Origin of the sequence: Acidithiobacillus albertensis (genome assembly GCF_001931655.1) — a bacterium.
Classification (GTDB): Bacteria; Pseudomonadota; Gammaproteobacteria; order Acidithiobacillales; family Acidithiobacillaceae; genus Acidithiobacillus; species Acidithiobacillus thiooxidans.
Genome location: NZ_MOAD01000001.1, coordinates 2,244,724 through 2,356,574, shown reverse-complemented (window position 1 = coordinate 2,356,574; position 111,851 = coordinate 2,244,724). Strand labels below are relative to the sequence as shown.

At 54.1% G+C, this 111,851-nt stretch carries 120 protein-coding genes, 1 pseudogene and 1 riboswitch (1 of these 122 running past the window's edge); of the genes and pseudogenes, 79 read left to right on the top strand and 42 right to left on the bottom strand.

The window, feature by feature from the left end; all coding sequences use genetic code 11:
• From BLW97_RS12185 to BLW97_RS20440, 6 genes are all read left to right on the top strand, one after another.
• Positions 1–624 carry the 3' portion of a respiratory chain complex I subunit 1 family protein gene (locus tag BLW97_RS12185; protein ID WP_075323285.1) on the top strand. The gene continues 327 nt to the left of window position 1, outside the view, so the window shows 624 of its 951 coding nt (coding positions 328–951); its start codon lies beyond the left edge, outside the window; its stop codon occupies positions 622–624.
• Positions 625–626: 2 nt separating this feature from the next.
• Positions 627–1,307: a formate hydrogenlyase gene (locus tag BLW97_RS12180; RefSeq protein WP_051488033.1), complete on the top strand. Its 681-nt coding sequence runs from the start codon at positions 627–629 to the stop codon at positions 1,305–1,307.
• Entirely contained in the window at positions 1,304–2,758 is a 1,455-nt protein-coding gene (locus BLW97_RS12175) for a hydrogenase 4 subunit F (protein ID WP_075323284.1), read from the top strand. The genes BLW97_RS12180 and BLW97_RS12175 overlap by 4 nt, the downstream gene beginning before the upstream one ends.
• Positions 2,755–4,314, top strand: a complete 1,560-nt coding sequence (locus BLW97_RS12170; RefSeq protein WP_143214881.1) for a hydrogenase large subunit — start codon at positions 2,755–2,757, stop codon at positions 4,312–4,314. The genes BLW97_RS12175 and BLW97_RS12170 overlap by 4 nt, the downstream gene beginning before the upstream one ends.
• A gap of 27 nt (positions 4,315–4,341) precedes the next feature.
• Complete coding sequence (locus BLW97_RS12165) at positions 4,342–4,818, top strand: NADH-quinone oxidoreductase subunit B family protein (RefSeq protein WP_075323283.1); 477 nt, start codon at positions 4,342–4,344, stop codon at positions 4,816–4,818.
• 100 nt (positions 4,819–4,918) lie between these two features.
• Positions 4,919–5,038: an NrsF family protein gene (locus tag BLW97_RS20440; protein WP_207650595.1), complete on the top strand. Its 120-nt coding sequence runs from the start codon at positions 4,919–4,921 to the stop codon at positions 5,036–5,038.
• A gap of 103 nt (positions 5,039–5,141) precedes the next feature.
• Here the strand turns inward: BLW97_RS20440 and BLW97_RS12155 are convergent, their stop codons facing one another.
• From BLW97_RS12155 to glgA, 7 genes are all read right to left on the bottom strand, one after another.
• Positions 5,142–5,534, bottom strand: coding sequence for a type II toxin-antitoxin system VapC family toxin (locus BLW97_RS12155; protein WP_077218409.1), 393 nt, complete (start codon positions 5,532–5,534; stop codon positions 5,142–5,144).
• Positions 5,534–5,749, bottom strand: coding sequence for a hypothetical protein (locus BLW97_RS12150; protein WP_075323280.1), 216 nt, complete (start codon positions 5,747–5,749; stop codon positions 5,534–5,536). Before BLW97_RS12150 ends, BLW97_RS12155 begins: the two co-directional genes overlap by 1 nt.
• 158 nt (positions 5,750–5,907) lie before the next feature.
• Positions 5,908–6,822 (bottom strand): L,D-transpeptidase family protein, encoded by a 915-nt coding sequence (locus BLW97_RS12145; protein WP_077218407.1) that lies wholly within the window; start codon positions 6,820–6,822, stop codon positions 5,908–5,910.
• Complete coding sequence (locus BLW97_RS12140) at positions 6,813–7,889, bottom strand: FIST domain-containing protein (protein ID WP_075323279.1); 1,077 nt, start codon at positions 7,887–7,889, stop codon at positions 6,813–6,815. Before BLW97_RS12140 ends, BLW97_RS12145 begins: the two co-directional genes overlap by 10 nt.
• Positions 7,868–8,518, bottom strand: coding sequence for an endonuclease III (nth, locus tag BLW97_RS12135; RefSeq protein ID WP_024892944.1), 651 nt, complete (start codon positions 8,516–8,518; stop codon positions 7,868–7,870). The genes BLW97_RS12140 and nth overlap by 22 nt, the downstream gene beginning before the upstream one ends.
• Positions 8,519–8,574: 56 nt before the next feature.
• Positions 8,575–8,991 carry a hypothetical protein gene (locus BLW97_RS12130; RefSeq protein WP_024892945.1) on the bottom strand — a complete coding sequence of 139 codons (417 nt, stop codon included), beginning with the start codon at positions 8,989–8,991 and terminating at the stop codon, positions 8,575–8,577.
• 142 nt (positions 8,992–9,133) lie between these two features.
• A complete protein-coding gene (gene glgA / locus BLW97_RS12125) occupies positions 9,134–10,597 on the bottom strand; it encodes a glycogen synthase GlgA (RefSeq protein WP_075323278.1) in 1,464 nt (487 codons plus the stop codon).
• 123 nt (positions 10,598–10,720) lie between these two features.
• Between glgA and BLW97_RS12120 the strand changes: the two genes are divergently transcribed.
• Positions 10,721–11,287, top strand: coding sequence for a 3-deoxy-D-manno-octulosonic acid transferase (locus BLW97_RS12120; protein WP_075323277.1), 567 nt, complete (start codon positions 10,721–10,723; stop codon positions 11,285–11,287).
• A 32-nt stretch (positions 11,288–11,319) separates the two neighbouring features.
• Here BLW97_RS12120 and BLW97_RS12115 read toward each other — a convergent pair whose 3' ends face one another.
• Positions 11,320–11,691 (bottom strand): DoxX family protein, encoded by a 372-nt coding sequence (locus BLW97_RS12115; RefSeq protein WP_077218404.1) that lies wholly within the window; start codon positions 11,689–11,691, stop codon positions 11,320–11,322.
• A gap of 190 nt (positions 11,692–11,881) precedes the next feature.
• Between BLW97_RS12115 and BLW97_RS12110 the strand changes: the two genes are divergently transcribed.
• Both BLW97_RS12110 and BLW97_RS12105 read left to right on the top strand, forming a co-directional pair.
• Entirely contained in the window at positions 11,882–12,376 is a 495-nt protein-coding gene (locus BLW97_RS12110; protein ID WP_075323275.1) for a group I truncated hemoglobin, read from the top strand.
• A gap of 83 nt (positions 12,377–12,459) precedes the next feature.
• The gene (locus BLW97_RS12105) at positions 12,460–13,362 is read left to right on the top strand and encodes an alpha/beta hydrolase (protein WP_075323274.1); all 903 of its coding nucleotides are present in this window, start codon (positions 12,460–12,462) and stop codon (positions 13,360–13,362) included.
• 63 nt (positions 13,363–13,425) lie between these two features.
• Here BLW97_RS12105 and BLW97_RS12100 read toward each other — a convergent pair whose 3' ends face one another.
• Positions 13,426–15,129 carry a hypothetical protein gene (locus BLW97_RS12100; protein ID WP_075323273.1) on the bottom strand — a complete coding sequence of 568 codons (1,704 nt, stop codon included), beginning with the start codon at positions 15,127–15,129 and terminating at the stop codon, positions 13,426–13,428.
• Between the two features lie 161 nt (positions 15,130–15,290).
• Between BLW97_RS12100 and BLW97_RS12095 the strand changes: the two genes are divergently transcribed.
• The 4 genes from BLW97_RS12095 (at position 15,291) to BLW97_RS12080 (ending at position 20,176) form a co-directional block, all read left to right on the top strand.
• Positions 15,291–15,734, top strand: coding sequence for a DUF1841 family protein (locus tag BLW97_RS12095; RefSeq protein WP_075323272.1), 444 nt, complete (start codon positions 15,291–15,293; stop codon positions 15,732–15,734).
• A gap of 32 nt (positions 15,735–15,766) precedes the next feature.
• A complete protein-coding gene (locus BLW97_RS12090) occupies positions 15,767–17,563 on the top strand; it encodes a M3 family oligoendopeptidase (protein ID WP_075323271.1) in 1,797 nt (598 codons plus the stop codon).
• A gap of 2 nt (positions 17,564–17,565) precedes the next feature.
• Positions 17,566–18,939 (top strand): class II fumarate hydratase, encoded by a 1,374-nt coding sequence (gene fumC, locus BLW97_RS12085; RefSeq protein ID WP_075323270.1) that lies wholly within the window; start codon positions 17,566–17,568, stop codon positions 18,937–18,939.
• Between the two features lie 115 nt (positions 18,940–19,054).
• Positions 19,055–20,176 carry a 3-deoxy-7-phosphoheptulonate synthase gene (locus tag BLW97_RS12080; RefSeq protein WP_075323269.1) on the top strand — a complete coding sequence of 374 codons (1,122 nt, stop codon included), beginning with the start codon at positions 19,055–19,057 and terminating at the stop codon, positions 20,174–20,176.
• A gap of 10 nt (positions 20,177–20,186) precedes the next feature.
• On the opposite strand, the gene metG is transcribed toward BLW97_RS12080, so the two are convergent.
• Positions 20,187–22,241 carry a methionine--tRNA ligase gene (metG, locus tag BLW97_RS12075; protein WP_075323268.1) on the bottom strand — a complete coding sequence of 685 codons (2,055 nt, stop codon included), beginning with the start codon at positions 22,239–22,241 and terminating at the stop codon, positions 20,187–20,189.
• A 119-nt stretch (positions 22,242–22,360) separates the two neighbouring features.
• On the opposite strand from metG, the gene rpmB reads away from it, so the two are divergent.
• The 11 genes from rpmB to BLW97_RS12020 all read left to right on the top strand — a co-directional run bounded on the left by rpmB (position 22,361) and on the right by BLW97_RS12020 (position 30,990).
• On the top strand, positions 22,361–22,597 hold the full coding sequence (gene rpmB / locus BLW97_RS12070) for a 50S ribosomal protein L28 (protein ID WP_024892956.1): 237 nt from the start codon (positions 22,361–22,363) through the stop codon (positions 22,595–22,597).
• A gap of 11 nt (positions 22,598–22,608) precedes the next feature.
• Entirely contained in the window at positions 22,609–22,764 is a 156-nt protein-coding gene (gene rpmG / locus BLW97_RS12065) for a 50S ribosomal protein L33 (protein ID WP_010637078.1), read from the top strand.
• Between the two features lie 220 nt (positions 22,765–22,984).
• The gene (gene hrcA, locus BLW97_RS12060; RefSeq protein ID WP_024892957.1) at positions 22,985–24,010 is read left to right on the top strand and encodes a heat-inducible transcriptional repressor HrcA; all 1,026 of its coding nucleotides are present in this window, start codon (positions 22,985–22,987) and stop codon (positions 24,008–24,010) included.
• Between the two features lie 72 nt (positions 24,011–24,082).
• Positions 24,083–24,607 carry a nucleotide exchange factor GrpE gene (locus tag BLW97_RS12055; RefSeq protein WP_075323267.1) on the top strand — a complete coding sequence of 175 codons (525 nt, stop codon included), beginning with the start codon at positions 24,083–24,085 and terminating at the stop codon, positions 24,605–24,607.
• Positions 24,608–24,653: 46 nt separating this feature from the next.
• Complete coding sequence (gene dnaK, locus BLW97_RS12050; protein WP_010637084.1) at positions 24,654–26,558, top strand: molecular chaperone DnaK; 1,905 nt, start codon at positions 24,654–24,656, stop codon at positions 26,556–26,558.
• 66 nt (positions 26,559–26,624) lie between these two features.
• Positions 26,625–27,770, top strand: a complete 1,146-nt coding sequence (gene dnaJ / locus BLW97_RS12045) for a molecular chaperone DnaJ (RefSeq protein ID WP_075323266.1) — start codon at positions 26,625–26,627, stop codon at positions 27,768–27,770.
• Positions 27,770–28,606: a 4-hydroxy-tetrahydrodipicolinate reductase gene (dapB, locus tag BLW97_RS12040; protein ID WP_075323265.1), complete on the top strand. Its 837-nt coding sequence runs from the start codon at positions 27,770–27,772 to the stop codon at positions 28,604–28,606. Before dnaJ ends, dapB begins: the two co-directional genes overlap by 1 nt.
• Before the next feature lie 35 nt (positions 28,607–28,641).
• Positions 28,642–28,956 (top strand): antibiotic biosynthesis monooxygenase family protein, encoded by a 315-nt coding sequence (locus tag BLW97_RS12035; protein ID WP_010637090.1) that lies wholly within the window; start codon positions 28,642–28,644, stop codon positions 28,954–28,956.
• A gap of 82 nt (positions 28,957–29,038) precedes the next feature.
• On the top strand, positions 29,039–30,115 hold the full coding sequence (gene apbC / locus BLW97_RS12030) for an iron-sulfur cluster carrier protein ApbC (protein WP_024892962.1): 1,077 nt from the start codon (positions 29,039–29,041) through the stop codon (positions 30,113–30,115).
• 1 nt (position 30,116) lies between these two features.
• Positions 30,117–30,683 (top strand): dCTP deaminase, encoded by a 567-nt coding sequence (gene dcd, locus BLW97_RS12025; protein ID WP_010637093.1) that lies wholly within the window; start codon positions 30,117–30,119, stop codon positions 30,681–30,683.
• 85 nt (positions 30,684–30,768) lie between these two features.
• Positions 30,769–30,990, top strand: a complete 222-nt coding sequence (locus tag BLW97_RS12020) for a hypothetical protein (protein ID WP_031571290.1) — start codon at positions 30,769–30,771, stop codon at positions 30,988–30,990.
• Positions 30,991–31,015: 25 nt separating this feature from the next.
• Here the strand turns inward: BLW97_RS12020 and BLW97_RS12015 are convergent, their stop codons facing one another.
• Genes BLW97_RS12015 through BLW97_RS20305 form a run of 4 tightly spaced genes read right to left on the bottom strand, consistent with a single transcriptional unit; the run spans position 31,016 to position 34,062 of the window.
• A complete protein-coding gene (locus BLW97_RS12015; protein ID WP_075323264.1) occupies positions 31,016–31,663 on the bottom strand; it encodes a molybdopterin-dependent oxidoreductase in 648 nt (215 codons plus the stop codon).
• A 5-nt stretch (positions 31,664–31,668) separates the two neighbouring features.
• Complete coding sequence (locus tag BLW97_RS12010; RefSeq protein WP_075323263.1) at positions 31,669–32,277, bottom strand: hypothetical protein; 609 nt, start codon at positions 32,275–32,277, stop codon at positions 31,669–31,671.
• 20 nt (positions 32,278–32,297) lie between these two features.
• On the bottom strand, positions 32,298–33,971 hold the full coding sequence (locus tag BLW97_RS12005; protein ID WP_075323262.1) for a cryptochrome/photolyase family protein: 1,674 nt from the start codon (positions 33,969–33,971) through the stop codon (positions 32,298–32,300).
• Entirely contained in the window at positions 33,895–34,062 is a 168-nt protein-coding gene (locus BLW97_RS20305) for a DUF2256 domain-containing protein (protein ID WP_010637101.1), read from the bottom strand. The genes BLW97_RS12005 and BLW97_RS20305 overlap by 77 nt, the downstream gene beginning before the upstream one ends.
• A gap of 280 nt (positions 34,063–34,342) precedes the next feature.
• On the opposite strand from BLW97_RS20305, the gene BLW97_RS11995 reads away from it, so the two are divergent.
• Genes BLW97_RS11995 through BLW97_RS11970 form a run of 6 tightly spaced genes read left to right on the top strand, consistent with a single transcriptional unit; the run spans position 34,343 to position 40,014 of the window.
• The gene (locus tag BLW97_RS11995) at positions 34,343–35,662 is read left to right on the top strand and encodes an NAD(P)/FAD-dependent oxidoreductase (protein WP_075323261.1); all 1,320 of its coding nucleotides are present in this window, start codon (positions 34,343–34,345) and stop codon (positions 35,660–35,662) included.
• Positions 35,638–36,405, top strand: coding sequence for a DUF1365 domain-containing protein (locus BLW97_RS11990; RefSeq protein WP_075323260.1), 768 nt, complete (start codon positions 35,638–35,640; stop codon positions 36,403–36,405). The genes BLW97_RS11995 and BLW97_RS11990 overlap by 25 nt, the downstream gene beginning before the upstream one ends.
• Positions 36,402–37,619, top strand: a complete 1,218-nt coding sequence (locus tag BLW97_RS11985; protein ID WP_075323259.1) for an SAM-dependent methyltransferase — start codon at positions 36,402–36,404, stop codon at positions 37,617–37,619. The genes BLW97_RS11990 and BLW97_RS11985 overlap by 4 nt, the downstream gene beginning before the upstream one ends.
• Complete coding sequence (locus BLW97_RS11980; RefSeq protein WP_024894761.1) at positions 37,612–38,148, top strand: chalcone isomerase family protein; 537 nt, start codon at positions 37,612–37,614, stop codon at positions 38,146–38,148. The genes BLW97_RS11985 and BLW97_RS11980 overlap by 8 nt, the downstream gene beginning before the upstream one ends.
• Entirely contained in the window at positions 38,141–39,427 is a 1,287-nt protein-coding gene (locus tag BLW97_RS11975) for an MFS transporter (RefSeq protein ID WP_031571305.1), read from the top strand. Before BLW97_RS11980 ends, BLW97_RS11975 begins: the two co-directional genes overlap by 8 nt.
• On the top strand, positions 39,424–40,014 hold the full coding sequence (locus BLW97_RS11970) for a DUF3833 domain-containing protein (protein ID WP_031571307.1): 591 nt from the start codon (positions 39,424–39,426) through the stop codon (positions 40,012–40,014). The genes BLW97_RS11975 and BLW97_RS11970 overlap by 4 nt, the downstream gene beginning before the upstream one ends.
• Positions 40,015–40,016: 2 nt before the next feature.
• On the opposite strand, the gene BLW97_RS11965 is transcribed toward BLW97_RS11970, so the two are convergent.
• From BLW97_RS11965 to BLW97_RS11950, 4 genes are all read right to left on the bottom strand, one after another.
• Positions 40,017–41,393: an APC family permease gene (locus BLW97_RS11965; RefSeq protein WP_075323258.1), complete on the bottom strand. Its 1,377-nt coding sequence runs from the start codon at positions 41,391–41,393 to the stop codon at positions 40,017–40,019.
• 73 nt (positions 41,394–41,466) lie between these two features.
• Positions 41,467–42,777, bottom strand: a complete 1,311-nt coding sequence (locus BLW97_RS11960; protein WP_077218402.1) for an AMP-binding protein — start codon at positions 42,775–42,777, stop codon at positions 41,467–41,469.
• A gap of 2 nt (positions 42,778–42,779) precedes the next feature.
• On the bottom strand, positions 42,780–43,094 hold the full coding sequence (locus BLW97_RS11955) for a hypothetical protein (protein ID WP_075323256.1): 315 nt from the start codon (positions 43,092–43,094) through the stop codon (positions 42,780–42,782).
• Positions 43,094–43,498, bottom strand: a complete 405-nt coding sequence (locus BLW97_RS11950) for a PAS domain-containing protein (protein WP_075323255.1) — start codon at positions 43,496–43,498, stop codon at positions 43,094–43,096. The genes BLW97_RS11955 and BLW97_RS11950 overlap by 1 nt, the downstream gene beginning before the upstream one ends.
• Positions 43,499–43,727: 229 nt before the next feature.
• Between BLW97_RS11950 and BLW97_RS11945 the strand changes: the two genes are divergently transcribed.
• The 10 genes and pseudogenes from BLW97_RS11945 to rpoS all read left to right on the top strand — a co-directional run bounded on the left by BLW97_RS11945 (position 43,728) and on the right by rpoS (position 53,339).
• On the top strand, positions 43,728–44,639 hold the full coding sequence (locus BLW97_RS11945; RefSeq protein WP_031571316.1) for a MerR family transcriptional regulator: 912 nt from the start codon (positions 43,728–43,730) through the stop codon (positions 44,637–44,639).
• A 101-nt stretch (positions 44,640–44,740) separates the two neighbouring features.
• Complete coding sequence (locus tag BLW97_RS11940) at positions 44,741–45,796, top strand: CoB--CoM heterodisulfide reductase iron-sulfur subunit A family protein (protein ID WP_010642931.1); 1,056 nt, start codon at positions 44,741–44,743, stop codon at positions 45,794–45,796.
• A gap of 118 nt (positions 45,797–45,914) precedes the next feature.
• Positions 45,915–46,478 (top strand): annotated as a pseudogene (locus BLW97_RS11935) (DUF3833 family protein); the annotation flags it as partial.
• Entirely contained in the window at positions 46,475–47,245 is a 771-nt protein-coding gene (locus BLW97_RS11930; RefSeq protein ID WP_010642928.1) for an SDR family NAD(P)-dependent oxidoreductase, read from the top strand. The pseudogene BLW97_RS11935 and the gene BLW97_RS11930, both read left to right, overlap by 4 nt.
• Positions 47,246–47,422: 177 nt before the next feature.
• Entirely contained in the window at positions 47,423–48,586 is a 1,164-nt protein-coding gene (locus BLW97_RS11925; RefSeq protein ID WP_075323254.1) for a cation diffusion facilitator family transporter, read from the top strand.
• A gap of 169 nt (positions 48,587–48,755) precedes the next feature.
• The gene (gene glnA / locus BLW97_RS11920; protein WP_031571324.1) at positions 48,756–50,171 is read left to right on the top strand and encodes a glutamate--ammonia ligase; all 1,416 of its coding nucleotides are present in this window, start codon (positions 48,756–48,758) and stop codon (positions 50,169–50,171) included.
• A gap of 137 nt (positions 50,172–50,308) precedes the next feature.
• Complete coding sequence (locus BLW97_RS11915) at positions 50,309–50,872, top strand: DUF4124 domain-containing protein (RefSeq protein WP_075323253.1); 564 nt, start codon at positions 50,309–50,311, stop codon at positions 50,870–50,872.
• Between the two features lie 99 nt (positions 50,873–50,971).
• The gene (gene surE / locus BLW97_RS11910; RefSeq protein ID WP_075323252.1) at positions 50,972–51,730 is read left to right on the top strand and encodes a 5'/3'-nucleotidase SurE; all 759 of its coding nucleotides are present in this window, start codon (positions 50,972–50,974) and stop codon (positions 51,728–51,730) included.
• Positions 51,706–52,401 (top strand): protein-L-isoaspartate(D-aspartate) O-methyltransferase, encoded by a 696-nt coding sequence (locus BLW97_RS11905; protein WP_024894773.1) that lies wholly within the window; start codon positions 51,706–51,708, stop codon positions 52,399–52,401. The genes surE and BLW97_RS11905 overlap by 25 nt, the downstream gene beginning before the upstream one ends.
• Before the next feature lie 2 nt (positions 52,402–52,403).
• Positions 52,404–53,339: an RNA polymerase sigma factor RpoS gene (gene rpoS / locus BLW97_RS11900; RefSeq protein WP_031571328.1), complete on the top strand. Its 936-nt coding sequence runs from the start codon at positions 52,404–52,406 to the stop codon at positions 53,337–53,339.
• Between the two features lie 243 nt (positions 53,340–53,582).
• Here rpoS and BLW97_RS11895 read toward each other — a convergent pair whose 3' ends face one another.
• Positions 53,583–53,957: an Mth938-like domain-containing protein gene (locus BLW97_RS11895; protein WP_075323251.1), complete on the bottom strand. Its 375-nt coding sequence runs from the start codon at positions 53,955–53,957 to the stop codon at positions 53,583–53,585.
• 95 nt (positions 53,958–54,052) lie between these two features.
• Here BLW97_RS11895 and alaC point away from each other — a divergent pair, with 95 nt between their 5' ends.
• From alaC to BLW97_RS11870, 5 genes are all read left to right on the top strand, one after another.
• Positions 54,053–55,234 (top strand): alanine transaminase, encoded by a 1,182-nt coding sequence (alaC, locus tag BLW97_RS11890; RefSeq protein WP_024894808.1) that lies wholly within the window; start codon positions 54,053–54,055, stop codon positions 55,232–55,234.
• A gap of 11 nt (positions 55,235–55,245) precedes the next feature.
• Complete coding sequence (locus tag BLW97_RS11885) at positions 55,246–56,556, top strand: homoserine dehydrogenase (protein ID WP_075323669.1); 1,311 nt, start codon at positions 55,246–55,248, stop codon at positions 56,554–56,556.
• 43 nt (positions 56,557–56,599) lie between these two features.
• Entirely contained in the window at positions 56,600–57,730 is a 1,131-nt protein-coding gene (gene thrC, locus BLW97_RS11880; RefSeq protein WP_075323250.1) for a threonine synthase, read from the top strand.
• Complete coding sequence (locus BLW97_RS11875; protein ID WP_075323249.1) at positions 57,730–58,695, top strand: hypothetical protein; 966 nt, start codon at positions 57,730–57,732, stop codon at positions 58,693–58,695. Before thrC ends, BLW97_RS11875 begins: the two co-directional genes overlap by 1 nt.
• A gap of 84 nt (positions 58,696–58,779) precedes the next feature.
• The gene (locus BLW97_RS11870) at positions 58,780–60,579 is read left to right on the top strand and encodes a single-stranded-DNA-specific exonuclease RecJ (protein ID WP_075323248.1); all 1,800 of its coding nucleotides are present in this window, start codon (positions 58,780–58,782) and stop codon (positions 60,577–60,579) included.
• A gap of 514 nt (positions 60,580–61,093) precedes the next feature.
• Here the strand turns inward: BLW97_RS11870 and BLW97_RS11865 are convergent.
• The 3 genes from BLW97_RS11865 to BLW97_RS20220 are packed head-to-tail and all read right to left on the bottom strand — an operon-like array spanning position 61,094 to position 62,092.
• Entirely contained in the window at positions 61,094–61,543 is a 450-nt protein-coding gene (locus tag BLW97_RS11865) for a DUF2442 domain-containing protein (RefSeq protein WP_075323247.1), read from the bottom strand.
• Positions 61,540–61,776 (bottom strand): DUF4160 domain-containing protein, encoded by a 237-nt coding sequence (locus BLW97_RS11860; protein ID WP_075323246.1) that lies wholly within the window; start codon positions 61,774–61,776, stop codon positions 61,540–61,542. Before BLW97_RS11860 ends, BLW97_RS11865 begins: the two co-directional genes overlap by 4 nt.
• Before the next feature lie 52 nt (positions 61,777–61,828).
• Entirely contained in the window at positions 61,829–62,092 is a 264-nt protein-coding gene (locus BLW97_RS20220; protein WP_158025164.1) for a hypothetical protein, read from the bottom strand.
• Positions 62,093–62,170: 78 nt separating this feature from the next.
• Here BLW97_RS20220 and prfB point away from each other — a divergent pair.
• The 4 genes from prfB to BLW97_RS11835 all read left to right on the top strand — a co-directional run bounded on the left by prfB (position 62,171) and on the right by BLW97_RS11835 (position 66,716).
• Positions 62,171–63,269 (top strand): peptide chain release factor 2 gene (gene prfB, locus BLW97_RS11850; RefSeq protein ID WP_142087452.1). Its coding sequence is split into 2 segments (ribosomal slippage): positions 62,171–62,245 and positions 62,247–63,269, totalling 1,098 coding nucleotides; the frame shifts between segments, so codons are not numbered across the junction.
• A gap of 36 nt (positions 63,270–63,305) precedes the next feature.
• Complete coding sequence (gene lysS / locus BLW97_RS11845; RefSeq protein WP_207650594.1) at positions 63,306–64,787, top strand: lysine--tRNA ligase; 1,482 nt, start codon at positions 63,306–63,308, stop codon at positions 64,785–64,787.
• Positions 64,788–64,789: 2 nt separating this feature from the next.
• Complete coding sequence (locus tag BLW97_RS11840; protein ID WP_075323245.1) at positions 64,790–66,034, top strand: lipoprotein-releasing ABC transporter permease subunit; 1,245 nt, start codon at positions 64,790–64,792, stop codon at positions 66,032–66,034.
• Entirely contained in the window at positions 66,027–66,716 is a 690-nt protein-coding gene (locus BLW97_RS11835) for an ABC transporter ATP-binding protein (RefSeq protein WP_075323244.1), read from the top strand. The genes BLW97_RS11840 and BLW97_RS11835 overlap by 8 nt, the downstream gene beginning before the upstream one ends.
• 281 nt (positions 66,717–66,997) lie before the next feature.
• Here the strand turns inward: BLW97_RS11835 and BLW97_RS11830 are convergent, their stop codons facing one another.
• From BLW97_RS11830 to BLW97_RS11820, 3 genes are all read right to left on the bottom strand, one after another.
• Positions 66,998–67,279 (bottom strand): helix-turn-helix domain-containing protein, encoded by a 282-nt coding sequence (locus BLW97_RS11830; protein WP_075323243.1) that lies wholly within the window; start codon positions 67,277–67,279, stop codon positions 66,998–67,000.
• Positions 67,276–67,614, bottom strand: a complete 339-nt coding sequence (locus tag BLW97_RS11825; protein WP_075323242.1) for a type II toxin-antitoxin system RelE/ParE family toxin — start codon at positions 67,612–67,614, stop codon at positions 67,276–67,278. Before BLW97_RS11825 ends, BLW97_RS11830 begins: the two co-directional genes overlap by 4 nt.
• Before the next feature lie 266 nt (positions 67,615–67,880).
• Positions 67,881–68,444, bottom strand: coding sequence for a DUF2062 domain-containing protein (locus BLW97_RS11820; protein WP_075323241.1), 564 nt, complete (start codon positions 68,442–68,444; stop codon positions 67,881–67,883).
• Between BLW97_RS11820 and BLW97_RS11815 the strand changes: the two genes are divergently transcribed.
• The 12 genes from BLW97_RS11815 to BLW97_RS11760 all read left to right on the top strand — a co-directional run bounded on the left by BLW97_RS11815 (position 68,429) and on the right by BLW97_RS11760 (position 78,193).
• Entirely contained in the window at positions 68,429–70,642 is a 2,214-nt protein-coding gene (locus tag BLW97_RS11815) for a ComEC/Rec2 family competence protein (RefSeq protein ID WP_242947801.1), read from the top strand. The two genes, BLW97_RS11820 and BLW97_RS11815, sit on opposite strands and share 16 nt — an antisense overlap.
• An 84-nt stretch (positions 70,643–70,726) precedes the next feature.
• Positions 70,727–71,347 (top strand): MotA/TolQ/ExbB proton channel family protein, encoded by a 621-nt coding sequence (locus tag BLW97_RS11810; protein ID WP_010637155.1) that lies wholly within the window; start codon positions 70,727–70,729, stop codon positions 71,345–71,347.
• The gene (locus BLW97_RS11805) at positions 71,344–71,748 is read left to right on the top strand and encodes an ExbD/TolR family protein (protein WP_024894831.1); all 405 of its coding nucleotides are present in this window, start codon (positions 71,344–71,346) and stop codon (positions 71,746–71,748) included. The genes BLW97_RS11810 and BLW97_RS11805 overlap by 4 nt, the downstream gene beginning before the upstream one ends.
• A gap of 30 nt (positions 71,749–71,778) precedes the next feature.
• The gene (locus BLW97_RS11800) at positions 71,779–72,423 is read left to right on the top strand and encodes a lysophospholipid acyltransferase family protein (RefSeq protein ID WP_226831529.1); all 645 of its coding nucleotides are present in this window, start codon (positions 71,779–71,781) and stop codon (positions 72,421–72,423) included.
• 3 nt (positions 72,424–72,426) lie between these two features.
• On the top strand, positions 72,427–73,572 hold the full coding sequence (locus tag BLW97_RS11795) for a hypothetical protein (protein ID WP_075323239.1): 1,146 nt from the start codon (positions 72,427–72,429) through the stop codon (positions 73,570–73,572).
• A complete protein-coding gene (lpxK, locus tag BLW97_RS11790; protein WP_075323238.1) occupies positions 73,569–74,582 on the top strand; it encodes a tetraacyldisaccharide 4'-kinase in 1,014 nt (337 codons plus the stop codon). Before BLW97_RS11795 ends, lpxK begins: the two co-directional genes overlap by 4 nt.
• A complete protein-coding gene (locus BLW97_RS11785; protein WP_010637160.1) occupies positions 74,572–74,754 on the top strand; it encodes a Trm112 family protein in 183 nt (60 codons plus the stop codon). The genes lpxK and BLW97_RS11785 overlap by 11 nt, the downstream gene beginning before the upstream one ends.
• Entirely contained in the window at positions 74,751–75,509 is a 759-nt protein-coding gene (gene kdsB / locus BLW97_RS11780) for a 3-deoxy-manno-octulosonate cytidylyltransferase (protein WP_031575723.1), read from the top strand. Before BLW97_RS11785 ends, kdsB begins: the two co-directional genes overlap by 4 nt.
• A 21-nt stretch (positions 75,510–75,530) precedes the next feature.
• Entirely contained in the window at positions 75,531–76,052 is a 522-nt protein-coding gene (gene ppa, locus BLW97_RS11775; protein ID WP_010637163.1) for an inorganic diphosphatase, read from the top strand.
• Positions 76,053–76,144: 92 nt separating this feature from the next.
• Positions 76,145–76,528 carry a hypothetical protein gene (locus BLW97_RS11770; protein WP_024894837.1) on the top strand — a complete coding sequence of 128 codons (384 nt, stop codon included), beginning with the start codon at positions 76,145–76,147 and terminating at the stop codon, positions 76,526–76,528.
• A 144-nt stretch (positions 76,529–76,672) separates the two neighbouring features.
• Positions 76,673–77,329: a peroxiredoxin gene (locus BLW97_RS11765; RefSeq protein ID WP_024894838.1), complete on the top strand. Its 657-nt coding sequence runs from the start codon at positions 76,673–76,675 to the stop codon at positions 77,327–77,329.
• A 156-nt stretch (positions 77,330–77,485) separates the two neighbouring features.
• Positions 77,486–78,193, top strand: coding sequence for a type 1 glutamine amidotransferase (locus tag BLW97_RS11760; protein WP_031575719.1), 708 nt, complete (start codon positions 77,486–77,488; stop codon positions 78,191–78,193).
• On the opposite strand, the gene BLW97_RS11755 is transcribed toward BLW97_RS11760, so the two are convergent.
• From BLW97_RS11755 to BLW97_RS11715, 9 genes are all read right to left on the bottom strand, one after another.
• Entirely contained in the window at positions 78,169–79,644 is a 1,476-nt protein-coding gene (locus BLW97_RS11755) for a protein adenylyltransferase SelO (protein WP_075323237.1), read from the bottom strand. The genes BLW97_RS11760 and BLW97_RS11755 overlap by 25 nt on opposite strands.
• Positions 79,645–79,751: 107 nt before the next feature.
• The gene (gene clpA / locus BLW97_RS11750) at positions 79,752–82,010 is read right to left on the bottom strand and encodes an ATP-dependent Clp protease ATP-binding subunit ClpA (protein ID WP_075323236.1); all 2,259 of its coding nucleotides are present in this window, start codon (positions 82,008–82,010) and stop codon (positions 79,752–79,754) included.
• Between the two features lie 5 nt (positions 82,011–82,015).
• Positions 82,016–82,324, bottom strand: a complete 309-nt coding sequence (gene clpS, locus BLW97_RS11745; protein ID WP_010642909.1) for an ATP-dependent Clp protease adapter ClpS — start codon at positions 82,322–82,324, stop codon at positions 82,016–82,018.
• Between the two features lie 172 nt (positions 82,325–82,496).
• Positions 82,497–83,273, bottom strand: a complete 777-nt coding sequence (locus BLW97_RS11740) for a peptidylprolyl isomerase (protein WP_024894842.1) — start codon at positions 83,271–83,273, stop codon at positions 82,497–82,499.
• Between the two features lie 63 nt (positions 83,274–83,336).
• Positions 83,337–83,900, bottom strand: a complete 564-nt coding sequence (locus BLW97_RS11735) for a DJ-1 family glyoxalase III (RefSeq protein WP_035218802.1) — start codon at positions 83,898–83,900, stop codon at positions 83,337–83,339.
• Positions 83,901–84,009: 109 nt separating this feature from the next.
• Entirely contained in the window at positions 84,010–85,461 is a 1,452-nt protein-coding gene (locus tag BLW97_RS11730) for a S41 family peptidase (protein WP_143214879.1), read from the bottom strand.
• A gap of 60 nt (positions 85,462–85,521) precedes the next feature.
• Positions 85,522–87,009, bottom strand: coding sequence for a murein hydrolase activator EnvC family protein (locus BLW97_RS11725; RefSeq protein ID WP_075323235.1), 1,488 nt, complete (start codon positions 87,007–87,009; stop codon positions 85,522–85,524).
• Positions 87,010–88,539 carry a 2,3-bisphosphoglycerate-independent phosphoglycerate mutase gene (gpmI, locus tag BLW97_RS11720; protein WP_010641168.1) on the bottom strand — a complete coding sequence of 510 codons (1,530 nt, stop codon included), beginning with the start codon at positions 88,537–88,539 and terminating at the stop codon, positions 87,010–87,012.
• Positions 88,540–88,605: 66 nt separating this feature from the next.
• Positions 88,606–91,092, bottom strand: coding sequence for a glycogen/starch/alpha-glucan phosphorylase (locus tag BLW97_RS11715; RefSeq protein WP_010641170.1), 2,487 nt, complete (start codon positions 91,090–91,092; stop codon positions 88,606–88,608).
• Between the two features lie 211 nt (positions 91,093–91,303).
• Between BLW97_RS11715 and BLW97_RS11710 the strand changes: the two genes are divergently transcribed.
• Positions 91,304–91,690, top strand: a complete 387-nt coding sequence (locus BLW97_RS11710) for a rhodanese-like domain-containing selenoprotein (RefSeq protein WP_010641172.1) — start codon at positions 91,304–91,306, stop codon at positions 91,688–91,690.
• 56 nt (positions 91,691–91,746) lie between these two features.
• Here BLW97_RS11710 and BLW97_RS11705 read toward each other — a convergent pair whose 3' ends face one another.
• Complete coding sequence (locus tag BLW97_RS11705; RefSeq protein WP_024894812.1) at positions 91,747–92,688, bottom strand: carbohydrate kinase family protein; 942 nt, start codon at positions 92,686–92,688, stop codon at positions 91,747–91,749.
• A gap of 122 nt (positions 92,689–92,810) precedes the next feature.
• Here BLW97_RS11705 and BLW97_RS11700 point away from each other — a divergent pair, with 122 nt between their 5' ends.
• The 11 genes from BLW97_RS11700 to BLW97_RS11650 all read left to right on the top strand — a co-directional run bounded on the left by BLW97_RS11700 (position 92,811) and on the right by BLW97_RS11650 (position 102,140).
• Positions 92,811–93,416, top strand: a complete 606-nt coding sequence (locus BLW97_RS11700; protein ID WP_075323234.1) for an outer membrane beta-barrel protein — start codon at positions 92,811–92,813, stop codon at positions 93,414–93,416.
• A gap of 128 nt (positions 93,417–93,544) precedes the next feature.
• Entirely contained in the window at positions 93,545–94,714 is a 1,170-nt protein-coding gene (metK, locus tag BLW97_RS11695) for a methionine adenosyltransferase (protein ID WP_031575691.1), read from the top strand.
• 37 nt (positions 94,715–94,751) lie between these two features.
• A riboswitch (S-adenosyl-L-homocysteine riboswitch) is annotated at positions 94,752–94,835 on the top strand.
• A 20-nt stretch (positions 94,836–94,855) separates the two neighbouring features.
• Positions 94,856–96,262, top strand: a complete 1,407-nt coding sequence (gene ahcY / locus BLW97_RS11690; protein ID WP_075323665.1) for an adenosylhomocysteinase — start codon at positions 94,856–94,858, stop codon at positions 96,260–96,262.
• Positions 96,262–97,080 carry a methylenetetrahydrofolate reductase [NAD(P)H] gene (metF, locus tag BLW97_RS11685; protein ID WP_075323233.1) on the top strand — a complete coding sequence of 273 codons (819 nt, stop codon included), beginning with the start codon at positions 96,262–96,264 and terminating at the stop codon, positions 97,078–97,080. Before ahcY ends, metF begins: the two co-directional genes overlap by 1 nt.
• Positions 97,081–97,230: 150 nt before the next feature.
• Positions 97,231–98,103: a phosphoribulokinase gene (locus tag BLW97_RS11680; RefSeq protein WP_010637179.1), complete on the top strand. Its 873-nt coding sequence runs from the start codon at positions 97,231–97,233 to the stop codon at positions 98,101–98,103.
• A 402-nt stretch (positions 98,104–98,505) separates the two neighbouring features.
• On the top strand, positions 98,506–99,501 hold the full coding sequence (locus BLW97_RS11675) for a DUF3034 family protein (protein WP_242947836.1): 996 nt from the start codon (positions 98,506–98,508) through the stop codon (positions 99,499–99,501).
• A gap of 22 nt (positions 99,502–99,523) precedes the next feature.
• On the top strand, positions 99,524–100,000 hold the full coding sequence (locus BLW97_RS11670) for a group I truncated hemoglobin (RefSeq protein ID WP_010637183.1): 477 nt from the start codon (positions 99,524–99,526) through the stop codon (positions 99,998–100,000).
• 167 nt (positions 100,001–100,167) lie between these two features.
• Positions 100,168–100,704, top strand: coding sequence for an OmpA family protein (locus BLW97_RS11665; RefSeq protein ID WP_024894819.1), 537 nt, complete (start codon positions 100,168–100,170; stop codon positions 100,702–100,704).
• Between the two features lie 197 nt (positions 100,705–100,901).
• The gene (locus tag BLW97_RS11660; RefSeq protein WP_024894820.1) at positions 100,902–101,231 is read left to right on the top strand and encodes a hypothetical protein; all 330 of its coding nucleotides are present in this window, start codon (positions 100,902–100,904) and stop codon (positions 101,229–101,231) included.
• Complete coding sequence (locus tag BLW97_RS11655) at positions 101,210–101,725, top strand: YiiX/YebB-like N1pC/P60 family cysteine hydrolase (protein ID WP_024894821.1); 516 nt, start codon at positions 101,210–101,212, stop codon at positions 101,723–101,725. Before BLW97_RS11660 ends, BLW97_RS11655 begins: the two co-directional genes overlap by 22 nt.
• 124 nt (positions 101,726–101,849) lie before the next feature.
• Complete coding sequence (locus BLW97_RS11650; protein ID WP_075323231.1) at positions 101,850–102,140, top strand: iron oxidase; 291 nt, start codon at positions 101,850–101,852, stop codon at positions 102,138–102,140.
• 84 nt (positions 102,141–102,224) lie between these two features.
• Here BLW97_RS11650 and BLW97_RS11645 read toward each other — a convergent pair whose 3' ends face one another.
• The 4 genes from BLW97_RS11645 to BLW97_RS11630 are packed head-to-tail and all read right to left on the bottom strand — an operon-like array spanning position 102,225 to position 104,845.
• The gene (locus BLW97_RS11645) at positions 102,225–103,028 is read right to left on the bottom strand and encodes a helical membrane plugin domain-containing protein (protein WP_075323230.1); all 804 of its coding nucleotides are present in this window, start codon (positions 103,026–103,028) and stop codon (positions 102,225–102,227) included.
• Between the two features lie 11 nt (positions 103,029–103,039).
• Complete coding sequence (locus tag BLW97_RS11640; protein ID WP_075323229.1) at positions 103,040–104,179, bottom strand: NAD(P)/FAD-dependent oxidoreductase; 1,140 nt, start codon at positions 104,177–104,179, stop codon at positions 103,040–103,042.
• Positions 104,180–104,224: 45 nt separating this feature from the next.
• On the bottom strand, positions 104,225–104,455 hold the full coding sequence (locus tag BLW97_RS11635) for a sulfurtransferase TusA family protein (RefSeq protein WP_010637198.1): 231 nt from the start codon (positions 104,453–104,455) through the stop codon (positions 104,225–104,227).
• A 12-nt stretch (positions 104,456–104,467) separates the two neighbouring features.
• A complete protein-coding gene (locus BLW97_RS11630) occupies positions 104,468–104,845 on the bottom strand; it encodes a DsrE/DsrF/DrsH-like family protein (protein WP_010637201.1) in 378 nt (125 codons plus the stop codon).
• Positions 104,846–105,202: 357 nt separating this feature from the next.
• On the opposite strand from BLW97_RS11630, the gene BLW97_RS11625 reads away from it, so the two are divergent.
• From BLW97_RS11625 to BLW97_RS11605, 5 genes are all read left to right on the top strand, one after another.
• Positions 105,203–106,600 carry a sigma-54 interaction domain-containing protein gene (locus tag BLW97_RS11625; protein WP_207650593.1) on the top strand — a complete coding sequence of 466 codons (1,398 nt, stop codon included), beginning with the start codon at positions 105,203–105,205 and terminating at the stop codon, positions 106,598–106,600.
• Between the two features lie 83 nt (positions 106,601–106,683).
• Positions 106,684–108,228, top strand: coding sequence for a 2-isopropylmalate synthase (locus BLW97_RS11620; protein WP_075323228.1), 1,545 nt, complete (start codon positions 106,684–106,686; stop codon positions 108,226–108,228).
• Positions 108,229–108,264: 36 nt separating this feature from the next.
• Positions 108,265–108,600 (top strand): thioredoxin family protein, encoded by a 336-nt coding sequence (locus BLW97_RS11615; RefSeq protein WP_075323227.1) that lies wholly within the window; start codon positions 108,265–108,267, stop codon positions 108,598–108,600.
• Entirely contained in the window at positions 108,597–109,169 is a 573-nt protein-coding gene (gene ampD, locus BLW97_RS11610; protein WP_010637207.1) for a 1,6-anhydro-N-acetylmuramyl-L-alanine amidase AmpD, read from the top strand. The genes BLW97_RS11615 and ampD overlap by 4 nt, the downstream gene beginning before the upstream one ends.
• A complete protein-coding gene (locus BLW97_RS11605) occupies positions 109,162–109,722 on the top strand; it encodes a hypothetical protein (protein ID WP_010637208.1) in 561 nt (186 codons plus the stop codon). Before ampD ends, BLW97_RS11605 begins: the two co-directional genes overlap by 8 nt.
• Here the strand turns inward: BLW97_RS11605 and BLW97_RS11600 are convergent.
• On the bottom strand, positions 109,677–110,381 hold the full coding sequence (locus BLW97_RS11600) for an epoxyqueuosine reductase QueH (RefSeq protein ID WP_010637209.1): 705 nt from the start codon (positions 110,379–110,381) through the stop codon (positions 109,677–109,679). The two genes, BLW97_RS11605 and BLW97_RS11600, sit on opposite strands and share 46 nt — an antisense overlap.
• Positions 110,382–110,458: 77 nt before the next feature.
• Here BLW97_RS11600 and BLW97_RS11595 point away from each other — a divergent pair, with 77 nt between their 5' ends.
• A complete protein-coding gene (locus BLW97_RS11595; RefSeq protein ID WP_010637210.1) occupies positions 110,459–110,788 on the top strand; it encodes a 4a-hydroxytetrahydrobiopterin dehydratase in 330 nt (109 codons plus the stop codon).
• 44 nt (positions 110,789–110,832) lie between these two features.
• Here the strand turns inward: BLW97_RS11595 and BLW97_RS11590 are convergent, their stop codons facing one another.
• Together BLW97_RS11590 and BLW97_RS11585 are read right to left on the bottom strand one after the other, a co-directional pair.
• Positions 110,833–111,135: a hypothetical protein gene (locus BLW97_RS11590; protein ID WP_010637211.1), complete on the bottom strand. Its 303-nt coding sequence runs from the start codon at positions 111,133–111,135 to the stop codon at positions 110,833–110,835.
• Between the two features lie 190 nt (positions 111,136–111,325).
• Positions 111,326–111,851, bottom strand: a 526-nt coding sequence (locus tag BLW97_RS11585; RefSeq protein ID WP_242947800.1) for a heterodisulfide reductase-related iron-sulfur binding cluster, incomplete at its 5' end; no start/stop codon positions are given.

The window sequence follows — 111,851 nt, the reverse complement described above, 5'->3', positions numbered from 1 at the left end:
GTGGCGCGCATTTTTCAGGTGCTGGCGGCCATGGATACGGGAACAGCTTTTGGCAGTTATGGGGCGCATCGTGAAATGCTGATTTCCGCATTGGCAGAACCGGCCTTACTGGCGGCACTGTTTACCGCCTCTTTATTGGCCCGATCCACATCGCTTGTGCAGATTGTTCATCTGAGTCAAATACAGTTATTTTCCATTCATCCCAGCATGGTTTTTGCCGCCATCGCATTTGGCTTTGTTCTGCTCGTGGAAAACGCCAGAATTCCGGTGGACAATCCGGCAACGCACCTCGAACTGACCATGATTCACGAAGCGATGGTGCTGGAGTATTCAGGACGGCACCTGGCACTGCTCGAATGGGCGGCACAACTCAAGCTGTTTTTATATATGACCATTGGTTTCGCCCTGTTCCTGCCCTGGGGAATTGCTGCAAAACCGTCGCTGACAAGCCTGGTCATTGCTGCAGGACTGGTTCTCGTCAAACTGTTTTTTGCGGTTGTGGTTCTGGCGCTGGTGGAAACCTTACTGGCAAAAAAACGGCTTTTTCGGGTCCCTGAGTTCGCCATCACCGGCTTCCTTTTCGGAGTCATCGGTTTATTGAGTCACTTCATGCTGGGGTCATGATCATGCATTCCATTCTTGCCCATAGCGCGATTATCAGCCCCGTGTTGAGAATTCTCGCGGCCTGGATGTTGGTACTCAGTTTCGCCCTGCTTGCGCAAAGACGGCTGCTGAGTCTTATTCGCCTGCTTGCCTGGCAGGGTGTCACCCTGGCGGTGGGTACGGCCCTCGTCGCGCAGTTAACGGGTGATCCCATCCTCTGGGTTTCGGCGGTGTTGACCTTGTCCATCAAGGGAATTCTCATGCCCTATGTCTTGCATTATCTGTTGCGTCGTCTGCAGGTGCGCGGTGATGTCGAGATGACACTCAATGTCCCTAGTACGCAACTGCTGGGTATTTTACTGGTGGTATTTGCATTTTCCATTGCCGCCCCTCTGGATGGATATTTGCCCGCCGCGACCCATGGCATGCTAGGGATTGCCCTGGCCGCATTTTTGCTGTCGTTCCTGATGATGATTACCCGCCGCAAGGCGATCTCCCAGATCGTGGGCTTTCTGGCCATGGATAACGCCCTGTTTTTCGCCGCCACCAGTGCAACACTGGGGATGCCGCTGATCGTCGAATTGGGTATTGCCCTGGATACCCTGATCGGGTTGGTGGTGATTGGCGTCTTTTTCTTTCAGATCCGCGACACTTTCGACAGTCTCGATCTGCATTATCTGGAACATATCCGGGAGGATAAATGATCATCTTCTGGGTGCTGGTTCTGGCTGGTGCCGGAGTTCCCTTACTGGCGTTTTTGGGCAGCGGGCGACGCGGAGCCAGACTGTTTCTGCTGCTTAATTTTCTGGTGTTGATCGCCTGTGTGGTTATGTCCGTGCAAGTGGCTACCGAGGGCATCATCCGGGCAGGCGGCGATGAATTCCGGGTGGACGCCTTTTCCCTGTTACTGGCACTGGTCAACAGTACGGTCGGCTTTTCCATTGCCTGGTTTTCACACAGCTACTTTTTGAAAGAAGTACAGCATCATGGTTTGTCCGCAGGGCAACAAAAGCTGTACCACAGTATGTTCCAGCTTTTTCTATTTACCATGTTGCTCGCTGTGCTCACCAACAACATGGGGATTCTTTGGGTGGCTCTGGAAGGGGCGACCCTGTCCAGTGTGCTGCTGGTCAGTCTGATGCGTAAGCCGCAAGGTCTGGAGGCCGCATGGAAATACTTCATTCTCTGTGGCGTCGGGCTCGCCATGGCGCTGTTGGGAACGGTGTTACTGTATTTTGCGGCGGAACCCGCACTGGGTGCAGGTAGTGATGCCTTACTTTGGTCACAATTGCATGCCCATTCTGCCGCGCTCAATTCCGGGGTGCTGACCATTGCCTTTATTTTTGTGCTCGTGGGCTTTGGAACCAAGGTTGGTCTGGCCCCCCTGCACAGTTGGTTACCCGATGCCCATGCGGCAGGACCCAGTTCTGCATCCGCCGCCTTGTCCGCTTTGCTGCTGAATGTGGCGCTGTATGCCATCCTGCGTTTTAAAAGTCTCCTGTCCGGCCCTGTGGCCGGGCCTTTCACTGGGCATCTGCTGATGGGCTTCGGTCTTCTGACCCTGTTGCTTGCTGCCTTTTCCATGTTTCGGCAACAGGACGTCAAACGTCTTTTTGCTTACTCTTCCATGGAGCACATGGCACTGATCACTTTTGCTTTTGGTTTGGGCGGTCCGCTGGCGATATTTGCGGGTACGCTCCACATGCTGGGACATAGTCTGGCAAAGTCCTCGGTATTTTTTGCTACCGGGCAGGCCAGCCAGGAAGCCGGCACTCAGGACATTTCCGCACTGAACGGCTTGCTGCATTCCCGGCCCGTCCTGGGCTGGAGTGTGCTCCTGTCGGTGCTGGCGATTCTGGGTATGCCTCCGGGTTCTCTGTTTTTTAGTGAAATTCTGATTCTTGCCAGTGCGGTACAACAATCCTGGCAAAGCGTGCCTTTTCTGCTCGTCGGCCTGGGTACCGTATTTGCGGCAATATACCCGCGCCTGCAGGCCATGCTCCTGGCTCCCGCCAATTCCCTCCCCAACCGGCAAAGCGGGGTAGGCGGGCTTTTGCCGGTTTTTTTTCAAATATCCCTGGTGGTGATTCTGGGGGTGGCGATCCCCGGGCAAATAGATCTATGGCTGCATGACGTTGCAGGAATTGTCCAATGACTGCACCTGACTCTGAAGCTTTATCATCTATGGGCCAGTGGCAACAAATTCTGACTGCGCCACCCGTCTGGCGAGTCAGGGTGCAGGCTGCATCCTGGACAAGTGCCGCGCTGGCGCTGCGCGATCAGGGCGGGCGTTTGCTGGGATTGTGGGGAGAGGCGGGCCATGAAAATGCATTTTTTTACATACATGCGCTGGGCCTTGGTTCAACCGGATATTTGTGGATCACTCTGACGGTGCAATCCAGCGAGGGACAATTTCCCTCGCTGGCCGACATTTTTCCCGCTGCCTCGCGGATGGAGCGGGCCCTGTACGATCTTACGGGAATCAGGGCGGCGGGGAATGCCGATACCAGGCCATGGCTCCGCCATCAGTGCTGGCCAGCGGGGATTTTTCCACTGCGGGAGGGTCAACTGGATGACAGATCCTTCGGCATGGATGGTGATGCCGATTATCCTTTTCAATTGATTGATAGCGTGGATGTCCACCAGATCCCGGTGGGACCGGTACACGCGGGCACCATTGAGCCCGGACACTTTCGTTTTTCGTGTATCGGTGAACAAATTCTGCGTCTGGAAGAACGATTGGGATACACGCACAAGGGCGTCGAACGCCTTTTCCAAGATCGGGATGTGTTTGCGGGTGCGCGTCTGGCAGGACGCATCAGTGGTGACACTACAGCGGGTTATGCCTGGGCCTACTGCATGGCGGTGGAATCCATTGCCCGATGCGCAATCCCGCCTCGTGCAGCAGCTTTGCGTGCTGTTTGCCTGGAACGGGAGCGCATGGCCAACCATCTGGGTGATCTTGCCGCTCTGGGAAATGACGCTGGCTTCGCCTTCTGTCAGTCACAATTTCTGTTTATCAAGGAAAGCCTGCTCCGCGAAAACCGGGAAATTTTCGGACACCGCTATTTGATGGACTGCATTATTCCCGGTGGCGTCGCTTTTGATCTGAACTCCGCGCAAACAGCCTCAATTCGGAGTAACAGTGAATCCTGGCAGCGCACCGTGCAGCGTTTGGACCTCCTCTTGCAGGAGCACTCCGGTCTGCGGGATCGCCTGGTGGGTACAGGAAAAATTGTGCCACCCCGTGCTGCAGCACTCGGTATGGCGGGGCTTGCCGGCCGTGCCAGTGGTCAGGCCTGGGATTTGCGGGTCCAGTTTCCCCATGCGCCTTATCAGAATCTGGATGTTTCCATGCAGCTTTCCCCGGAAGGTGACGTGGCCGCACGCTGGCAATTGCGCTTTCGGGAATTCTATGAGTCTCTGCGTCTGCAGACCCGGTTGCTGATGGAACTGCCCGTGGGAGATGTCAGCGCAACCATTCCGGAAAGCATCCCCGATGGCGAAGGCTTGGGCATCGTCGAAGCCTGGCGCGGCGAGGTGTTTGTCGCCCTATCTGTGGAAAACGCCCGTATCAAACGCTGCCACCCCCACGATCCCTCGTGGGTCCTGTGGCCGGTCCTTGAGGAGGCCGTGCTGAACGATATTGTCGCCGACTTTCCACTGATCAATAAATCGTTCAATTTGAGTTACAGCGGACATGATTTATAGCGTGTCAGCACCCGGAGGATATTGGCAATGTATCGCATACTGAAAGAAATCTGGCGATTGGGAAAACCGGGCAAAAAAATCATTCCCGCCAACGGGCAGGGGCCATTCCGCCGGAGTGCCGCCATTCGCCATGTGGATGCAGGATCCTGCAATGCTTGTGAGCTGGAAATTCAGGCACTTTCGGGTCCACATTACGGCTTGGAGCAAGTCGGGTTGAGCCTGACAGCGTCGCCGCGCCATGCTGATTTGTTGATGGTAACCGGCCCGGTCAGCCGACATATGGCGACGGCGCTGCAAGACACGTTTTCAGCCATGCCAAATCCCAAAAAGGTCGTGGCCATAGGGGATTGCGCCTGTACGGGCGGCATATTCGCCGGGAGTTATGCCGTTGTCGGCGCGGTAGAAAAAGTGCTCCCCGTAGCCGGGCAATGTCCGGGCTGCCCACCTACACCCGAAGCGATTCGGCAAACATTGGTTCAGGTAGCCCGGCAGACACGATCCTGACGGGATTGGTGGGAATTCGTATTTTAAGGGGAATCCGTATCGCGCTGGCAACGGTTGCCCATCAAAACCCAGTGTCAGTTGGGTTTGTGGGCGCAGTGCCGTGTACAGTCTGCATTGCCCTGAAATGGGCGCACCGTTTATCGGCACCTGGTATTTGCTCGGGATTTTGATTCGCACCGTGCTCGGCGCACTACTCGGGAAAACATTGTTGCGTTGGTAATGCGCCTGTTGCCGCCCAACCCCCAGGGGACGGTATTGGGTAGCTTAATGGTGTCAGGCGTTTCCGTTCGGAAGCTTCTGGCCGGAAAAGTATGCACCACACCTCACAGCCAAAGTGTACGAATGGGATACTGCCTGATAGCGGGGTCAGGGGTGACCAAGTTCAGTCCACGTTCGATGGCCTGACAAATCAGCATGCGGTCGAAAGGATCCCGATGAATGGGCGGTAGTTGCGGAAGATGACGCAGGTCGGTATCCGACAGCGCTATGCGTCGAAAATCCACTGCCTCGATTTGGCGGAGCATATAGTCAAAAACCGATTCGGAACCGCTTTCGATAATCAGCTTGCCGCTCGTGTGCTTCACCAGAATTTCCCAAATGGTGACCACGCTTATACAAACCTCCATATCCTCGGCGATATGGCTGCGCGCTGTAGCCGGAATCTTTTCTGTCTGTGCCAACCACCAGATCAGGGTACAAGTATCCAGCAGCAGCATCAGGTTTTGTCCGGTGTTGTCCCGAGCTGCAGCGGATCATTTCGATGGGTGTCATACCAATCGGCCAGCTCCGCGTCGGACAAGGGAGCAAAGGCATCTTCGGCCCAATGTATTTTACCTTTAGCCAAACCCATGGGCCGACTTTTCTTGGCCGGGATGGTTGCTGAAATCGGTCGCAACTCGGCAATCGCCTTGTTACGACGGGCAATAATCACGGTCTCGCCCCGCTCTCCTGTCCATTTGGGCGCCGGCCAAGCTATCGGAGTTATTGACAACTTCATTCAGCGCAAATGGGGTATCTTGAGTCTCGAGATGTGACCGGGAACGCTCGAAGCCGACCAGTCGCAACGGGTTACTTGCGCTGCGCTATTTTTTACAGCGGTTCCGGTATTCCCGTCGCGGCCTTTAGCCAGCGCCTGGCTATGTTCGAATCGATGGCTTTGCCGGCGGGCAAATGTTGGTTGAGCCAGTCTGTAAAGGAGCCTTGGACCTGCTCGAAAGGGCGATCGGTCATTTGCCCGTAAATCTGCAGGTAATCATGTCCGCCATCATGGCCCAGTAACCAGGGTTGATCGACAATCAGGACCGGGGTTCCTGCCGGAACGCGCGCAAATAGTGCTTCGATATTTTCTGGATAGAGGCGGATGCAGCCGTGACTGACGCGCATGCCGACCCCCCAGGGCTTGTTGGTGCCGTGCAGCAGGTAACCGGGAATAGCCAGGCGCAGGGCGAACAGTCCCAGTGGATTGTCTGGACCGGCAGGAACCACTGCTGGCAAAGGATCTCCGTTTTCTGCATGTTCCTTGCGAATGCTTTCCGGTGGTGTCCAGCTGGGATTTGCCACTTTGGCGGTAATGCGGGTCTTGCCCAGGGGTGTCCCCCAACCTTCGCGACCTATGCCGATGGGATAAGTGATTACTTCCGGGGCCTGTCCAGCGACAGTGGGCGGATAATAAAACAACCGCATGGCCGCCAGATTGATCACTATGCCCTGACGCGGGGCATCGGGCAGCACATATTCGCTGGGAAGAATGATGCGGGTGCCAGCGCCGGGTAACCAGGGGTCCACCTGTGGATTTGCGGCAGTAATCTGGTCATAACCCAGGTCATATTTACGGGCAATGTCGGAAAGTGTGTCTTCATGTCGGGCGCTGATGCTCTGAATAGCGCCGACGATATTGTCACCAGGGGGTGGCAGCAGATACGTGCTGCTCCAGGCGGGAGTACTCAAGACTGTCAGCATTAAACCCAAAAAAGACAGGATAACTGCGGAACGATTTATGGGCATATGTCTGTCCTTGAAAACAGGGTGTAAATTTTACCATAGCGCAAAAAATGACTGCGCTGCTGATGCGGAAACAGTTCACCCATGCCGTAGGCCCCCAGCATGGGCAACTCGGGATATTGCTCGCGCCAGATACACAGATCTTGATCTTCCTGACCAAAAAATGCCGCATCCCGACCAATGGAGCTGGAAATCCAGGCAAAGGTGGGCTCTTGGGTGCTGGCGGATAATTGTTCCAGAGCAATGCGGGTGTCACGCTCGGCAATGGCAGGATCGCGCAGGCTGAGAAAGGCCCGTGAGTGTTCCGCCAGTGGTCTTTCCAGCCAGAGCCCGCTTCGATTCAGGTCGGTGGCGCTAATGTGCAGTAATTCCGGCGGAGCTCCAGGGGCAGCATCGGCGCGAATCTCCCCCATGAGCAGGCGCTCCAGGGGCAGGCGACTGTCCTTGCGGATACTGACCGGAATATTCTGGGCCAGCAGGGGGAGCGCCAGATAACGTTCCAACTGCAGCAGCAAGCTGCCCTCCTGAAGATGGACTGGGAGTGGGGCACTCAGGGTGCGCAGTCCTGCGGACCAGACGCTTTGGGATGGCTGGATGCCCTGAAAGGCAATTTCCAGAATATTCCGTGGGCTAGCTTGATACCAGAAGCGCCCGCTGCGACTACTGAGACTGCCAAAGCGCGGTGATTGCTGCAACCATTCGCCCTGGAGCTGCTCCAGTCTTCCCCAACTGAATGTCACCAAGTCGGGGTCGGGAATCTGGGGGGTAAAACCCAGCGGCGCGCTCAGGAGGAGAACGGCACAGGCATTTTCCCCCAACGCCGAATCTCTTTCGGTAAATATCCCCGGAAAAGTCCCTGTCGCAATTTGCAGGCAGGACAGTGCACGCATCTGGGACAGCAGTAATGCTGGACTCACCGGAGCAAGGGTGGGGCTGAACAAGAACAAAGCGGCAGTGATGGCTTCACCGGAGAGTTTTTCGCGGGCCTCGGCAATGGCCGATTGAAGGAGTTCTCCGGGTGGCCGGTTACCGCGCGCGAAGCCGCTGGCTACTGGCTTTGATGGGCCCACAGTACCTTGTCAGGCCATGCGCAGCAACTGAACAGCGCGCAGCGTTCACAATGAGGGCGACGTGCCGTACAGGTATAGCGGCCATGCAGAATGAGCAGATGGTGAGCATCCTGAATATATTCAGCGGGAACCTTTTTGAGTAGAGCCTGTTCTACGGCGAGAGGGGTTTTACCCGGAGCAATACCAATCCGATTGCCTACCCGGAATATATGGGTATCCACGGCGATGGTGGGTTGTCCAAATTGGGTATTGAGTACCACATTGGCGGTTTTGCGGCCCACGCCGGGGAGTGCTTCCAGAGCGTGACGATCTGGGGGTACTTCGCCGTGATGCTGAGCAATCAGTTGCTCGGCCAGGCCATGCACATGACGGGCCTTGGCATTGAAAAGTCCGAGGCGACGAATATGATTTTTAATGCCCTCTTCACCGAGTGCGGCCATGCTGAAGGCATCGGGCGCCTCTGCAAATAAAGTCGCCGTACACAAATTGACCACCTTGTCGGTGCTTTGGGCGGAAAGAACTACGGCTACCAGCAACTGAAAGGCGCTGGCGTACTGCAATTCGGTTTTGGGTTCGGGGATGCTGGCGCGGAGCGCGGCAAAGCACTGCTTGATGTGTTTGGCATCCATAGCGCTAATTTGGAAATCGGGGGCTGAACCGGTGATCCGGCCCCCGATTATTGGGCTCAGACGTGACGATAACGACCGATTTCGGGCGCTTCGGCACGGGGATGGTTGGCCGCTACGGCATTGGCTGCGGCAATCCATTCTTCATGATCGTGTTCCAGAGCATGCAGCATATCATGGTCCAACTTGGGCAAAATGCTGCCTTTGATGAGTTCGCCCAGATCCAGCATGCGCGTGGCAATGGCATAACCATGCAGGTGGAAGTCATGATCGGCGTGGGTGCCGAAATGATCACTTGCGAAAAGCACACCCTTGGCGGCGTTGAGATCGGCGTCGTTCATGACGTAATCCTTGGCCCATTTGTACCATTCTTCAAAGTATTTTTCCTGGGCTTCAATACTCCAGTTGTGGGCTTCAAAAAAGGCAAAAACAGAAACGCGGTTGGCTTTACCGGAAAAGGGAAAATGACCTGACATCGTGCGACTCCTCATGCATGTGGGAAAAAAGTCATTGGAGCATTGTAGCGGTTTATGGCTACGGTGCAACGCAAAAGCTTTTTTGTGGGGATAATGATCTCCAATGACCCCTTGATTATTCTCAAAATGAATAGGCCAGAATTTACTGCGCAGATTTGCGGCGCTCCAGAATCTGGCGATAAAGCTCCAGGTAGGACAGTGCAGCGTGTTCCCAACTGTGGTTCGCGGCCATGGCCTGTTTCTGGAGATGTCGCCATGCGGCTTTTTCCCGATGCAGCGCTGCAGCCCTGAGGACGGCATGGTGAAGATCATCACTATGGGCAAAGCTGAATACGAAGCCGTTGCGTTCTTCATCCCGGGCAAAGTCGCCGGCATCGACGACGGTGTCGGCCAAGCCGCCGGTATGATGGACGATGGGCAGCGTCCCATAACGTAAGCTGTACATCTGGTTGAGGCCACAGGGCTCAAAGCGCGAGGGCATGAGAAAAGCATCCACACCCGCTTCAATCCGGTGTGACAGCCCTTCGTCAAAGGCGATGCGCACGGCGAGACGCCCCGGATGAACAGCCGCCAGTTCCTCAAGCCGCTCTTCAAAGTATTTCTCGCCACTGCCCAGAATAATCACCTGCATCCCACGCTGGAGGAGATCGGGCAAAATATCCAGAACCATATCGACGCCTTTTTGCTCTACCAGCCGACTGATCATGCCCAGCAGAAAAACATCGGGTTGGGCTTCAAGCCCGAGACTTTGCTGTAGCTGGGCTTTGCACTGACTTTTTCCGACCAGGCTGCGGGCATTGTAGTGCGCAGGAAGATAAGGATCAGCATGGGGGTTCCAGTGGACTTCATCTATTCCATTAAGAATGCCGGTGAGTTGCGCGGAGCGCTGCTGCAGGAGGCCTTGCAGTCCCATGCCAAAGGCTTCCGTCTGAATTTCCCGGGCGTAGGTAGGACTGACTGTGCTGATCTGGTCGCTGTAGATCAAGCCCGCCTTGATGAAGGAAAAAGCCCCGTAAAGTTCGGTTCCCTGCCAATGAAAATCTTCGGCAGGAAGATGTAATTCTGCCATGATGGCGGGATCAAAGCGGCCCTGATAGGCGAGGTTGTGAATGGTGAACAGTGTGGCCGGTCGCGGGCTTCCTATTCGGGTTTCAAGATCCAGCAAATAAGGGACGAGGCCAGTCTGCCAGTCATTCACATGGACCAGATCGGGCCGCCAGTCGAGACCGGATACGCGACCCTGTGCCATTTCTACGGCTACTCGATTCAGCAAAGCGAAGCGGCGCGGATTGTCCGGCCAATCCTGACCCTGCGCATTTTGATAGGGTCCACCATCCCGCTCGTAATAGTCGGGATAACGCAGAAAAAAAATACCGGGCCGGCTCGGCGTTATCCAGAGTTCGGCAGCTTCCTGGCTATAAGGCGTATTCACCGAACAGAACCAGTGCATTTCATGCAGATCCGGACGTCCATACCAGGGGACCAGTATCCGTACATCAACGCCCAGTTGCTGCAAAGCCAGTGGCAAAGCGCCTCCGACGTCTGCAAGGCCGCCAGTTTTGGAGTAGGGAACCATTTCGGAGAGCACGAACAGGACTTGCAACATAGAGGTTTCAGGTTCTTCAGTGAGTGACTTGTTGCTAACATATCACAAAACACTTTTTGAATGATGGCTTCAGGTCGCCTATGATCCTCCAATACATAAATCTGCAGGTAAGGAGTGCGTAGTATGGAATGGTGCGAACGCTTTAAGGAATATCGGGATCGGGGACGCTGCGTGGTGTATTTTCCCAACTTGCACGAAGGCGAGGACGCCGAAGCCTACGGAATTTTTCTGTCCCTGATGCGGGTGAAAATGGGCATCATGATTCTTGCCCCAGATCGTGAAGAGCGTTATGAACCAGTATACCGCGACGCGATCAAGTATCATCTCCAGACTATTCGCCACAGCCGCCTGTTTACCAGTTATGTACCACTGAAGACGCGGGTGTATTTCGTAGAAACAGCCGATGTCCGCGATGCCTTTTATCCCTGCGCCGATTTTTGTGTGCCCGGAGGTACGCTGATGGGTGGAGCTGTGGACCTTGCCAAACCCATTGCCGATGGCTGCCCGCTGATTCTGGGTCCAAAAATGCCGGATAATGCGTTACGTCAAGGATTGCTGGCCGCAGGTGGAGCCGTTTGGGCGCAGGATAATAATCAGTTGATTGACCTTGCCAAGGCATGGCTGACTGATCCCGCTGCGGCAAAAACGGCGGCTGAAAAAGCGCGGGAGTGGTGGCAGCAGCACGGTTAAGGATATTTCAGGATGGCTCCCTGCTCACCCTGCTAGTGAAAACGCCATCTTATTTCGCTGGACCAACTGATCATCCACAAAAAAATGAGTTGAAAAACGAGCCGGGCATTGAGTATCCAGGGAGCTATATCTGGGTATTTTGATGTATGCATTGCCATATAAACATTGGCCGGTGTCACGGCAATGGTTAAACAAAAAAGACCAAATCCGGCATAGGGCCTGGTCTTTTTTGATAGCAACCCCAAGGCGCCGAGCATTTCAAGAAAACCGCTCACATAAACATCGGCTATATGCCAGGGGATATAGTCCGGAATTATTTTTGCTTCGCTGCCTGTAAAGATAAAATGTGCCAGGCTGCCGATAAAAAACCATATAAATACAAAACTCAAAATTATCTTTTTCACCAATGCTCCCTGTTCTGGTGGTTTTTTCAGGCCAGATAGTCATATTTCTGTCATGGCGATGATTACGTGGAATATACTGACCTGGATGCAAAAAATCCTGCTGCATCCGTCTGCACAAAAAATACGTATTCATCTATGTTGAGGCTGTTGCCTCCCTGTTGAAGCTGAAAACGGTGTTAAGGAGAATTTAATGAAATATTTTAGATCAGGAGTTGCAGTGTTGATGGCAGGATTGGCTGTGAGCCTCGTGGCGCCTTTGGCTGAGGCCGCTCCGAGTGCTGCATCGGTGCAGCGGGCAGATATCAAAATGCCGATTCAAAATCATATTGATGCTTTTGGTGGCAAGTCCGGAGTTAAAGCGCTCATTAATACGTTTGTTGGTTATGTGGCGGCAGATCCCCATATTAATTATTATTTTGCCCATACCAACATCAAGGCCCTGAAATATAATCTGACGCAACAGGTTTGCGAAGTGGTGGGCGGACCCTGTACCTACACTGGCCCGACCATGACTGCAGCACACAAAGGCTTGCACGTTACCACAGCAGCATTCAATTATCTGGCACAGGATATGATCAAGGCGATGGATCAGCGTGATATTGCCAAACCGGCGCAGAACTATCTTTTGGCGCAACTGGCAGTCATGGAACCACAAATTGTTACGGCCAATGGTCCGTTGGGTTAACACACGAGAGATTGGTTATTCATTCAGGTCCTGAAGACTGGGTTTACTTTTAAATTGTCGGTATTTTCTGTGGATGACCAATCATGTCCTTAGCTGTGAGAATGAGCAAATTATTCATTGCCGGGATGACGTGCGTTCTTTCCGCCTGTTCTCCGCTACAAATTATCAATCGTCTTACCCCGACAAATACCTATAAGGTCACTCAGGGTATTCGTTATCAGCATCAGGCACGCGGACATCTGGATGTATATGAACCCGTTGCCAGGGATGGTTATCCTGAACCGGCGGGAGGCTATCCCGTGGTGCTGTTTATTTACGGCGGTGCCTGGGATAGCGGCAACCGGCAAGAATACAAGTTTGTAGGTGAAGCCCTGGCTGCTCGTGGTTTGGTGGTGGTCATACCCAATTATCGCATTTATCCACAGGTACGTTATCCTGCTTTTTTAAAGGATAATGCACGTGCTGTAGCCTGGACTTATCAGCACATCGCCGCTTTCGGTGGCAATATCCGGGATTTTTATATCATGGGCCATAGTGCAGGGGCCTATAATGCCGCCATGTTGGTGATGGATCCGCGCTGGCTGCAGGCAGTGGGACTCAAGCCGGATATTTTTTGTGGCTGGATAGGATTGGCGGGACCCTACAATTTTTATCCAATTACTTATAAACCGGTCCGTCCCATATTTTTCTACCCGGATTATCCCCCCAATAGTATGCCGATTGATTTTGCCAATAATGCGGATATTCCCCGAACTTTTTTAGGGGCTGCAGTGCATGACAATCTGGTGAATCCGAAAGTGAATACTGAAGTATTGGCGGCCATGCTGAAAAAGGCGGGGGTCAGTGTCGAGTTGAAAATGTATCGCGGTGTAAACCACGAAACCTTGATTGGCGCTTTTGCCAAGCCATTACGCTGGATGGCCCCGGTGCTGGACGATGTGGTGGCTTTCATCAAGGAGGGTCACGATCAGCGCATCCATCCATAATCATTAAAAAGCCCCGATCTAACAACAGACCGGGGCTTTCATGAAGCCAGAATGATGAAATACTTAGCTGGCTTGCAGTGACTTCATGAAAATCGTCGCAAAACGAATGAAGAATTTGAGCAGGTACTGGGTGTCCTTGGCGAAGACGATTTTCATCAGGCCAAAAATACCGCCACCCTTGTTGGCTTCATTCTGCATTTCGGTTTTGGTCAGTTCCAGCGCCTTGACAGCCTTGTCAACGCCTCCTGCAAACACTTCATCAGAGGGGATCATGGGCACAACCTTGCTCATGACCATGTTGATTTTGCCAACCAGACCGGCCTTCTGCAGGTTGCCGACCAAGGCAAATACTTCAGGTAACATGTCGATCAGATGGGCATCATGGAGGCCCTGAACAATCCCCTTAATCCGATGGTTGATGCTTTCTGCATCCCCCTTGAGTGCTTTGGCACCAATCTGGGCAATTTCCATCCAGATCAGGGCACCCTGACTGATGGTGCTGCCAATGTGCTGGATGGTGCCGTCATGCCACAGTTCGGCAACAAAATCTGCACCGGTACCGAAGGCAATATTCAGATCGCCGCGCGGGGTCAGGATTTCTTCCAGACGGATGCCCTTGGCCTCCAGGGCCTTGGCGGCAGCCTGCAGGGAACCCCCTACTGTTTCGGCCACTTTGAGCAGTGAGCCTACGCGATCGGCAAGGCTGTCTGCATCACCCTGGGCTAGATCTTTGGCGCGCATGGCAATTTTCAGCCATTTTTCGGCCTCTTCGGCAATATCATCCAGTTTGTCCGGAAGATCGAGGTCGGAGATGATGCCTTTAACGGCACCAAGGCCATCTTTACCCGCCTGCACAAAAAATCCGGCACTGGCCGCATAACCGGCCAGATGTTCTACCTGATCCAGCAGACCTTCAACCCGACTGACCATGTCCACGGAGCCGTCACCCTGGGTTAGATGCTTGACGCGCATGGCCACCTGCATCCAGCGGTTGCCGCCCGAACCGATGCTGGCCAGCGCATTGCCCATATTGGCGCTTTCCAGAACTTCAGGCATGGTGTCGCGCAGGGTGCCAATGGCAATATTCATCTGCCCGCCCAAAATTTCCGCCATGTCGAGCATGCCGCTCAGACGGGTCTGCAGATCGGGAGCATCACCCTGAATCAGGCGCTGGGCACGCTTGGCCATCTGAATCCACTGGTCGGCCATTTCCTGGATTTCATCAAGACGATCCGGCAGGTCCAGTTGACCAACCATGTTGCCAACAACGCTTACACCCTGCTTGGCGCTTTCTAGCCAGTACTGGATGGTGGCCGTACTGCTATGGATTTTCTGGATCATTTCTTCGGGATTTTCACCGATGATGGGGCACTTCAACTCGGCGCTGAGGGCGGCCATGGAGCTGAAAAATCCGGAGCGTTGCAGATTGCCGAGAAGTTGCAGGACTTCCTTGAGGGTTTTGTCCAGTTCGGCCTGCTGGGCGTCATTGATGAGCGCACGCAGGCGATCCAGCGGTTCTTCATCGGAGTTGCCCTTGACGAAAGATTGCAGGGATTCGGAAATGCCCTGCAGTTTTTCCATGTAGGGCTGCATGGTTTCCATCAATTTGTCTGTGTCGATGGCCTGAGGGAGCTCATTCAGGACGTCGCGCAGCATCTGCAGCATGTTTTGCACCTGCAGGGCGGCTTCGCCGACTTTTCCGAGCCCTTCCCACTGGCGTTCGTTGAGACTTACTACTGCTGCTGGTACTGTATTCGCGTTGGCCATGTTGCGCTAATCTCCCGCTGAAATAATGCTGTGATAAGTGCTTTTAATAGAACAAAGCAAGCTTTGTTAAGACTTGCCTTATTTACCACAAAAAGCGTCCCTTTCCTACCCATGTCAATGTGCCCTATCATCGTCAACGAGGCTTTTGCAGGCTAATTATTATGCTTTATGGCAGTAAACGAGAAACATATCGGCAGGTATTTCTGGACAGTTGGCAAGCTTTTCGCGAGGGGCGGCCCCTCGAAGGCGTGCAGACCAGGATTGTGGCCGCCATTCTGGATCACCCCGAGTATCAGGCCTTGCTGGAAAATGCCGAACGAGGATTGTACCAGGACTTTTCCCCTGAACAGGGGCAAAGCAATCCCTTTCTGCATATGTCTCTGCATGTGGGGCTGGCAGAAATGTTGGCAATGAATCAGCCACAGGGTATCGTCCATCTTTACGCGACCGCCTGCGAAAAACGGGGTGAACATGATGCCGAACATCTTTTTGTCGACTGTATGGGCGAGATGATGTGGCAGGCACAAAGGGCGGGGGTGCCTCCGGATATGGGTGCCCTGCTGGCTTGTGTGCGGCGCGGACTGGCGTTGCCAGATCCGGCTTGATACTGCCTTGAGGGGCATTTGGGAGAAAATTCATGGTAAAAGCAGTGCAATCGACAACAACCGGCGCTGAAAGTATTCACTGGCGTTTACAGGACCTTTATGCGGGTTCGGATGATCCGCGCCTGGAAGCCGATATGCTTTGGGCCAGCAGCGCAGCAGAAGATTTTGCCCGGCAGTATCGACCGGGTTTGGGCGATCTGGATGCAGCTGCCCTGGCCACAGCCATGCAAAGTCTGGAGGCCATTCGTCAACGGTTGGGTCGGGTAGGGACTTTTCGTTATCTGAGTTATGTCACCCATGCCGACCAGCCCGCGTATGGGGCGGCGTTGCAGGCTTATGAAGAAGCCGCGACTCAAGTCAGCAATCAGTTGATATTTTTTGATATTGCCTGGAATGCAGTCGATGAGAATCGTGCTGAACAGTTACTTCAGGATCCCGCTCTCGCCCACTGGACGCATCTGCTCCGCAACTGGCGGCAATATCGCAGTCACCTGCGCAGTGAGAGCGAAGAACAGATTCTTTCGGAAAAGCGGGTAACTGGTCGGGCACTCTGGGAGCGCCTTTTTGACGAAACGCTGACAGAGATGCGTTTCAATCTGCGCGGTAAGGCCATGACCGAGCAGGAAGTGCTGACCCTGCTGTCCAATCCTGACCGGACATTGCGTCATGATGCGGCAGAATCCCTGAGTACGGGACTGGAAAGCCGCCTGCACACTTTGACCACCTGTTTTAATGCCATTCTGGCCGATAAGGCCCTGGACGACCGGCTGCGTTCTTATCCCCATTGGCTCAGTGAGCGCAATCTGAGTAACGAAATTTCCGACAGCATGGTCGAGGCCCTGGAGGCGGCCGTGGTGTCCCGCTACGCTCTGGTGGCCCGCTATTATCGACTCAAGGCCAAACTGCTGCGGGTGGCGCCGCTGATGGACTATGACCGCTATGCGCCCATCTCCAGTGCGGCGCGGTGTTACGACTGGGCGGAATGTCAGCGTATTGTGCTGGCGGCGGTCCATGATTTTTCGCCGGAGCTGGGTGCCATCGGTCAACGTTTTTTTGACGAACACTGGATTGATGCGGCTCTGGCACCCGGTAAACGGGGTGGGGCTTTTGCTCATCCGGTGACTCCCGACGTACATCCTTACCTGATGGTCAATTATACCGGTACGGTGCGCGACGTGATGACCGTGGCCCACGAACTCGGGCACGGCATCCATCAGTATCTGGCGCGTGAGCAGGGCTATCTGAATGCCGATACGCCGCTGACTACAGCGGAAACAGCCTCGGTGTTCGGAGAAATGCTGACTTTTGAACGGCTGATGCGCGAGGAGCAGGACCCGCAGCAACGTCTGACCTTGCTCTGCGGCAAAATTGAGGACACCTTTGCCACGGTATTCCGGCAGATGGCCATGCATCGCTTTGAGGTGGTAATGCACAATGCCCGTCGTTGCGAGGGCGAACTCAGCAAGGAGAGGCTCGCAGAGCTGTGGATGCAAACCCAGACTGAGCAGTTTGCCGACAGTATCCAGTTCAGTCCCGGATACCGCTGGTGGTGGAGTTATATCCCGCATTTTATCGGCTCTCCCGGCTACGTGTACGCTTATGCTTTTGGTGAATTGCTGACTTTGGCTTTAATTCAGCGTTATCGGGAAAATCCCCAGGGCTTTGTGCCGGGATATGTCGCCATGTTGAAACTTGGGGGCAGCAAAACGCCTGCCGAGGTGGTGGCAGAAACGGGTGTCAATCTGGAAGATCCGGATTTGTGGTCAAAAGCCCTGGATTATCTTGCCAGTATGGTGGATGAGGCGGAATCCCTGGCCGGAGTCCGTTGAGCATGCGTCAGGAAAAAGACAGCATGGGTCTGGTGGAGGTGGAAGATGCCGCACTGTGGGGGGCGCAAACCCAACGCTCCCTGAATTACTTTGCCATCGGCAGCGAACGGATGCCCATGGCGGTCATTTATGCCCTGGCCAGAATCAAGCGTGCTGCTGCTCAGATCAACCACGAATTGGGCCTTTTGGGTAAGGATATTGCCGATTATATTCAGCTTGCCGCCAGCGAAATCATCGATGGACGCTGGGATGAACAGTTTCCGCTGCGGGTCTGGCAGACGGGTAGCGGCACCCAGAGCAATATGAATGTCAATGAAGTGATTGCCAATCGCGCCAACGAACTGGCTGGTCAGGTCCGGGGCACGAAAAACCCCGTGCATCCCAACGATCATGTGAATCTTGGTCAGTCTTCCAATGATACTTTCCCGGCGGCCATGCATATTGCCGCCGCATTGGCGGCGCAGCAAAATCTGCTGCCCGCGCTGATCCATCTGGAAAGCCTGCTGGCGGCTAAAAGCCAGCAATTTGCGGCACTGATCAAGGTCGGACGCACGCATCTGATGGATGCTGTTCCGCTGACCCTGGGTCAGGAGTTTTCCGGGTACCAGGCGCAGTTGCAGATGGGCATTCAGGCCATTGAGCAGGCTTTGCCCGGACTGTACGGACTGGCTTTGGGGGCTACGGCGGTGGGCACGGGCCTCAACTGTCATCCAGATTTCGCCAGACAGGCTTGTGCGCACCTGCATGCTGAACTGGGCTTGCCTTTTCATCCGGCAGCCAATTTTTTCGCGGCGCTGGCGGGCCATGAAGCCCTCCAGCAACTGAGCAGCAGTCTGCGCCTGGTTGCCATGTCCCTGCTGAAAGTAGCCAACGATATTCGATGGATGGCATCCGGCCCCCGGGCGGGTCTTGGCGAACTGCAGCTTCCCGAAAATGAACCGGGGTCTTCCATTATGCCCGGCAAGGTGAACCCCACCCAGGCTGAGGCGCTGACCATGGTTTGCGTGCAGGTTTATGGAAATGACGCGGCCATTGCCTTCGCCGCATCCCAGGGAAATTTTGAGCTGAATGTTTACAAGCCGCTGATTGCCTTCAATATCCTGCAGTCCATCGAGCTGCTGGAGGATGCGGCCCGGTCTTTTGCCGAGCATTGTCTGCAGGGGCTGGAGCCGGTTACTGAACGCTTGCAGGAAAACATGGAAAAATCCTTGATGCTGGTGACTTCCCTGACCCCCGTGATGGGTTATGAGCGCGCGGCGGCCGTGGCCCAGCACGCCCACCGCAATCACTGTACACTCCGGGATGCGGTGATTCAGTTGGGTTTCCTCTCGGGAGAAGAGTTCGACGCGCAGGTGCGGCCGCAGGACATGCTCTAAAAGCCCCACTCAGGCAGGCCAAGAAGGGGCTGTTCTGGAGGATCATCGCCGGATCATGTTATCCTTTGGTCCGGCTAATCCATCAGCATTCAGACAGCGCAAGAGGACTTAGAACATGATCCTGATTTTAGAAGCAGATCTGGCGGAGCAGTCGCCCATTTTTCAACAGTTGCTGACCCGTCTCAAGGCCATGTCTGATATCCAGTACCGGATTCATCAGGAACAGGGCGTCGAGCAGTTGCTCAGCGAAATTTATCTGATTGGCAATACCAAATCGTTGCGGGTGGAAGACATGGAAGCCTTGCCCGGCGTGAAGCAGGCTATTCGGGTTTCCAAGGAGTATCGGATGCTCGGGCGGCATTCCGGCGATCATCGCAGCCAGGGTTTTGACTACAACGGCGTCCATTTTGGGCAGGATAACCTCAATGTATTTGCGGGTCTCTGCGCGGTCGATACGCCCGAGCACGTTGAGCAGATGATGAAAGCACTCCAGGAAAACGGTCAGGTCTGCACCCGTATGGGGGCCTACAAGCCACGCACCAGCCCTTATGCCTTTCAAGGACATGGCCAGGCCTGTTTACCCTATGTATTTGAGCTGGCTGGCAAATATGGAATGCGGGTGATTGCCATGGAAATTCTCCACGAGTCGCACATGGATGAAATCCGTGAGGCTTTGGAAAAAACCGGACATCCAACCGGAGTGATGCTCCAGATTGGCACCCGTAATACCCAGAATTTTGAACTCCTCAAGGCCGTGGGAAGGCGGACCGAGTTTCCGGTGCTGCTCAAGCGTGGTTTCGGCATCACGTTGGAAGAGTCCCTCAACGCAGCAGAATATCTGGCCTCAGAGGGGAATACCAAGGTGGTGTTTGGCTTGCGTGGCATGAAAACCAACCTTGGTGATCCCCATCGCAATTTTGTGGATTTTGCCCAGGTGCCCACCGTGAAGCGTCTTACCCGGATGCCGGTCTGCATTGATCCCTCTCACTCCGTGGGCAGTCGTGATGCCGGGCCGGACGGAATTCCTGACGTTTTTCATGCTACTGCAGAGGGGGTTGTGGCGGGGGCCAACATGGTTCTGGTGGATTTTCATCCGGATCCGGCAACTGCGCTGGTAGATGGTCCTCAGGCCTTGCTGCTGAAAGAGTTACCCTGGTTTCTGGAAGATGTCCGTCTGGCTCGGGAAACCTACGAAGAGCGGGTGCTTCTGGCCGCCGCTCAGGGTGTCGCGGAGTAGGGTCGCAGCCCTACTTCACCCGCATGCCGGGTTCGGCGCCGGCATCTGGAGACAGGAGGAAAGGCCCCCCCGCCGGACCACTGGCGGCCATGACCATGCCCTCAGACAGGCCAAAACGCATTTTACGCGGCGCGAGATTGGCCACCATGACCGTCAGACGTCCCACCAGGCTGGCCGGATCATAGGCACTCTTGATACCCGCAAACACCGAACGGGTTTTTTCTTCGCCAATATCCAGGGTTAGATGCAGTAACTTTTCCGCACCTTCCACCGCTTCCGCCGCAACAATCCGGGCAATGCGCAAATCGATCTTGCTGAAATCCTCAATACTCATGGTGCTGCTTTCCGTGCCGGGCGCAGCGGCTGCTGTTTTTGCTGCCGCTTTGCCGTCATGTTCGGGCTTTGTTACTGTACCTTGGGTACCGGGTGTTTCTGTGGGGGATTGAATCAAGGCGTCCACCTGGGATTTATCCATACGTTGCAATAAATGGGTGTAGGGCTGAATGTTGTGCTTCAACAGGGGTTGGCTGAGTCCCGGCCAGCTGAGCTCAGTTTGTAAAAATGCCAGCGATTTGCGCGCCAGTTCGGGAATGACCGGGCTGAGTAAAGTCACCAGAATGCGGAAGCCATTCAGAGTCACAGTGGCAACGCGATGTAATGCTTCGCGCTGTTCAGGATTTTTGGCCATCGCCCAGGGGGCATTCTGGTCTACGTAGGCATTAATCTGGTCGGCAAGCGCCATAATGTCGCGCATGGCTTTGCCATATTCGCGACTTTCATAAGCCTCGCCAATCGCTTCCTGGCTGTCCAGCAGATTATCGTAAAATGCCTGATCGGATCCCAGTGATGGGGCCAGTTGCCCGGCAAAAAAGCGATGAATGAATCCCGCCGCCCGCGAGGCCAGATTGACGACCTTGCCAACCAGATCCCCGTTGCCTTTCAGCAGGAAATCTTCAAGGTTGAGGTCAATGTCTTCGACATGACTGTTGAGTCGGGTGGCAATGTAATAGCGTAAAAATTCGGGATTGAGATGTTGCAGATATTGTCCGGCAGTGATGGAAGTCCCCCGGGACTTGCTCATTTTGGCACCGTTTACGGTCAGGTGTCCGTGAGCAAAAATACCGGTAGGCAGACGATGTCCGGAGCCCTTGAGCATCGCCGGCCAGAACAGGCCATGAAAATAAATAATATCCTTGCCAATGAAATGATAAATTTCGGCGCTGGCGTCGGGTCCCCAGTAATCGCTGAAATCACGACCATGACTGGCACACCAGTGACGGGTGGCTGCCATGTAACCGGGCAGGGCATCCAGCCAGACATAAAAAAACTTGCCCGGCGCATCGGGAATGGGGATGCCGAAGTAAGGTGCATCGCGGCTGATGTCCCAGTCGGCCAGCCCAATACTGAACCACTCATCCAGCTTGTGGGCGACTTCTTCCTGGAGGGTGCCGCTGTGAATCCATTGTTTGAGGAACCCGGTAAAATCCCCCAACTGGAAAAAGTAATGCTCGGATTGGCGACGTTCGGGTACTGCACCCGATACGGCAGACACCGGATTGATCAGGTCGGTGGGGCTGTATGTAGCGCCACAGACCTCGCAGCTGTCTCCATATTGATCGGGTGCCTGGCAACGGGGGCAGGTCCCGCGTATAAAACGATCCGGTAGAAAGATGCCAGCAACGGCATCATAAGCCTGTTCGATTTCGCGGATGTTGATGAAATCGGCACTGCGCAAAGCCCGATAAATCTCCTGCGATATCTCGAAGTTTTCCGGTGAGTGGGTGCTATGGTACAAATCAAAACCGATGCCAAAGCCGGTAAAATCGCGCAGATGCTCTTCATGCATGCGTGCTATCAAGGCTTCCGGAGTGATGCCTTCACTCTGGGCGCGCAGCATGATGGGCGTGCCATGGGCATCATCGGCGCAGACGTAAACGCAATCATGACCCCGCAGGCGCTGATAGCGGGCCCAGATGTCGGTTTGGGTGTATTCAACCAGATGGCCAAGGTGAATCGGACCATTGGCGTAGGGCAGGGCGCTGGTAATCAGGATGCGTTTAGTCATAGTAGCCATAAATTACAGGGGAAGCGCTTGTCAGGCAATGCTGTTGAACGATTTTTGATGCTGGCAGTCACTGCTGATCCATGGTATAAAGGGCGCCATTTTTCAGGGAGATTTATCTGATGTCCAGAGTTTGCAAGGTGACCGGCAAAAAGCCTATGGCCGGAAACAATGTTTCGCACGCCCACAACAAGACCCGTCGGCGTTTTCTGCCCAATCTCCAGTATCATCGTTTCTGGGTAGAAAGTGAAAATCGTTGGGTGCGTATGCGGGTGAGCACCAAGGGTATTCGTACCATCGACAAAAAAGGTATTGATGCGGTTCTGGCTGAACTGCGTGCTGCCGGCGAAAAAATCTGAGGATTTAACTGATGCGCGACAAAATCAAATTGGTTTCCACGGCCGGTACCGGTCATTTCTACACCACGACCAAAAACAAGAAGACCACACCGGACAAGCTGGAAATGAAAAAGTACGATCCCAAAGTCCGTAAGCACGTGGCTTACCGGGAAGACAAAATCAAGTAATTTTCTGTGCCTCCCTGCGGTCTGCCCTGAATCTTCAGGAGAGGCCGGTTGGTTCTTTGCTCAACCATCATTATTTTGCTAAGTTATTAGCACTCCTGATGGTTGAGTGCCAAGGACCCCATTCCAATCATATGTGCATCGTCCACGATTTCTTGTTCTCCGGATATTCATGCGGCCTGGCAACAGCACAGGATAATCTCGTCTTTTGGGGACAAATCTGATGGCTATGGATGAACGTGCGCGGCACCTGCTCAAATCCCTCATCGAGCAGCATATAGCCAATGGTGTACCGGTCGGCAGTCGCCAGTTGGCCAAGGGCGCCGGTCTCAATATCAGTCCTGCTACGGTCCGTAATGTCATGGCGGATCTTGAAGATGAAGGTTATCTGATTTCCCCCCATACTTCTGCCGGACGCATTCCTACCCATGTTGGTTACCGCTTTTTTGTGGATGCGCTGCTGCGGGTGGTGCCGCTGTCCCCTGAGTCCCATCAACTGCTGATTCATCGGTTGGGGCACTACATTCCGGATACCGAGCAGGTGCTCCATGCGGCCACGGAGGTGCTTTCGGAATTGACCCACATGGCGGGGTTTGTCCGTGTGCCCCGACGTGCCAATCGAACGTTGCGCCATGTGGATTTTCTGGCACTGCGCGAAAAGGAAGTGCTGGCCATTTTTGTGACCGATAAGGGCGATGTCGAAAACCGCCTGATTCGCACCGAACATGCCCTCAGTGCCGCTGAACTCAATCAGGCGGCCAATTTCTTCAATGAAAGTTATGGTGGTCGCCCCTTGCAGGAAGTCATCCAGCATTTGCAGCGCGATCTGCAGCAATCCCGTCACGAAATGGACCGCATATTGCGCAGTGCCATGGAGCTGGGTGAGGAAATGCTGGAAGAAGATCAGCAGCGCATGCTTATTGAAGGGGAGTTTCAATTGCTGGACCTGCCGGAACTGGCCGGTAGTGAACGTCTGCGCGAGTTACTCAATGCGGTGCGGCAGAAGCGTGACCTGGTCCATCTTCTGGATGGCAGCATGCGCGGCAGTGAAGTGCGCCTCTTCATTGGTGAGGAATCGGGCTTTGCGCCCTTGAGCGATTGCAGTGTCGTTTCAGCGCCGTACGTGGTGGATGGCGAGGTGCTGGGCGTGCTCGGCGTGATTGGACCCATGCGTATGCCCTATCAACAGATTATTCCCCTGGTGGATGGCACCGCCCATTTACTGGGGCGGGCCTTGTCACAATCTTGAGTGGCTTGGCTTGAAATGCCGCCGGGTCCTCCCCATATGGAGGACATCCAAACGATCAGGAGTGAATTGCGCATGAGTGAAGAAGAAAAACCCGTAGCGTCGCCAGAAGACACCGATACACCAGCCGCATCCGAGGCGGAAGAAGTCAATTGGGAGGAGAAGGTGGAAGCCTATCGCAATGATTATCTGCGGGCCTTGGCCGATGCCGAAAACCAGCGCAAGCGCTCGGAAAAGCAGATTGAAGATGCCCGTAATTATGCCGTAGACCGCTTTGCCCGGGAATTGCTGCCGGTTATCGACAGTCTCGAACTGGCCCTGGCGACGCCTCTGGAAGGCGATGAAGCGCTCACGCAGTTTCGCCAGGGTATTGAAAATACGCTGACTCTGTTTGCCCAGGCCTTGGGAAAAGCGGGTATCGCCCCCATAGAAATGGGCGAAGGGCGTTTTGATCCGCATCTGCATCAGGCGATTGCCATGGTGGAATCGGAAGGAGATGCAAACCGGATTCTTGCGGTGCATCAGAAAGGTTATCTCATGCATGACCGTCTGCTGCGTCCCGCCATGGTTTCGGTGTCCAAGGCACCCAAAACTGCGTAATCATTGTTGATATAAACACAAATTTTTTAATTCAGGAGAACATATAATGGCTAAGGTAATTGGCATCGATTTGGGCACCACCAATTCTTGCGTCGCCGTCATGGAAGGCGACAAGGTCAAGGTCATTGAAAACAGTGAGGGCAAGCGGACGACGCCTTCCATTGTCGCGATCACTGAAGAGGGCGAGGTGTTGGTTGGCGAAGCGGCAAAACGTCAGGCAGTCACCAATCCCGAAAACACTATTTATGAAGTGAAGCGTCTGATTGGTCGTAAATACGACGATGCCGAAGTTCAGAAAGATCTGAAGCACGTTCCCTATAAGGTGGTGAAGGCTGAGAACGGCGATGCCTGGGTGGAAGTGCGCGATAAAAAATATTCCGCGCAACAGGTTTCGGCCTTCATTTTGCAGAAAATGAAAAAGACGGCGGAAGATTATCTCGGTGAAACGGTCAGTGAGGCAGTCATTACCGTCCCTGCCTACTTCAACGATGCCCAACGTCAGGCTACCAAGGATGCGGGTCGAATTGCCGGTCTGGAAGTGAAGCGTATCATCAATGAGCCTACCGCAGCGGCCCTGGCTTTTGGTGAAGACAAAAAGCCCGGCGACAGCAAAATTGCGGTGTACGATCTTGGCGGTGGGACGTTTGACGTATCCATCATCGAAATTGCCGAAATGGACGGTGAACACCAGTTTGAAGTGCTGTCCACCAATGGGGATACTTTCCTGGGTGGTGGTGACTTCGACAATCGTATCATCAATTATCTGGCGGATTCTTTCAAAGCCGAAGCCGGTATCGACCTGCGCAGTGACCGTCTGGCCATGCAGCGTCTGAAGGAAGCGGCGGAAAAAGCCAAAATCGAGCTTTCTTCGGCGCAGCAGACGGATGTCAACCTGCCTTTCATCACCGCCGACCAGAGTGGTCCCAAGCATCTGAACATGAAGTTGACCCGGGCCAAGCTGGAATCTCTGGTGGAAGACATTATTGACCGCAGTATGGCCCCCTGCCGGGTTGCCATGAAAGACGCCAACCTGTCCACCAGTCAGGTGACTGACGTGATTCTGGTGGGTGGTCAGAGCCGGATGCCCAAGGTTCAGGAAAAGGTCAAAGACTTTTTTGGTCAGGATCCGCGCAAGGACGTGAATCCCGACGAGGCGGTGGCCATTGGTGCGGCCATTCAGGGTGCAGTGCTGTCTGGCGACAAAAAGGACGTGCTGCTGATGGATGTCACCCCCCTGTCTCTGGGTATTGAAACCCTGGGCGGCGTAATGACCAAGCTGATCGAAAAAAACACGACCATCCCGACCCGCAAGTCCCAGATATTTTCTACGGCGGAAGACAATCAGTCGGCGGTGACCGTGCACGTCCTGCAGGGCGAGCGTGAACTGGCCCGGGATAACAAATCCCTGGCCCGCTTTGATCTTGCCGATATTGCTCCAGCGCCACGGGGCATGCCGCAGATTGAAGTGACTTTTGATATTGATGCCAACGGTATCCTCCATGTGTCGGCCAAGGACAACCAGACCGGCAAGGAGCAGTCTATCAAGATCACCGCAGGTTCCGGCCTTTCCGAGGAAGAAATCAAGCGGATGGTCGCCGAAGCTGAAGCGCACGCAGCCGATGACAAGAAGGCGCGGGCATTGATTGAAGCCCGTAACGAAGCGGATGCCAGCATTCACGGCGCACGCAAGGCGCTGACTGAACAGGCATCGGCACCGGAAGCGGACAAGGCTAAGGTCACTGAAGCCATTACGGCGACGGAAAATGCTGCCAAGGGTGAAGACCCGGAAGCTATCAAGAGCGCCGTGGCGACCTTGATGGCGGCCATGTCCACGCTGCTGCAAAGTGCGGCAGGCAGTCAGGCGGAGCCCGGCGCAACTGCTCAGGGTGAAGGGCAAGCCAAGGCGGATGATGTGGTCGACGCGGAGTTTGAGGAAGTCGATAAAAAGTAATTCAGACTTTGGTGATAAGGGGGCAGGATCTGGTATCCTGTCCCCTTGCCTGTTTCAGGATAAAAAATGGCGACACGCGATTATTACGAAATTTTGGAAATTACCCGCAGCGCCGACGATGGGGAAATCAAAAAATCCTACCGTCGTTTGGCGATGCGCTATCATCCTGACCGCAATCCCGATGATCCCAGTGCGGAAGACCGCTTCAAGGAAATCAACGAAGCCTATGAGGTATTGTCCGACGCTTCCAAGCGTCAGGCTTATGATCGCTTCGGGCACGCCGGGGTGCAGGGTGGTGCTGGTCCCGGCGGTGGTTTTGGTGGCGGCTTCGGAGGTTTTGGAGGCGGCAGTGCTGGCTTTGGCGATATTTTCGGGGATCTTTTTGAACAGGCTTTTGGTGGCGGTGGGCGTGGCCAGGATTCCGGGCGCGGCTCGGATTTGCGTTATGAGCTGGATCTGACGCTGGAAGAAGCCGCACTGGGTAAGCAGGTCACTATTCAGATTCCCAGTTCCGCACCTTGTGAGGTTTGTCATGGTACCGGTGCAAAACCGGGCAGTAAGGTAGAAGATTGCAGTACCTGTGCGGGTCGTGGTCAGGTGCGGATGGTTCAGGGTTTTTTCTCGGTGACGCGTCCCTGTCCGCAATGTAATGGCAGTGGCAAAACCATCAAGGATCCCTGCAGCAATTGTCAGGGGCACGGCAGGGTCCGCAAAACCCGTGATCTCGAAGTCAAAGTACCGGCCGGAGTAGATACGGGCGACCGCATCCGTCTGAATGGTGAAGGGGAAGCTGGGGAACGCGGCGCAGCGGCGGGTGATCTGTACATTCAGGTGCGGGTCCAGCCGCACAGCTTGTTCGAGCGCGATGGAGATGATCTGCATTGTGCTGTTCCGGTGAATTTCACGACCATGGCCATGGGGGGCGAACTGGAAGTGCCCACTTTGACGGGTCGGGCCAAAATCCAGATTGCGCCGGGAACCCAGTCCGGCATGGTGTTTCGTCTGCGCGGTAAGGGTATCAAGGGGGTGCGCAGCAAGTTGCATGGTGACTTGCATTGTCGCCTGCAGGTGGAAGTGCCCGTGCATCTGTCGGCCCGACAAAAAGAACTGCTGGAAGAATTCGCCAGCAGTTCCGGTGATCAGAGTCAGCATCCCCAGCAGGAAAGCTGGTGGAACAAGGCCAAAGACTTTCTGGACCGGATGGGACTCTGATGAACCAGCCAACCCGCGTCGCCATAACCGCAGTCTCGGGACGAATGGGCCGGGCGCTGATCCAGGCTTTGGAGGGGCGCGATGACCTGCAGTTGAGCGCAGCCATTGGTCGTGCCGGTGCGGAATATCTGAAGCAGGACGCCGGCCGCCTTGCTGGGGTTATGCCGTTGGGCGTGCCGGTTACCGCCGATTTGAGTGCGGTGTTGGCGCAGGACAAGGCCGTGGATGTGGTCGTTGAATTCGGTCCGGTAGCTGCTGCGCTGGACCATGTGCTGGCTTGTCAGAGGACGAAAACCCCCATCGTCATTGGTACCACGGGTTTTTCTTCCGAACAGCAAAATATGCTGAAGGCCGTCAGCCACGATATTCCCCTGCTCCTGGCTCCCAATATGAGTGTCGGCATCAACGTGTTGCTGGCTTATCTTCCGGCTATCACCAAGGCGCTGGGGGAAAGTTACGATGTGGAAATTGTCGAGGCCCACCATCGTCACAAGGTGGACGCGCCATCCGGAACCGCGCTGGCTTTGGGGCGCGCCGTTGCCAAGGGACGCGGTGTCGATCTCAAGGACGTGGAGTGCCTTGATCGTAATACCATCCGGGGGCCACGCCAGGAAGGCAGTATTGGCTTTGCCACTTTGCGTGCTGCTGACGTGGTGGGTGAACATACGGTATGGCTGGCGGGCGCGGGCGAGCGACTGGAATTGACCCATCGTGCCGCCAGCCGTCTGAATTTTGCCGAGGGCGCACTGCGGGCGGCGCACTGGTTGGCGGTACAAAGCCCCGGATTTTACGATATGCAGGACGTTCTGGGTTTGAAGCAGGGGCCGGTCCTGTAATTTTCCCTGCACTTAAGTAACGAGGAGCAGCTATCATGCAATATGTTGTCGCGAATCGGGTACCTGTAAAGGCCGAATATCGGGCCGAGTTTGAGGCACGTTTTCAAAAACGCGCGGGAGAAGTGGATAAGCAGCCGGGGTTTGTGCGCATGGAGGTTTTGCGTCCGGTCAATGATGACGGCGTTTATGTCGTGCTGACGCACTGGGCTGATCAGGCAGCGTTCGAGGCCTGGATGAAAAGTGACGATTTCAAGGCGGCCCATACCAATCCGCTGCCCAAGGAAGCCTTTGGTGAAGGGGGCGGTCTGGAGCGTCACGAAGTCGTGATCAGTGCAGAGACCGCACCTTGATCCACTGCCGCGAAAAAACAGATTTTTGCGGATACACCACTTAATATGACGGCAGCTTTGGATGCCGGAGATGAGGACGAGCATGGCAGAATTGACGCGGGAACAAGTAGAGCAGTCATTGCAGGCAATGGAAGACCCTTACCTGGGTAAAACCCTCGCAAAAGCCGGCGTACTCAAAAGTGTGGACGGTAACCAGGTCAAACTGGAATTACCCTATCCCAGCGCTGGTGTAGCTATCAGTCTGAGTCAGGATGTGGCGCGGCAGATTCAAAATGACCACGGCCTGCAGGCGGATGTTTCGGTCAGTCATCGTATTGTCACCCATCAGGTCCAGCGCGGCGTCAAGCTCATGGAAGGCGTGCGAAATATTATTGCGGTAGCGTCGGGCAAGGGTGGCGTGGGCAAGTCAACCACATCAGTAAATCTGGCGCTGGCGCTGGCCAAGGAAGGTGCCCGGGTAGGAATTCTGGATGCTGATATTTACGGTCCCAGCCAGCCGCGCATGCTGGGTATTTCCGGTAAACCCACCAGCAAAGATGGAAAAAAGATGGAACCCATGGAGGGGCATGGCCTTAAAGCCATGTCTATCGGTTTCCTGATTGACGAAGAAACCCCCATGGTCTGGCGCGGGCCTATGGTCATGCAGGCGCTGGAGCAGCTGCTCTCGGATACCCGCTGGGGAGAACTGGATTATCTGGTCATCGATCTGCCACCGGGTACGGGCGATACCCAGTTGACCCTGGCGCAGAAAGTGCCGGTTTCCGGGGCGGTCATTGTCACCACGCCCCAGGATATTGCCTTGCTGGATGCTCGCAAGGGTCTGAAAATGTTTGAGAAAGTCGGGGTTCCAATCCTCGGGATCATCGAGAACATGAGTTTTTATATTTGTCCCAAATGTGGCAATGAGGACGATATTTTCGGACATGGCGGCGGTGCCAGCATGGCCGAGCAGGATGGCGTGGAATTTCTGGGTGCCATCCCCCTGGACCGCAGCATTCGCAGCGAAGCTGATAATGGAGCGCCCACGGTGGTGGCGCAACCCGATTCGCGTCTGGCCAAAATCTACATCGAACTGGCTCGGCATGTGGCTGGGCGGGTGGCCAATCAGGCCGTCGATCATAGCCACAAATTCCCCAATATTGTCGTGCAGAATCGCTAAAATGAGTATCAAATCAGATCGCTGGATTCGGCACATGGCAGAAAATGAGGGGATGATCGAGCCTTTCTCCCCCCGTCAGGTGCGCCATGTAGAAGGCAGTCCCATCATTTCCTACGGTTTGTCGTCTTATGGTTATGATATTCGCTGCGCCGGTGAATTTAAGGTATTCACCAATGTGCGCAGTGCCATCGTCGATCCCAAAAATTTCAGCGAAGATTCTTTTGTGGATTTCAGTGGGGATACCTGCGTTATTCCACCCAATTCATTTGCCTTGGCGCGTACCCTGGAATATTTCCGGATTCCCCGCAATGTGCTCACCATTTGTCTGGGTAAAAGTACCTACGCGCGTTGCGGTATTATTGTGAATGTCACGCCCTTTGAGCCGGAATGGGAAGGCTATGTGACCCTGGAATTTTCCAATACCACGCCGTTGCCGGCCAAAATATACGCCAATGAAGGTGTCGCTCAGGTGCTTTTTCTGGAGTCTGATGAGGTCTGCGAAGTGTCCTATGCGGATCGGCGTGGTAAATATCAGGGCCAAAGTGGTGTGACTCTTCCCAAGGCTTGAGTGGTTCTGTAAGCGGAAAAATCAGTCCTGGCAGATGTTAATTTAAATAATTTAAATAACCGTGGATTCATTTGAGGGTGTTGTCATGCGCAAAACAGCATTGGTCATACTCAGTATCATCGGCATTTTTCTGATGCTTTCAGGCCTGTTGTTTTTTCTGCAGGGCACCGGAATATTTCCCTACCCGAAAAGCAGTTTCATGATCAATGAAACCATCTGGATTATCCGTGGAGCTATTTTATTTGTGGTCGGGTTGATTGTTCTGTTGATTGGCCGCCGTTTCCGGCGACCAGTTAAATTCCGCTAAATGGCAGAGAATCAACGTTTCTGGTTTACAGCAGGTCCATGAAGCTGAAACCCTTCTTGATGTAGGCATTGTTGGCATAGCCGTCCTTCTCCCAGGTGCCCTGGGGGCGGGTGCTGTCAAGCACAATCTTGTTGACCCATTTGACACTTTTGTAGCCGTACATTTGCGGGACCAGCAGACGCAGCGGATATCCCCCTTTTCGCAGCAGCGGCTGTCCGGAAATGTGCGTGGCGAGAATGACTCCGGGGGCGCGAGCCTGATCCATGGAAAGACTGTCTACGTAGACGCCATCGGCGCTGTAAAAAGCGACATAGCGGGCGCTTGCCTGAGGTTGTATCTGCTCCAGAAAATGCGACAGGGCAATACCCTGCCAGTGAACATTGTTGACAATCCAGCCGGTCACGCAATGAAAGGTTTCGATTTCCCGATCCTTGCTGAGTTGATATAACTCGGGAAGGGTGAAAGTCTGGGGTTTGTTGATGAGTCCCGCAGTCTCAAGACGATAGGTATCGGGATTGATTTTGGGATAAAACCCCGCATAAGTGTAATACTCCGGAAAAACCGGGATTTTGGTATCCGCCCAAGCCAGGGCAGGATATGCCAGACTACCTGCTCCAGTCGCCAAAATCAGGCCACCCGCTGAGCGTAGGAATTCTCGACGATTGATTGACATGACTTTTATCCTCTTTTCCAGACGGCGAATATACGCCAAAGGGCGTCGCCGCGCAGTGCATGATAAGCGGCCATGACAACATGGCCGATCCAGAAATAGGCTAACAGGGGGGTACCCAGGCGCATCAGCGTAAGTCCAATTTGTGCGCCTCCGCTCAGATGCAGGTCTCCACGCAGAACGAGCCAGCCAATAAAACCTCCAAAGGTCACGATGCTGACTCCGATGAAAAAAATGGCTTGCCAGAGGCTGGATAAACCCGGCCTGACCCCATGACTGGGTAATTTTCCGCGAAATAGCCGGGCAAGATCATGACCTACGGCTTGAGGGGTGCGCCAGGAAAACCAGGTACCCAAAAGATGACGTCCCCAGGGTGTGAGTAAATACACCAACCAGGTAAGAACCAGCCAGCCGGTCAGAATCAGCCCGGCAAGTACATGCAGCGGGAACCAGGTGAAATTGGCAAACCACAATGCGGCCAGGCTGTTCCATAACTCAAAGGTAACACTCAGCACCAGTCCCAGATGCAAAATCTTGGCATAAACAGGATATTCCACCAGGTTTTCAGACGCCTGAGCGGAGAATACGCTGCCGGGAATATGAATGATCTCTGCCATGTCTTGCCTCGCTTGTAGACTTATTCCAGATTACGTGAAATTTCGGGTTCCGGATGCATTATATTCACCTCGAATGCGTGACCATCTTCCAGGTTTTTGCGTATCACCTGAGCCTGGGCGCGAATCGCCGCAAGACGCTCATCGGACATGCGTTCCAGATGCTTCCATTGCAGGGCGGTACGCGGATGTTGACGGAAACGTTCCTGGTGCGTCTGCAGAAAATTCCAGTACAGCACCGTAAAGGGGCAGGCTTTTGCGCCGCTAGCCAATTTGGGTTCATACGGGCAGCGCTGACAATGCCCGCCCATTTTCTGCAGATAATTACCGCTGGCGACATAGGGCTTGGATGCCATCCAGCCGCCATCTGCATACTGGGACATGCCGATGACATTGGGCAGCTCCACCCACTCCACGGCATCCACGTAAATGGCCAGAAACCAGCGATGAATGGCTTGCGGTTCGACACCCAGCAGCAACGCAAACAGACCGGTAATCATCAGTCTTTCAATATGGTGAGCATAACCATGCTCCAGAGTGCGCGCGATGGTATCCTGCAGGCAGGACAGGTCGGTTTTTGCCGTCCAGTAGAATTCCGGCAAGGGCTGATGGGCCTGGAGGATATTCTGCTGCAGCCATTGGGGCATGTGCAGCCAATAGAGGCCGTGTATGTATTCGCGCCAGCCCAAAATTTGCCGGATAAATCCTTCTGCAGAGGCGATGGTAACTTTACCAGCCCGAAAATTTGCTTCAACCGCCCGAATGACCGTTATGGCACGGATCAGGCCGAGATTCAGCGCTGCAGACAGCCGGGAATGATAAAGCCAGACCTGTCCTGGCCAGAAAGCATCCTGCAGGGGGCCAAATTGTGCAAGACGACTATCCAGAAAATCCTGAAGCGCAGCTTGGGCCTGTTGGGAAGTCACCGGCCAGTCAAAGTGTTGCAGGTTACCCGGGTGTTCGGCGAATTGTGTTTCGACCAGGGCCATGACTTCCCGGGTGATGGCATCCGGAGTAAAACTCAAAGGTTCCGGAATCCAGCCGGGACCCTGAGAACCGGGACGCTGACGGTTTTCCGGATCAAAATTCCAGCGCCCGCCAACCGGCTGATCATTATCCATGAGTATCCCGGTTTTTTGCCGGGCGTGGCGGTACCAGAACTCGAGACGCATCTGGCGACGATTTTCTGCCCACTGGCCAAATTCCGGGACTGAAAACAGAAAATTAAGATTACGCCGTTCTTGCCAGGGAATCTGCCTACTTTCTGCGCAGTGACGAATGGTTTCGCGCAGCTGCCAGGTGCCGGGACGCAGGCTGATGATTTGCTGGGGCTGCCAGCGTAGTAGAGCCGCTTCCAGGGCCTGACTCATGCTCTGATAGGGGTGCGTGCCAAAGGTCAGATACTCCAAAGGAAAGCGACGTTGCCGCAAGGCTGCAGCATGATGACGCATGGCACTCAGGAACAGGGCAATGCGGGCCTTATGCGACCAGACTATGCTGGACTCTTCGGGCACTTCGGCCATCCAGCACAGATCCTGATCTGGATCGAAGCCTTCCAGGGCCAGGCTGTCCGGATCCAGATGGTCCCCGAGAATCACTACCAGATGACGAACAGTCCTTTCAGTCTGAGACATGGGGCTGGTTTCCGGAGTGATGCCGATTTTTTCGACAGGCGGCTGAACAATACCGTACTTCATCCCAACAGCGCTTCCAGCGTTTACGCCAGGTAAAGGGGCGCTGGCAGACCACACAGATTTTTTCTTCCTGATGACGTTGTAGGGCTTTCATGGCTTATACAAAATAAGAAAGTGTATAGTACAATAAGGCCAACAAGGCTTCGGCGCAATGCGCAAGGTGTCTGAACCTGCATCCGCTGACGAAGTATTTGCGTAATAGCTGATAAGGCCACTTTGCCAGGGTGTTGCGGTTGTGCTGTGGTGATTTGAGCGTACCGAGACATTGCAGGTTCTGGATCATTCGAACCGACATAGGATGTTTGGGGAGCTTTGCGTTATCCTATACTAAGTGAGTACTTGTACAATACATTTAAAAACAATAAAGGAGACTTATGCGAGTTGCCATCATTGGTGCAGGTATTTCCGGGCTGGGGGCCGCCTGGATATTGCGGAAAACGCATAGCGTGAGTGTTTTCGAGGCGGCGGACTACCCCGGCGGTCATACTCACACCGTGGATGTCAGCCTGCAGGGCTTTTCAGCACCTGTAGATACCGGTTTTCTGGTGTTTAACGATCGAACCTACCCGAATTTGCTGGGGCTTTTCGCGGAACTGAATGTACCCTGGACCGCCAGTGACATGTCCCTCAGTGTGCGCCTTCCTGCCCTGAATCTGGAATGGTGCGGCTCCAGTCTGAGCACGCTTTTCGCCCAGAAGCGGAATATTTTGCGTCCGGCTTTTTGGGGAATGCTCAAGGATATTTTGCGCTTCAATCGCGAGGCGTTGGCCTGGTTAAACATAAGCGATGCGGACATCACCCTGGACGAGTTTCTGCGTCGGGGAGCCTACGGGGAGTGGTTCAAAACAGCCTATCTTCTTCCCATGGCGGCAGCCATCTGGTCTTGCCCGACCGCAACCATGCTGGCTTATCCGGCGCGTTCCATTTTGCAGTTTTACCGGAATCATGGACTGTTACAGATTTTTGATCGGCCACAATGGCGGACAGTTGTTGGTGGAGGCCGTGAATACGTCCAGCGCATCACTCGACAGCTCAGCGATGTCCGTCTGAATGCGCCGGTGGAAGCATTGCATCCGGCTCCGGAAGGCGGGGTCATGGTCCAGTTTGCCGGCAATCAGAAAGAACACTTTGATCAGGTCATTTGCGCCCTGCATGGCGATCAGGCCAGAAAGTTGCTGGGTGACCATTGGCCAGAACAAAGCGCGGCGCTGGCGCAGTGTCAATATCAGGACAATGAAGCCTACCTGCATTGGGATGAAAGTTTTCTTCCCAAGCATCGCAAAGCTTGGGCTGCCTGGAATTTTCATGAAGAAGGGGTTGCCGACGCCCGGCGTTCGGTGGCGGTCACCTATTTGATCAATCAGTTGCAACCTCTGCCCTTCAAGACGCCGGTTATGGTTACTTTGAACCCGCAGCGCGTACCGGATCCGCAAAAAACCTGGGCACAGTTTCATTATGCCCATCCGGTATTTGATCATGGGGCATTGGCTGGCCAGGAGGCCGTGCGTCGTCTGCAGGGTCGAGATGGCTTATGGTTTTGTGGTGCCTGGCTGGGCCATGGTTTTCATGAAGACGGTTTGCGCAGTGCCGTCGAAGTCGCCAATGACATGGGTATTCGCGCTACCTGGCAAGAGCAGGCAAGTCCTGCCACTGAACCCCGGATGGAAACATGGCCACAACAAGTTCTACGCTGAAGGGCGGGCTTCTGCTGGGCCGCGTCATGCATCGTCGCCTGCAGCCGTTGCGACGCGCATTTCATTACCGGACCTTCAGTATTTGCTTTGATCTGGATGATTTGTCGCTGCTGCAGAAAATTCTTTGCCGCTTCAGTCCCCTGCGTTTTCACGATCGTGATCATGGTGGCCGTGATGGTTCGCCACTTTCAGCCTGGATTCGCGACATTTTTGCCGAGCAGCAGATTGAAGCCAGCCGCTTTGTCCTGGTCACCTATCCCCGTCTTTGGGGATATGTTTTTAATCCGGTCAGTTTCTGGCTGGGCCTGGACGAAGCCGGCAGACTGCGCGGCGTGCTGGCTGAGGTGAACAACACTTTCGGCGAACACCACAGTTATTTACTGGCGCACGCAGACCGGCGCGCTATCGGCAAGGGTGACTGGCTGGTTGCCAATAAGGCTTTTCATGTATCCCCGTTTTTACCGGTAGAAGGGCAGTATCGCTTTCGCTTTCATCTTGAAGACCAAGGATTTCAGGCAGATATTCATTATCTGGATGCGGATGGCGCGCCCTGTCTCATCACACAAATTGCGGGGCAGCGCCGTGATTTGAATATTTCCAGCATCTGGCGGGCTGTTTTGCAGCAGCCTTTCATGACCTTCTCAGTCGTTTTTTTTATTCATTGGCAGGCCATCCGACTATGGCGTGCGCACATTCGTTTTCATAAAAAACCGGAGCCCCCCCAGCAGGAGATCAGTTTATGAGTACAGCGCTTGGTAACCAACGAATTCCTATGTCAGGACTTCCCCGCTCTGCACAAAGCTTGCTGCAGATGCTGGAAGGCATGCATTGCGGACAATTGACGCTGAAAACCCCGGAAGGGGAAATTTTGCAGTTTCAGGGGGCAGAATCGGGTATTCAAGCCGAGTGGGTGGTGAATGACTGGCGGATTTTGTCGCTGCTGGCACGGGATGGTGATATTGCTTTCGGGCGCGGTTACATGGAAGGCTTGTGGGAGAGCAGTGATCCGGTGGCATTGCTGCGTCTGGCTATTGCCAATCGTGCCATGGTCGAAAAATATATTGAGGGTTCATGGTCCCGGCGCTTGATATTCACCCTGCTGAACCGACTGTTGCGCGCCAATACCCGGCGCGGTAGCCGCAAGAATATTTCGTTTCACTACGACCTGGGCAATGAATTTTACCAGCTCTGGCTGGATTCGAGTATGACGTATTCCAGTGCCTTGTATGATGGTGACGATTCCCTGACGCTGACTGACGCCCAGGAAAGAAAATATGCACGGGCGCTCAGTGCCCTGAATTTGGCCCCTGGATCAAGACTTCTGGAAATAGGCTGTGGTTGGGGTGGATTTGCCGAATATGCAGCGCGTTGCGGGTTTTTTGTGCATGGTATTACCCTGTCAAAAGAGCAGTTGGCTTATGCGAAAGAGCGGCTTGAAAAACAGGGGCTCAGTCATTTAACGGAATTTTCCCTGATGGATTATCGGGATTTACAGGGTCGTTATGATGGAATTGTCTCCATCGAAATGCTCGAGGCGGTGGGTGCTGAATGGTGGTCCATTTATTTTCAGCAAATTCACCAGCTGCTGCGCAGAGGCGGACGGGCGCTGATCCAGAGTATTACCATCGCTGATGCGCGTTTTTCGGCCTATCAGAGAAGTTCTGATTTTATCCGTCATTATGTGTTTCCAGGCGGGATGCTCCCTTCTCCGGCCCGGCTGCAGGAAGAAATATCCACAGCCGGTTTGCAATTGCTCGAACGCAAAGATTTTGGTCAGGACTACGCCAGGACTTTGCGCATTTGGCGTCATCGTTTTGATATTCAGGAAGAGGCCGTTAAAAGTCTCGGTTATGACTCGGTATTCTGCAAAATGTGGCGCTTTTATCTGGTTTATTGCGAAGCCGGTTTTGCGGAAGGAGAAATTGATCTGACCCAGGTAACCCTGACTCATGGCTAAGCTACTGACTATTTTCTGTTTGCTTTTGATGAGCCCGTTCGCCTGGTCTGCAGCACCCAAGGTGCCATTGCCGGCAGCGGTAAAAACGGCGGCTCCGGATTTGCATTTGCTGGGTGCAGGGCATCTGAACTGGCTGTTTTTCAGTGTTTATAACGCTGCGTTGTGGATCAGCGGCGATCAGTACACACCCACCCGGACTTTTGCCTTGGGCATTGACTATGAGCGCAGTTTCAGCAGCCACGAGCTGGTCAAGACTTCGCTCAAGGAAATGCGGCGACTGGATGATCTGGATGCCGCTCAGTTGGCAAAATATCGGACTGACCTCCAGCATGCATTCCCGGATGTGCAATCCGGTGATCAGATTGTCGGCTTGTGTATGCCCGGGAAATACACGGCATTTTATTATAATGGCGTGCTCCATAGCAAAATTGATGACCCGCAATTTTGTCCGGACTTTTTTGCCATCTGGTTGAGTCCCCATACCCAGGTACCGGGTTTACGCAAAAAGCTTTTGGACCTGCATGAATAAGCAGGACAGGCCCTCCCTGAAAATGCTCCTGCTTTACGCTCCGCTGGGAATGCCTTTGGCATTTGGTGCCTTGCCTGTATATCTGTTAATACCCCATTTATATGCCACGGATTTTGGGATGTCCCTGAGTTTGCTGGGGGTGATTTTGTTGGCAGTCCGCTTGCTGGATGCCGTGCAGGATCCCTTGATCGGGCTTTGGAGTGATCGCTGGGCAGAACAGCACCGGGGGCGGCGTCTGCTGATTCTTCTGGGTATTCCCGGAATGATTCTGGGTTTTTATCTACTGTTCAATCCGCTGGCAGGCATGATCTGGTTGAGTCTAAGCTTGTCTCTCATTGTTTTTTATATATTTTTCAGTGTCAGTAGTGTCAATTATCAGGCCTTGGGTGCAGAACTCTCCCATGACTACAATGGCCGGACCTGGCTGACGACCAGCCGCGAGGCTGGTGCATTAATTGGGGTGTTACTTGCAGCCGCATTACCCGACCTGTTGATGAAGCATTTTGGGCGTCATCATGGTCTGGAAATTTTTGCGGGTATTTTTGCGATGTTGCTCATTCTGGCCGTAATGCCTTTGCAAAGGCGCAGTATGCAGCGCCCGGTGGTCGGCGAGAAAACGCCGTGGTGGGCATTTTTTTCCGCGTTGCGACGTAAGTCATTACGGCACTTGCTGATTATTTATACCTTGTCGCAGTCTGCCAATGCCGTAGCTGGAACCCTGTTTTTCTTTTTTGTGGATGAAATTCTTGGTGCGCATCAATTGGCTCCCTTATTTCTACTGGCCTACTTTCTTTCGGGCGCATTGGGAATGCCTTTATGGTTGTGGTTATCCAGTCATTTCAGTAAGAGTCTGGCCTGGCGCCTTTCCATGTTCATTGCCACCCTGGCATTTTTCTGTGCTTTTTTTCTACGCAGCGGTGATGTCTGGGGCTACGCGCTGATTTGTGTATTTACCGGTTTGACTCTCGGGGCAGATCAGGCCCTGCCGCCCAGTCTTCTGGCAGATCACAGTGATCAGGACAGTCGCAGTCGACCGGGAAATTATTTCGGGTTATTGAATTGGGTGGGCAAAGCCGCTACAGCCTTGGGCGCCGGTTTGATATTGCCACTTTTGCAAGCTCTCGGTTATTCCTCAGGGAAAGATCTTTGGGCCTTGTCTTTTTGTTATGCCGTGATTCCGGCGCTGACCAAAATCATCGCCATTATTTTGATGGGCTATTGGTCGGTAGAAGGTCGGGAGTTACGTTTTTCTGGTTCCATATCTGGGAGGGTATCATGAATACAGTACATAAAGTTTTGGGCTTGTCTTTGGTGATGGCGCTGGCTGGTTGTGCCACTCAGCCGCAGGAATACGCACAAAGCCATCCTAAATTTGATTTGAAGACGTTTTTTAATGGCCCCTTGATGGCCCAGGGCGTTTTTGAAAATCGTTCAGGTAAGGTCGTCAATCGTTTTGTGGTGCGCATGATGGGCTCCTGGCAGGGGAATCAGGGAACTCTGGTGGAAAACTTCACCTATTTTGATGCTGCCGGTAAAAAGACCTATCAACAGCGGGTCTGGCATCTTACTGAAACCAGTACACATCACTTTGTTGGCAGTGCTGAAGGTTCGGCCGGTGATGTCAAAAAGGCTTCGGGTGATGCCTTCGGATTTGCCCTGCACTGGTCCTACGATGTGCGTCAGCCGGTCGGTAAAAGCTTTTACAATCTGCACGCCAATGACTGGATGTACATGATCACTCCCGATACGGTCATAGATCACACTGACGTCACCTGGTATGGATTCCATGCCGGCAACATCTTTCTGGAGATGCATAAATTGCCGGATACGGCGGCTAATCGGGAAAAAGTCGCCGCAATTAAATAGTTTTATTCATCAACAAGTTCAACCAGTTGCTGCAATTTCTGGGGTTTGAAGCGGGCCCATAGCAAACCCCAGATAAATACCAATAGCACGAGTAGCACAAACAGCATCGTGGCAGCACCTTCTCCGCCGGCAGGTAAGGGCCATAAACTGACTTCCAGTACTTTGAGCAGCAGCGGCAGGGAAATGACGGCGATGATCAGGCTGAACCAGCGCCAGACATGTTTTTGTCGAAATAAATACAGAGGCGTAGCAATATTGGCGAGGCTGTAAATCAACAAAAAAGCCAATCCGGTAAATGTGCCAAAAGTCCCGACCACGGACAAAATGGAAAAATGACCCACGCTCACCACCACTATACTGAACAGAACCAGCACAGCGAGGAGACCCAGGGCGCGGGTAGGGGTCCCATGCGAGGGGTGCCGGAAATGCAAATACTGACTGATGACTTGATGTCCCGCCATGCTGAATAAAATGCGGGAAATACTATTCAGGGTGGCGATGGTCGCTGAAAAAGCAGCAGTAGCCATGGCCAGATCCGAAAAAATGCCCAGCCAGGGCCTGCCAATAGCCTCGGCAATCCGGTTGAGAGGAGCAGGGCTGTTACCAATGGCGGTGGGGATGTGGGCAAAGGCCAGAATTTCAATGTAGGCCATAGCCACAAAAAACAAGCCGACCATACCCACGGAAAAGAGCATGACCTTGGGAATTGCCGTGCGCGCAGCCCGGGTTTCCCCGGCAAGGTTTCCGGCTGTTTCAAAACCGCCGTAAGCCAACAGGGATAATATTAAAGCCTGGGTAAACGGGCCTTGCTGCAGTTGCGTAAAATGCCACTGAGCCGGATCTCGCCAGCCAAAATGTCCCAGCGTAAATGCGGCAATCAACAAAATGCAGGCAATGGAAAAAATTTCCACCCAAAGTCCCCAGCGGGCGGAAATTTCAATGCCGCGCCGCGCCAGTCTCCAGGCAATCAGCAGGTATATAAAAGCAATAAGCGCAATCCAGCCGATGCCGTGAATGGGCCAGAAAAAGGCCAGGGCCTGCTCCAGAAACAGGCCTCCTAACAGGGGCGCAGCTGCCAGGGCACCAAAATATCCGGCAATCATGACAAAGCCCGCCAGCATCCCGGCTATGGGGTGCAAGGCTTTGCTCAGATAAAAAAACAATGAGCCCGGAGAAGGGAAATGCCGTGCCAAAATACCAATTTGCAGGGCGACCAGCATCATCAGGATGCCTATGACGCTATAGGCCAGCCAGGTAAAATTGCCACTGTGCACCGCCACCAGGGAAATGGTAACAGCGGGCATTGCCGAGGGGGTGATGTTGGCGACGGCATGGCCCCAAATTTCACTGGGGCTGACGGACTTGGAGCTGGAGTGCATAAATCGGGATACTCATTATTCTGACTGTAGTGAAAAATTATAAGGGGATGGCCCTATGAAAGCGATGAGAGCATTAGTCCGGCCAGTGTGAATACAGCCAGCGCCGACTGGGCTTGCCCTGAGGCACTGGCGCATCGTCCCAGAACCGTGCCGCTGGAATGCACAGCAGATAGGGCTCTTGCCATTGTTTGCGCAATGTAGAGACCTGCTCGCCGGGTACTTTTGCAACGGCGGTCAGGTGCCGTGCTCCTGGCGCGCCAAGGATAATGCTTTCGGCCTCTGGATACTGGTCCGTCAACCGGGCTTCCTCCGCTTCAGGACGGATGCTGTGGCCATTTGCCAGACTGAATCCCCCATCTTCACGGCCGCGCCAAAACAAGCAGCCGTCAGGATCCTGGCTGACTTCATCGCCACTGTTGATCCAGCCCTGATCATCCTGAATGCTTTGCCAACCCGACGCGGACAGGCGGGCATCAGCTTGCCCGGGTGAATGATAATGGAGGGTTTCGCCACGCAACGCATATTCCACCCGGGAATGTCCCAGGATAAAAGGCTGAAACTCTCCGGGAGGCCCCAGCGTGATTCCCGGCCCGGCCTCGCTTTGTCCATAACCCACCCGCAGCGCAGTGCCCTGGAGTTGATTGGCAAGGACTTTACCAATGGGGGCTCCGCCAATGATGCCACCCTGCAGGCTATGCAAGAATTTTGGGGTAAGCAGGCGTGCTATGCGCGGAACCGTCAAGAGATGGGTACAGTCCCGGGGGGGATGGCGAGCGCGCTGTGCTTCTACCTGAATAACACTACCCGCCATGCAGGCGGGCAGTAATTCCAGCACACCCGCAAAGGCATGGGCCCAGGGTAGGGTATTCCAGAGCAGGCTATCGGCGCTGAGTTGCAGGGCCGGTAAATGGGTGGCAACCTGCCAATCTAACGCTGCAAAGCTGAGTCGGTAAGCATTACCGGAACCCATACTGCCCGAGCTCCACAAAATCAGGGCCGCATCCTGATCGTCATGGATGCCACCGTCCTGAACTTCTTCCTGAACACGATCTGATGAGTAATGTACCCAAAGTGCGGGCTGGAGCAGTTGCAGGCGGCGCTGGATTTCCAATGGGTGCAGGGCAGGGACGGGGCAGAATATCCAGTCACCCATCCAGCAGGCCAGCATGTAGGCCAAATAAGCGGGACTGTTGGGCAGGCTGACTGCAATTCTGCTTCCGGGGATGATTTTGGCACGACGCCAGCGGGTTTTGATACGGGCGGCTCTGGCCCAGAGCGACTGTCCCGGCCAGGCATGGGTATTACCATTCCGGTGCCAATCCAGTGCAAAACCCTGATGCAGACCTTCTGCCAGTTGATGCAGAAATTTATGGCGACCTGACAAGTTCAGGACACCAGATCCAAATTCATTTGCCTTAACAACAAGTGCAGCTGGTTACGAAAATCTTCGGGAATGTCACTTTCAATGTGCTGGATTTCCCGGTCAACCATTTGCAAAAGCTCAATTTGCTGCTCGTTCAGGAAATGACCGCCATCCTGCTGAAAGGCGTTGTTCAGCATTTGCCACAGGCTGTTCAGGCAGACCAGGTAAAGTTGCCGTTGTTCCTGATGTATTTCGGGCAGATCTATCAGCGCTTGCAGCAGTTCATCGGTATACGCCAGAAACTGGGTAATGACTTGGTTTTCGGCAGGAATCTGCATCAGCCCAGATCCTCGTACAACTGAATAATGCGATCAATAAAAATAAAAAAAAGCGGACTTTTACGCATATCGTAAAACATGTGCACATGGGCAGAGATGGGGCGGATACGATAGGTGAACGTATAGTAAAAATGCGTATCCAGAGACCCTTCCTTGATCCCTTGACGGAATCGTCCACGAAACAGGCGGCTGGCCGTGCAGGGTGCAACTTCCGTAAAAAAGTTGCGGCCCAGTACTTCGGTCACGCTCAAACCGCTGAGCCGCGCCTCTGCTGCGTTAAAAATTTTTACCTGAGCGTGACTGTCCAGAGCAATGATGCCAAAACTCTGCCGGTCAGCTATTTGCGCATTGATCTGGTCGGGGTTGTTCAGGATGGCATCTGCAACAAAAGTGTTGGCTAACATTCACGTTCCTTGGACAAAGACACAATAACAGGCAGAACAGATTCTGTGCCATGATGTTGTCAGGCAGCGGGGTGACCGCCAGAATCCTCTCAACTCATGGGCTTTCCTGATCATTTATGGGACGATACATCCAGTCAATGTGTGCAGGAACCTGAGTGGCAATGATAAAATAGATTGCTGTTCAGGGTCCATATGTCAATAAGGCGTCATATACAAAAAGGGAACGGTTGTGGATATCAGCACGGATGAAACAGAAGTATCGCAATTTCCAATCAGTGTGGTTGAGCAGGAAACCGGTATTTCAAAAGAGTTACTGCGCATGTGGGAACGGCGATACGCCTTTCCGGTGCCGGGTCGGGATGCGGCAGGTAACCGTCTGTATAGTCGTGCGCAGATTGAGCGGTTGCACCGGATTAATCAATTACTGGCAGCAGGGTATCGGCCGGGTGCTGTGGTGGGTGCCGATGCGCAGAAAATCGACAACCTGGTGGCTGAAATTCCTGCGCAGCACTCTGTACCCCGCGAAGATCCTGTCGTGCTGGCAGAAGCGCTCAATATGCTGGCCTCCGATCGTCCCGAGCAGTTGCGTAGTTACATGCGCCGCCAGCTGCAGCAGGAAGGACTCCCCCGCTTTGTGCTGCAGGTCGCCGCGCCTTTGCTGCAGCGCGTCGCTCGCGCCCGAATGATAGGTGAAATAAAGGCTTATCGGGAGGGCTGCCTTCAGGAACTGCTGATGGAATGTCTTTACGTCGCGACCAGTCAGTTACCGGGTGGTGAAACCCGTCTGCGGGTTTTGCTGGCGAGTTTTCCCGGAGAAGGCCGCACGCTGGAATTGCAGATGACCCGTGCCTTGCTGATGGGTGAGGGCGTGGATGTTTTGTTCATTGGTTCGGAGCCCGAAGTGGATGATTTGATTGCGGCGGCAGAAGCCTGTCATGTGCAGGTGATTCATCTGGCGGTATCGGCAGCTTCAGTCAATGCGCAGAATCGCCAGCTATTACATGACTTGCAACAACGCATGCCTGCAGGAGTTAGCTTATGGTTGGGGGGTAGTGGTTGCCAGGAGCTGGGAGCTGCAAAGGATGAACCCTGTTTTGTGCGCTTGCAGGATATGTTGAAAGCCATTCGCGAATGGGCCTGAACATCCCTTAGAAGTGACTAACATTTGTTTACTACAAATGATTGACAAAGTCGTGGGCGTGGTCTAAATTTCAATCGTTGATTGAATTCCAGGAGCGTGTCATGGCAAACACCGATTCAGTACTGGTAGTAGGAGCGGGTCCCGCAGGTCTTTCAGCAGCAGCAACCATTGCCTCCATGGGTAAAAAAGCCGTCATCGTCGAGAAAGAAGATGTTCTGGGTGGAGCCCCCATCATTTCCGGTTATGCGCGTCTGGTCCCCTCGGGTGAATGGGCTAAGGACGCCATCGGTCGTATGGTAAGTCGAGTCACCGGCAACAAAGATGTGGCGATTCATACTTCAACAAAAGTAACCCGATTTGAAGGTGAAGCAGGCAATTTTACGGCGACTTTGAGTTCCGGTGAGAAAGTAGATGCGGGTGCGGTGGTTCTGGCCACCGGTTTTACGCATTTTGACTCTATAAATAAACCTGAATGGGGGTTCGGCACCTATGAGGACGTGCTGACCACAACCCAGATGGAACAGATGGTCGCAACCGGACAAATTCGTTGTCCCTCGGATGGAAGAGTTCCGGAGCGGGTCGCGATATTGTTGTGCGTAGGTTCTCGCGACCGCCAGATCGGTAGAGAGTGGTGTTCCAAGATCTGCTGCACGGTGTCGACTAATCTGGCTATGGAAATCAAGGAGATGTCACCGACCACCGATGTGTTCATCTATTACATGGACATCCGTACCTTCGGTCTTTACGAGGACAAGTTCTACTGGAAAAGCCAGGAAGAATTCAAAACCAAGTTCGTCAAGGCTCGTATTGCCGAAGTAACGAAATCTCCGGATGGACGCTTACTGGTCAAAGGCGAAGATACCCTGGTTAAACGTCCTATTGTTATTCCCATGGACATGGTAGTGCACGCTATTGGCATGGATCCTAATGCACTGAATCCTGAAATTGCCAAAGTGTTTGGTATCGGTCTTGAGAAGCACGGCTTTATTGATCGCGCCGAGCAATATACCAACACGCAAGGAACAACCCGCAGGGGCATTTATGTTTGTGGCGCAGCTACAGGTCCTGAAACCATTGATGATTCAATGGCACAAGGCCAGTCTGCGGGTGCCCGGGCGGTAGCTGATTTGTATCAATTACTGGCGGCCTCTGCCTGATTTTCCTTTATTTTTGAGTTTTCTCCAGTTGTGAATTCTGGTGGCCTTGAGGGATGCTATGCATCCCTCTTTTTTGCTGTATAAAGATGTTTAAACAGTATTCACAAATTCCAGTGACAGGCGCGCTATGAAACAATACGAATCATCACTTCCGGTATTTCATATCAATCAATTTTTTAATGGTCCTGCGGTGGCTACGGGAGTTTTCCAAGACCGCTCGGGTAAGGTGGTCAATCGCTTTATCATGTATTTATTGGGGACGTGGCAGACTGATTCTGTCGGTTCCCTGAGCGAAAAATTTCTGTTTCTGGATAATGACGGTAAGGCCAGTCACGCTGAGCGTTTGTGGCAATTGCAGGTAACTGGTGCCCATAAATTTACCGCCACTGCACAAGGTTCTGCAGGGGATATTGTGGGGCTTGCTCAGGGAGAAGCCGAAGGCTTTGCCATGCGCTGGCGATATACGGTAAGGCAACCGGTGGGTAAACGGTTTTTCAATTTGCGGGTGGACGACTGGATGTATTTGATTGATAAAGATCATGTTGTTAACCGGAGCAAAATGCGCTTTTTAGGCTTTTTTGTGGGTGACGTGAGTATAGAAATCCATCGCTTGGCGGATACGCCAGAAAATCGTAAAACTATGCTGCAGTTACCGCGTGTGGGCGATGCGGTGCCCGTATGAGCGATAAGTCCTATTGGCAGGGTAAACGTTGCTGGTTGATCGGGGCCAGTACGGGAATCGGTGCTGCCTGCGCCGCAGCACTGAATGCCCAAGGTGCCCGGCTGGCGCTGACGGCGCGCAATCCAGCCAAGCTTGCGGACTTGGCCGCCAAGCTGGGTAACGATAACACCCTGGTTTGCCCCGCCGATGTGACGACTCCGGATGAACTACACAAAGCCTATACAGATATTCGCGAACAATGGGGTGGTCTGGATGTGCTGATGTTTCTTGCCGGCACCTATCAGGCCGCACGGAGCTGGGAACTCAACCCGGACCAGGCCCGTCAGGCCATCAGTACCAATTATCTGGGCGCGGTAGATGCGGTACATACGGTACTTGCCGATTGGCTCGCGGCCGGACAGGGGCAGATCGTCCTGACCTCCAGCGTTGCTGGTCTGCGTGGTTTGCCCCAGTCATTATATTACGGACCCAGCAAGGCGGCACTGACCCATTTCGCCGAAGTCCTGCATCTGGATCTGGAACCCAAGGGGATCAAGGTTCAAGTCATTCATCCCGGTTTTGTTGCAACGCCCCTGACTGCGCACAACGACTTTCCCATGCCCAATTTAATCAGCCCCGAACAGGCAGCCACGGAAATTCTGGCGGGTATGGAAAGCAGCGCGTTTGAAATTCACTTTCCCCGCGCCTTTACCCGCAAGCTCAAATTTCTGCGCTGCCTGCCCTATCGCTGGTATTTTTCGTTGATTCATCGTTTTACGGGGCTGTAGAAAAACGGCGTCAAAAGCCAAGGACCAGCAAAAGCCCTTCATCAACAATGACGGTTGAAATGTTGCAACCGGCCAAAGCCAACCAGTAATCCCCACTTATCCCGCACACCCATTTCCGGCTATCATGTCGCCACCAAAGCACCAGAAGTGTCCCAACAACATCAGAGGTCAGGAAGCGTGACAGAAACCATCAGCCGCAGTGATCGCGGTAAAAAGAATATGCGGGTGACCCTGATGGGGGCAGGGACCAATTTGGTGCTGTTTTTTACCAAATTGGCGGGGGGCATTTTCGGTCACTCCGATGCTTTGGTGGCCGATGCGGTGCATTCTTTATCTGATCTGCTATCGGATTTGGGCCTTATTCTGGCTATGCATTTCAGCAGCCAGCCGCCGGATCAGGAACATCCATACGGGCATGAGCGTTTCGAGACGCTGGCGGCGCTGGGCACGGGTACGCTGCTGGCGCTGAATGGCACGGGTATTGGCTATGAGGCTGTGCAACGTCTGGTGATTGGACATTACGGGATGCCTGCGGTCTGGACTTTGTATATTGCCGCCTTTGCCATTCTCGCCAAGGAAACCCTCTATCAGATTACCATTCGGGTGGCGCGTAAAACCCGCTCGGCAGCGTTACGGGCCAATGCCTGGGATCATCGAACCGATGCGATTTCCAGCGTCATTGTGTTGATTGGTATTGGCGGAAGCCTTCTGGGTGCCCCTTATCTGGATTCGGTGGTGGCCCTGATTGTGGCCTTGATGGTGCTGCGCATTGGCCTGGTGACCGCCTGGGAGGCATTGCAGGAACTGGCAGACCGGGGGCTGGACGATGCAGTTTTGGCGCAAATTCGCGAGGTGATTCTGGGTTGCGAAGGCGTGCGCGACCTGCACCTGCTCAAGACACGCAAGGTCGGGCATCAGGCTCTGGCCGAGGTGCATCTGCAAGTGACTAACCCGCTACTCAGTGTCTCCGAGGGACATCAGATTGCCGAGCGGGTGCGTATGTCCCTGTTGCAGGCGGTAGATGATCTGGTGGACGCCACCATTCATATTGATAGTGAAAATGACGAAGAGGGTGGTGCGGTGCTGCCGCCGCGCAGTGTCATTGATGAAAAGGTGGAATCCGGATTGCTGGCCCGTAATTTGCCTTTACCTCAACAAATGACCCTGCATTATCTGAAAGATGGCGTGGTGATTTGCTTGCGTTATCCTTTTCCGCCTGCGGCGAGTCTGGAGAGTCTGCAAGCGCAGGAAAAACAGATTCAGAAAGCCTTGCAGGGAAAGGTCTCCGGCTTGCAGCGGGTGGATGTCGTCTGGCAGACGTCCGCCAAGCAGAAGGAATGAGATGTTGTGCACAATGTTGGTGCAAACCGTTTGATCGCACTGTTATGGGGTGCTAATTTGGTGCAATAATCCACCAGGATTCTGTGGGTGCTTCATTTGAAAGTGGTATCAGTTTTGCATGCTTAATGGTATTCAGGTCGTACATATTTCTTGATTGGAGGAGAAGCAGATGGGTCACAGCCCGAAAGATGTGCTGAAATTGATTAAAGAAAAAGACGTCAAATTTATTGATTTCCGTTTCACCGACACCAAGGGCAAGGAGCAGCATGTTTCTGTGCCTTCCCACACCATGGAAGAAGATACTTTTGTAGAAGGCAAGGCCTTCGATGGTTCTTCCATTGCCGGCTGGAAAGGGATCAATGAATCCGACATGATTCTGCTGCCTGATCCTGATTCCGCCGTGCTCGATCCCTTTACCGACGAAGCGACCCTGAACATTCGTTGTGACGTCATCGAACCAGCTACCGGTCAGGGTTATGAGCGCGATCCGCGTTCAGTGGCTAAACGTGCCGAAGCCTATTTGAAAAGTACTGGCATTGCCGATACTGCTTATTTTGGCCCCGAAAATGAATTTTTTGTCTTCGATTCCGTGACCTGGAATATCGACATGAGTGGCTGCGGTTACAAGGTCGATGCGGAAGAAGCTGCCTGGAATTCCGGTAAGGAATATGAATCCGGCAACATGGGCCATCGTCCTGGTGTGAAGGGCGGATATTTTCCGGTACCTCCGGTGGATTCTGCTCAGGACCTGCGTTCAGCCATGTGTCTGGCGCTAGAAGAAATGGGTCTGAAGGTCGAAGTCCATCACCACGAAGTGGCTACCGCCGGTCAGCATGAAATTGGTGTGGGCTTCAGCACCCTGACCCGCAAAGCCGACGAAGTACAGATTCTGAAATACGTGATTCACAATGTCGCCGCCGCTTACGGTCAGACGGCCACCTTCATGCCCAAGCCCATTGTCGGTGACAACGGTAGTGGCATGCACGTCCATCAGTCGCTGGCCAAGGACGGCAAAAACCTGTTCTCGGGTGATTTGTACGGTGGTTTGTCGGAACTGGCCATTTATTACATCGGCGGCATCATCAAGCACGCCAAGGCTATCAACGCGCTGACCAACCCCAGCACCAACAGTTACAAGCGTTTGGTCCCCCACTATGAAGCGCCGGTGTTGCTGGCCTATTCGGCAAAAAACCGCTCTGCTTCCATTCGTATTCCCTTCGTCAACAGCCCCAAGGCGCGGCGTATTGAAGTCCGCTTCCCGGATTCCACGGCCAACCCCTACCTGGCTTTTGCGGCGATGATGATGGCCGGTCTGGATGGTATTCAGAACAAGATTCATCCCGGCGATGCCATGGACAAGAACCTCTATGATCTGCCCGCCGAAGAGCAGTCCAATATTCCGGGCGTGGCCGCTTCTCTGGAAGAAGCTTTGCGCGCTTTGGAAGCGGACCATGAGTTCCTGATGAAGGGTGGCGTATTCAGCCAGAGCTGGCTGGAAGGTTATCTGGATGTGAAATGGGCGGAAGTGCAGGCTCTGCGCGTCACTACCCATCCGGTGGAATTCCAGATGTACTACAGCCTCTGAGCTCATGGCGGGCGGGTGGCCCGCTGATTTGCACAGTGAAAGGCCTCGCAGCATGCGGGGCCTTTTTATTACTGCGCCTTGACAATCATGAGCGGGGCGACCATATAAGTTGCGCTGGATGATGGGGAGATCGGTTGATGAAAAATGCAAGTATTTTTGGTGGAGCAGGCACTTTCGTGCGCCGCAGTGTGATGATGACTTTGCTGCTGGCCGGAACTTTCAGTGTGCTTGCCAACGCAGAAACCATATACCGCTGGGTGGGTAGCAACGGTGTGGTGAGTTACGGAGAAAATCCGCCCGCAGGCGCCAAGGGGGTTGAGCAAATCGCCGGTGCGCCTCAGCAATCGGTGAGTACGCCCGCAGAGGTTCAGCGCCCTCCGGAAGCGGCACCGAATGTTCAGCCCGGAGTAGACAAGCCGGAGCTGAATGCGAGTAATCCTGCCCGTAAACGGCTGGAAGCCGAATTGGCAGCGGCGCGTCTGCAGTTGCTGCAGGCGACCCATAATTATCAACAGGGCAAAGCTATCCGCACCGGTAATGAAAGAAATTATGCCCGTTATTTACAACGGGTAAATGGTCTGAAGCAGGAAGTGGATAACGCGCAACTGCGGGTTATGTTATTGCAGCACCAACTGGAACAGATTCCGGAAACGACCGCTCCAGCATCACCATCACCCATGCAAGGGCATCAGGCGCACTGAGTCGGGTTGCGGTCTGGTCCCGATTGAGAATTGGGATAGACCAGCAACGCCTTCGTAGCTTAGTATATCAGCTTGAATAAAGACCGTCAGGGAGATCAAATGCCACGTTTCTTGCTCAGTAACGATGACGGATATCTGGCACCGGGACTGGCAGCACTGGCTCAGGCAATCACCCCTCTCGGCGAAGTCGAGGTTCTGGCACCGGAGCAGGATCGCAGCGGCGCCAGTAATTCCCTGACCCTTGACCGCCCCCTGCGCATGCGTACCGGCCTCAATGGTTTTCACTATCTGGTCGGCGGTACCCCAACGGATTGCGTGCATCTGGCAGTGACCGGTCTTTTTGCCGAAGCCCCCGACATGGTGGTATCCGGCATTAACCGGGGTGCCAATATGGGTGACGACGTGCTTTATTCCGGCACCGTCGCCGCAGCGACCGAAGGTCGTTTTCTGGGGCTGCCAGCCATTGCCGTCTCCCTCGCCGGTCGTGATTGCAGTCACCTTGAAACGGCGGCCAGAGTCGCTGCCACCCTGGTTACCGGCGTGCTCAGCCATGCGCTGCCCGCAGATACCATTCTCAATGTGAATGTGCCGGATTTGCCTTACGAACAATTGCGGGGCTTTGAAGTCACCCGTCTGGGGCGACGCCACAAAAGTGATATGGTGATTCCGGCTGCGGACCCGCGCGGTGATCCGGTCTACTGGATTGGTCCTTCCGGGCGGGAAGCAGACGCCGGGCCGGGTACGGATTTTGATGCGGTACGTCGGGGGTATGTCTCCATTACGCCCCTGGATCTGGATATGACCCGATACAATTTTCTGGAAGGCTTAAGTCAGTGGCTGCGCACTTGCCAGTCCTGAACCCGGAAGTAGGAATGATTTCTCCCCGCACCCGGGGGAGGATGGTGCTACGCCTGCGGGCGGCGGGTATTCGTGATGAACGCGTGCTGGATGTGATGAATCAGGTGCCGCGCCATCATTTTGTGGCCCAGGCCCTGGCGGGACGGGCCTACGAACTGGTCTCCCTGCCCATTGGTTATGGTCAGACCATCTCCCAGCCGTGGACTGTGGCGCGGATGATGGAGGCTATTCTCGAAAACAACCCGATTCCCCGACGCATTCTGGAAATCGGGACCGGTTCTGCTTATCAGACGGCGCTTCTGGCGGAACTGGGGGCGGAAGTGTTTACTGTGGAACGCATTGGTCCCCTGCATCATCATGCGGACAAGGTGCTGAGCCGACTGGGTTATTCCCAGGTACATCTGTTGCATGGTGATGGTAGTGGCGGCTGGCCGGAGCAGGGGCCGTATGATGCCATTGTGATTACGGCGGCGGTTCCTTGTGCTTTGGCCCCCTTATATCGCCAGTTAAGGCCTGGCGGTCGCCTGGTGATGCCGGTGGAAGATCGGGGCAAGCAACATTTGCAGGTCAGCCATTGGGATGGTCATGAAGCCCGGATCAGTCATCTGGGCGATTGTTTTTTTGTTCCCTTACTGGCTGGTACGGTTTCATTAGCCTCTGGAGAGTGTTAAGCATGAACGACGCGATCAGAGAAGAGGAAGAAGATCTTTCCGTGGAGTCCGTGGATACGGCAGATGAGACGCCGGAAATTGCTGAGGAGGATTACGGCGAGGCCCCCGACTGGGATGCTACCCGCTGTTATCTGAGGGAAATCGGTCATAATCCGTTGCTGACGGCAGAGCAGGAAATTTCCCTGGGGCGGCTCGTTCAGGCGGGTGATGCGGCCGCGCGCAGCACCATGATAGAGAGTAACTTGCGTCTGGTGGTCAAATTGGCCAGACGTTACATCCACCGTGGTCTGCCTCTTCTGGATTTGATTGAAGAGGGGAATCTGGGCCTGATTCGTGCCGTGGAAAAATTTGATCCGGAAAAGGGTTTTCGTTTTTCGACCTACGCTACCTGGTGGATACGCCAGAATATCGAACGGGCCCTGATGAATCAGACACGCACCATTCGTCTGCCTATTCATGTGATGAAAGAACTGAGTAGCGTCTTGCGTGCAGCACGCTGTCTGGGCCAGACCCTGCAGCGTGATCCAACGGCTGAGGAAGTGGCGGCAGCCATGGATCGGCCTGTGGACGAAATTCGCGGCTGTCTGGAAAATGACGGCAAGGTGACCAGCCTCGATGTACCTCATGGTCGTGAATCTGAGCGCCCCCTGGCCGATGTTATTGCTGATATGGCAAATCCTGGCGTTGAAGCGGCTTTTGCTGAGCAGGATTTGTCCCTGCAGATTCATCACTGGATTGGATCCATGTCTGAAAAACATCGGCAGGTACTGTTCTGGCGCTTTGGTCTGGATGGTACGGAGGGGGCGACTCTGGAAGATGTTGGTAACCGTCTGGGTATCACCCGGGAGCGGGTGCGGCAAATCCAGGTGGAAGCCTTGCTGGCGTTACGTCACCGTATTGAAGAAGAAGGTCTGACCACAGAATCCCTGTTCGGCTGAAGCAGACTTTCGCAGGCTCCGGCAGGCCGGTGGCGGTGAGGCTTTTTGCTCCAACGTCCCTTGCCTGTTGTTCTACGGCTCATCCTGCTGTCAGGAGAGAACTCGCCCTGCGGGCTCAGGCAGCTCTCCTGACGGGCGCAGGATTTCGCCAAGAACAACAACGGCGCGGGACAAAGTCGCGGCAAAGCCTCCCCGCCACCGGCCTGCCGGAGCCTGCTCTTGAAAACCGCTGGCCCAAAAATTTCAAGCCTCTGGATGCATCAGGGCGGCCAGCACCATGCGGTCTTCGGCCATTAAAATGTTGTAGGTCCGACAGGCTGCGCTGGTATCCATGACTTCCACAGGAATGCCGGCATCGCGCAGGGCTGCCATCAGTTGCAAAGGAAAATGCTGTTTTTTACCGGTGCCCAGGAGCATGACGTCGGGCTTGCGGGCGAGCACTTCGTTAAAATGCTCCAGGCCGAGCCCTTCAGCACTTTCCGGTCCCCAGGGGCTCTGCAGCCAGTCCACCGCTACCAACAATCCATGGCGGTAATGCTGGCCGCGAACCACGATGCCGTCTTGTCCATAGCCATTGATGAGATTGTATTGGGCGTCCTGTTGCCGGTGTAATTTCATGACTTTCCTCCATGATGTGGATTGACAGGCCAGCGTAGCCTCTCTATTGTTCTTCGGTTTCGGTATTCACGACAACCCTTGAAGGCCTGTGTCCCATGAACAGTGATTTTGAACGTATCCGCCGTTTGCCCCCTTACGTGTTTAATATTGTCACTGACCTGAAAAATCAGGCCCGTAAGCGCGGTGAGGATATTATCGACTTTGGCATGGGAAATCCCGACCAGCCCACGCCCCAGAATATTGTCGATAAGCTCTGCGAGACCGCCCAGCGCGGGGATACCCATCGTTACAGCGTATCCCGGGGTATTCCCCGGCTGCGGCGCGCTATTACGACCTGGTACGAACAGCGCTTCGGGGTGGCTCTTGATCCTGAATCAGAGGCCATAGTGACCATTGGCTCCAAGGAAGGTATTGCGCATCTGGCCCTGGCAACCATGGGCCCCGGGGATACGGTGCTGGTTCCCAGTCCGACTTATCCCATACATCCCTACGGTTTTGTGATTGCCGGCGCAGACGTGCGCCATGTGCCGATGCTGCCGGGCGTGGATTTTTTCGAAGAACTGGAAAAGGCCGTCAAGGCCGCCTGGCCCAAGCCGAAAATGCTGGTCATCAATTTCCCACATAATCCGACGGCAGCGGTGGTCGATCTGGATTTCTTCAGGCGGATTGTGGAATTTGCCAAGGAGCATCGCATCTGGGTGGTGCATGACCTGGCTTATGCTGACATCGTCTTTGATGGCTATAAGGCGCCCAGCTTTTTGCAGGTGCCGGGGGCCAAAGATGTGGGGGTGGAATTTTTCACGCTGTCCAAGAGCTATAACATGCCCGGATGGCGGGTCGGCTTTGCCGTAGGCAATCCCAAGCTGGTGGGTGCCCTGGCGCGCATGAAAAGCTATCTGGATTACGGCACCTTCACCCCCATTCAGGTGGCGGCCATTACGGCACTGGAAGGCCCTCAGGATTGTGTGGAAGACATTCGCCTGATGTATGAACAGCGCCGCGATGTGCTTTGCGAGGGGCTGGATGCAGCAGGTTGGGTGGTGGAAAAGCCCAAGGCAACCATGTTTGTCTGGGCGCGTATTCCGGAAAATCTGCGCAAAATGGGTTCGCTGGAGTTTTCCAAGCTGGTGCTGGACCGGGCCAAGGTTGCGGTCAGTCCCGGTATTGGCTTTGGTGAACTGGGTGACGAATATGTGCGTTTTGGTCTGGTGGAAAACGAACATCGTACCCGTCAGGCCATCCGTGGAATCAAACAAATGTTCCGTGAGGATTTATGATGAGCGACAGCATGGATCCTGTCCGTATTGGTATTCTGGGAATGGGCACTGTCGGTCAGGGCACCGTGCGGGTGCTGGCACGTAATGCCGAAGAAATCACCCGTCGGGTCGGTCGGGATTTACGGGTAGTCCATGCTGCGGTGCGTAATCCGGCGCGTCTGGAAGCATTGGACCTGCAGGCGCGGATCAGCACCGATCCCTGGGCCGTGGTGCGCGATCCGGAAGTGGATGTGCTGGTGGAAGTCATGGGCGGTACGGGGCTGGCCAGGGAACTGATTCTGGCAGCCATTGCCGCAGGCAAGCATGTGGTGACAGCCAATAAAGCCCTGCTGGCTGAACATGGTAACGAAATTTTTACCGCCGCCCAGCAACAGGGGGTGATGGTGGCCTTTGAAGCAGCCGTAGCCGGAGCCATTCCGATTATCAAAGCCATCCGCGAAGGTTTGGCAGGTAACCGCATTCAATGGCTGGCGGGTATCATCAACGGCACCAGTAACTATATTCTGACCCAGATGTTCCGTGAAGGCTGGGATTTTCAGCAGGCGCTGACCGAGGCCCAGCGCCTGGGCTACGCCGAAGCGGACCCCGGACTGGATGTGGACGGGGGAGATGCAGCCCACAAAATCACGCTGATGGCCTCCATCGCTTTCGGCATCCCGGTGGACTTCGCTCACTGCCATGTCGAGGGCATTCGTGCTCTGGAGCGGGATGATGTGGTGTATGCAGCAGAACTCGGTTATCGCATCAAGCTGCTGGGTATCTCCCGGCGTCGCGCCGATGGTGTGGAACTGCGCGTTCATCCGACCCTGATTCCCGAAAGTCATTTGCTGGCCAATGTCGAAGGACCCTTCAACGCCATTCTCGTCGAAAGCGATGCGGCCGGACAGAGCCTGTATTACGGGCGCGGTGCGGGCGGTGATCCTACGGCCAGCGCGGTGGTGGCTGATCTGGTGGATGTGGCCCGGACGATGACGGCCGACCCCAGCAACCGCGTGCCGCATCTGGCCTTTCAGCCGGATGCCTTGAGTGCCTTGCCGCTGCTGCCCATGGCCGAAGTGGAGAGCGCTTACTATTTGCGCATTCATGCCCATAATCGTGCTGGTGTTTTAGCCCAGGTGGCGACCATGCTGGCGGAACACCAGATTTCCATTGAGGCTTTGCTGCAAAAAGAATCGCCGGAAGCCGATACGGTTCCTATCGTTCTGTTGCTGCACCGTTGCCGTGAAGGCGATCTGGAGCAGGCTATCCGCCGGATTGAAGCCCTTCCGGTAGTGGCTCGTCCCGTTTTACGGCTGCGTGTCGAAAGTCTGGCCGAACAGTGAATCCGCTTTCCGAATCCATTTTTTATTGCTTCAGGAATTAGTCATGACGCGTTACACCGGTATTATTGATCGTTACCGTGATTTTTTGCCTCTGGCCCCGGATACCCAGGCAGTCAGCCTCGGTGAGGGGAATACACCGCTCATCGAATGTCTGAATCTTCCGCGCCAATTGGGGGTGGATATCCGCTTGTTTCTCAAATTCGAAGGGCTGAATCCCACCGGTTCTTTCAAGGATCGGGGCATGACCATGGCGGTGACTAAGGCCAAGGAAGATGGCAGTGAGATGGTCATCTGCGCTTCTACGGGAAATACTTCTGCGGCTGCAGCGGCCTATGCGGCGCGGGCCGGAATGCAGGCTTTTGTGGTGATCCCGGAAGGGAAAATTGCTTTGGGCAAGTTATCTCAGGCCATGATGCACGGCGCGTTGGTCTTGCAAATTCGCGGCAATTTTGACGAAGGCATGCAGATTGTGCAGGAGGTGGCTGCCAATGCGCCCATTACCCTGGTCAATTCCGTGAACCCCTACCGTCTGCAGGGACAGAAAACCGCTGCGTTTGAAATTATCGAGGCATTGGGCGAAGCCCCTGATTATCACGTATTGCCAGTAGGTAATGCAGGTAATATCACCGCGCACTGGATGGGCTACTGCGAAGCCAACGATGGCCGTGCTGATGCCTCTCAGGTGTTGACCACGGCCTGCAAATTCTGCAACGGGGTGTGTCGCTATGGTCATGGCAAACCCGGAAAACGTCCGAAGATGCTCGGTTTTCAGGCAGAGGGCAGCGCGCCGTTTATGGCCGGTGAGTTTGTGAAAAATCCGGAAACCATTGCGACGGCCATTCGTATCGGGCATCCCATGTCCTGGGATCAGGCGCATCGGGTGCAGGAAGAAAGTGGTGGCTGGTTTGGCAGCCACAGCGATGCTCAAATCCTCGAAGCCCAGCGCTGGTTAGCCAAATTTGAAGGCGTGTTTTGTGAGCCTGCCTCCGCCACTTCGGTTGCGGGCGTTGTTGCCGCTGCCCGCGCCGGAAAAATCGAGGCGGGGGCCACGGTGGTTTGTACGCTTACCGGACATGGTCTCAAGGATCCCGACACGGCCATTTCCCAGGGCGGCGAGGTGGTGACCGTCAATGCCACTCTGGATGCGGTACAGCGCGCCATACTGGATCGCTGATGGCCGATGTCTGCCTCTGGCTGTCGGGGTTGCACGGCATGCCGGAGGAGGACCTGGGCGCAGTATTACCGCGCTACTGGGGGCGTGGGCAGCGCACCCGATTGGTAGCGGAATCTTCTCTGGAAGTGGCCGGTCGTTTGCTGGGATTTGCCGGAGCACTCCCGGCGGCGGCGCTCCTGGCAGAAGCCGAAGGGATAAATACCGCCGGACATTGGGTCATTGCTCTGGAGCCGGTAGCTTTTCGCGGTCAGGCAGGGCGGGCGGTATTGCAGCCGTTGCCGGGTCTGGAAGAAAGTGATGCGGTGGCGTTGTTTGACGCTGCGGTCGAATTTTTGGCAGAAACACCCTGGATTTTAAAGCGTGGAGCGCGGCGCTGGTATGTGCTGAGCAGTACAAGTCCCGATCTGCACTGTCCTGATCCGGAACAGGTGTGGGGCCGTGAGCCTCTGGCTTTGCAGGTCACCGGGGCGGATGCCCGGCGCTGGAATGCCTTTCTCAATGAATTGCAGATGTTTCTGGCGGCCCATCCCGTCAATCAGGATATCCATGCAGTGGGAATGGAATCCTGGTGTTTGTTCTGGGCCTGGGGGGAGGGTTGCTTGCCGGAACAGCGTCCGCTGACCAAGTGGCAAAGTTTGGCGGCGGAGGCCGATTATCTGCAGGCCGCTGCTGCCTGGCTTGGGTTACCGCTCGCTTATCCTAAAGCACTGCAAGCAGCCGGTAAACTTCCCGATAATCTGCTCTGGGTCTGGTCCGGAGCCTGGTTGTATCCCGATGCCGCAAAATCATTCGCGGCGCTGCATCCTGCCCTGCAAAACTTCTGGCGCCGGGGTGGAACTCTGCAATGTTTGACCGGCGTGCTCGCCCATGGTGGGGTGGAGCGACTGACCCTGCGCAGTGCTGATCGCTGGCGCTTCTGGCGCAGGCCAGCCCGACCGGGTCATGCGCTTCCGGGAGTCTGGTGAATGGCTGTGAAAATACCCGAGGCGGGCGTGGTCAAAGGAGCGCGATAAGTTGCACGGAGTCAATCAGAACAAGAGTAGCGCGTGATGCCAGAACCCATAAAAATCATCGACAGGCCATTGTCACAAGATGTTTTTAATGCGGCAGTAGCGGCTGGTTATATGCCACTCCAATCGCGTATCATCGCCGGTCGATTGGGTGACGAGGATGCGGGAAGGGTGGGATTGCTTGTGCGCCCGCCGCTGAGTACGCTCGATCCACCAGACCGTTTACCCGACATCGACATCGCCGCCGAGGCTGTTGCAAGGGCTGTGAAACAAGGATTGCCGTTGATTCTGCTGTCGGACTTCGACTGTGACGGAGCGTCTGGGCACGCGGTACTGAAGTTTGCGTTGCGTGACTACTTCGGTGTGCCTGAACACCGGATTCACAGCTACATCGGCCATCGACTGCGGGAAGGTTATGGTGTATCGGAAAGCGTCACCCAGCGGATTCTGGACTCGGCACCACGTCCTGGACTCGTCATTACGGCGGACCAGGGCAGTTCGGACCATGATCGCATCGAGAAGCTCCGCGATCATGGTTTGACGACAATAGTGACGGACCACCATGGTGTTCCAGAGCAAGGCCCGCCGCACGCCGCCATCGCCTGTGTCAATCCCGTCCGCACGGATTCAAGCTTTGCCGACCCCTACATCGCGGGCGTGCATGTGGCCTGGCTACTCTGCTGTGCTGTACGGCAAAAGCTCATCGACTGGGGGCACCTTCCGGCCAATGCGCCCCGTCTGGGCGGTCTCCTCGACCTGGTTGCGCTGGGAACCATGGCGGATTGTGTTGATCTGGCCCGCTCGGCGAATAATCGTGCGGTTCTGACACGCGGCCTCGCATTGATGAACGTACCGGAGGCGCGACCTGTGTGGCGTGCCCTGTACAAGGTCTCTCGTTGCAGCGGCCCGATTACAGCGGCGACATTGAGTTTTACCTTCGGGCCGATCATCAATGCCCGGGGCAGGCTGGATTGCGCACTGGGGGCCGTCGACCTGTTGATGTGCGACGACGAGGCGGAAGCCATACGCCTGGCGCATGTTTTGGTGGAGCACAATAGCGAGCGCAAGCGGGTCCAATCCAAGATGCTGCGCCGTATCCTGCCATTGGCGGAGGAGCAGGCGGTGGACGGGGCTATGGCCATTACCGTGTTCGATCCGGAAGGGCATCCGGGCGTACATGGGGTCTGCGCTGCCCGTCTGGTGGAAGCCTATGGACGGCCTGCTGCCTATTTCTCGCCCAAGCAGGAAAGCGAGCATATCACCGCTTCGCTGCGCACCGTGCCTGGATTTCATATACGCAACGCGCTGGCAGGGATTGCAGAATCCTATCCGGACGACTTCGTTGCCTGGGGCGGTCATGCTGGTGCTGGCGGCGTCACCTTGAAACGTGAGGGGTTTGATCGTTTCGCGACAGCCTTCAATGCAGCTGCAACCCGTGCCCTGGCAGCGTGGACCCCGGGCCCCCGGATACTGAGTGATGGGGCGCTCGAACAGCTCCCAAGTTTGGAACTGCTCAAAGAGTTCGCACTTTTGGAGCCTTTCGGTCGGCAATGGGAGGCGCCCGTCTTCTGTACGGAAGGTCAGATTCTCAGTGTGCGTCCCGTCGGGGATGGCACCCACCTCAAATTGTTGCTGGGCATCGGGCCAAATCGATTCGATGCCATCTGGTTTGGGGCGGTTCGTGATGGAGTGTGTCCCGTGGAAACGGGGCAGCTTGTCCGGGTAACTTTCGAGCTGGAGGCCAATACCTTCAGAGACGAGACGTCCTTGCAATTGCGCGTCCGCCATGCGGTGGTTATTGCAGGGAAACCGGTGATGGTTCAGCGAGTCGCTACATGAATGCAGTAGAAGTAGTATTACCCAAACCCGCTTTTCAAGCCTCAACTCTTGGGAATATGTGCCTCACGCATTAAGGAGAGCAGCTCCTCACTGGAAGGAAATGTTGTGCCCTCTCCGCCGTCGGTAAGCACACCTTCGGCCAAGGCACGTTTTTCACGGTTGTCAAACAGCGCTGGTGATTAGCCATTTTTCAGCAGAAATCAGCGTTTAGATTGTTCCCCTTTTGGAACCTCGGTATTTCGCTAATGCACATAATATTTCAACGGATTAATGATTCATTTTCCGCGAGATGCGGTGGTAAACACCTGATGCTGACAGTTGGCAAACGAATGACGCTGATTAACAGGGATTAAGCAAAAAACCTGTTGACTCTAATGATCAACCTTAAGATTCATCAAGATTGTAGCGCTACACTAACTGCGGTTTTTCAGCCATGGTAGAGAGTTTCAAAATCATGACAGTCAGCCCGCTGAATGACCGCTTCCGCTGCAAAATCGCCCATTATTCACCTTATTCAAGCTGCGTGGCGTTCAATCACCTCATAACCGATGCAGGCCAGCCAAACGGTCTTTGGTATCGGGCGGGAGCCATTTTTGTAGTAGGCCATCATGCGCCGAGTCATACCGATGGCTTCCGCCGCACGGCTTAAGCTGAGCTTGTTCCGCTCCATCCACAGGATGAAATCCTCACGTGTTGGTAATCCGGCCTGTTTCCTCCCCAAGGCATAGAGACGGTCTGCGCCCAGATCCAGTCCGCCGGGCCAACTCAGACCATCGCCCCAGTCATCTGTATGCCCCTGAGCGAAGAAAGCCGGATCATGGAGTGCACAAAAGGGATCTTCCGCCCGTGAAGGGCCAATAAGATCCTTAAGATCCGTGGTAAACACTTCTCCGGTGGACCAATGGATTTCTACCTGGAACAGGCCAGTAATCGTCGCCGTTTCAATTTTGGGTGCTTGATTCATGGATTCAACCTCCGATATTCCGTCAATAGGGCATCCCGATGCGCCTGAATCCAGGTCCGCACCGGTTCCAATCGCTTTCGGGGCGAGACATAGCCGACTAGAAGCGCGTCTGTTTCAATGGCCAGCGACACACGGGATCCGTCACGAAACTGCACATGGACGTGCGGAAGCGGATGCTGCTCCCGGCCATTGATGCGTATACGCCAGTCATCCCCTACGGAGTAGTTGGTCATGGCTTCATAGTAGGGAAATCATTGCACCATATCAAGGTTGACATCAATTTCGTTACACTTCGGTTTGCTCGGCCATTTCCAGGGCATCGTCAACCTCAATGCCGAACTCTTGGTGAATTAAGCTGGGGGGCGAAAAAAAGTCAGGCGCGGGATAAGGATAGCAGCACACGCCCGCGCCGAAGGCTGGATTTTGGTTACCAATAACGAACGCGAGTTTTGCCGGGTGGAAGGCTTGCAGGTAGAAAACTGGGTAACGGCATGACCTGCTCTCAACACCGTCAAAACTCCACTGGAGATCAGCACCGAAACTGCGCATAATTACGGGCTTTATGTGCTAGGTGAACGGCCTGGTGCGGGTTTGATCCCGGCGCAGTCCGCTGGAAAAGGAATAATCATGAGAGAAGTGAATGAGATGCGTGCGTTGCACGAAGATCTCCAGGCCCGGGTGAGCGGCCTGAGGGGGTATCTTTGACCTCGAAGAAAAGCGCGGCCGTTTAGAAGAAGTTCAGCGCGAACTGGAAGATCCGGGTATCTGGAGTCAGGCTGAAAAAGCTCAGGAATTAGGGCGGGAGAGGTCGGCTCTGGAAGCCATCATCGAACCGATGGACAAGTTGAGTGCCAGTCTGGCGGACGGTAACGAAATGCTGGAACTTGCGCTCAGTGAGCATGATCAGGAACTGCTGGCTTCGGTGGATGCCGATCTGGATACGGCTCTGGCGATGGTCGAAAAACTGGAATTTCAGCGGATGTTTTCGGGAGATCACGATGCTTCCGATTGCTTTGTCGATATTCAGGCGGGGGCGGGTGGCACCGAAGCCCAGGATTGGGCAGAGATGATTTTGCGCATGTACTTGCGCTGGAGTGAGCAGCACGGTTTTGCTGCGGAACTGGTGGAAGTCTCGGAAGGAGAAGTGGCGGGTATCAAGTCGGCCAGTATTCACGTCAAGGGCGATCATGCCTTCGGCTGGCTGCGTAGCGAAACCGGTGTGCATCGTCTGGTGCGCAAATCGCCCTTTGATTCAGGAAATCGTCGTCATACCAGTTTCGCCAGCGTGTTCATTTATCCCGAAATTGATGACAGCTTTGAAATCGAAATTAATCCAGCAGACCTCAAAGTGGATACCTACCGCGCCAGTGGTGCCGGTGGGCAGCACGTCAACAAGACGGATTCGGCCATTCGGATTACCCACGTCCCATCGGGCATTATTGTCGCCTGTCAGACGGATCGTTCCCAGCATAAAAACCGGGCCGAAGCCATGCGCATGTTGCGTTCCAAGCTTTTTGAAATGGAAATGAAAAAGCGTGATGCGGAAAAACAGGCGCTGGAAGACAGCAAGAGTGACATTGGCTGGGGGCATCAGATTCGTTCTTATGTGCTTGACCAGTCACGGATCAAAGACCTCCGCACCGGGGTCGAAGTGGGAGATACCCAGAAAGTTCTGGATGGGGCACTGGACCTGTTTATCGAAGCGGCACTGAAGGCCGGCTTATAAAATGCAGTCACGCACAATTGGCGCGAGGAGAACAAAGTGGATCAGGAACTGAATGATCAGATGCAGGTACGCCAGGACAAGCTGACCCAGTGGCGGCATGAGGGACAGGCCTACCCCAACCACTTTCGGCGCGATGCCCTGGCGGGAGATCTGCAGGCGCGCTATAACGATATGGATGCCTTGGCTCTGGAGCAGGAGCCGATCCAGGCCCGCCTGGGTGGACGTCTGATGACCCGGCGGGTCATGGGTAAAGCCAGTTTTGCCGACATTCAGGATCAGTCTGGACGTATTCAGCTTTTTGTCAGTCGTGATGCCCTGGGGGAAGAGCACTATGCGCGTTTCAAGGCCCTGGATTTTGGCGACATTATCGGCGTGGAAGGGACTTTGTTCCGCACCAAAACCGGCGAACTGTCCCTGAAAGTCCACAGTCTGCAACTGCTCAGTAAAGCCTTGCGTCCCCTGCCGGAAAAATGGCATGGGTTGAGTGATCCTGAAACCCGCTTTCGGCAGCGTTATGTGGATCTTATTGTTACCGAATCGGCCCGCCGGACGTTTCAGATCCGTGCGGAAACCGTGGCCGCTCTCCGCGAAGGCTTGCGCCAGCGCGGGTTTTTTGAAGCAGAAACGCCCATGATGCATGCCATTCCCGGTGGCGCCACAGCGCGTCCTTTCATGACCCATCATCATGCCCTGGATATGACGCTGTACCTGCGCATTGCCCCGGAACTTTACCTGAAACGCCTGGTAGTGGGTGGTATTGAGCAGGTCTTTGAAATCAACCGGAATTTTCGTAATGAAGGAGTTTCCACCCGCCATAATCCGGAATTCACCATGCTCGAATGGTATGAGGCCTATGCCGATTATCGGGATGCCATGGATTTGACCGAAACCCTGATTCGCGCTGCGGCACAAGCGGCCCTGGGTGACACCCGGATTCAGTATCAGGGCCTGGAAATTGACTTGGGCAAGGCTTTTGTGCGGATGAGCGTGAGCGAGGCAGTGCGCGCCTACAATCCGGATCTGGCCGACGCCGATCTGCGCGATCCGGAAGTCCTGGCTGCCAAGCTGGCGCAGTTGCGCGTGCCCTGTGAGGCTTCCTGGGGCTGGGGCAAACGGCTGATCGAAATTTTTGAAAAGACCGTGGAAGGTCATTTACAGCAACCGACGTTCATTACCGAATATCCTCTGGAGGTCAGCCCCCTGGCGCGCCGTAATGATCTGGATCCGGAGGTGACGGACCGCTTTGAGTTGATGATTGCCGGACGTGAGCTGGCCAATGGTTTTTCGGAGCTCAATGATCCCGAAGATCAGGCCGCCCGGTTCCGCGCCCAGGTAGAGGCCAAGGATGCCGGTGATGAAGAAGCCATGTTCTATGATGCCGATTATATCCGCGCCCTGGAATATGGCATGCCGCCCACTGCGGGCGTCGGGCTGGGTATTGATCGTCTGGTCATGTTGCTGGCGGATCAGCCCAGTATTCGTGAAGTCATTCTCTTCCCGCACTTGCGACCGGAATAATCATGCGCCCTTATGAGTTGTGGATCGGGTTGCGCTATACCCGGGCCAAAAGAAATAATCATTTCATTTCTTTTATTACCGGGACGGCCATCCTCGGAATGGTCATCGGGGTAGCCGCCCTGATTGCGGTCATGGCGGTCATGAATGGTTTTGACCACACCCTGCGTTTGCGGATCCTGGCGGTGACATCCGATGTCATCATTCAGGGTAACGGGGTGCCGGTCATGGACTGGCAGACCGCTACCCGACGTTTGTCGCGGGTGCCGGATGTGACTGGCGTGGCACCCTATGTGCAGGCGCAGGCACTGATTTCCCATGATGGTCTGGTCAGTGGGGCGATGATTGAGGGCATTGATCCTGCTCTGGAAGGGAGAGTGGACAAGCTGGCCAAGGATATGAAAGTAGGCAAGCTGCAAAGCCTGCAAAGTCATCCCTGGAGTATTGTGCTGGGTACGGCTCTGGCCCGGCAATTGGGAGTGACCGTAGGCGATAAGATCACCCTGATTTCGCCCCAGGGCGGAGTCACTCCACTGGGGGTGAGTCCGTCCTTGCGCCAGTTTACCGTGGTCGGTCTGTTTTCTGTGGGTATTTACGCCTACGACAGCGGCATGGCGTACATCAATCTGGGGGATGCTCAGCGCCTTTATGGGCTGGATAAAGGGGTGACCGGCTTGCGTATGCAGATCAAAAATCCCTTTGATGCACCGGCTTTTGCCGCCCATCTCCAGAAACAACTGGGGCCAGCCTTTTATATTCAGGACTGGACCCAGACCCATGAAAACTTTTTCAAGGCCCTGAGCATGGAAAAACTGGTCATGTTCGTCATTTTATCCCTGATTATTGCGGTGGCGGCTTTCAACATTGTGGCGACCCTGGTCATGGTGGTGACCGACAAGGAAACCGATATTGCCATTTTGCGCACTCTGGGTGTCACGCCACGCAGTATCATGCTGATTTTCATGGTGCAGGGAGCGGTAATCGGCCTGGTAGGGACTTTGCTGGGGGTATTTTTTGGTGTCCTGCTGGCCCTGAATATTCCCACCCTGGTGCCCGCCCTTGAACAATTACTGCATACCCAGTTCATCTCTCCGGAGGTGTATTCCATCAGTCAGTTGCCCTCCAAGCTCGAACCCTGGGATGTGGTGCATGTGGCCGTGGCGGCCCTGATCATGAGCTGGATTGCCACCTTGTACCCCTCCTGGAGGGCATCACGGGTCGCTCCGGCGGAGGCTTTGCGCTATGAATGATGAATTGGTCCTGTCCGTAGAGCATTTGCGTCAGAGTTTTGCCATTGGCAGAGACAAGCTGGAGGTCATCCGCGACGTCAATTTGCAAATCCGCAAAGGCGAAAGCCTGGCCATTGTTGGCGCATCGGGGCAGGGCAAAAGTACCCTGATGCATCTGATGGGGGGACTGGAAAAACCCTCAGGGGGGGTGGTCCGCATTCTCGGTCAGGAAATCTACAAACTCCGGGAATCTGCCCGCAGCCGCCTGCGCAACCAGAGTGTCGGCTTTGTGTATCAGTTACATCGCCTGTTGCCGGAGTTTACCGCCCTGGAAAATGTGCTCTTGCCGCTCCTGATTCGTCGGGTGCCCCGGCATTCGGTGCAGGCCTGGGGCGAAGAAATTCTGGTACGGGTCGGTCTGGGTGAGCGCTTGCAGCACAAGCCGGGCATGCTGTCAGGAGGCGAAAGACAGCGGGTGGCCTTGGCCCGTGCCCTGGTAACCCGACCGGCCCTGCTTCTGGCCGATGAACCGACGGGGAATCTGGACAGTGAATCAGCCGAGAGTGTCCATGATCTGATGCTCAGCCTGAACCGGGAATTGGGCACCGCGCTGGTTATTGTCACCCATGAGCCCGCGTTGGCAGCACATATGGGACGGGTGTTGCGTCTGCAGAATGGTGTTCTGCAGAAGCTTGAAGGCTGATCCATTCCCGATGGTCCAATCCAGCACGAAGCCCTGCCCTTCAAGTAGAGAAAGCGGCGGATTAGCTGCGAAGCGGGGGCTTGGGCTGGGACCTGGTCATACGCTCTTAAAACCCGCTATGTAGAGACTGAAATCGAGAATCTGAATCAAGAGGTGTTTTTGAGAGCAGCATCCAAAGGTTAGGGATGATTTGTTGTTAAATCGCCATTGCAAACCGGTACTTGAAAGTTGCCAAGTAATTCGTCCACCGCATCAATAATGTGGTTGTCACCAATCAAGCCTCAAGCCGCATCCAGTATCCGCAGTTCTATATGTAGTCCTGCCGCCGTCGCCATATTTACCAACATGTCCAGACTAAAAAGATCAATCTTACCGCGCACCAGATCGGAAACACGCGGCTGTGTTACGCCAAAAAGTTGCGCTGCTTGGGTCTGGCTCATTCCACTACGGGCGATATGGTTCTTGAGTGACATCATCAACTGAGAACGTAGTTTCATGTTCTCAGCGTCCTCCCGCGTATCCTCAATCGCATCCCACACACTCGCAAATCGTTCTTCGCTCATGATTTCATCTCCTTTAATAAATCTCGGTAACGCTGTCCCGCAAGATCCAGATCCGTTTTGCGAGTCTTTTGGGTCTTCTTCTGAAAGCAGTGCAGCACATAAACGGCTTCTGGAAGTTTTGCCACATAGATCACTCGAAAGGCCCCTGTTTCATCTCGTATCCGAATTTCCCGAACGCCTTGACCCACGCTATTCATGGGCTTCCAGTCGTCCGGATCTCGACCTTTTTGTACCTGATCCAACTGGTATCCTGCTTCGCGCCTGGTCGACAGGGGAAAGGTGCGCAGATCTTCCAGAGAAGTACCTTGGAATACGATAGGTTTTTGGTTGGTCACCGGACAAATATATAATAAATTATATACTCAGGCAAACCTGTGGGGTTTGAATCAGGAGAGACAGAATGCGTCATTCGGATGGGCAACAATCTTGCGCAGGCCAGAAAATCGCTCGGTCTGGCAATCTAGACGGTTTTTAGGTTTGCAGAAGCTGACCACAATATTCCGGTGACCTCAGTGCACAGTGACGTGAAGCAATGGCGCGGCCACTGCTCAGTCGTATTGGTGGCAAAGGGATTGGATGGTAATAATTATAATTACCCCTTTTATCTGGCTCTGCTCTGACGCAGCCGTCTGCGGTGCAGGCGCCAGATCACCCAGATGCGCCAGCCTTGCATGATGCCAAAATAAGTAATCAGGGCGAGGGCCGCCCCCAGTATCAGGCTGCCTATCCAGGTAACCAGATAGGCATGCCAGAGTCGGTCCCCCATCGCCATGATGCCGATATCACCATGAAATATTTGATGAATATCATGATAATGAATGGTGATGGCAGGTGCGATGCCTAACTGGGTGAGTAGCCAGAAACCGAATTCATAACAAGCGAAAAAAAACGGTATGATAGTCAACGGACCCGTGACCACCCAGGGCATAACCCAGCCGATGGGGATGTAGGCTCTGCGCCAGAGGCAGAGCAAAGTGATGCTGAGTAAATGCCCAAAAAAAGGCAGGCTTCCAATAAAAGTCCCAATGGCGGCAGCACGGGCGACACTATGGCGATGCGGGTGCCAGAGCACCGGGCGCGCCAGATAATGGGTAAAACGTCCGAGGGGACGTTTTTTGAGGATTTCCTCACGGGTGGGAAGGCGGACAAATGCGGGTAGGCGCAATGGGATATTTCCACAACAATATTCGCCCTAGTGTAGCCAAGCTCTTGCCTGGAACCAAATCCTGGCCGTCTTTGGTTCTGGTGGTGCTGGCTGCCGGTCTGGGAATGGGGTTTTTTCACAGTTTCCGGCAGTTACCCCCGCTGTGGATTTCCTTGCTCTTATGCCTTGTGTCATTGCCCTTTGCCTGGAAATGGCGACATGGGGTGCTGTTGACTCTGGCTGTGGCGGCTTTCTCTTGGGGTGTCTGGCAGGCTGAGTCGCGCCTCGCCGTGCATTGGACCAGTGCCCGGACTTTTTCGGTGGAAGGACGCATCAGCTCCATTCCCCAACTGGGCGGGCGCGATTATCGCTTTCAACTGACTCCCGAGCGTTGGTCGGGCGATTCTCCTGCCGGAAAACATCCCGCCATTTTGCAGATTCACGGATCCCTTCCCGAACTGCCGGTGGTTGGCCAGCGTTGGCAGCTGCAACTGCATAGTGAAGCGCTCAGCACTTTGCCCAAGAGTCCCTTTGCGGATCTTGACCGTAAGCGCTTCTGGGAGGGTATTGGGGGCGTGGCACGCATCGAAAATGCCCGACTGCTGCCGCCTTCCTTGTGGAATCTGGGTGATCAGATTGCTGCTGCCCGCCAGGCCGTGCTGCAGGCGACCAATATGGCGCTGGACCGTGAATCAGCCGGTTTCGTCCAGGCCCTTAGCGTGGGGGTGGGTAACCAGCTTTCCCCGGAAATCTGGCAGATTTACCGGGATACGGGTACGGCCCATTTGTTGGTGATTTCCGGTTCGCATGTGGCGGTAGTCGCTGGTCTGATTTTGTGGCTGGTACAATGGGGCTGGCGGCGTATTCCCTGGCTGGTAACGCGTTGGCCGGCACAAACGGCGGGGGTAATCGCCAGTATTCCGGCCGCCTGGGCTTACGCCAGTTTTGCGGGTATGCAGATTCCCGGCGAACGCGCTGCCTGGATGATCAGCGCAGCGGCAATAGCCTGGTTGCTGGGCAGGTCGCATCAGGCCTGGCAGGGCCTGGCTCTGGCTGCGCTGCTTATTGTTTTAGGGAACCCTGGAGCTATGGTGGATGTCGGTTTCTGGCTCTCTCTGGGGGCGGTAGCGGCCTTGGTGGCTGTTGGCTATGGGGAAGGGGGCTGGCGTACCCTGCTGCGCAGTCAATGGGCTGTGTTTATTGGCTTGCTGCCGATCCTGGCGGGTCTTTTCGGGCAGATTTCACTGGTTTCGCCGCTGGCTAATATTCTGGTGATTCCTCTGGTCGAGCTGCTGGCGGTTCCTCTTGCCTTGTTGGGAACCCTTCTGGCGCTGGTGGATATGGAATGGCTCAGTCGGATACTTTTTCGCCTGGTGGCCGTGCAGATGGACGGGATTACGGCGCTCCTCAGCGCCTTGCTCCATATTCCTTTAGCTCAGGTGCGGACGGGCACCGGGCGGATCTGGGCTTTACTGGCCGCAACAGCCGGACTCAGCATTTTCTTTCTTCCCAAAGGTTGGCCCGGTCGCCCTCTGGCACTACTCGGACTGGTGCCGCTTCTGGTGCCCGCTGAAGGGAATACGAATTTTGAGCTGCGCAATCTCTCGGTGCATTCCGGTATGGTCCTGTTTTGGCAAAAGGCGCAGGATAGTGGCGTGGTGACCGCCAATCTCTGGAAATCCGCTACGCGGCGTGAAGCAGGTCAGGGACTTTCGGCAGTTTTGCAGCAAAAAGGACTGACCCGGGTCTCGGACTGGGTGCGCACCGATATTTCCACACCCTTGCCCGCCCTGTCGGCAATACATCAGTGGGGGCCGCCAGGCGCAAGGAACTACCCGCAAAACCCCGGACTGCTTTCTGTTTGTCGCGCAAATGCCTCTGATGCGCCTGCTGGAATGCATTTTGTGGATTTGGGTAAAGCCGTCCAGCCCTGTATTTTATCCTGGGGAGCAGGTCCTGATCTGCTGATTCTGGGAGACATGGATTTGGCTACGCTACAGCGCCTCGGAAAAGTTGGGTCTTCGTCTTTTCGGCAGGTCAAACTGGCTTTCGCGCCAGCCAGTTTCGCGACTGCAGAGCGGGCTTTTCTGGCCGGACTCATGCCCAATGCGGCCATTCACTATGCGGGGGACGACCCATCCGGGATCTGGTCCTGGCAAAACCGGCATTTTGTCCAATCTGTTTCTCCAGTGCGGGCTTACTGGCAAATAGAGGATTGAAAAATCAGATTGCTGCCACTGCCGTTTGTCGGGTCTTGTGCTATATTCCTGCTTCGTCCAATCTGATTGAATGCTGGAGGCGGTGTGCAGGAGTTGCTGCAGTTATTTAAACTGGGTGGTTTTGTCCTACCCCTTCTGATTCTGCTGGCCGTCATCGCCCTGGCGATTATCGGAAACCGTTTCTGGGTCCTGCGTAAGGCCCGCATTGCGCCTAAGGATCTCGCCCCCCGGGTCACTGATCTGGTGGAGTCGGGAAAAGTGCAGCAAGCCGTCAAGCTGCTCTATGAAAACGATACCCCATTGGCGCGGCTGATGCTGGTAGCCTTGCAACAGGCAGGGCAATCCCGGGATGCCATCAAGGAAACCGTCGAAGAAAGTGGTCGCCAGGAAGTCGCCCATCTCGACCGTTTCCTGAATTTTCTGGGAAGTATTGCCGGGGTTTCGCCCCTGCTGGGTTTGCTGGGTACGGTTTTCGGCATCATGCATGCCTTCGCGGCTATTGGCATGGTCGGAGCGGGTGATCCCAAGGCGCTGGCCAGTGGCATTGCCGAGGCGCTTATTACTACCGCCAGCGGTCTTATTGTCGCCATTCCCAGCCTGATGTTCTATCGTTATTTCAAGGGACAAGTCGATGGAATGGTCCTGGCCATAGAAAAAGAAGCCCTGAAAGTGGTGAATACCCTTTCCGGAGGAGCAGGAAAATGAATCTGCGCCCGCGCGTCAACGAAGAGCCCGACATCAATGTGGTGTCCATGGTCGACATCGTGCTGGTGCTGCTGCTTTTTTTTATGGTGACCAGCAGTTTTGAGCATCAATCCCATTTATCGATGCAATTACCCAAAGCCCAGCAGGCCGCCGCCGGTTTGCCGAAAACGCCCATCACCATTGATCTCAGCGCCACTGGACAGGTGCAGATGGACAAGCAGCCCGTGCCCATGGCGGATTTGCTGGGACGGCTCAAGGCTCTTGCGGCAAAAGATCCGCAACGCGTGATTGTGTTGCGTGCGGATAAAAACACCACGCAGCAATATGTGATTGATGTGTTGGATGCGGCCCAGGAAGCGGGGCTGACCCGGATCAGTTTTGCCACTTTGAGTAATCGCTGAGCAGTGCGGCTGGAAGGGCGTTCCCTGCGCTTGGCTGCCCGACTGGCGGCCTATCTGATCAGGGGTATATCTGCGACTTTGCGCTGGGAAGAGTTTGGCGATGCCCAGGTGCGGCAACTGATTGTTGCTGGAAAACCTTTTATTCTGGCCTTCTGGCATGGACGCGGGGTGATGATTACGGAAGCTTACCGACGGGTGGGTGGTCGTGATATTGATGTGCTCATCAGCGAACATCGGGACGGTGAACTCATTGCCATGACCCTGGCTTACTGGGGATATTCTGCCATACGCGGCTCAACGCGTCGGGGTGCGGTAAAAGGGGGGAGAGGGATGCTCAAGGCTGCTCTGAGTGGGCGAACTCTGGCGATTACTCCTGATGGTCCCAGAGGTCCTCGGGAGGTGCTGCAGAAAGGGGTCATTGATCTCGCCCGCATTTCCGGCCTTCCGATCATCCCGGTGAGTTATTCTGCGCGGCGAGCCAGGCGCTTTTCCAGTTGGGATGGTTTTTTGCTGCCCCGGTTAGCAACACGTCTTGTCGTTACCTGGGGTGAGGCGCTGTACATTCCCCGGGATGCCGACGATCTTCTCCAAACCGAGCTGCAGAAGCAACTGGAAACAAGCATGATTGATTTGCGCAAACAGGCCGACACGCTGGTGGGCCGTGAGTATGATTAAATTATGAGCTATTACGAAAATGGTTTGTTGCGCGGCCGCTGGGCAAGTTGGCAGGATGCCCGTGCCGGTCGCAGAGGACAGGCCAATGCGCGCTGGGGCTGGATTAAAGCTCCCGGTGAGCGCGGACCTATTCTCTGGATGCAGAGTTTCAGCGATCCCGACAATCAGCGTCTGGGTATTGAGCTGTCCAGAGCCATTGCTGAAAAACGCCGGGACCTGCGTATGGTCATGACTTTTGAAACGGAATATCCGCAGTTATTGCAGCAGCATACCGAATCCCTGGAGCGGCTGGGCTATGGTTTTGGACCCTGCGATCATGCTCAGGCTGTGGAGCGGACTCTGGATAAACTCAAACCGCTGCGTTACCTGGCCTTGGGTCAGATGCCGCGCAAGGGGCTGAGTGCTGCCCTGAAGCAGCGACAAATCCCCAGCGTGCTGATGGCTGCAGACCCCAAAAACCCTGTGCCGACTCTGCTCGAAGCGGTCTATCCCCGGGATGCGCGACAGGCGGAGCAGTGGCAGGGAAAGGTCAGCGCAGCGGTGTTGCAGGAACCGGTGGATTTTGCCACCCTTTTTACCATTGCCCAGGTCGATCCCAATTTCCGCAGCATGATCAGTGGCACGGATGAGGGACTGCTGTGGTGGGTCGAGGGCTTGACCGGAAAACAATGGCAGGACTGGCGTCAGGCCTGGGCGGCTTCGCCGCTTTCTCGCCAGGGGTTGCTGTTTCTGGGTGGAGCTGAAAGGCCGGAAGACTTACCGCTGTTATCAAAATGGCCGCGCCAGCCCCTGCCTGCCGGTTCTGTTCTGGCCGTGGATGAAGACCGCTGGTATCCCGCCTTGGCGGCTGCTGCGCAGGCGGTGCATCTGCAGTCTGCCGCACCTTTCCTGCAGTGGCAGGTTTATGCGGGCTCCCGACCGGTGAGCGTGCACCCCGGAGTTGTCCTCAATGCCGCCCGACAACTCGAAGCCGGTGCTGTGCAAGTCCTCAATAATCCCAGTCAGGTGCTTCAGCACTGGCAGGATCTATATGACGATGTGATGCAAGCACGGCAACGCGGCGACGCAACCCGCCGGGTTTTCTGGCAGGAGCGACGTCTGGCCGGAGAACGTCTTCCGGAATTTTTGCAGCGGGTTTTTGACTGGTGAGTTTCCGCCAGACCCTCGAACAGCAATGGCAAGAGGGTGGCTGGCTCGCCACGAGTTTACGACCGCTGGGGGGGCTGACGGGCGCGGTTGCCACCTGGCGGCGGCGCCATATCCATGGTCGGGAAGCAGATATTCCGACCGTTGTGGTCGGCAACCTGAGTGTGGGCGGCAGTGGCAAGACGCCTTTGGTGGCAGCCTTGGCACAGGTGCTGCAGCAGGCTGGATGGCAGGTTGCCATCATCAGTCGCGGTTACGGCGCGCATCCACCGCATTGGCCCTATCGGGTTCAGGCGCATGATTCTCCCGAGCGTGCCGGTGACGAACCACTGCTCCTGGCGCAACTGCAGCATCAAACCCAGGCGGTATACATTTGTCCCGATCGTCACCAGGCTATTGCTGCAGCCGTAGCCGACGGCTTTGATCTCGCTTTGCTGGATGATGGTTTCCAGCACCTTGCCTTGCATCCGAGCTTGCGGCTGCTGGTGATGTCTGGATCGCGCCCTTTTGGCAACGGCTACTGTCTTCCCGCTGGGCCATTGCGCGAGCCCCGGGTGGCCCTGGCGGCGGCTGACGCCTTGCTGGTGGATGCTGCCGCAGCCAGTGCCCTGGCGCAGACTGAATCTCCCCCCCAATTCGGTTTTCAGGTGCGTCCTCAGGATTTACAGGCGGTTGCGGATCCACAACTTACCCGCAGCCTGGACAGTCTGACCGGAGAACACTGGACGGTGGTCACGGGAATAGCCCGCCCACAACGCTTCGTGGATACCTTGGCTACTCTGGGGGCTGACGTAGGTGCAGATGCCCGGTTTTTTCCGGATCATCACGTATATACGCAGGCAGATCTGGAGGCTTTGTCCCGCCCCCTCGTCATGACCGAAAAAGATGCCGTAAAATGTCGGAAATTTGCGCAGCCTGACGATTGGGCTTTGCGGATTAGCGCCGAACTGGCACCGGATTTCATGCCCTGGCTGGAAGGGGCGCTATCAAACTGGAGAAACCATGAGCATTGATCGTCGTTTGCTGGATTTGTTGGCCTGCCCCCAATGCAAAGGGAGTCTGCAACCTTGTGCACAGCGTCAGTCCCTGTGTTGCCCGCGTTGTCATCTGCAATATCCCATTCGCGATGATATTCCTGTTCTTTTACTGGATGAAGCCAAGCCCTACGAGGATAAACCCGCATGAGTTTTTGTGTGCTTATTCCGGCGCGCCTGGCATCTACGCGCCTGCCGCGCAAGGTCATGCTGGATGTTGGTGGTTTGCCCATGATTGAACAGGTACGGCGCCGGGCGCTCGAAAGTGGAGCTTCCCGGGTTGTTGTTGCCGCTGATCATCCGGAAATCGTTGAATGTATACAGAGCTACGATGGCGAAGCAGTACTGACGTCCACGGCCCATGTTTGCGGTACGGAACGTCTTGCCGAAGCTGCGCGTCTGCTGGAATTGCCTGCGGAGGCAATTATCGTCAATCTGCAGGGAGATGAGCCCGGCATGAATCCCGCACTTTTGCAGGCTACGGCCCAACTATTACTGGACGATGCCGGCTTGCAGATGGCTACGGCTGCTGTTCCCATTGGGCACTGGGATGAACTGGCAGATCCTCATGTCGTGAAACTGATCCGCAATGATCTGGGCCATGCCCAGTATTTTTCCCGCGCGCCTATTCCCTGGTACCGGGAGCAATTTCCCCTGCGGGCGGGAGCAGCTCTTCCTGATTCCGGAAATTGGTGGCGCCATTTGGGCCTATATGCTTATCGCGTTGGATTTCTCCAGGATTATGCGCAATGGCCCGCCAGTGCCCTGGAGCAGATTGAATCCCTGGAACAAATGCGGGCGTTGGAGCGTGGCGTGCAAATTGCGGTATATTGCGCAGCAGAAGCCCCGGCATCTGGGGTTGATACGGTAGCTGATCTGGAGCGGGTGCGTACCCTTTTTTCTTAAACCAACCTCAAGGAGTGTCGTATGGATCTGAAAAAAATACCGGCTGGTAAGTCCTTGCCAGATGATATCAATGTGGTGATTGAAGTCCCCCAGGGTTCTTCCGTCAAGTATGAAATGGATAAAGAAGCGGGCGCAGTCTTTGTGGATCGTTTTCTGTTCACTGCCATGCACTACCCTCTCAATTACGGATTTATTCCCAACACCCTGTCTGATGATGGTGACCCTACCGATTGTCTGGTTTGGTCTCCCCAGCCGGTGGCTCCCGGTACGGTGATTCGGGCGCGTCCGGTTGGTGTACTGATGATGGAAGATGAACACGGTATAGATGCAAAAATTGTCGCCGTACCCCATGAAAAGGTGGCTGGAGGCTATGCGGACATTCGTGATGTCGAAGATCTGCCGGAAAACATTCGTCAGCAGATTCGGCATTTCTTTGAACATTACAAGGACTTGGAGCCAGGCAAATGGGTGAAAATGAAGGACTGGGCTAACTTGGCCGAAGCCCGCAAAATCATCGAAGCCGACGTCAAAAGACACGGTTAGGTTTTTTCATCGCGTTGCTCTGCCGGGGCTTGCCGCCCCCAGGCAGAGCAGGCAGACTAGGGGGGTGACTCGCACATGCAGGAGACAACCCCATGTCTGCAGCACCGCCAGTATCCCGGCAACCGCAACAAAAAGGCCTGAAAAACTCCTTTCATGCCGCCCTGCACCCTGACGAGCCGCTCTGGCGAAGGGTTCCCAGTCGTGACGAAAACGGTCATCTTCTCGCTGATTTTCGTATGCTTATCCCCGGATTACGGGATCGTAGCGGCCTGCGTCAGCAGCATACCTTGCGTATTATCAATGCAGTACTCAAACATTATGGTGCCTGGGTGGTATTTGCAGATATGAACATGCGCACCAATTTGCTCTGGGTGAGTATACGCCCTCGCCCCGGTCTAACCCTCGAAATTCCTGCCGCCATCAAGACGCTGGTGCCAGAGGCTCTGTTATTGGCCCCCTACTGGCGTAGTGCTTAAGCGAATAATTTATAATTTGTCTAATATTTAACTAATAAAATATATGTTGACAGTCTAAATCGGATATGGGATACTGACTCTCGTAGTGAAGTTGAGCAGTTCCTGACCCGTTGCTTCGTTGGTTATATAGAGAGGATGACTCAGATGACGATTCGTATTAATGATGTTGCTCCAGATTTTACCGTTGACTCCACAGCCGGAAAGATTAATCTCCATGAGTGGATTGGCGATAGCTACGCCATTCTCTTCTCCCACCCGCGTGACTTCACCCCGGTTTGCACCACCGAATTTGGTGCGGTAGCCCAACTGGCTCCCGAATTCGCCAAACGCAACACTAAGGTCATGGGCGTCTCTGTGGACAATGTGGAAGAGCACAAAAAGTGGAAGCGGGATATTGAAGCCTTTGCGGGCGCACCTGCCGATTTCCCGATTATCGATGACACTTCTCTGCACGTTTCCAAGCTCTACGACATGCTCCCTGCGGATGCCTATCTTCCGGACAGCCGGACGGCAGCCAATACGGCAACGGTTCGCTCGGTATTTATCATCGGACCCGACAAGAAAATACGGCTCACCATGCTCTACCCCATGTCAGTAGGCCGCAACTTTGCGGAAATTCTGCGGGCTCTGGATGCCATTCAGATTACCGATGGGGTACCGATTGCCACCCCGGCCAACTGGGTACCTGGTCAGGATGTGATCGTGGCGCTGTCCCTCAATGATGAACAGGCCAAAGACAAGTTTGGCGATATCAATATCAAGCTGCCCTACTTACGGATGGCTAAAGCCCCTAAAAAATAAGGGCTGCTAAGTGTTGTAGTCATGGCCCCGTCAGGTTCATCCGGATTTGACGGGGCTTATGTTTTTAATTCAATCAAAAACATTTTCAGTTGAATCCTCCCCATTCAGGGCATAATCTCAAGGGTCGGGAGAAATATCTTAGGAGGATTTTCAGCGATGCGCGTTCATGTTCTCCAGCATGTGGCTTTTGAAGGACTGGGTAGTATGGAAACCTGGCTTGAGGACCGCAAAGCCAGAGTGTCCTGGACGCGCTTTTATGAAAATAGCGCATTGCCAGCAACCACAGAGTTTGATTTACTGATTATTCTCGGTGGTCCAATGAGTATTCACGATGAAGCGACTTATCCCTGGTTGTCTGCGGAAAAACGCTTTATTGGTGAAACCATAGCAGCGGATTTGCCGATTCTGGGCATTTGTCTGGGTGCGCAGCTTGTTGCTAATGTCTGCGGGGCGCAGGTTGTTCCGGGCAAGCAGAAGGAGATTGGCTGGTTTCCCGTATATGCGGAAGTATCTGACGCCGATCATTTTCAATTTCCCCGGCAAATACAGGCTTTCCATTGGCATGGCGAGACTTTTGATTTGCCGCCTGGAGCGACCCGTCTGGCCCATAGCGCCGCCTGTGAGAATCAGGCTTTTCAGATAGGAAATCAAATCATAGGATTACAATTCCACCTGGAAAGTACGGCGTTCAGCATTGATGCCCTGATCCGGCACTGTGCGGATGAAATTATTCCCGATCAGCCTACTATTCAGAGTGTGGAGCAGATGCTGGATGCTCCTTCAGACGCTTATGAGCAAATCCACGCACAGGTTCAGCGCGTTCTGGATTTTCTCAGCACTCAGGTGCCACAGAAGGTTTTGTAAACTCCGAAGCTTTCGGGTGCGGGCTGCGCGTAGCTTTCCAGACCGGGGCGTTCAGTAAAGGGCTCGGCGAGGACTTCGAGCAGCTGGCGGAAAAGACCGAGATCGCGGTTTTGGGTGGCTGCATTCAGGGCTTCTTCCACTTTATGATTGCGCGGGATATAGATGGGATTCACCCGATCCATTTTTAACGCCCTTTGCTCAGGCGGCATGGGGTCCCGCGCCAGACGTTCCTGCCAGCGTTGCAAACAGGTATCCACAGTTGCGGCGTCGTCAAACTGGCTGCGCAACGCCGCAGGGTTCCCCAAGACTACAGCCGACAGGCTTCGGAATGCCCGGGTATAATCCACGGATTGACCTTCCAGCGTCGTCAGAAAGTCCTGGGCCAATTCCTGGTCCTGTTCTTCCTCTGTGTGCAGGCCCAGTTTGGCGCGCATACCCTGTAGCCAGTAAGCTGCATAAACTTTCGGGAAATGGTTGATGGCTGCGGTCAGCTGGCGAATGGCGGCTTCGCTGTCAGGATCAACCAGTTCGACCAGAGTTTCCGCAAAACGGGTCAGATTCCACTGGGCGATCAGCGGTTGATTGCCGTAGGCATAGCGTCCCTGACTGTCGATAGAGCTGAATACGGTGGCAGGGTCGTAGCGGTCCATGAAAGCGCAGGGACCGTAATCAATGGTCTCTCCGGCAATGCTCATGTTGTCGGTGTTCATGACGCCATGGATGAATCCCACCAGCATCCACCGGGCAAGCAGCGCCGCCTGCCGGTCGGCGACGGCATTAAACAGGGCGAGATAGGGATTGGTAACGCTTTGTACTGCAGGATAATGACGGGCAATCGTGTAATCGGCCAGTTGCCGGACTTTTTCCTGATCATTACGAATCGCAAAAAACTGAAAAGTACCGACGCGAATATGACTGGCCGCAATGCGCGCCAGAATGGCACCGGGCAGCGGCATGTCGCGATGAATGATTTCCCCGGTGCTGACGGCCGCCAGTGCGCGGGTAGTAGGTATGCCGAGGGCGGCCATGGCTTCACCCATGAGGTATTCCCGGAGTACGGGGCCAATGGCCGCTTTGCCGTCCCCACCGCGCGAAAAAGGGGTGCGTCCGGAGCCTTTGAGCTGGAGGTCCCAACGTTGACCGTTCGGGTCGAGTAGTTCACCCAGCAACAAGGCTCGACCATCTCCCAATTGCGGGGATAGATTGCCAAACTGATGCCCGGCATAAGCCTGGGCCAAAGGCTGCGCACCCTGCGGAATTTCATTGCCGGAAAAAATAGCAGCGCCCTGGTCACTGTCCAGGGCGGCAGCGTCCAGTCCCAGTTGCGTCGCCAGAGCATGGTTGAAAAGCAACATATGGGGGGAGGGCACCATTGCCGCTTGCCAGGGGGCGAAAAATCCCTCGAGTTCACGGGCGTAGCTATTGTCAAAATGAAAGCCGTAAGTGCTCATGATTTATCGAAGTATCCAGAATTTGGCAGAGGGCCCGGAGGCTTTCTGTGCTAACGGCACGAGCCAAAATTGCGGCAAAGCCGCCGGACCCTCTGCTGTTTTCAGGTTCATTCCTGGGTCACCGCTTCGGGAATCCGCAACTTCACTGCACCATCTTCCAGTGTGGCGCTGATCCGGGTGCCCTTGGGCAGATCTCCAAAAAGAATATGCTCGGCCAGAGGCTTTTTCAGGTGTTCCTGAATGACGCGCGCCATGGGCCGTGCGCCCATTTGCGGATCATAGCCTTTATCGCCCAGCCATTGCCGGAGTTCAGGACTGATTTCGAGACTGTATCCCTTGCTGAGGAGTTGCTCATCCAGTTCCATGATGAATTTGTCGACCACATGGAGAATAGTGTCCCGAGACAGGGCGCTGAAGGGCACAACCGCATCCAGACGATTTCGGAATTCCGGTGAAAATACCCGCCGGATGGTTTCCATTTCCTGACCACCTTCCAGTTCTGCGGGCTTCATGAAGCCAATGCTGGCCTTGTTTCGGGTCTCGGCGCCGGCATTGGTGGTCATGATCAGGACGACATTGCGGAAATCCACCGAACGACCGCCGGCATCAGTCAGCTTGCCGTGGTCCATGACTTGCAGCAATACATTGAAAATATCCGGATGGGCTTTTTCAATTTCGTCGAGCAGTAGCACGGAATGAGGGTTACGACTGACCGCTTCCGTCAGTTGGCCGGCCTGATCATGCCCCACATAACCCGGAGGCGCGCCAATGAGACGGGATACCGTATGGCGCTCCATGTATTCACTCATATCGAAGCGCAACAACGGGATTCCCAGCAGGCTGGACAACTGGCGGCTGAGTTCGGTTTTGCCCACGCCAGTGGGTCCGGAAAACAGGAATGTGCCCACCGGTTTTTCGTGATGCCGGAGTCCGGCCCGGGCCATTTTGATGGCTGCGGAAAGCTCATGAATGGCTTTTGCCTGTCCGTAGATGACCAGACCCAGATCTCTTTCCAGATTTTTCAGCGCCTGACGATCATCTAAAGAAACATTTTTGCCGGGAATGCGCGCTACGCGGGCCACCATTTCTTCAATGTCGTGGACGCCAATGCTTTTTTTCCGCCGCGAGGGAGGCAGTAATGCCTGAGCCGCACCCACTTCGTCAATCAGATCAATGGCTTTGTCAGGCAAGTGGCGATCATGAATATGCTTGACCGAAAGCTCCACTGCTGCCCGCAGCGCCGTGTCGGTGTAGCGGAGATTGTGGTGCTGCTCAAACTGGCCTTTCAGTCCGCGTAGTATTTGCACAGATTCTTCCTGAGAGGGCTCCGGAACATCAATTTTCTGGAAGCGCCGGGTAAGCGCCCGGTCTTTCTCGAAATGCTGGCGGAACTCCTGATAAGTAGTGGCGCCAATGCATTTGAGCTCGCCGGAGGCCAACGCCGGCTTGAGCAGGTTGGAAGCATCCATGGCGCCTCCAGAGGCTGCTCCGGCACCAATCAGAGTGTGAATTTCATCAATGAAGAGAATGCTGCCCGGCTGTTTGCGCAGCGCTTTCAAAACCGCCTTGAGGCGTTCCTCAAAGTCTCCCCGATAGCGGGATCCGGCAATCAGGGCACCCAGATCCAGCGCGTAAATCGTGACATTCTCCAGCATTTCCGGCACTTTCCCGGCGACAATGGCTCTGGCAATGCCTTCCACAATAGCCGTCTTGCCAACCCCCGGTTCGCCGACAAACAAGGGATTGTTTTTGCGGCGACGCGCCAATACCTGCAGGGCTCTGATGACTTCCTCCTGACGCCCGATCAGCGGGTCCAGGCGTCCGGCACGGGCCAGAGCATTGAGATTGCGTGCATAAGCCTGCAGAGGGTCCTTGCTGTTGCCCTTTTTTTCGGTACTCCCTTCGACTTCTTCTTCTTCCTCGTCCATGGCTTCATCCTTGCGCATTCCGTGCGCCAGATAGTTGACAACGTCAAGTCGGGTAACGTGTTCTTTCTGCAAGAAGTAAACCGCATGAGATTCGCGCTCGGCAAACATGGCGACAATAACATTGGCCCCGGAAACGGCATCCTTGCCTGCGGATTGGACATGGTAGAGGGCGCGCTGAATGACCCGCTGAAACCCTACGGAGGGCTGGGTGTTGACGGTTCCGGCGGGGCCCATGGCGGGCACCTTGCGCTCCAGAAAGTTTTGCAATTCCATGGATAGATGCTCGGCATTCCCGCCACAGGCCTTGAGTACATCCAGCCCTTCTGGGTTGTCCAGCAGAGCCAGCAGCAAATGTTCTACAGACGCATACTCATGACCGTATTGACGGGCAATCTGAAATGCCTGGTTGATGGATTTTTCCAAGGCCTTGTCAATCATCGGGATTACTCCTTTTCCATGATGCAGCGGAGTGGGTGCTGGTGTTGCCGGGCATCTGCCGTGACCAGTGCGACCTTGGTTTCGGCCAGATCATAAGGGAATATACCGCAGAGACCCTTACCTTGATGATGTACGGACATCATCACCGCAACGGCTTCCTCATGAGGTTTATGGAAATAGGCTTCAAGAACATGCACGACATAATCCATCGGCGTGAAGTCATCATTCATCAGCAATACCTTGTACATCCTCGGCTCTTCCGTCTTCGGATCACGCTCCAGGATCGTACTGCGGCGATGCTGCGTTTTACTCATTTCCCAAGCTCCATGATTTACTTTGTCTGCCTCCATTGTGGCGTCTGCCCCGACCGCTGGCAAGGCGAAACCGCTTAAACAAACAGCTCAGGCTCGATTGGATATGGGGCGGGCACCGACAAAAAAAAGCGCCGGGAAAATCCCGGCGCCAGCAGATGCAAAACTGCTGCAATTACTTGGTAATGTTGATTTTCGCCTGACTACGCAGCTGGGATACGAACTTGGCGGCTTCCTGCTGGGAAAGCTGGGCCTTGATGCGATCCTTCATGGCACTCAAAGGCGGCGGGGTCAAAGCACGCGTCGCCTGTACTTCAATGACATGGTAGCCGAACTGGGTCTGTACCGGACCTACAGGCTTGTCAATCGGCGCGGTTTCGATAGCCTGGGCGAAAGGCGGTACCACCATACCAGGAACAATCCAGCCGAGTTCGCCGCCATGGGCTGCACTGGCCTTGTCGATGGAGTCTTTTTCTGCCAAGGTTGAAAATTTCTTGCCAGCCTTGAGTTCAGCCATGATCTTGTCGGCTTCTGCCTTGGTTTTGACCAGAATATGCCGGACTTCGTATTCTTTTTTGCCCATGGCCTGCACAAATTTGTTGTACGCCGCCTGAATATCGGATTCGGGAACTGGATGCTCCTGAACATATTGGTCTACAGCGGCATCTGCCAATATCTGGCGCTTGGCCATAGCCAGTCGTTCTTTGACATCAGGAGACTGAGCCAGGTTATGGCTGGTGGCATACTGGGACAGGACTTCCATGTTGACCAGATTCTGCACGACCTGCTCGTGGGCATTGGGCTCTTTGGCCAGCGCCGGACTCATGGACATGATGGCCTGGACTTCACTATTGTCGATGGGGGTACCGTTGACAGTGGCTACAGGAGCAGCAAAAGCAGGTACTGCAAAAGCGCTGAGAGTGGCAGCAAGAATGACCGCGCGAAGTTTCATAAATTTTCCTTCAGGTTAAGTAATGCTCCCCTATTATCCATAGTCACAGACAAAGGGGAAGTGTTAGCAGGAACTACGTTGCAGTGGAATTTCTGTTTCCTGTCTTTTTTCAGGACCCAGAAGGAGTTCCACCAAGGTAAGGGCAAAGTCCATAGCCGTACCGGGACCACGTGAACTGATTAGTGGACCATCAACGACTACGGCAGAACTTTCATAATGATATTCCTTGCTGAGCGGATCCAGCACTCCCGGGTAGGCCGTTACATGGCGGTTTTCCAACAAGTGTTGGCGGGCCAGCAAACCCGGTGCCGCACAAATGGCCGCAATCAGTTTCCCCTGCTGTTTCCGCTGAAGCAGCAACTCCCGAAGAGGGCTGTGTTTTTCGAGGTTTTCAACGCCGGCTGCTCCTCCGGGAAGCACAATCACGTCCACCTCGGTAGCGGCCAGCTCATCCCAGGTGGTGTCGGGGATCAGGCAGAGGCCGCGACCACCGGTGACCGGCCCCGGGCGCAACGCGACGATCGTCACCTGACATCCGGCACGGCGCAGAATGTCACTACAAATAACGACTTCCATATCTTCAAAGCCGTCGGCGACCGGTATGAGTACGTGAATGGCTGAAGACATTAGACAGCAACCTCGTAATTTTTACCTAAGTGCATGATTACCAAATCCGCTCATTTCAGAAACCACGGTGCTTTGACCGCATTTTCATGGGATTTATCCCGATTCAAATTTATTGGCCAGAGGCAACAGACAAGGGAATCACTTCCTGAACGCTATGACCATTTTCATCAACAGGTACTGCCTGTTTTTCGAGAATTGCCAAAGCCTCGCGCAAAACATAATCTTTTCCCAGATTCGGTTTGAGGATGCTGGCAGCCTCCATGGCCTCTTCCGAAGCAGAGCCACCACTGGTTTTTGCTGTGACGAGGGCGGGCTTGTTGGCCGGTGCCGTAATAGTGTACTGCGGTTTTACCTTGCTGCAAGTGTCGGGAGCTTTGAGAACGCCCTGTAATTCCGATTCCTTGAGCAGATCTTCATCCATCGCTCGCAGCTGGGGATTGGCAGGCTGAATTTCCACATTGGGCACAATGCCCTGACTTTGAATGGAGCAACCCGCCGGCGTGTAGTACAGAGCGGTGGTCAGTTTGAGTGCGCCACCATTACTCAGGGGGATGACGGTCTGGACAGAACCTTTACCAAAACTGCGCTGCCCCATGACGAGGGCACGGTGGTCGTCCTTGAGTGCACCAGTGACAATTTCGGCAGCCGAAGCAGAGCCGCCATTGATCAAGACGATCATGGGCGCGCCGTGAAGATAATCCGGGCCATGTGCCGTAAAGCGCATGTCGCTGTCGGGGGTTCGCCCTTTGGTGTAAACAATCAGTCCCTTGTTTAAAAAGGTATCTGCGGTTTCTACACCGGCGCCAAGGACCCCACCGGGATTATTACGTAAATCCAGAATCAGACCTTTCAGGTGTCCATGAGCGGCTTTTTCCAGTTGCTCCACGGCCTGGCGCGTTTTCCGACCGGTGTTTTCCTGGAACTGACTGATGCGAATATAGCCATAATCCGGTGCCAGCATGGCGGAGCGTACACTCTGAACCTTGATAATGGCGCGGGTAAGGGTCAAGTGGATGGGCTGATTCTGATGCGGACGCAAAATGGTCAGGGTGACCTGAGTGCCCGGTTTGCCGCGCATCATGTCCACGGTTTTTTGCAGACCAATACCCTGCAGTGCCTTGCCGTCAATTTTGACAATCAGGTCTCCGGGTTCGACGCCAGCTTTGGCGGCAGGAGTGCCATCAATAGGAGCGACGACCTTAAGCACACCATGATCTCCGGTCACTTCAATGCCGAGGCCACCAAACTTGCCATCGGTGACCACCTGCATCTCCTTGAATTCTTTGGGCGTCAGGTAAGCGGAGTGCGGGTCGAGGGCGCTGACCATGCCACTGATGGCACCGGTCATTAATTTTTTGTCAGAAGTAGGGTCCACATAATTGGATTTGACGATTTCAAAGACCTGACTGAGGGTCTGGATTTGTTCCAGGGGGATGTGGTTCTGATCCGCATCTGCGTAAGCACTACCCGCGTAACTGCTGCCCAGGCCCAGCATCAACACAACACTGAGCTTGAGCCATGTGCCAGCTGGGCGCGGCAGGATGCGATTGAGTGGGATCATAATGTATTTCTCCAAAAAGCATGCGTCCGGTTTCCAGGAATCGGAGGATCCGGATGAAATTCAGTTGTGAATGTAATCCAGAGGATTGACGGGATGACCGGCGTTGCGAATTTCAAAGTAAAGTCCGTCATTACCCAGTTCACCGCCACTGCCTACCGTGCCTACCTGATGCCCTGCTGCGATTTGTTCGCCGACATGGGCATCGGTGGAACCCAGATGTCCATAGATGCTGAGCAGGCTATGACCAATCTGAACAATTACAATTTGTCCGTAACCTCTGAGCGGGCCAGCATAAAGTACCATGCCGGGAGCAATGGCGCGAACCGGTGTTCCTTGCGCCGCCTGAAAAGTAATACCCTGCCAGTCGAGACCGCCGGTTACACGCGGACTGCCATAGCGTGCGGTAATGGGACCGTTAACGGGTGCTGGATAGCGGCCATGGCCGATGATCGGGGTGCTGGGCGGGCTGATGCTCGGACTGGGAGCAGGCTGGGGTGCTGGCGGCGGAGGTGTCGCGGGTGAGACCGGTGCCGGAACGGGTTTCCGGGGAACCGTGGTAATGTGCGGCGGATGAACTTCGATAGTCGGAGGTGCAGCATTTTCGGCAGCACGTTGGACTTGTTCCGCACGCTGTTGTTCCTCGGCTTTTTGCACGGCTGCAGCGCGTTGTTCGGCACGTTTTTCCGCAGCCAGGCGGCGTTGTTGGGCTGCTCTTGCCTCGGCGGCGGCGCGTGCCTGCGCTGCCGCACGCGCCGCCGCTTCGGCCGCTGCCTTGCGTCGCGCTGCTTCGGCAACAGCCTCCTGGTGTCGGAACTGAACCACCAGGCGACTCACCAAGCCATTAAGAATATTGGCGTTAGCCTGTAATTCGGCAATTTTGGCCTTGTCTTTGGCGATCCGGTCGGTCAGCTGATTTTCGAGAGTGGCATGTTGCTGACGCTGCTGGTTCAGGGTATTTTCCTGGGCCTGGATTTGCGTGGCGAGTTTCACTAATCCCGCTTCTCTCAGCTCTACCTGGTGTTGTGTCTGAACGATTTGTGCCGCCGTATTTTGGGTTTTTACAATGAGCGTGCTGCGGGCTTTGGCTAGGGAAGCGTAATAAACACTCATCCGTCCCAATTCTCCGGGCTTTTCGGTTTGTAGCCAGACCGCGAGGGGGGTTGTCCCACCGAGCATGTAAGCCCCCCGCAATTGTTTACCCAGAATTTCTTTCTGCTGGACCAACTCTGCCTGCAATGCCGTTATTTTTTGTTTCAGTTCATTCAGTTTTAATTGGGTTTGTTGTTGTTGCGCCTGAATGTCAGCCAGCTTTTTTCGGGTCGTCGCAATTTTTAGATCAAGCGTTTTGATTTCGTCGCGCAGTTCCGCCTGGGTTTTTTGACCGGCGTTCAGATGGGCCTGAATTTGCCCCAGATTCTCGTGGAGATGCTCCAGTTTTTCGCGACTGTTTTGGATTTTTTCCTGAAGCGAACTGGCATCTGCTCCCAGTGGGAGTAATCCGGTCAGTATCAGCAGAGTAACCGAACGGAGCAAAATCCTCGAGGTCATTTAGGCAGTCTGCACCAGATTTTTTCCGCCCATTTCCGGTGGTTTGGGCAAACCCATAAGATGCAGAAGCGTTGGCGCCAGATCTTCCAGAGCACCGCCCGACAATAGCTCGGCAGGACGTCCAATATACAACAGGGGGACCGGGTTGCAGGTATGCGAAGTGTGTGCCTGACCACTTTCGGTATCCAGCATCTGCTCAACATTCCCATGGTCTGCGGTAATCAGAACTTCTCCACCAACATTACGTACGGCGCTGACAATACGTCCGAGGCTTTGATCGACGGCCTCTACTGCCGCAATGGCGGCACTGAGTTTGCCGCTGTGACCAACCATATCGGGGTTGGCAATATTGCAGATGATGGCATCATATCGGCGACTTTCCACCTGCTCTACCAGCGCATCCGTCAGAGCGTTCACACTCATTTCCGGCTGCAGATCGTAGGTGGTGACCTTGGGAGAAGGAATCAAAATCCGGTCTTCGCCAGGATAAACGGTTTCGTCGCCACCATTCAGAAAGAAGGTTACATGCGCGTATTTTTCTGTTTCGGCAATGCGTAACTGATGTAATCCGTGTTGGGCAAGCCATTCCCCGAAGGTGTTTTTGAGCCGGGTCGGAGGAAAAGCCACATGGACGTCAAAATGTTCACTATATTCAGTGAGTGTCACAAAATCTGCGAGTTTGGGCGTGGCCTGACGGGGAAAGCCGTCGAAGTCGGGCTCAATGAAGGGGCGGGTAATCTGCCGGGCGCGATCAGAACGAAAGTTCATGAACAGGACGGCGTCATGATCCTTAATACAGATGGGTGTGCCGCCGATTTGTGAGGGGGCAACAAATTCATCACTTTCGCCCCGGGCATAAGCGGCGGCCAGCGCCTCCTGACCCGTGGCATAGTGGGTACCTTTGCCAAGAGTAAGCAAATCATAAGCTTGTTGTACCCGATCCCAGCGATGATCCCGATCCATGGCATAAAACCTACCAATCAGCGAGGCCAGTTCGCCACCGTGGGTTTTCAATTCGGCTGACAGTTTTTCCAGAGAATTTTCCGCACTGCGGGGTAGGGTGTCGCGTCCATCCAGAAAAGCATGTACGTACACCCGTTCCGCTCCCCGACTTCGGGCCAGACGCAGGGCGGCAAACAGGTGTTCTTCGTGGGAATGAACCCCCCCCGCCGAGAGTAATCCAAGGATATGGACCGCTCCGCCCTGAGCTTTGGCCGTATCAACTGCCGCACAAAGTGCGCTGTTTTTATAGAAACTTGCGTCCATGATGCCACGGTTGATGCGTTCGTATTCCTGGTAAACAACCCGTCCGGCCCCGATATTGATATGCCCGACTTCACTGTTGCCCATCTGTCCGCCGGGCAACCCTACGGAAGCCCCGGAGGCATTGAGGAGGTTATGAGGATGGCTACGCCACCAGCCGTCCCAGTTAGGCGTATGGGCCAGGGCAATGGCATTGTTTTCAGGATCTTCGCGATAACCCCAGCCATCCAGGATCAGCAACAGTACGGGGCGCGGTGTGTGGGCCATCAATTTCCTCTAAACCGGGAAGGAATACAAATTAAGGACGCATTAAAGCAGATCAGGCGAATTCTGTCATGGGGTCATCACCAGGGGTTTGAGATGCCAGATATCGGCATTATATTCCCGAATGGTGCGGTCGCTGGAAAATACACCGCTGGCAGCACAGTTCAAAATACTCAGACGCTGCCATTCCGTCTGGTCACGCCACAATGCTGCTGCCTCCTGTTGTTTCAGCTTATAGCTGGTGAAGTCGGCCAGTACCATCCAGGGATCATGCGGATTATTGAGGGTGTGCATGATGGGATCAAAAATGCCCGGTTCAAAGGCATTGAAATACCCGCTGTGCAGGAGATCCATCACTCTCTGCAGATCGTGGTCGGCCTGCAAATAAACTTCTGGATGATAGTTGCCCCTTAACTGACTGACTTCCTGGGCATTCAGGCCAAACAGAAAAAAGTGTTCGGGCCCGACGGCATCGCGTATTTCAATATTGGCACCATCCAGCGTACCAATCGTCAGTGCGCCGTTCATCATGAACTTCATGTTGCCGGTTCCTGAGGCTTCCTTGCCTGCCGTGGAAATTTGCTCGGACAAATCGGTGGCTGCACAAATCTGTTCCATAAGGGAAACCCGATAGTCCGGCAGGAAACAGACCCGCAAGCGACCGGCGGTATCGGCATCATGATTGACCACGTTGGCAATGTTGTTGATGAGTTTGATGATCCGCTTGGCCATGAAATAACCGGGGGCGGCTTTCCCGGCGAATAGCACATTACGCGGGGTGACTTCGGAGCCTTCACCGCGTTTGATGCGATCATAAAGGTGAATGACATGGAGGGCGTTGAGCAGTTGCCGCTTGTATTCATGAATGCGTTTGACCTGGGTATCAACCATGGCACCCGGAATAAAATGCACACCGGTTTGTTCCAAAACCAGCTTGGCGAGGCGGGCCTTGTTAATTTGGCGAACCGCATCCCAGCGTTTGCGGAACGTGGCGTCTTCTGCAAAGGGGGCCAGGGCCTTGAGATGATCCAGGTCGTTCTTCCAGTCAGGACCAATTTGCTCGGTAAGCAGTTCCCGCAAGGCGGGGTTGGCCCACTGCAACCAGCGCCGGGGCGTGACGCCATTGGTTTTGTTGTTGAACTTTTGGGGCCAGAGCTTGTGGAAGTCGGCGAATAGCTCGTCGCAAAGCAGTTCCGTGTGCAGTGCGGCTACGCCGTTGACGGAAAAGCTCCCCACCACCGCCAGGTGGGCCATGCGGACCATTTGTTCGCCATTTTCCTCGATGATGGACAGGCGTTGTAGTAAGGCATTATCCCCTGGCGCCCGACGGGCCACTTCCTGCAGGAAACGGCCATTGATTTCAAAAATGATTTCCAGAAGGCGCGGCAGGAGCTGGCGAAACAGGCGTACCGGCCAGCGTTCCAGAGCTTCTGGAAGCAGGGTATGGTTGGTATAGGCCATGGTGTGGCTGGTAATTTTCCAGGCGCTATCCCAGTCCAGGCCATGTTCATCCATCAACAGGCGCATCAGTTCCGGTACTGCGCAACTGGGATGCGTATCGTTGAGCTGAAAACAGTGATGTTCGGCAAAATGGGTAAAATTTTCACCATGTACAGCGACCCAGTCGGCCATCACATCCTGTAGACTGGCCGAGGCCAGAAAATACTGCTGACGCAAACGCAGTTCCTTACCATTTTCACTGCTGTCATTGGGGTAAAGCACCATGCTGATATGTTCAGCATTATTTTTGGCCGCTACGGCTTCGGGATAAGCCCCTGCATTGAATTCGCCGAGATCAAATATATCGGTGGAGGCAGCGCGCCACAGTCGCAGGGTGTTGACGACCTCATTGCGATAACCCGGTATGGGAATGTCATAGGGAACAGCGAGGACATCGTGGGTATCCACCCAGCGATGCTGTAACTTGCCCTGAGCGTCCTTATACACATCGCTGCGCCCAAAAAAATGAATGTGACGCACGCGTTCTGGTCGTTTCAGTTCCCAGGGGTAACCATTTTTCAGCCAGTGATCGGGTTCTTCGACTTGCTCGCCCCCCCGAATTTCCTGACGGAACATGCCATAACTGTAGCGTATGCCATAACCCGTGACGGGGAGCCCCAGTGACGCACAGCTATCGAGAAAGCAGGCAGCCAGACGACCTAGTCCGCCATTCCCCAGACCCGCATCGGGTTCTGTCTCAATGACGTCTGTCAATTGTCGATGTTCATTCTCGAGCACTGACTCGGCCGCTTCTTCCAGCCCGAGATTGAGCAGGGTGTTACCCATGGTACGGCCCAGCAAAAATTCGAGAGACAGGTAAAAAGTGCGCTTACCCTTCTCTTCAGCCACTTTTTGCTGGGTTTTTTTCCAGCGTTCTACCAGACGATCACGCAGGCTCATGGATAGCGCGGTATATACATTAATTTTTGAACCGGTTTCTGCCTCTGCACCCAAGGTATGAAACAGGTAATGACGGGTATCGGAGCACAGGCTGCTGGCATCCATACCAAGAGGGGGTAAGACACAGACGATTTTCGCAGGACGTCTGGCAGGCATGATGTGGCTCCTCATGTGCGGATGGTCGACACCCCCATCATAGAATGATGTTATGGGGAATTGAAAGGGGTTATGGTGTTGGAATTTGCAGATATTTCATGGATGGGCACTATTTCAGATCAGCGTGGCAAAGATGCTAATCTTGAGGTGACAAAAATATATCTGGCCAGATCTCCGGTCAGCGTTTCATCCTCTTGAAAAGGAGTCGTCCATGGCTAAATCTTTGGCGGATTTTATACGCAGTGCGCGCAGTCAGATTCGTGAAGTGGATTGCGATACTCTGGAAGACTGGTTGCGTACCCGCGACGACTTGGTGCTGGTGGATGTGCGGGAAGCCCATGCTTTTGTCGAGGGGCATCTACCGGACGCTATTCATGTTCCCCGAGGCTATCTGGAAGCCCTTGCTGATCCGGATTACGGGCATTGCCACCCGGTGTTATCCCAGGCGCGGGATCAGGTGGTGGTGTTGTATTGTGACAGCGGAACGCGTTCCGCACTTTCTGCCGTCACTTTGCAGGAAATGGGTTTTAACGAGGTGTATAACCTGGGTGGTGGCATCAATGTCTGGGATGCAGAAGATAAGCCCATTGTGACCTGATGCGTTGACCTTCAATCGGGCCGCTGTCAGCGGCCCGATTGAAGCGACGGCATCAATTACTCAATCTGGCTTCCAAAATTTTCCTGGTAACGTTTTTTGAATTCGCTCCAAGTGAAATGATGATTTTGGGTGCCAGCCGTTTCGATTTTGTAGGCGCCCATCAACGAGGCAATCTTGCCACTGGTTTCCCATCCCAGATTATGTTCAAGGCCGTAAAGCAAACCGGCCCGATAGGCGTCGCCGCAACCGGTGGGATCAAGTACGGCCCTGGGTTTTGCTGCAGGAATGTGGGTTTCCTGGTCTTCGTGATAGATGACGGAACCCTGTTCGCCTTTGGTAACGATCAGCGCTTTCAGACGCTGGCGTAACTCCGCGACGCTCAAGCCGGTACGGGCCTGAACCATCTGGCATTCGTAGTCATTAACCGTCAGATAGTCGGCCATATCAATGAGACGGGTCAGGGTTGCTGCGTCAAACAGCGGCAGCCCCTGTCCGGGATCAAACAGTGTGGGAATGCCTGCGCGGGTCAAGTCCTCCAGATGCTGGATCATGGCCCCCAAACCATCGGGTGAGACAATGGCCCAGTGCACATCGCTGGGGATTTGCCCGTCCAGATGGTTTTCCTGGGCCATAAACATTGCACCGGGATGAAAAGCGGTGATCTGATTGTCGTCCAGATCGGTGGTGATAAAAGCCTGCGCCGTGTAATGATCAGGGAGGATGCGAATCAGATGGGTATCCAGCCCCTGCTGTTTGATATGCTCAAGGTAGGGTGTGAAATCCTGACCGGCGGTGCCGGCAATGACGGGGTTTCCTCCCAGCAGCTTGAGATTGTAAGCAATGTTACCGGCACAACCGCCAAAATCGCGACGCATTTCCGGTACGGTAAAAGACACATTCAACATGTGTACCTGCTCAGGCAGGATGTGGGCCTTGAAACGGTCCTGAAACACCATAATGGTATCAAAGGCCAGTGATCCGCAGACGAGTGTGGACATGGCAACTCCTTGTTGGGTTTTTGTCAAATTGTTGGGTTGGGTGTGGTATTTTTGCTGAAAACAGACTATTATCATAACAGGTTTTCACGAATTGTGTTGTCCTGTCCGAGGTGGGTCTGGTCATGAACAGGGGTTTGCGTACATTGCTGGCGGTTTCCATGCTGGCTCTTGCCGTTCCGGCTTGGGCTGCGGGTTCTGCTGCCCACGATCAGACCTATGTGAACCTTTTCGGGGGTAATACTTTTTTCAGCGGTGCCAGTGGGCTCGCTCATCATGATGGTAATGCGGTGCTGGGATTGCGTTTGGGGCAACGTCTCAGTGCGCACCTAGGTGTCGAGGCGCAGGTGGCTGCAGCTTTTGCCCATTTGCAGGATGCTGCACCCAATGCTGACGCTAACCAATACAGCGGCGCACTGCTCGGCAATGTGTATGCTTTTGCCAGTCCGGACACTCCCTATGTTTCTCTGGGTCTGGGCGCTTCCAGTAACCGCTTCAATCAGGATCTGGGGCGCGGTACTTCGTTGATGGGCGTATTGGGACTGGGTTATCAATATTCCCTGGGGGATCATTTTGGTTTGCGTCTGGATGTCCAGGATCAGCTTCTGTTCAATACCCCTAAGTCCAGCGCCGCAAACCTCAACAATGTGCAGGTAACGGGCGGTATTTCCTATTTTTGGGGCGGCAGCAAAAAATCGGCCTTTCCAGTCATCGGCCCTGCCCATCCCTGAAGCTTGAGTGGATTTTGTTTGCGGGGTGAGCGTCTTTCACTTCGCTTGGCCGTGTATCCTTTGCTATAGTGCGCTCTGTCCCCGTCGACGATCAATTCATCGGCCACGCCAGCAAGGAGCCTGAACGCATGTCCAAAAGCCATCTTTTTACTTCTGAGTCTGTTTCCGAAGGTCATCCCGATAAGGTCGCAGACCAGATTTCCGATGCCATCCTTGATGCCATTCTGGCGCAGGATCCGCGTGGTCGGGTAGCCGCTGAAACCCTGATTACTACCGGCCTTATTGTTCTGGCCGGCGAAATTACGACGACGGCTACCGTCGATTACGCAGACGTTGCCCGTCAGACGGTGCGCCGGATTGGCTATGATTCATCGGAAATGGGCTTTGACTGGGCCTCCTGCGCAGTGATGCAGACGCTCGACAAGCAGTCTCCGGATATTGCCCAGGGTGTGAATGAAGGGGCTGGTCTGGATCTGGACCAGGGTGCTGGTGATCAGGGCCTCATGTTCGGTTTTGCCTGTGATGAAACCGACGTGCTGATGCCAACTCCTATTTATTTCGCCCATCGTCTGACCGAGCGCCAGGCTTTGGTACGCAAGGATGGCCGCTTGCCCTGGTTACGTCCCGACGCCAAAAGTCAAGTGACGGTGCGCTACGAAGATGGTCGCCCGGTGGCTATTGATGCCGTCGTCCTCTCCACCCAGCATAGCCCGGATATCAGTCATGCCGATCTGGTGGAAGCGGTGCGGGAAGAAATCATCAAGCCGGTATTGCCGCCGGAAATGCTGCACAAGGATACCAAATATCTGATCAACCCTACCGGGCGTTTTGTCATTGGCGGACCCGTAGGCGATTGTGGCCTGACGGGCCGCAAAATCATTGTAGACACCTACGGTGGTCAGGGCAGTCACGGTGGTGGTGCTTTTTCAGGTAAGGATCCTTCCAAGGTAGACCGATCTTCTTCTTACGCCGGTCGTTACGTTGCTAAAAATATTGTTGCTGCAGGTCTGGCGAGTCGCTGTGAAGTTCAGGTGGCTTATGCCATTGGGGTATCCCAGCCGGTCAGTCTGATGGTTGATACTTTCGGCACCGGTAAAATTGATGATGATCGCATCGCGGCGCTGGTCCGTGAGCATTTTGATCTGCGTCCCAAGGGTATTATTCAGATGCTGGATCTGCTCCGTCCGATTTATGGTAAAACCGCTGCTTATGGGCATTTCGGTCGTGAAGAACCGGAATTTACCTGGGAACGTACCGACAAGGCTGCAGCCTTGCGGGATGCTGCTGGATTGCGATAAAAAGACCTCTGCGCGGAGAACCTCTCCGCCGGAAGTTCGGGCCGAGGAGCGCTGCAGTCGCCAGATCTCTGGTGGTCAGGCTCGGCCCGTTTTCCTTCGTGTAAAACCGCGCTCGCTTTCATGACCAAAGGAACTACCTACATGAATGCTGTGCTTAAAACGGGTGAAGACTTTAAAGTGGCTGATATGTCTCTGGCCGCCTGGGGACGTAAGGAAGTCCGTATTGCTGAAACGGAAATGCCGGCATTGATGGCTATCCGCCGGAAATATCAGGCTCAGCAGCCCTTGCAGGGTGCGCGTATTGCGGGCTGTATTCATATGACCATCCAGACCGCTGTACTTATCGAAACCCTGGTGGCTTTGGGGGCTGAAGTGCGCTGGTCTTCCTGCAACATTTTTTCTACGCAGGATCAGGCTGCAGCAGCTGTTGCAGCCGCAGGCGTTCCTGTTTTTGCCTGGAAGGGCGAAAGCGAGGAAGAATACTGGTGGTGCGTAGAACAGACCATTACGGGTCCTGACGGCTGGCGCCCCAATATGCTGCTGGATGATGGTGGAGACCTCACAGGATTGCTCCATGAGAAGTATCCCGAGTTGCTGGAGGGCATCCATGGTGTTTCCGAAGAAACGACCACAGGCGTGCATCGTCTTTGGGAAATGGCCAGGGAAGGCAAGCTCAAGGTGCCGGCCATCAATGTCAACGACTCGGTGACCAAAAGCAAAAATGACAACAAATACGGTTGTCGTCACTCCCTCAATGACGCCATCAAGCGAGCCACGGACCATTTGTTGTCTGGTAAGCGCGCCCTGGTTCTGGGCTATGGGGATGTGGGCAAGGGCTCGGCAGCCTCCCTGCGTCAGGAAGGCATGATTGTGCGCGTCACCGAAGTGGATCCCATTTGTGCCATGCAGGCCTGCATGGATGGGTATGAAGTGGTTTCGCCCTACAAAAAGGGTATCAACGATGGTACCGATGCCTGTATTGATCGGGATCTGCTGGGCCAGACGGACTTACTGGTTACTGCTACCGGTAATTACAATGTCTGCGATGCGGGCATGTTGAAGGCCCTCAAGAAAGGCGCTGTCGTTTGTAATATTGGTCATTTCGACAATGAAATTGATACGGCTTTCATGCGTGCGAACTGGGCCTGGGACGAGGTTAAGGCTCAGGTGCATAAAGTGTATCGTGATGCGCCGGCAGGCAGGGACTTTGATGCAGACAGTGATGATTACCTGATTCTCCTTTCTGAAGGCAGACTGGTGAATCTGGGCAATGCTACCGGGCACCCCAGTCGCATCATGGATGGTTCTTTTGCCGATCAGGTGTTGGCGCAGATACATCTTTACGGGGAGCGCTTTGCTGATCTGCCTACCGCGCAAAAGTCTTCGCACATCAGCGTCACCGTCCTGCCGAAAACGCTGGATGAAGAAGTGGCCCGTTACATGGTGGAAGGTTTTGCCGGGGTGCTGACCCAGTTGACAACAGCTCAAGCCGAATATCTGGGCGTTGACGTCCACGGGCCTTTCAAGAACGACGCGTATCGTTACTGATGGCGCACTCCGTCGAGTTTTTTCCGCCAAAAAATGCTGCAGGCGAGGAGCGCCTGCGCGAAACCATTGCTGCTCTGTTACCTTTGGGGCCGGAATATGCCTCAGTGACTTTTGGGGCTGGTGGTTCCACCCGTGAACGAACTTTTGCGACGGTGGACATGATCCGCAAGGACTATGATCTGGAAGCTGTCCCGCATCTTTCCTGCATTGGCTCAACGGAATCGGGTATCCAGGAAATTCTGGAAGATTATCGAACCCAGGGTATTCAGCGCATTGTCGCCCTGCGTGGTGATTTACCAGAAGGCATGAGTAACCCTGGTCATTTTGAATATGCAGCCGATCTGGTGGGTTTTATCCGTCAGTTCGGCGGTTTTAAAATTTATGTAGCCGGATATCCGGAAGTGCATCCCAAGGCCGTTTCTGCTGAAGAGGATTTGCAGCATCTGGTGGAAAAGGTGCAGGCGGGTGCAGATGCGGTTATCACCCAGTATTTTTATAATCCCGATGCGTACTTGCAGCTCCGGGATGATTTACAACGGCGGGGCGTTGAGGTGCCGATTGTAGTGGGTGTCATGCCCATCACAAATTTTGAACAGATTTCCCGTTTTTCGGCCATGTGCGGAGCAGAGTTACCGCAATATCTGCGGCGCCGCATGGAAGCTTATGGGGAAGATCTGCAGTCCCAATATCAGTTGGGGATTGAGTTGCTGAGTCGGCAGTGTGAGACATTACTTGCGCAAGGCGCACCCAGCCTGCATTTTTATACGCTGAATCAGTCCGAGGCGACTACGGCCATCTGGCAGAATCTCGGGCTTTAAGTACTTTTGACGCCATTATCGAAGCCTCGAAAGCGTTGGTAATGGCGTGTTTTATGTTGACCGGCTGATAACCTTTGTTAAACTGGATTCAAGACGGCCATGGAATATATTGGTCAGCAAAAGAATTTTTCACTATAAGAGGTTCATACCATGTCTAAAAAGTATCCTGTTGTTGCGGTCACCGGCTCTTCGGGAGCTGGTACAACTACGGTCAAACATGCATTTCATGACATTTTCCGGCGCCTGAAGGTCAATCCGGTCATCATTGAAGGAGACAGTTTTCACCGTTATAACCGGGCGGAAATGCGTGAAGCCATTGCCAAAGCAGCAGCAGAAGGTAAGACCATCAGCCACTTTGGTCCCGAAGGTAATGATTTTGAGTCTCTGGAACGTCTGTTCCGTAGTTACGGAGAGACCGGTCATGGCCAGATGCGTTACTACGTGCATGATGATGAGGAAGCGGAACTGCGGGGTAGTGCTCCGGGAACCTTTACGCCATGGCAGGATATGCCTACTGGCACCGATCTGCTTTTTTATGAAGGGCTGCACGGCGGGGTGAAAACCGAAGATGTGGATGTCGCCAATTATGTGGATCTTCTGGTTGGTGTCGTGCCGGTTGTGAATCTCGAATGGATCCAGAAAATTCATCGAGATAATTCTCAGCGTGGGTATTCAGCGGAAGCCATTGTGGACACAATTTTGCGCCGCATGCCGGATTATATTAATCATATAACTCCCCAGTTTTCGCGCGCGCATATCAACTTTCAACGTGTTCCTTTGGTGGATACATCCAATCCTTTCATTGCCCGGGATATTCCCACACCTGATGAGAGCATGGTAGTCATTCGCTTTCGGGATCACAAAATTGAGCATTTCCCGACCTTATTGCAAATGATTCCCGGAAGCTTCATGTCGCGTTCCAATACCTTGGTTATTCCAGGTACGAAAATGGGCTTCGCCATGGAAGTGATTCTCGGGCCGCGCATTGAACAGATGCTGGATGAAAAAAAAGAAGCACTCTGATAGCGCGTTAGTTTCATCCTGGTGACATCCGGTATCGGTAACATCGATACCGGATTTTTTATGTCCTGCATTTTAAGCCAGAGAAGACAGATCAGCAGTTTCTGTCATGACGAAACTGTAGAGATGTCATGACGTGTCATGCAGAATCAGAAGAAATACAAACAGTTCTATTTGTATGATGTGTTGATGCTTGTTCATAATAAACAAGTTGTTACAAATAATTCTTGGGTTTTGTAGAGGTTTCTGAGATTTTGGCCCCTTTCTTGCTATTAAGTGTTTTGAGTGCTCTGGCATTCAAGAACCGCTTAACGGCTAGGAGGAGGTATGAAAATTATGGGTAAGTCTGCGAAATCACCCGCTACAAAAGCAGTCATTCTGGCAGTGGCCTGCACGTTGGGTGCAATGGTCCCTGTGGCCGCCAATGCGGCGATAGGTTCGGCCTGTTTATTTGGCCAGGGCCGTATTTTGGGCACCGGAGCAGTAACAGCGATAGACGGTGCTGCTGGTGGTGGTATCAACCCCTGGGCAGTGATTTCGGGTTATGGCACCAATCAGCAAATTGGCGCGACCGCTTTTTATTCACATGTATTGCTGAACAACTATAACTTGAACGCTTACGGCGCATCGGTCGGATTATTCAACCGTATTGAGATCTCTTTTGCCCGGCAGGGGTTTAGTTTAGGCAATACGGGTCAAACGCTCGATCATCGTATCCTAAGTGTTGTGAGTGGATCGTCGGTGCCTTTGGGAACTTCCACGACTTCTGCAGCACTTGGTCTGAGCGGACCCGCATTTTTTGGCAGCAACTATGATCTGAATCAGGACATTGTCGGCTTAAAGGCAAGACTTTTCGGTAACGTTGTCTATGATCAGAATTGGTGGGAACCGGAGGTATCCGTCGGCGTTGATTTCCATCATAACGAAATGCCCAAAAATCTGGCGGACACTCTGCATGTAGCGCGCAATGGGGTCAGTTATTACCTGAGTGCAACTAAGGTTTGGCTGAATGGTCTGTTCGGTTTAACGACATTAGCGGACGTGAATATTGATGTGACCAATGCGAACCAGCAAGGCTTGTTAGGTTTTGGTGGTGTCAACGGCATGCGTTACAAAGTCCTTCCCGCAGCCTCTGTGGGTGTTTTCTTGAACCGTCATGTGGTACTTGGTGCAGAATATCGAGATATGCCACAGAACCAGCTGATTGCCCCGTCGAGTGGTGCGGGTAATTTCAGCACATTGGGGAATGCAGTATCCAAGACGAGCGCCTGGAAAGACGTGTATGTCGCCTGGTTCCCCTACAAGCAGCTTTCTGTGACGGCGGCCTATGTGGATTTGGGTACTATTGCCACAGAAAAGAACCAAAACGGTCTGTATTTATCTCTGACCAGCAGCTTCTGACCTAATTTAAGAGGAGTTTACCATGTCATTTATACCAACCTCTTCCCGTTTTTCGGCAGTAGCCAAGGGTGTCGCTTTGGCGGCAGGGTTTACGGCTGTTGCCATGATGGGAATTTCGACCGCATCCGCTCAGGATTACTATGCCCAGTACGGCGGTAAGGCGGGCATTACCAAGCTGATTAATACGTTTGTGGGTAATGTTGCGAATGACCCGCACATCAACTACTACTTCGCACATACCAATATCCCCCACCTGAAGTACGAATTGGTGCAGCAGGTGTGTATGGCGGTGGGCGGTCCCTGCAAATACACCGGTCTGAGTATGCGTAAAGCCCATGAAGGGATGGGTGTTACTACGGCAGCCTTCAACTATCTGGCTCAGGACATGATGGATGCGATGCAAACCCAAAGGATTCCCATGTCGGCGCAGAATTACCTGATTGCTATTCTGGCTTCCATGGAACCACAAATCGTCACCGCTAACGGCCCCTTGGGCTGAAAAGGGACATCAAGTAAATGTTGTATGCAGTCTCCTCCTCCCGCTAGCAAAATCGGGAACTTCAGGCTCCATCCTGGATGGGGCCTATTTTGTCATTGAATTTATTGGTTAAAATTGTAGAAAATGAATGCATCTACCCAAAAAATCAGCTACTAAGGAGACGTAATATGAAAAAAATATACAAGCAAACACTGGCTGTGGCAGTGGTCCTGGCCGCTGCTGGCTGCGGTACTAATCCTTTTGCCTGTTCTCCCGGGATTCCCCCGGCCGCACCTGCGGCTCCAGCCGCAAAACCCGCACCTGTGGCACCTATTGCACCGGTGCAGCATACGGTTTTGGAGAGTAAACCTATTACTATTACCGGGATTAATTTCCAGACCAATTCTTCCAAACTGATCAGTCATGATATTGCCGTGCTGGATCAGGTGGCCGATTTTGCCCATAAACATTCAGCCGCTGTTCTGGATGTGAATGGTTACTGCAGTAAAACGGGTAGTTTTGCTTACAATCAAAAACTCTCTGAGCAACGTGCACAGAGTGTTGCTGGTTATCTGGAAGCGCATGGTGTAGCTGCTTCACGGATTGTGACGAAGGGACATTCCTATCTGGATCCCGTCGCCAGCAATGCGACGCCACAGGGACGTTTCCTGAATCAGCGCGTAGAAATCAATTCCAGTATCAAGGTACATAAAACTGTGCACTAACTGGCTTGATGAATCACCAGTCAAGACGTCATGATCAACAGGCAATGCGCTTAAGGTATTGCCTGTTTTTCTTTGGATCGCTTTAATCGAGGAGAATTTGTGTGCGAAGTATTCTAAAAAAATTCACAGTGGCTGGATTAACAGTGGGAATCTCAGCCTGTGGACTGTTTTCGAGTCCAGGGCCAGAGAATACGGCTATGCATTTTGTGCATGGTATGGCGAAAGGGGACATCCAGAAGGTAGACAAACTGGTTTATTGGGGACCTGAAGTGCAAAATCCTGCACAACCCTATGCAATGCGGCTCGAAGAAGCGAAAGTGAATGGATATGTGATGGCTACTTATCAGCGTCTGCAAGCTGAAGGCGGTTTGAAGGAGGCCAAAATAGTCAAAAACCAACGGACCATGATACATGGCATTGAGCATGCCACGGTGATTATCAGCCTGATTCCTGAGAAAGGAAGCCCTCGGAATACGACGTTGCAACTGGTACGCAGGGACGGGAAATGGTTCGTGAGTGTGGACTGACGGCATATCTACTGCTTCGCGAAGGGCTGGGGGTAGAGGCACGCCTGGTGCGCCTCAAAAATCGCGGGCCCTGGACGCATGTCGGGGTTTTGGTAGGTGGTGCTTTATTTGAAAGCATACCGTCTACGGAACGCACCCGAGGTGGGGTGCATATGGGTAGCCTGGACGATTTTTGTGCGCCGGAACGTGCTGTAAAAGTGGGCTACATACCGATTAGCTTGGTAGAACCACAGTGTGAAAATTTGTTTCACTGGTGTCATAAACAGGTGAAGTTGCGTATTCCTTTTGATGATAATTATGACTTGCAGGATGATCGGGCATTATATTGTTCCGAGTTTGTTTATAAGGCATTTTTGCAAATACAGATCAACCTGATCTCAGCGGAGTTAAGTACTTTATCCATACCCTTGGTAGGGGTGCGGAAGGTGGTATTTCCGGGAGATTTGATCGGAATGAAGCCGGTATTCAATAATGTTTTTACTCTACGCAGTTGATTGTCCAATTATGAATATATGATGGGGATCAATTTTCTGTTGCCTGCATCCATTCCGGCGCAGATTACGTAGAACTAAGTGGGCCCTTTATAGGCGCCTCATTCATCATTTGGGAGAATATACTATGAAATCTATGAATCGTCGTGAATGGTTGAAATCAACAGGTAAAATAGCCGCAGCGGCCGCAGTGGCTCCTTTGGTGTTTTCATCCATGGCTGAGGCTGGTACTGCAGGTGGGTTGCAAAGCAAAAGTTCTGTCAGTTATCAGGATCATCCCAGTGGCAAGGACATGTGCAGTAATTGCGCACATTTTGTACCGGGAGCCTCTCCCAGTGCGGATGGCACCTGTAAAGTGGTTGCGGGCAAAATCAGCCCACATGGATATTGCTTTGCCTATGCACCTATTTCTAGCTAACGCTTAAATAAAAAAGCCCCTGAACAACAGGGGCTGCAAGCGGGGCGAGTAGAACACGTTAAAACGGTAAAAGTTAGTTCATGATCAGTGCCTGAGTCGGCAGGAACGGAAATGTTTGCCGACCAGCATGAGGAACTGGATGGTTTGCTGGGTTTCCGGTTTTTTCATCATGTCCCAGAGTCCGGCGATTCCTCCCTTGGGAATGGGGGCGCTGGCGGCCTCCTCAGTGGCGCCACTGAGGCAGTGCAGGAAATCGGTGAGGATATGATCCTGATCCATTTTCTCAGCGACAGCGAGCAAACGGTCCATGACCCCGGTGCGCGTTGCCCGATCCAGCAGGCACATAGCATCAGTTGCCAAAGTGGCCAGGCGTGAGACCATCTCATCATTCATAGAATCGCCAGCGGCACCCGCCATGCGGGCCAGATGAACGATGCGCTCCAGATCGCCGTTTTCGACCAGTGCCGAGATGGCCGGTAAAGCATTGACCACCTGACTGCGGTTCACCCGATCCAGTAAATCCATGCCATCGCTGGCCAGACCGGCCAAGCGACCCACCATTTCATCGCTCATGGAATCGGCGGCGGCCCCACTCAGCCGGGCCAGTTGCACGATGCGCTCCAGATCCCCGTTTTCCACCAGGGAGCTGATGGCCGGCAGGGCCCGCGCCACCTGACTGCGGGTGACCTGATCCACCAAATCCAGACCGTCGCTGGCCAACCCCGCCAGACGACCCACCATCTCATCACTCATGGAGTCTGCTGCCGCACCACTCAGTCGTGCTAGGTGCACAATGCGTTCGAGATCCCCGTTCTGCACCAGATGGACTAGGGCTTCCTGGGCGCGTTGCAGTTCATCTTCAGAAGTTTCTGCCATGACCGCAGCCATACGTCACCTCCTCAGAGTAAACCACGGGCGGTAGCCCAATAGAGTTTGTTATAGGACATCTTGAAGGCGTGTACGGCTCCGGTAGGCGCTTTCGGCTGGGGTGGGGTTTTATAATCGAACATGGCATACGTTGCCCGGTCCTTGCCCGCCTCAATGAAGCAGAACACCTTGCCATCATAACTGCGCACCGGCCGTCCCATCTTGATGACCGCCGCCACATTCTCGGCAGCCACTTCCGCTTCGAAGTGGGCGGTTGAACCGGCCTTACTGATGGGCAAATTGGTGGTATCTCCCAGTACCAGAACATTCTTGCCATGTTCTCCTTCCATGTGCAGGGAAGAGCGATTGGTGGGAATCCAGCCGTTTTCACCCAGACCGTTCTTCTCGATGACTTCCTGACCCTTATGGGGCGGCACGGCTACCAGCAGATCGTATTTCACTGCTCCGCCTTCTTCACTCAGTACCTGGGCATTCTTACCATCCACTTCCTTCATGTTGAATAGGGTTTCGTATTTAATGCCCATCCGGTCAAATTCCGGCGCTGCCCACTTGGCGACATTTTCCAGACTGTGAACCCGGCCAATGGGGTAGGTGTAGTAGAACTCGGTCTTGTCCAGCAGGCCGCGATCCTTGATGAAGTCGTGCATGGCGAAGGTGATCTCCAGGGGAATCATCGGGCACTTGTGCGGCAGACCGACGGTGACCACGATGCGTCCACCCTTGAAGTCCGACAGTTGCTTGAAGAATTCGACGGCATTTTCTGCAGTATAGCAGTTGATGGAATTTTCCTTGAGACCGGGAACTTTCTCGGGCAGGGCACGCGAACCGGTCGAAATGACGATGAGGTCATACTCATGCACCTTGCCGCTTTTGCATTTGACATGGTTCTCGGCCAGATGAAATTCTTCAACCGGATCCACATTAAATTCAATCCCCGGCTCCAGCAGGCTTTGCTGTTCGCGGACCAGTTCATCGGGCGTCGCCCGACCCATGGCGACATACAACCAGCCGGGTTGATACACATGCTCATGACTGGCGGACAACATCGTGATGCGTGCCTTGCCGGTTTTCATTTCATGGTGAATACGCCGTGCCAGATGATTGGCAAAAATAGTACCGCCCATACCGCCACCTATGACCAGAATTCTCATGATGTCACTCTCCTTAGGGTTTTACGCCTGCGATTGTTTGTGCGCTTACTTGGCCTTGCGGACCCGAATGTGCCAGGTGCCTTCGCCGTCCTGCTCAGTATCTACCATTTCGTGACCGACTTTTTTGATCCACTCCGGCACATCCGCAGCAGAACCGGCATCTGTGGACAACAATTCCAGGGTGTCCCCGACCTGCATCATTTTCATGTTGGAAATCAGTTCCATCAGCGGCCCCGGACAAAAACTGCCACGGGCATCTACAACGCGTTCACTCATGTGCTCCTCCTTTTAAAAAGTCAGAATCTGACCATTTTCGGCGTCACTCAGGAATTTGGTCAGGCCCAGAGGCCCGGCTACGATTTCCTCCATGCCGTCCTCTTTGACGCCGAGAACATCCATAGCCATGGAGCAAGCCCAGATTTTGGCATCGCCCAGTTCCACCGCCTGCTCGAAAATCTGGTAGAAGGGGGGCACTTTACGTTCGGCCATGACTTCTCCCAGCTTGCCTTCAGCGGGGGCTTCCTTACTATGACCCTTCACAAAGTAGGGGAAGGCGTTCATCGACAGAAAAATATGGACGTCGGTTCCGGATACCGCCGCTACGGACGCCGCCATGGCGGCGAATTGCAACTTCTCGCGCTCGCCACTTAAACAAATTATGTACATGCCTGACATTTTGTCTCCCCATCGTAAGTGAATAGTTCAGTAATAGCAGTAAATATGCCAGCCTGTATGGACGTTATTAGATTGAAGCTAACTCGCTTATCACGCTAGATAATTAAAAATTAAGAATAAACTAATTAACTGTATTGCTAACTCATTTTTATATCGCGACGGATGAAATGTGTCATGACATGTCATGACATGTGCTGACAAGCAGAACACCTTGTTCATAAACAAATATAATTAAGTTATGGTAATAGAAATTTTCTTGCATCCAAAAAGAAAGAGGATGCGTATTATTTACGAAAGGATATTTTTTAGATCTTAAAAGCAGTAGCCGACCAGACGCCGAGGCAAATTATGGAAATGCAGAATCGTGACCGTACTACTCCTGATGTGCATAAGCCCACAAAAAAGCATCAGTCAGCAACTGGTCTGGATGTTCAGAGTGTTTTGAATATTCAGCAGAATCCAATGGTTTTGATTGATGACCACTACCGGATCATTGCGGCGAACCGGGCCTATCAGGAAGCCTATGGCGTGCAATCCGACGAGGTCATAGGACGTTGCTGTCATGAAATTTCCCACCATTCGCCGGTGCCTTGCCATATGCGTGGAGAAGATTGTCCCCATCAGGCTGTTTTTACAACGGGAGAAGCCCACGATGTCCGGCACATTCACTATGATCACCAGAATCATGCTGAACATGTGCGTATTCGTGGACATGCCATCAAAGATCAGGAAGGGAATACCTATCTTGGTGAGGAAATCATTCGCTTGCCGCATCAGGAAGAAGACATTACTTGTGGTGACATGCGCATGGTGGGCCGTTCTCCGGCATTCATGAAATGTCTGAATCACATTGAAATGGCGGGCCGTACGGATGCCAGTATTTTGCTTTATGGTGAAAGTGGGGTCGGCAAGGAGTTGGCAGCCAGCGCGCTGCATCAATTTTCTGCACGTGCATCTGAAGCATTTATTACTGTGGATTGTACCTCGCTACCAGAAACACTTTTTGAAAGTGAAATCCTGGGTCATGAAAGAGGGGCTTTCACAGGTTGTCTGGGACGTAAGCGTGGACTGTATGAAATGGCCGACCGGGGAACCCTGTTTCTGGATGAGGTGGGGGAATTGCCCTTAAGTATGCAGGCTAAATTATTGCGGGTTCTGGAAACCGGGACTTTCCGGCGTTTGGGGGGCTCAGAGACCTTGCATGCCGATGTGCGTATCATCGCGGCGACCAACCGTAATTTATTGGAAATGGCCGGGCAAAGACAATTTCGGGAGGATTTATATTATCGTCTCGCGGCTATTACCATTGATTTACCGCCCTTGCGGGATCGTCGTGATGATATTGCGGGTATTGCGGCGGTGTTGCTGGAACGCATTGGTAAAAGTTGGGGGGGGCAGTGGACGCTGTCGAAAGATGCAGAACGGCGCCTGTTTACTTATGATTTTCCGGGAAATGTTCGGGAGTTGCGCAATATTCTGCAAAAAGCAGCAGCACTGGCGGATGGACCGGTTATTCAGGCAAATCATCTGAATTTTACGGGAGCCAGACCAGCGTTTGAGGCGCATGCGGCTTCGCCGGGTGCAGTGAGAGATTTTGGACCTGCGCCATCAGTCCAACGCGGTGGCGCGCAACCGGATGATCTGGAGGCTTTGTTGCGTCAGTATCAAGGCAACCGGCGGAGGGTGGCGGAAACCCTCGGGGTCAGTGAGCGCACTGTTTATCGCTGGTTGCGGCGAGGTGCCTGAATCCTTCACGAAGAAGATGCGTTGTCTTCGTTAATTGTCTGTAGCGGGGTACAATCCTCTCAATTGATTGGGAGACACAAGCTATGACAACGTCCAAAGAGCATTTGATTATTTTTGACACTACCTTGCGCGACGGCGAGCAATCTCCGGGCGCTTCCATGACCCGCGATGAAAAGTTGCGCATTGCCCAGGCCTTGGAACGCTTGCAGGTGGATGTCATTGAAGCAGGCTTTCCGGTCGCCAGCCCCGGAGATTTTGCCGCCGTGCAGGCTATCGCCAGGACCGTACGGGAAAGTAGGGTATGCGGGCTGTCGCGGGCGCGCGATGAAGACATTCGCCGTGCCGGTGAGGCGTTGAAGGAAGCCAATGCTGCACGTATTCATACCTTCATTGCCACCAGCCCGATTCATATGCAGGCAAAATTACGGATGAGCCCGGAACAGGTCCTGGAACGTGCGGTGGCTGCGGTAAAACTGGCGCGGCAGTATTGTGATGATGTGGAGTTTTCAGCGGAAGATGCGGGCCGTTCCGAGGAGGATTTTCTGTGCCGGGTGATTGAAGCGGTCATTCAGGCGGGAGCCCGTACCATCAATATTCCTGACACCGTTGGTTATAATCTGCCGGATCGCTTTGGTCAGTTGATTGCCAATTTGCGCAACCGGATTCCCAACGCCGATCAAGCCATTTTTTCGGTACATTGCCACAATGATCTGGGCCTGGCGGTGGCCAACTCCCTGTCTGCCGTGCAGCATGGTGCCCGACAGGTTGAATGCACGATCAACGGTCTGGGTGAAAGGGCGGGTAATGCCGCCCTTGAAGAAATCGTGATGGCGGTGCGTACGCGGCAAGATGCTTTTGTCTGTGATACCCGCATTGATACCAGCCAGATTGTGGCTACCAGCAAGCTGGTGTCTACCATTACCGGCTTTCCGGTCCAGCCCAACAAGGCCATTGTCGGGGCTAATGCTTTTGCCCATGAGTCAGGCATTCACCAGGATGGTGTGCTCAAGCATCGGGAGACCTATGAGATCATGCGTGCGGAAGATGTGGGCTGGTCGGCCAATCGCATGACGCTGGGAAAACTTTCCGGTCGGGCGGCAGTCCGTGCGCGTCTGGAGGCGTTGGGTATTCATCTGGAAAAAGATACGCTGGATCAGGTTTTTGCCCGCTTCAAGGATCTTGCCGACCGCAAGGCAGAAATATTTGATGAAGACCTGCAGGCGCTGGTCAACGAAGATCTGCAGGAAGAGCAGGCTGAACATTATCGTCTGGGTTATTTGCGGGTTTGCTCGGAAATGGGTACACATCCCGAAGCTACGGTGGAAGTCTGGGTGGACGGGGTGGCCAAAACCGCCAAGGCCGTAGGTGGCGGGCCGGTAGATGCGGCATTCCAGGCCATGGAAAGTATTTTGAAAAGTGAAACCCGTTTGCTGCTGTATTCAGTCAATGCTATTACCACAGGTACCGATGCCCAGGGCGATGTGACCGTGCGTCTGCAGGACGCCAGTGGTCGGGCCGTCAATGGACAGGGTGCCGATACTGATATTGTTGTGGCCAGTGCCAAGGCTTACCTTTCGGCGATGAATCGCCTGCAGGGTCCGTCACAACGCCAGCATCCGCAACTTTAACTCAGCATGGACGTACGATGAGGGTAACTATAGGTAATGGAAACTGTTTCTGAACTGGGTTTTTGGCAGCGTATGGCGGAAACCCGGGGTGAAGTCATTTTGTTTTTCAGCTCTGCAGGCTGTCATTCCTGTCGGATCTGGCGGCGGTTGCTGAAAAATCTGGAAGATAACCGGGGTGGTCTACAGGTTTGGGAGATTGATGCCGGCATTGATATGGGTATTACCCAGGAATTCGAGGTGTATCACCTGCCTGCTCTGTTCCTGTTTCATAACGGCCAATATCAACGTCCGATTCAGGTTGAGGCGCGGGTCCATGCTCTCGAGCAATGGCTGGACGCGCATGCTGATCTCCCTCCTGAAGAACTTCCTTGAATCCTGATCTGCTCAATCCTTGGAATGCGGCGGGCTGGCATGCCATGGCGCATGCTGCACCCTCGCCCTATTTTGATCAAAGGCCTGTGGGCGGAGATATTGATCTGCTGGTTGTTCATGCCATCAGTTTGCCCCCGGAACAATTTGGGAGTGGCGAGGTGCCACGATTTTTCACGGGACTTCTGGATTTTGACCAGGATCCTTATTATGAACAGTTAAGAAACTTGCGGGTGTCTGCACATTTTTTCATTGAACGAGATGGCAAGCTTTGGCAGCATGTGAGCGTCTGGGATCGCGCCTGGCATGCAGGCGTATCTTCATGGCAAGGCCGTTCTGCCTGTAACGATTACAGTGTCGGTGTGGAGCTGGAAGGCAGTGAATCCAGCAAATTTCTGCCCATTCAATATCAATGTCTGGCGGCTTTAAGCCGGGATCTGCAAAAACTGTTTCCGGCTATGCTGCGAGAACGCATTGTCGGCCACGCAGATGTTGCGCCTGGACGCAAATGGGATCCCGGTCCGGGTTTTTCCTGGGACTATTTTACAGAGGTATATGCAGCGCATGGCTGAAATCAGAGAAGCACCAAAACGTGACTGGCGACGTGGCTGGACCGGACCCTTGGTCGTATTTGTTCTGCTGGTGTTGGGAACCCTGTGGTGGCTGGGCGTGTTTAATTCCGCCCAAGTGCTTGAAGAAACCGGTTCAGTCCATGCTTATATTTATCAGAATTTTCAGGGTACCTATCGGCAGATGGTCAAGGCCAGAGGCAAATTATCGCCGCAGTTGCCCGCCGATTTGCGCGGGCATCCTGAAATCACGATGATGGAAAATGAAAGCGGTAGCGGCGGAGATGCGATGGTTAAGGCGCGGATCGGCTATCTAGTAAATGCCGGCGATGCGACGCCACCGGGGTGGTTAAGAGGGGATTGGCCCGCACAGAGGGTGGCAAAAGTGGAGGTGAACGCAAATGCGGCCATCGCTTCGTGGAAGGCCTATTCCGCCCTGGATGACTGGGGAAAGGCCAGAGGAATGCCTTTACATTATCCCTTGTTTGAAATGATGGGGCCGGGTAATCGTTATGTGTTATTGATGCCTCTGGATAAATCACCGGCCTCTTCCTGACGGACGTTGTCCTTGCCATAGAATTTGATGCCACGAATAATTTTTTCGCGGCCCTGACTCAGGCGGTGCAGGTTGGTATCACGCAGGGAATAGACGCATCCGCAGTATTCCTGCTGATAAAACTGTTCCTGCTTGGCTATTTCAATCATGCGGGCGCTACCACCGCCCTTGCGCCAGTTGTAGTCCCAATATTGCAGTCCTGCATGACGGGATGCTGCCCGGGCACCACAGGCATTGATCTGTTCCATATCTTTCCAGCGCGATATCCCCAGGGTGCTGCTGAAGACGCTGAAGCCATGCTCCGCTGCATACAGTGCCGAACGCTCAAAGCGCATGTCGAAACAGGCCGTGCAGCGCTCGCCGCGCTCCGGTTCCCATTCCAGGCCTTTCACCCGGGCAAACCAGTTGTCCTTGTCATAATCCAGGTCAATGAAAGGCACGCCTAATGCCTCGGCATAGCGGATATTTTCTTCCTTGCGCAATTCATATTCGGCCTGCGGGTGGATGTTCGGATTGTAAAATAGCACCGTAAATTCGATACCGGCTTTGCGAATGTCATCCATGATGGGACCAGCACAAGGTGCACAGCAGGAGTGCAGGAGAACATGCGTACTGCCGTCGGGTGTCTGCAACGGTGAGGGAGGCGTTTTTTTGGACATGAATGATACCTGAAAAAGCACTATGCTAATGACAAGCATACAACCCATCAGTCTATTTGCCAAAAAGGAGTTTAGCGATGCCCAGTGATTTGCGACAGGGAAAATGTCAGGCTTGTGAAGGCGGTGTCGAGAAACTTGCGGATGATAATGTTGCCGGGCGTATTGGGAGTGTACCCGGATGGTGCCTAGAGCAAGGCAGTTTATGCAGGGATTTTCAATTCAAAAACTTTTACGAAACCATGGCGTTCGTGAACGCTGTAGCGTGGATTGCGGATCGTGAAGATCATCATCCAGACATGGAAATAGGTTATGGACACTGCCTGCTGCGCTATTCAACCCATGCAGTCAAGGGGATCACCGAAAATGATTTTATTTGTGCTGCACAGGTGAATCAACTGCTGGAATGAAACATGATGGTTTCACCCCAGCTGCCTAACTGCCGTTGTTAGGATCAGGCGTTGTTGGCAGGACGCAGCAGCGGGCGCATGCCTTCGCGAACCTGACGCTGAATGAATGCAACGCGGCCGGGTTCTTTTTTGTCCAGTTCTGCGGCACATTCTGAATTGGTCAGCGCGGCAGCACTGAGCATGACTTCCAGCTCGCAGGTGTCAACTTTGGGATCAGTCAGGGCGGCAGGTGCTACATTCATCTGATCACCTACATGCCAGAACATCCGCGCATTCCACATGCGCAGACGGACGTTGGGATTTTGGAAAAGTTCTACGCAACGGGTATTGATAGCCTTGCTGTCCACAGTCTTCCTCCTGTCAAAACGGATCATTTCATCGCCTGTTCGGGCGAGCGTGCTTAAGCATACTCGAAAAAGGTACCTGAAGGGGAGTTTTTTGGGGATTGAAGTATTCCATGCCCGGATAGATTTCGTATGGTAATAAAAAACCCCGCAGCAAGGCGGGGTTTTATCAGCGTGATGCTCTTTCAACTACTCAGGCAGATGCGCCCGCTTTCATGTTGATATGTTGGTTAGTGGCGAGTTCGGGGTTGTAGAGGTATTCCACATTGCCCTGCTCGACCTGTTTGAGGTATTCCTGGAAGTCGGCTTTGGCCTTGTCCCAGCTGATGCCCATTTTTTCCACCAGATCTTCACAGGGTGAAGCATGCCACTGGAGCTGGACGATCTTGAAGGGATCAGCGCCACAGGCCAGGGCGGCCAGCTGCACGTCTGCAATGATCGGGATGCTGTAGTTCATGTCATGGGCCTTGCCGATCCACTGGTTCTTGTCCATGGTGGTGATACAGCCGGTGTCAATGCCAATCATGACGTCGGCGTTGGCTTCTTCCCGGGCCACCTTGATCTTGCGGTTCATGGTGAAGCTGCGGGTGAATTCGCGCTCGGAGATGATGTGCCGGAAGCCAAAGCCACAGCAGTCATACCAAGTGGAGTAGTCGATGACCTGGGCTCCCAGCGCCTGCGCGACCGAGGTGCCAACGGCCGTGCGGTTGCCACCGAGA

Bases quoted from the DNA above. Each gene is read 5' to 3' on its own strand.
- BLW97_RS11805 (WP_024894831.1), top strand. From the start codon at position 71,344: ATGAATCTGCGCCCGCGCGTCAACGAAGAGCCCGACATCAATGTGGTG.
- BLW97_RS12165 (WP_075323283.1), top strand. From the start codon at position 4,342: ATGTATCGCATACTGAAAGAAATCTGGCGATTGGGAAAACCGGGCAAA.
- nth (WP_024892944.1), bottom strand. From the start codon at position 8,518: ATGGATGCCAAACACATCAAGCAGTGCTTTGCCGCGCTCCGCGCCAGC.
- BLW97_RS11630 (WP_010637201.1), bottom strand. From the start codon at position 104,845: ATGTACATAATTTGTTTAAGTGGCGAGCGCGAGAAGTTGCAATTCGCC.
- BLW97_RS12180 (WP_051488033.1), top strand. From the start codon at position 627: ATGCATTCCATTCTTGCCCATAGCGCGATTATCAGCCCCGTGTTGAGA.
- alaC (WP_024894808.1), top strand. From the start codon at position 54,053: ATGAACAGTGATTTTGAACGTATCCGCCGTTTGCCCCCTTACGTGTTT.
- BLW97_RS11835 (WP_075323244.1), top strand. From the start codon at position 66,027: ATGAATGATGAATTGGTCCTGTCCGTAGAGCATTTGCGTCAGAGTTTT.
- BLW97_RS12080 (WP_075323269.1), top strand. From the start codon at position 19,055: ATGATCCTGATTTTAGAAGCAGATCTGGCGGAGCAGTCGCCCATTTTT.
- BLW97_RS11620 (WP_075323228.1), top strand. From the start codon at position 106,684: ATGACAACGTCCAAAGAGCATTTGATTATTTTTGACACTACCTTGCGC.
- BLW97_RS11635 (WP_010637198.1), bottom strand. From the start codon at position 104,455: ATGAGTGAACGCGTTGTAGATGCCCGTGGCAGTTTTTGTCCGGGGCCG.
- BLW97_RS11755 (WP_075323237.1), bottom strand. From the start codon at position 79,644: ATGAGCACTTACGGCTTTCATTTTGACAATAGCTACGCCCGTGAACTC.
- BLW97_RS11680 (WP_010637179.1), top strand. From the start codon at position 97,231: ATGTCTAAAAAGTATCCTGTTGTTGCGGTCACCGGCTCTTCGGGAGCT.
- BLW97_RS11830 (WP_075323243.1), bottom strand. From the start codon at position 67,279: ATGAGCGAAGAACGATTTGCGAGTGTGTGGGATGCGATTGAGGATACG.
- BLW97_RS11705 (WP_024894812.1), bottom strand. From the start codon at position 92,688: ATGTCCACACTCGTCTGCGGATCACTGGCCTTTGATACCATTATGGTG.
- metG (WP_075323268.1), bottom strand. From the start codon at position 22,241: ATGACTAAACGCATCCTGATTACCAGCGCCCTGCCCTACGCCAATGGT.
- BLW97_RS11990 (WP_075323260.1), top strand. From the start codon at position 35,638: ATGGCCACAACAAGTTCTACGCTGAAGGGCGGGCTTCTGCTGGGCCGC.
- BLW97_RS11895 (WP_075323251.1), bottom strand. From the start codon at position 53,957: ATGAAATTACACCGGCAACAGGACGCCCAATACAATCTCATCAATGGC.
- BLW97_RS11740 (WP_024894842.1), bottom strand. From the start codon at position 83,273: ATGAAACTTCGCGCGGTCATTCTTGCTGCCACTCTCAGCGCTTTTGCA.
- ahcY (WP_075323665.1), top strand. From the start codon at position 94,856: ATGAATGCTGTGCTTAAAACGGGTGAAGACTTTAAAGTGGCTGATATG.
- glnA (WP_031571324.1), top strand. From the start codon at position 48,756: ATGGGTCACAGCCCGAAAGATGTGCTGAAATTGATTAAAGAAAAAGAC.
- ppa (WP_010637163.1), top strand. From the start codon at position 75,531: ATGGATCTGAAAAAAATACCGGCTGGTAAGTCCTTGCCAGATGATATC.
- BLW97_RS12015 (WP_075323264.1), bottom strand. From the start codon at position 31,663: ATGTCAATCAATCGTCGAGAATTCCTACGCTCAGCGGGTGGCCTGATT.
- BLW97_RS11675 (WP_242947836.1), top strand. From the start codon at position 98,506: ATGGTCCCTGTGGCCGCCAATGCGGCGATAGGTTCGGCCTGTTTATTT.
- BLW97_RS12145 (WP_077218407.1), bottom strand. From the start codon at position 6,822: ATGCCCATAAATCGTTCCGCAGTTATCCTGTCTTTTTTGGGTTTAATG.
- clpS (WP_010642909.1), bottom strand. From the start codon at position 82,324: ATGAGTAAAACGCAGCATCGCCGCAGTACGATCCTGGAGCGTGATCCG.
- BLW97_RS11660 (WP_024894820.1), top strand. From the start codon at position 100,902: ATGCATTTTGTGCATGGTATGGCGAAAGGGGACATCCAGAAGGTAGAC.
- BLW97_RS12110 (WP_075323275.1), top strand. From the start codon at position 11,882: ATGAAATATTTTAGATCAGGAGTTGCAGTGTTGATGGCAGGATTGGCT.
- BLW97_RS12105 (WP_075323274.1), top strand. From the start codon at position 12,460: ATGTCCTTAGCTGTGAGAATGAGCAAATTATTCATTGCCGGGATGACG.
- BLW97_RS12170 (WP_143214881.1), top strand. From the start codon at position 2,755: ATGACTGCACCTGACTCTGAAGCTTTATCATCTATGGGCCAGTGGCAA.
- BLW97_RS11670 (WP_010637183.1), top strand. From the start codon at position 99,524: ATGTCATTTATACCAACCTCTTCCCGTTTTTCGGCAGTAGCCAAGGGT.
- BLW97_RS11860 (WP_075323246.1), bottom strand. From the start codon at position 61,776: ATGACCAACTACTCCGTAGGGGATGACTGGCGTATACGCATCAATGGC.
- thrC (WP_075323250.1), top strand. From the start codon at position 56,600: ATGACGCGTTACACCGGTATTATTGATCGTTACCGTGATTTTTTGCCT.
- BLW97_RS11955 (WP_075323256.1), bottom strand. From the start codon at position 43,094: ATGCAGATTCCTGCCGAAAACCAAGTCATTACCCAGTTTCTGGCGTAT.
- BLW97_RS11655 (WP_024894821.1), top strand. From the start codon at position 101,210: ATGGTTCGTGAGTGTGGACTGACGGCATATCTACTGCTTCGCGAAGGG.
- BLW97_RS11840 (WP_075323245.1), top strand. From the start codon at position 64,790: ATGCGCCCTTATGAGTTGTGGATCGGGTTGCGCTATACCCGGGCCAAA.
- kdsB (WP_031575723.1), top strand. From the start codon at position 74,751: ATGAGTTTTTGTGTGCTTATTCCGGCGCGCCTGGCATCTACGCGCCTG.
- BLW97_RS11760 (WP_031575719.1), top strand. From the start codon at position 77,486: ATGCGCGTTCATGTTCTCCAGCATGTGGCTTTTGAAGGACTGGGTAGT.
- surE (WP_075323252.1), top strand. From the start codon at position 50,972: ATGCCACGTTTCTTGCTCAGTAACGATGACGGATATCTGGCACCGGGA.
- dnaK (WP_010637084.1), top strand. From the start codon at position 24,654: ATGGCTAAGGTAATTGGCATCGATTTGGGCACCACCAATTCTTGCGTC.
- BLW97_RS12095 (WP_075323272.1), top strand. From the start codon at position 15,291: ATGCTTTATGGCAGTAAACGAGAAACATATCGGCAGGTATTTCTGGAC.
- BLW97_RS11785 (WP_010637160.1), top strand. From the start codon at position 74,572: ATGAGCATTGATCGTCGTTTGCTGGATTTGTTGGCCTGCCCCCAATGC.
- BLW97_RS11985 (WP_075323259.1), top strand. From the start codon at position 36,402: ATGAGTACAGCGCTTGGTAACCAACGAATTCCTATGTCAGGACTTCCC.
- BLW97_RS11645 (WP_075323230.1), bottom strand. From the start codon at position 103,028: ATGGCTGCGGTCATGGCAGAAACTTCTGAAGATGAACTGCAACGCGCC.
- BLW97_RS20305 (WP_010637101.1), bottom strand. From the start codon at position 34,062: ATGAAAGCCCTACAACGTCATCAGGAAGAAAAAATCTGTGTGGTCTGC.
- BLW97_RS11980 (WP_024894761.1), top strand. From the start codon at position 37,612: ATGGCTAAGCTACTGACTATTTTCTGTTTGCTTTTGATGAGCCCGTTC.
- BLW97_RS11885 (WP_075323669.1), top strand. From the start codon at position 55,246: ATGGATCCTGTCCGTATTGGTATTCTGGGAATGGGCACTGTCGGTCAG.
- BLW97_RS12130 (WP_024892945.1), bottom strand. From the start codon at position 8,991: ATGTCAGGTCATTTTCCCTTTTCCGGTAAAGCCAACCGCGTTTCTGTT.
- BLW97_RS11995 (WP_075323261.1), top strand. From the start codon at position 34,343: ATGCGAGTTGCCATCATTGGTGCAGGTATTTCCGGGCTGGGGGCCGCC.
- BLW97_RS12175 (WP_075323284.1), top strand. From the start codon at position 1,304: ATGATCATCTTCTGGGTGCTGGTTCTGGCTGGTGCCGGAGTTCCCTTA.
- BLW97_RS11710 (WP_010641172.1), top strand. From the start codon at position 91,304: ATGGCTAAATCTTTGGCGGATTTTATACGCAGTGCGCGCAGTCAGATT.
- gpmI (WP_010641168.1), bottom strand. From the start codon at position 88,539: ATGGCCCACACACCGCGCCCCGTACTGTTGCTGATCCTGGATGGCTGG.
- apbC (WP_024892962.1), top strand. From the start codon at position 29,039: ATGGCAGAATTGACGCGGGAACAAGTAGAGCAGTCATTGCAGGCAATG.
- BLW97_RS11595 (WP_010637210.1), top strand. From the start codon at position 110,459: ATGCCCAGTGATTTGCGACAGGGAAAATGTCAGGCTTGTGAAGGCGGT.
- BLW97_RS11870 (WP_075323248.1), top strand. From the start codon at position 58,780: ATGCCAGAACCCATAAAAATCATCGACAGGCCATTGTCACAAGATGTT.
- BLW97_RS12155 (WP_077218409.1), bottom strand. From the start codon at position 5,534: ATGCTGCTGCTGGATACTTGTACCCTGATCTGGTGGTTGGCACAGACA.
- dapB (WP_075323265.1), top strand. From the start codon at position 27,770: ATGAACCAGCCAACCCGCGTCGCCATAACCGCAGTCTCGGGACGAATG.
- BLW97_RS11730 (WP_143214879.1), bottom strand. From the start codon at position 85,461: ATGATCCCACTCAATCGCATCCTGCCGCGCCCAGCTGGCACATGGCTC.
- BLW97_RS11700 (WP_075323234.1), top strand. From the start codon at position 92,811: ATGAACAGGGGTTTGCGTACATTGCTGGCGGTTTCCATGCTGGCTCTT.
- BLW97_RS11650 (WP_075323231.1), top strand. From the start codon at position 101,850: ATGAAATCTATGAATCGTCGTGAATGGTTGAAATCAACAGGTAAAATA.
- metK (WP_031575691.1), top strand. From the start codon at position 93,545: ATGTCCAAAAGCCATCTTTTTACTTCTGAGTCTGTTTCCGAAGGTCAT.
- BLW97_RS11725 (WP_075323235.1), bottom strand. From the start codon at position 87,009: ATGACCTCGAGGATTTTGCTCCGTTCGGTTACTCTGCTGATACTGACC.
- BLW97_RS11975 (WP_031571305.1), top strand. From the start codon at position 38,141: ATGAATAAGCAGGACAGGCCCTCCCTGAAAATGCTCCTGCTTTACGCT.
- BLW97_RS11735 (WP_035218802.1), bottom strand. From the start codon at position 83,900: ATGTCTTCAGCCATTCACGTACTCATACCGGTCGCCGACGGCTTTGAA.
- BLW97_RS11965 (WP_075323258.1), bottom strand. From the start codon at position 41,393: ATGCACTCCAGCTCCAAGTCCGTCAGCCCCAGTGAAATTTGGGGCCAT.
- dcd (WP_010637093.1), top strand. From the start codon at position 30,117: ATGAGTATCAAATCAGATCGCTGGATTCGGCACATGGCAGAAAATGAG.
- BLW97_RS11665 (WP_024894819.1), top strand. From the start codon at position 100,168: ATGAAAAAAATATACAAGCAAACACTGGCTGTGGCAGTGGTCCTGGCC.
- BLW97_RS11865 (WP_075323247.1), bottom strand. From the start codon at position 61,543: ATGAATCAAGCACCCAAAATTGAAACGGCGACGATTACTGGCCTGTTC.
- BLW97_RS12100 (WP_075323273.1), bottom strand. From the start codon at position 15,129: ATGGCCAACGCGAATACAGTACCAGCAGCAGTAGTAAGTCTCAACGAA.
- BLW97_RS11795 (WP_075323239.1), top strand. From the start codon at position 72,427: ATGAGCTATTACGAAAATGGTTTGTTGCGCGGCCGCTGGGCAAGTTGG.
- BLW97_RS11625 (WP_207650593.1), top strand. From the start codon at position 105,203: ATGGAAATGCAGAATCGTGACCGTACTACTCCTGATGTGCATAAGCCC.
- BLW97_RS11600 (WP_010637209.1), bottom strand. From the start codon at position 110,381: ATGTCCAAAAAAACGCCTCCCTCACCGTTGCAGACACCCGACGGCAGT.
- BLW97_RS12020 (WP_031571290.1), top strand. From the start codon at position 30,769: ATGCGCAAAACAGCATTGGTCATACTCAGTATCATCGGCATTTTTCTG.
- BLW97_RS12035 (WP_010637090.1), top strand. From the start codon at position 28,642: ATGCAATATGTTGTCGCGAATCGGGTACCTGTAAAGGCCGAATATCGG.
- BLW97_RS11605 (WP_010637208.1), top strand. From the start codon at position 109,162: ATGGCTGAAATCAGAGAAGCACCAAAACGTGACTGGCGACGTGGCTGG.
- BLW97_RS11970 (WP_031571307.1), top strand. From the start codon at position 39,424: ATGAATACAGTACATAAAGTTTTGGGCTTGTCTTTGGTGATGGCGCTG.
- BLW97_RS11875 (WP_075323249.1), top strand. From the start codon at position 57,730: ATGGCCGATGTCTGCCTCTGGCTGTCGGGGTTGCACGGCATGCCGGAG.
- BLW97_RS11915 (WP_075323253.1), top strand. From the start codon at position 50,309: ATGAAAAATGCAAGTATTTTTGGTGGAGCAGGCACTTTCGTGCGCCGC.
- metF (WP_075323233.1), top strand. From the start codon at position 96,262: ATGGCGCACTCCGTCGAGTTTTTTCCGCCAAAAAATGCTGCAGGCGAG.
- BLW97_RS11930 (WP_010642928.1), top strand. From the start codon at position 46,475: ATGAGCGATAAGTCCTATTGGCAGGGTAAACGTTGCTGGTTGATCGGG.
- BLW97_RS12055 (WP_075323267.1), top strand. From the start codon at position 24,083: ATGAGTGAAGAAGAAAAACCCGTAGCGTCGCCAGAAGACACCGATACA.
- glgA (WP_075323278.1), bottom strand. From the start codon at position 10,597: ATGTTGCAAGTCCTGTTCGTGCTCTCCGAAATGGTTCCCTACTCCAAA.
- rpmG (WP_010637078.1), top strand. From the start codon at position 22,609: ATGCGCGACAAAATCAAATTGGTTTCCACGGCCGGTACCGGTCATTTC.
- clpA (WP_075323236.1), bottom strand. From the start codon at position 82,010: ATGATTGACAAGGCCTTGGAAAAATCCATCAACCAGGCATTTCAGATT.
- BLW97_RS11715 (WP_010641170.1), bottom strand. From the start codon at position 91,092: ATGCCTGCCAGACGTCCTGCGAAAATCGTCTGTGTCTTACCCCCTCTT.
- BLW97_RS12120 (WP_075323277.1), top strand. From the start codon at position 10,721: ATGGAATGGTGCGAACGCTTTAAGGAATATCGGGATCGGGGACGCTGC.
- BLW97_RS20220 (WP_158025164.1), bottom strand. From the start codon at position 62,092: ATGCGCAGTTTCGGTGCTGATCTCCAGTGGAGTTTTGACGGTGTTGAG.
- rpoS (WP_031571328.1), top strand. From the start codon at position 52,404: ATGAACGACGCGATCAGAGAAGAGGAAGAAGATCTTTCCGTGGAGTCC.
- BLW97_RS12010 (WP_075323263.1), bottom strand. From the start codon at position 32,277: ATGGCAGAGATCATTCATATTCCCGGCAGCGTATTCTCCGCTCAGGCG.
- fumC (WP_075323270.1), top strand. From the start codon at position 17,566: ATGCGTCAGGAAAAAGACAGCATGGGTCTGGTGGAGGTGGAAGATGCC.
- rpmB (WP_024892956.1), top strand. From the start codon at position 22,361: ATGTCCAGAGTTTGCAAGGTGACCGGCAAAAAGCCTATGGCCGGAAAC.
- BLW97_RS11765 (WP_024894838.1), top strand. From the start codon at position 76,673: ATGACGATTCGTATTAATGATGTTGCTCCAGATTTTACCGTTGACTCC.
- BLW97_RS11615 (WP_075323227.1), top strand. From the start codon at position 108,265: ATGGAAACTGTTTCTGAACTGGGTTTTTGGCAGCGTATGGCGGAAACC.
- BLW97_RS11815 (WP_242947801.1), top strand. From the start codon at position 68,429: ATGCGGGTAGGCGCAATGGGATATTTCCACAACAATATTCGCCCTAGT.
- BLW97_RS11770 (WP_024894837.1), top strand. From the start codon at position 76,145: ATGTCTGCAGCACCGCCAGTATCCCGGCAACCGCAACAAAAAGGCCTG.
- dnaJ (WP_075323266.1), top strand. From the start codon at position 26,625: ATGGCGACACGCGATTATTACGAAATTTTGGAAATTACCCGCAGCGCC.
- BLW97_RS12090 (WP_075323271.1), top strand. From the start codon at position 15,767: ATGGTAAAAGCAGTGCAATCGACAACAACCGGCGCTGAAAGTATTCAC.
- BLW97_RS12005 (WP_075323262.1), bottom strand. From the start codon at position 33,971: ATGAAGTACGGTATTGTTCAGCCGCCTGTCGAAAAAATCGGCATCACT.
- BLW97_RS11940 (WP_010642931.1), top strand. From the start codon at position 44,741: ATGGCAAACACCGATTCAGTACTGGTAGTAGGAGCGGGTCCCGCAGGT.
- BLW97_RS11640 (WP_075323229.1), bottom strand. From the start codon at position 104,179: ATGAGAATTCTGGTCATAGGTGGCGGTATGGGCGGTACTATTTTTGCC.
- hrcA (WP_024892957.1), top strand. From the start codon at position 22,985: ATGGCTATGGATGAACGTGCGCGGCACCTGCTCAAATCCCTCATCGAG.
- BLW97_RS11950 (WP_075323255.1), bottom strand. From the start codon at position 43,498: ATGTTAGCCAACACTTTTGTTGCAGATGCCATCCTGAACAACCCCGAC.